Source organism: Nocardiopsis sp. NPDC055824 (assembly GCF_053616335.1).
Window position 1 is genome coordinate 1 of record NZ_JBSHDN010000004.1, and the last position, 106,420, is coordinate 106,420.

The following is a 106,420-nucleotide window of genomic DNA, read 5'->3' on the forward strand; positions in this document are numbered from 1 at the left end:
GGACGCGGGGCCGCCGGCGTTCGCGGGGCGGGGCCGCCGCGGGCGCGCTCCCCGTCCCCGACGGTCACCCCCGTGGGCGATGCTGGAGTCATGACCGACCCTGACCAGCCGCGCATCCCCGAGCCCGACGTCGAACACCTGGCCGCCACGCTCCGCCGGCGCCGCGAGGAGCTCGCCCACGCCTCCGGCGTCCGGATCGGACGCGGGGACGTGGTGCACAAGCTCGCCACGCACATGTGGGCCGGTGTGGCCGTGCCCGCCATCGCCTGCCACGCGGCCGTCGACCCCCTCCGGCTGACCGCCGCGGCCGGCCCCGTCACGTGCCGCCGCTGCCTGGGGCGCGGCCGCGGCGAACGCGACCGCCAGACCCCGGGCCAGACCGTCCTGGACCTCTGACCCGCGCAGGCGGGAGGGCGCGGCCGGAGGGCCCCGTCGGGGCGTGCAGCGGGAGGAGCCGGGCTCGCCGGCGCCCTCACGGGGGAGGTGGGCGGAGGTTCCCCGCCCCGGCACTCCGGGTGCGGTGGCCGCCCCCGTACGCACGGAGGGCGGCAGGGCGCGGCCGAGCCGCCCGACAACGCGGCACCGGGGCCCGTGACGTCTCAGGCCTCCCTGGCCGCCCCACCAAGGGCCCTTGCCGCCGGGGGCGGCCTCCTCTCTCCGACACGGGGTCGTGACCTGCGACTTCGTTTTGAAAAGGTCTGCTCATAGGCGCACACCGAGCAGCTTCCCGACCGGGGATCCCGAATAGTTTCTCCTTTTCACTCTAGAGAACCATACGCCGGATATGGTAACTTCCTGATCTCGTAGGGGTTAATGCACGCCCCCGGCAGCCCGACATCGCCCCCTCGTCCAGAACGGCCTGGCCGATATCAGCGCCCCGCGGTCAGATACACGCAGAACCACAACTGTCTCAGGAAAGGTTCCACCATCCGACCCCAGCCGGAGTGGAGCCAATGCGCCTTCGAGCAGATAGGTTTGCCGAGCTTGAACAGAATTATGTCTGTGCATCCTCGTCCGGCTTCCACCCGGGGAGGTCGTGTTGATTGACGGTCGGCCGAGCGCCGTGCTGTTCGATGTAGGGTCCACCCTGATCCATATCGATCCGGCGGTCCTGACCGCCTGCCTGACCCGGCACGGCGTCTCCGGTGTCGCGGAGCACGACGCATCGGCAGCCTTCCTGCTGTCCCTCGAGGCGAGTCGGGAGCGGCTTCCGCTCGGGCAGGACGACCTCGGCAAGGAGGCGATGCGCTGGGCCCAGCTGCTCGACGTCCCGAGCACCCCGGCATGCGCCGCCTTCAAGGAGGCGGTACAGCGACCCGATCTGTACAGCCGTCTCGCACCGGACGCCAAACCGGTGCTCGCCGCGCTGCGGGCGTCCGGAGTGACACTGGTAGCGGTGGCCAACGACGACGGCGGCCTCGCCGCACAGCTGGCCAGGACGGGCCTGGCCGAATTCTTCGGCGCCGCAATGGACTCAACGGTGTTCGGCGTCGAGAAACCGGACGGCGAGATCTTCCGGGCCGCCTGCCACACGGCTGGCGTTCTTCCGTCCGAGGCGTGCTTCGTCGGTGACGGCCTCATCAACGACCTCCTCGGAGCCTGGGCCGCCGGCATTGGCAGATGCCTGCTGTACGACCCTCACCGCCTGAGACCAGAGATCCCCGAAACCCTACGCATCAACAGTTTGACCGATATTTTAGGCATCGTGTCCGCAGCCAGCGACGAACGCCCCCGAGGGGAAATCCGATGACCGGGAAAACCACTGTCATAGTCGGATTCGGGCATGTGGCGCGAAACGCTTACCTACCCCTTCTCGCCAAATCGGACACCCGCGTGAAGGTGGTCGACACTTCCGAGGACGCGCGTGCCGATGCCACGCGAATCGGGCTTGATGCATTGGCCGAATTACCGCCCGCAGCACCAGGCGACCAAGCGATTATCCTTTCCCCCATTCCCAGTCACCTCACGTTGGCCGAGGCCGCTGTGGCCCACGGCTACCACGTCCTGGTCGAGAAGCCGCCGGCGCCCACCGCCCGGACGTGGCTCGACCTGTGCGCCCGGGCCCGCGCCAGGGGCCTCGCGGTGGCAGGAGCACCGTTCACCGCCTCCGGTCGGAGCATCGAAACGATTCGACGACTCTGGGGGGACGGAAGTCTGGGGCAGATCACCGACGTCAGAGTCGACTTCGCCAAGACCGGACCCTACGTGAACGGCGCCGTCGAGCCGCGGCGGGCATGGTTCCTCGGCCCCGGGGCCGGACCCGCGCGGGATTTCGGCCCCTACCCGCTCACCTTGTTGGTGGGCCTCTTCGGACCCCTTCAACAGGTGGCATGGGAAGTCGACGACACCCCCGAAGCCGGACACGTACTGACGGGCAGCTTCAGCGTCGAAGGAACCTCTGTACCGCTGCACGCCGACTTCCGCTACGCGGAGCCACGCGGCGCGCCCCCTGTGGTCATCACCGGCTCACGCGGCCGGCTGGTGCTCGACAGCGAAATGGTCGACGGGCCGCTCCTGGAGACCCCTCCTGCCCCCGGCCACACGCCGTCGGCGGTTCCGCGGTCGAAGTACCGGCTCGCTCTGGACCGGTTCGAGCACCTGATCACCGACGAGGCGGCCCTGCTCACGCACCAGCACCTGGTCGGCGAAGTGCTGAACGTTTTACACAAGCTCGACTCACCTGTGGGAGACGCCCGTTGACCTCATACGAAACCCGAGAGCCGACGGCGGTGGCGTCCCATGAGCTCTCCCTGGACGAAGCCGACGTCGACGCCGTGGTGGAACGGATGAGGTCGGCACTCACCGGGGGGGACCTCACCGCGGGACCGCAGGTCTCCGAGTTCGAGGGTGCGCTGCGCGAGTACACCGGCCGGAGAGCCGCGGTCGCCGTGGCGAACGGCACCGCAGCACTCGAGCTGGTCCTACGCGCCCTCGGGGTCGGGCCCGGACACGAGGTCCTCGTCCAATCGGGCAGCTTCATCGCCAGTGCCGCGGCCGTGGCCTCCGTCGGCGCCCACGTGAGGTTCGTCGACATGGCCCCGGACCAGCTCGGGCCGACAGCCGCCCAGGTGGAGGCCGCGCTCGGACCGGCGACCACCGCCGTGCTGGTCACCCACCTGGGCGGACTGATCAGCGGACACCTGGACGACGTGGCGCGGCTGTGCCGGGAGAGGGGGCTGCGGCTGATCGAGGACGCGGCACAGGCCCTCGGCAGCCTGCACGACGGACGGGCGCCGGGAAGTTGGGGGGTGGCGGCGACCTTCTCCTTCTACGCACGCAAGGTACTGACCACGGGTGAAGGCGGCGCCGTGGTCACCGACGACCCCGACCTGGCCCGACTGGTGCGGCTGTTGGGCGATCAGGGCCGCTCTCCGGACGGGGTCCACCGAATTTTCGGCACCAACGCCAGGATGACCGAGTTCCAGGCCGCCCTGGGGCTGGTCCAGTTCGACCGACTCGACGAGCGCCTCGCCGCACGGCGGGCCATCGCCGCCAGGTACGACGCCGCCTTCGGTCCCCACCGCCGGCCGGTCCCCCCGCAGGTCCGGCCGAACCACTACAAGTACTGGCTCGAACTCCCCACCGAGCGGCACCGCGACGACTTCGCGGCAGCGCTCGCCGAGCAGCTCGTGGAACTACCCGGTCCGCTCACCGGTCATGCCCTGCCCATACACAGGCAACCCGCGTCCGCCGACCGCTCCACGCCCGAGGAGCTACCGGAGACCGACCGCTTCGCGAGCACGCATGTCTGCCTGCCGGTGTATCCGGGGTTGACGGAGGATCGTGTCGAACGGGTCATCGCGGCCGGGAGACGCGCGCTCGACGGCGTCGGCTCCGGGAACGAGGAGGAGTGAGGCATGAGAGGCGCACACGGGGGAAGAATCGGCTACCTCGTCCTGGGCTCACCACGCACGGGTACCAACCTCCTCTGCCATGCCCTGCACGCCACGGGACAGGCCGGTGAACCCGCCGAGTGGTACGGGACCTCCTCCCTGCACGAGAACCTGGCCGCCCAGGAACTCGCGCATCCGGACTCGCGCCCGGGGGCGCCCAGAGCGACGGACTGGGCGGCCTACCAGCGTGCGCTGCTCGGCCGGACCGGTTCCGGAAACCGGTTCGGGGTCAAGGTCTTCCTCTACCACCTGGAGCCACTGCTGAAAACCGGCCAGATGGCCTCTCCGGTCGACCTGCTCCCCGACGGCTACCGCGACGACGTCCGCATCATCACGGTCAGCCGCAGGGACGTGGTCGCCCAGGCGGTCTCGATGATCATCGCGAGCCGAACCGGAATATTCGTGGATGTGCCGGGGGTGGCACCGCGGCGGGTCCCCACGACGACGACCTGGTGGCGCGAGGGTCCGCCTGCGGCCCTCGTCACGAACCCGGAGGAGCTCACCGCGGACCTTTTCGATTCGGCCGAGGTGCACCAACTCATCACCGCGATCCGGCGGCATCACTCCACCTGGTCCGACTGGCTCGCCGATACCCGGTTCCCGACGCTCAGCGTGACGTACGAGGACCTGGTGGACCGGCGAGAATCGGTACTCAGTTCCACCTTTGAGCTGCTCGGCATCCACACACGTGCAGCAGAGTTCACCGACCCCGGTCCACGACGCCAGGCCACGGCCCTCAACGACGAGCTGGCCGCACGGTACAGGCTCTGGCTCGCCGACCGCCCGGGGGCGGCCACCACCACAGGGAGGCAGCTGTGAGCAGTCAGGGCGGCAGCGCGGACAGCGCGACGAAAGCGATGCTCCTGGCCCCCGGGGACCTGGCCGACCGCGGCGGCGGAGCCCCCATGCGGTGGCGCGCTCTGCACTCCGCGCTCTCAGCGTTCCTGCCGACCGAGTACTACCCCGTGACCTGCGCGTCCCCTGACCTCATGTGTCAGCACCCGAAGGGGGACGTCCAGGACATCGACGGCCTCGAGGACCCGTTCGCCACCTCCTACTGCCCGATACAGAGCGAGCACCTGGTCTCACGTGTGGTGGCCGAGGCCCCCTCCTTCGTGGTTGCCAGTGAGCTGCGGCTGCATCGGTACGCCGAACAGATCAGACTCCGCACCGGTGTCCCGGTCGTGGACGACATGCACAACGTCGAGTACACGCTCCGGCAGGAGCTGGCTGCCCACCGGATGGCAAGCCGGTACACGGAGGAGCACACCCGGCAGATCTTCGCGGTCGAGGAGAAGGTCCTGCGGCAGGCCGCCGGGGTCTGGGTCTGTAGTGGGCACGACCGGGAAACGCTGCTGAAGCTCCACGGCTCCAGCCGATCCGACGCCGTCCACGTGGTGAGCAACGCGATCCCGGTGACGACCGCCACCGTGCCCGAGAACGAGATCGAGGCCGCCGCCTTCACCGGCCTGATCAGTTACGGGCCCAATGAACAGGCCGTGCGCACACTGGTGGAAGAGGTCCTGCCGCTCCTGCGCGGGGCCCCGTCCGCACTGCCACTCGTCATCGCGGGCGCGCGCTGCCCGGACTGGTTGTCACAGGCCGTGGAGACGACACCGGGCCTGCGTGTTCTCCCCGACCCCGACGACTTGAGCGAGCTGATCGGACGGAGTGCGCTCCTCATCCCGCTTCAGGTCGGCGGAGGCACCAGGTTCAAGGTGCTCGAGGCGTTCGCGCTCGGCGCTCCCGTCGTCTCGACGGCCAAGGGCGTGGAAGGGCTCGGCCTCGTCCATGGGCTTCACTACCTGCGGGCCGACCGACCGGACGAGTTCGCGGCCGCCTTCGAGCGGTTGCGGTCCGACCGAGCGCTCACCCGCCGGCTGCGGACCGCCGGACACGAACTCGTCACACGACGCTTCTCCTTCCAGGCGGTCACCGCCCAGGTGGGCGCCGCCATCTCCGCCCTGCCCGGTCCACCCTCCACCGGAACCACCCCCGAAACGACGAGGAGCGCCCTGTGAGCCGTCCCTCCACCGGAATCGCGGTCGTCGGATGCGGCTACGTATCGGACTTCTACCTGAACCCGCTCATCGACCACCCGGAGCTGACGTTGGTCGGAGTGCACGACCGGATCACAGAGCGAGCCGCCGCCGTCGGCGAGCGGCACGGCGTCGAGGTCTACCGCACGCTTTCCGAACTGCTGTCCGACGACCGGGTACAGATCGTCGTCAACCTGACCAACCCCGAGAGCCACGCCGACGTGACGCTCGCCACCCTCGCCGCGGGCAGACATGTGTACACGGAGAAACCGCTGGCCACCGACGTGGCTGACGGGCGGCGTATCGTAGAAGAGGCCGACCGGTCCGGCCTGCTGGTGGCGTGTGCCCCGGCGAACGTCCTCGGTGAGGCCTTCCAGACCGTGTGGCGCGAGGTCAGGAAGGGCTCGGTCCGCACCCCACGCCTCGTCTACGCCCAGCTCGACGACGGCGCCGTCCACTTGATGGACTTCCCGACCTGGCACAACAGCACGGGCAGCCCCTGGCCCTACAAGGACGAGTTCGCCCTGGGCTGCAACATCGAGCATTCGGCCTACCACCTCTCCGCGCTGACGACCCTGTTCGGCCCCGTCGACCGTGTTGTCGCGGACCACGCCACCCTCATGCCCGACAAACTGCCTCCGGGCGAAGAGGGGGGCGTCGGACCCGACTACGTGACGGCTTCGCTGAGATTCGGTTCCGGGGTCGTAGCCCGGCTGACGTGCAGCATCGTCGCGCCTCCCGACCGCTCACTGACCGTCGTCGGGGACGGGGGCGTACTGCGCCTCGACAACTGCTGGGACTTCGGATCGCCGATCACGCTGCGGACGGCCACCGACCCGGGGCACGACTACCTCCTGCCGGAGAACGAAGTCGAACACGTACGCCCCTTCGTCTACCGCAAGCACTACTCGGCCGACCACCGGATGAGCTTCCCCCGGGGCATCGCCGACCTCGCGTCGGCAGTGGAAGAGGGACGGACCCCGCGGCTGTCCGCGCGGCAGGCGCTGCACGTCCTCGAGGTCACCCTCGCCATGACGTCCCCGACCAACGTCACCGCGATCTCCTCGCGGTTCGACGCACCGGAGCCGCTTCCATGGGCTCTGTGAACATCCCGGGGCGCGCATCCGGACCGAAGGCCGCCCCGACGGTCTCCTGCGCGATCATGGCGCACCCCGCCCGGCGTGCCTCGGCGGAGGAGATCGCCCGGCGCCTGAGCGCGCTCTCGCCCCGGATCGTGTACGACCCCGACCCGACCGGCCCCAGGTCGACCCTGCGCACCGCGCTCGCCGCGTGGTCCTCCACCGGCCCCGGCGCCACCCACCATCTCGTCGTGCAGGACGACGTCCTACCCGTCGACGACTTCGTACCGCGGCTGCTGGCCTCGGTCTCCCAGCATCCGGACAAGGTGCTCTGCACGTTCGCGGAGTGGGGCTGCCAGACGGCGACCATGATCCGCTGGGCCGCGCTGCACGGCGTGGGCCTGGCCGAATGCATCGACACCTACGTGCCCACACAGGCCACCGTGCTTCCCGTGGCCGACGCTCGGGCCTTCGTCGCGGACGCGGCCGCCCACTTCTCCCCGGACGTACCCGACGACATCGCCCTGCGCCGCCACCTCGCGGCCCAAGGGCGGTCAGCCTACGCGCTCGCGCCCCAACTGGTGGACCACGACACCGTACCGAGCCTGGTGGGAAACGAATCCGACGGTGTTCGACCGGCCACGTGGCTGCTGGAACCCGAGGCCCCGGAACCCGCTCCGGGAGTCTTGCACGCTCCGTTCCGCATACCGACCCAGACATGGAGCAAAGGGCGGTCCCTGTGCTTCTCCTACGACCCCAGAACCCTGCGCATGGAGGACGAGGGACCGACCCGAAGAGAGCTGGCGGAGCTCGGCCTCCCCCCTGCGGAGATCGCGGCGGGGCTGGACCGGGAGCTGGAGCGCAGCCGCGGAACCGTCGACCTGGAGCTACGCCTCGGCTACGGTCTGCTTCACGAGTTGTGGATCACGGCGATCGCGCTCGGGGCGCTCCTGCCTCCGGCACCCGGCCCGCCCCCCCACCGCGCTCCGTCCCCGGGAGCAGCCCCGCGCCAGGCACTGCGCACGATGGGCCCCGGAGCGATGCGCCGCTTCGCCGATACGGCGGTCCTGAACGCATGCGAGGAGCCGCTGACCGATCTGGTGGTGGAAGGGGTGAGCTGTGGGCTGGCGATCCGCAATCGTCTCTAAGCGGACCTTCGTCCGCTCCGTGGGCGCCGAATTGCGCCAGATCGCCGGTCTCCTGCCCCAGGGCGGCCCGGGGCCGGTGCTGGCCGTCATCGTGTGCAACGTGCTGCTCGGAGCACTTCCGGTGCTCTTCGTGGTCGGCACCAGCGTCATGCTCGGGTTGATACCCGCGGCCGCGGAGGCCGGTACCGGCTCGGCGCAGTGGTCGGCCGTGGTGTTCGCCTTCGTGCTGGCCTCGGTCGCGTTCACCGCCCACCAGGCACTGGCTCCGGCCCAGAGAACACTGGGCGACCACCTGGCCCGGCGCATCGACGGACGGCTCTTCGACCGGATCATCACCGCTTCGCTGCGGGGGTCCGGCCTTGCCGCCCTGGAGAACCAACACCTGATCGAACGTCTCGGAGAGGCGAAACAGGATCTCGAACTCGGCATGGACAGCCCTGGCAGGGCATGTGCCGGCGCGCTCCACCTGATCTCACGAGGCGTTCAGCTGCTCGGCTACCTCCTCGTCATCGGCATCGGCTTCTCCTGGACGGCCGGGGTCGGCGTGGTGGCCGCCGTGCTCATGTTCCGCTACGGGCTGCGCAGCGGTCTGCGCAAGTACAGCGAAAGCTGGGAGAGGCTGACGAAGGAGCGGCGTGAGGCACGCTACCTGCGGCAGCTGGCCATGGGCGCGGCGGCCGGGAAGGAGATCCGGACCTTCGGACTGGTCGAGTGGTTGCGCGATCGCCACCGAGCGGTCTACCTGCGATGGCTCGCACCGACGTGGGCGGAGCGGCGCCGGCTCCTGCTCTGGCCCTACCTCAGGTACACGGCGCTGGGACTGGGGATCACCATGGGGGTACTCGTCGCCGTCGCGAGCGCCGGCGCCGGCGGGGCGTCCCTCACCTCCCTCGCGCTGGTCACCCAGGCGGTGCTGAACTGCCTCAGACTCGGTGAGTTCTACCCCGAGTCGGACATGCAGACCCTGCACGGCATGAGGGCCTACCGGGCGCTGACCGAGTTCGAACAAGGCGCGGAAGCGCTCAGGAGGGCCCGGGAACCCGTGGCCGCCGGCGGGACGGCGGGGTCCGGCGCCGCCGATCCCACACCGCGTCAGGAGATCAGGTTCTCCCACGTGTCCTTCCGCTACCCGGGCGGGAAGCACCAGGTGTTCGACGAACTCGACCTGAGCATTCCCGCGGGGATGTGCACGGCGATCGTGGGAAGCAACGGCGCCGGCAAGACCACCCTGATCAAGCTCCTCACACGGTTGTACGAGCCCGACGAAGGCACGATCACGATCGACGGCGTCGACCTGGCCTCCTTCCCCCTGGACGCCTGGCGGTCCCGCACCGCCGTGGTCTTCCAGGACTTCAACCGCTATGAGACCAGCGCCGCCGACAACATCGGCTTCGGCGACGTTCGGCACGGGGACGTCGCCGGTGATCGCGACGAGATCCGTGGAGCCGCCAAGGACGCCGGGATACTCGACACCATCGAGGTCCTTCCCGACGGACTCGACACACCGCTGGCGAAGCACATGGCACGAGGGGTCGACCTGTCCGGCGGACAATGGCAGCGGCTCGCACTCGCCAGGGCCCTCTTCCGGCTCCGGCACAACGGCGGAGTGCTCGTACTCGACGAGCCGACGGCAAGCCTCGACGCGCGCGCCGAGGCACGGTTCTTCGAGGAGTTCGTCCGGCCCGCCAACGGTGCGACCACCCTGCTCATCTCGCATCGGTTCTCGACGGTGCGACACGCCGACCACATCGTCGTGCTCTCGGACGGCCGCGTGACCGAAGCGGGATCACATGACGAGCTGGTCCGGGCCAACGGCAAGTATGCCCGCATGTTCCGGCTGCAGGCCGCCCGCTTCACCACGGCGACCTCCTCATCGACCGACGAATCGGAAGGGCACGGATGAGACGCCTCCTCATCGCCGCTGGCGGCCTGCTGGCCATGTGCTGGCGGCAGAGCCCGGGCAAGACCCTGGCGGCGGTGGGCCTCATGATAGCCAGCGGAACCGCGATGCCACTGGCCGGCATCAGCCTCCGCCAGTTGGTCAACGCGGCTCTCGACGGCAGGATCGGGGAGGCCGTGCTCCTGGGCGTCCTGATAGCGGTGCTGCTGATCGCGGCGCTCACCTGCTCGCATTTCGCGCACATCGCGTACTACGAGCTCGCCGAACTCAACATGCTGCGTTACAACCACCAGCTGATCACCCTGGCCAACGGCTCCTCCAGCCTCGAGGCACACGAGAACCCCGAGTACGCCGACCGGCTCACCGTGCTGGAACGCGAGGTCCTCCAGACCCGCAACACGCTCCAGGCACTGCTCGCCACGTCGGGGCTCGCCTTCGGGATGCTGCTGACCGCCGTCATGCTCGCGTTCCTGCACCCGGTCCTGTTCCTCCTGCCGCTGCTCGCGGTACCCCCGATCCTTGCGGGGCGCCGAGCCGAGCAGATCGTCGACGCCTCCAGGGGCAGGACCGCGGAACCCACCCGGCGAGCGCTCAACCTCGTTCACCTGACCACGGCCTCCGCCACGGCCAAGGAGCTCAAGGTCTTCCAGCTGGAGGACGAGGTGCGACGGCGGCACTCGGAGCTCTGGGATCTGACCAGCGGCGACCTGTGGAGAGCACAGCGCCGTGCCACCCTTCTGCGCGCCCTGAGCCAGCTCGTCTTCGCCACCGGATACGTGAGTGCGGTGCTGTTGGTCGCCCACGGAGCGATCACGGGCCGCAGCACGGTGGGCGACGTGGTGCTGGTGGTCGTTCTCGCCTCACAGGTCAACTCCCAGGTGGCCCAGGTCGTCGCCCTGGTACCCGACCTCCAGAGGCTCAGCGGCGTCGACCGCCGGCTCCGCGAACTCCAGGACGCCCTGGGCCGACCGGCTCCGGCCCCCCCACCGGCCCCGGACGCCGGGACAGCGGCCCCGGACCGCCTCCGGAGCGGCATCACCCTCAGGGGGCTGTCGTTCGCCTACCCGGGCACCGAGGCACTCGTGCTGCGCGACGTCGACCTCCACCTACCGGCCGGTGCCACGGTCGCCGTCGTCGGCGAGAACGGGGCGGGCAAGTCGAGCCTGGTCAAAATGCTCTGCGGGTTCTACCGGCCCACGCACGGCGACATCCTCGTGGACGGCACCCCTCTACGGGCCATCCCCTCCAAGACGTGGCACGCGCGCATGTCGGCCGGATTCCAGGATTTCGCCAGGTACGAGTTCGTCGTCAGGCAGACCGTGGGAGTGGGCGACCTGCCACGTGAATCCTCCGAGAGCGCGGTCGTGGAAGCACTGCGTCGCGCACACGCGGAGGACGTGCTGGCCCCGCTCCCGGACGGCCTGGGGACCCAACTCGGCAAGAGCTACTCCGACGGCGCGGAACTCTCCGGAGGCCAGTGGCAGAAGCTGGCGCTCGGTCGCGCGTTCATGCGCGACCGGCCGCTCCTGCTCGTACTGGACGAACCCACCGCGGCACTCGACGCCGAGGCGGAGGACGCCCTCTTCAAGCGCTACATCACCCAGGCGAGGAAGATCGCAGCCGATGGGGGGATCACCCTGCTCGTCTCACACCGGTTCTCGACCATCAGCACGGCCGACATGATCGTGGTGGTGGCGGACGGCCGTGTCGCGGAGGCCGGCGACCACGGTGAGCTGATCCGCCGAGGCGGGCTCTATGCGGAGCTGTACGCGCTCCAGGCCCGGGGCTACCGGTGAACCGCCCCCCTCCGAACACCGGAGCCGGCCCCCAGAGCCCAGCCCACCGCCTCACGGATGTCCGAGGCCACGAAATCCGCCCGGGTGTCGTGGGGTCCGCACCCCGGAGGACGGATCAGGACGGTGGCAGAGCCGGCCGTGCGGCCGGCTTCGACATCGGTCGCGGAGTCCCCGATCAGACAGGACGCGGCCAGGTCCAGTCCGAGATCGGCCGCAGCACGCACCAGCATGCCCGCAGCCGGTTTCCGGCAGTCACAGCTGTGCAGCGGGTGCGGGCAGACGTAGCGGGCGGTGAGCCGGGCGCCGTGCTCCATCAACAGGGCGCTCAGCCTGGCGTCCACCGCCTCGTAGGCGCGCCTGTCCGCGGCCGGCTCCGAGAGCCATCGCTGGTTCGTGACGAGTACCGCGTGCACACCCGCCTCGTTGATGTGGCGGACGGCCTCCGCCGCTCCCGGTAGCAGTTCCAGGTCCTCAGGACGGCGAACGTACTGGCCGGGAGCGGCGGACCTGTTCAGGGTGCCGTCCCTGTCCAGGAAGACGGCGCTCCTCAACGGCATCGGACGCTCACAGCATGCCGAAGTGCAGTGCGTGCAGGAGAGCGACCGAGGTCAGCGCGCCCGGCACCTTTCCGTCGCGGAGCAGCGACGACAATTCGTCGGGACGGAACCAGACCCGTGCGGACGACTCGTACGCGTCGACGGGCTCTCCGGTCTGTTCGTCCGCTGTCGCCAACACGAAGTGGAAACGCTGGTCGCTGACCCCGTCGGAGGGGTTGCAGACCAGCATGCGGCTCATGTCCCGCACGGTCCACCCGGTCTCCTCCAGCACCTCGCGGGCCGCGGCGTCCTCGACGCCCTCGTCCTCGTCCAACGCGCCCGCCGGGATCTCGAAACCGGATGTGTCGGTGATGAATCGATACCGGTGGAGCAGCAGGACCCCGCGGTCGGGGTGACGCAGCACCACCCCGACCGCGTCGGCGACACGAGCCACGTGGTGCTCATAGGGCTCCCGTCCCGGCGGGACCACCTTCACAAGGTCGAGGCCTATCCAGGGGCTGCTGTACAAGGAGCGGTTTCCCAGCACCTTCCAGCGTTCCGGCTCGGGCAGCCGGTCGCCGTCGGCGGACCCGAAGTCGTTCTGCATCCGCGGTTCGTTCCTCTCGGTCATTTCCCCGGTCACCGGGCTCCGGTCGTGGGGCGCCGGGTGGCCAGGAGCGCCCGGGCCGTCTCCCTGACGGCCTCCTCCGACGTCGACCGGGGCCGCCAGCCGTGCTCCTCCAGCGCCTCCGGCCTGATGAGCAGGGACGGGATGTCCCCGCGCCAGCCCTGGCGCCCGCCCTCGTATGTGATCTCCGGTGTGCCGTCAGGGAACTCCTCGGCGACGATCTCCGCCACACGGTGCGCGCTGATCGCGTCCTGGTTGCACACGTGGAAGACGGAGAAGTCCCCGCCGTCCGACTCCGCTGCCGCGGCGACGGCACGCAGGGCCGCCACGCAGTCCCGGACATGGAGATAGCTACGGGTCTGTCTGCCGTCCCCGAGCAACCTGATCTCCCCCGGATCGTCATGCAGGCGTCGGACCAGATCGGCGATGATGCCACGTCCCATCCCCGGGCCGACGACGTTGGAGAGCCGGCCGACGGCGGCCTGCAGCCCGCACTCGTTGGCGTAGGCCTCGAGGAACGCCTCCGCGGCGGCCTTGCCCGCGGCGAAGCGGGTGGTGGGCCGCAGCAATCCGCTCCCCTCGGCGACCGTGGTCCCTTCGGGCACCGGGCCGTAGACGAGCTGGCTGGACGTCATCACGACGTTCACGGGACGCGGAGCCTCCCTCAGCGCCTCGAGCAAGGCGATGGTCCCGCCGACGGTGTCGGTGAAGTCGGCCGTACGGCCCGCCCTGTCGGACCTGTTCTCGGTGTTGGCCGACAGGTGGTAGACATGCGTGGTTCCGGAGAACAAGGGTTCCAGCTGCTCGATGTCGCGCATGTCGGCGGCGTGGTAGGTGAGTTCGCCCGTCCCTGCCAGTCCGTGGAGTCGCACCGCGTCCTGCCAGGGTGCGCGGTCGACCACCGCCACCGGTACCCCGTCGTGCAGGAGCGCCGACACGAGGGCCGCGCCGATGAAGCCGGCCCCTCCGGTGACGACAGCCCGTCCTTCTCGTGTCATATCCCTGCTTCCTTCGCCGTTCCTGCCGAGAGATGGGTGGCCAGTGCCTGATGGCGCCGAGGTGTTCCGATGTCGAAGAACCGCTCCCCGGTGACGGCGGCCGCCAGGGCCCCCCTCCCCATGAGGGCGTGGAACAGCTCGTGCAGGTCGGTTCGCTCCCGTGCACGCTGCAGGACGTCGAGTGCCGACCTGCGCAGCAGCGTGACACCGGTGTCCGTCAGGCCCCCGGGGACGCCGTTCTTGTCGTAGGCGGTGACGGTGCCGTCCCGTACGCCGACGTTGGGGAGTACGTCGTTCGACGCCCGGGTGAGGAGCATCATCCCGAGCGAGTCGGGCGGGAACCGGTCGAACAGGCCGCCGTAGTCGGTGTCCAGGTAGGTGTCTCCGAGCAGGACCATGAACTGTTCGTCCAGGTGGCCGACGCTGTGCAGCAGGGCGCCGGCCGTCCCCAGGGGGGCGGGTTCCGTCTCGGCGGTGGTCTCCCACTCGGCGGGCAGCGTCGCGAGGTGGGCGGCGACCCGGGGGGCGAGATGGCCGAGGCAGAAGTGGAACCTGCGCAGGCCGCTCGCCGCCACGGGCTCGAGCATGACGTCCAGGAACGGACGGCCGAGGACGTCCTGCAGCACCTTCGGCCTGTCCGCGCCCATCGGCCCCAGGCGCGTGCCGAGTCCTCCCGCCAGGACCACGACCTGCTCGCTGCGGGGCTCCGTCATTCCCCTGTCCGCGAGGCCGGGCCGGACACGCCGCCGAGGAGTTCGGACACGTCCTCGCGCAGCAGGAGGTCGGCGCAGAACTTGAAGTGGCCGTCCTGCCCCTGCGGGTCGTAGGCGTTGCTCGCGATGATGCCGTAGACGGCTCGGTACAGGGCCATGCGCTCGGGGGGGCAGCCGAACCGTTCGACGACGGCGGCGTCGAGGTAGGCCTCCGTCTCGTGCGCCTGGGGGCCGTACATGTCGAAGATGCTGGCCGTCAGCGCGGCGTCGAAGACAGGGTCGCCGACGGTGGAGAGGAACCCGAAGTCGAGCGTGCCGACCACCTGGCACTCGTCGTTCACGAGTACGTTGTCGGGTACCAGGTCCCCGTGCATGAGGCCGAGCGGCACATCACCGAGATCGCCGACGAGTTCGAGGATCCGGGCCAACTTGCCGTCGAAGCCCGGAACCGCGGCGCGCAACTGGTCCCCGAACAGGGCGAGCCTGCGGTGGATCAACGCCGTCAAGGCGTCAGGCCAGGAGGTGTGCCCCTCCCAGAAGGGCGAGGCCTCGTCCAGGACGGCGAGGCCGCGCAACGCCGGGGAGTCCGCTGTCGAGATCTCGCCCAACACGTCGAGCATGCATGCGGCGGCTTGCGGCCACAGCTCGGGGCGCCGCGGGTCCATGTCGGCCAACGGCACGCCGGACAGCCTCTGTTCGATGCTCACGAAGCGCCCGTTCTCGTACAGCACTTCTTCGATGCGCGGCGTTCGGAAGGCCAGCTGGGCCTTGGCCAGATCGTCGTAGAAGCGCTGGAGCCGTTCCAGCTCCTCCCCGGACCGCACACCCCAGACCTTGGCGACCAGGTCGTCGTTCAGGGCGTAGACGGCCCCCTCCATCCCCGCCGCTAGTTCCGCCGCCTCGGGGTACCCCTTCGCCTCGAAGAAGCGAACCCAGGCCTCGTCGTGCTGCTGCATGCCGATCTCTGCTTTCCTTGTCGTGGTTTCCGTTGCCGGACGCCGTTCTTCCGGCACCTGCTGCTCCTGGCGCCGGACCGCCCCCGCGGAGGGTTTCGCGCGGTGTGCACTCCTCACAAGGGCGGGGAACCGGTACTGCGGTCCTGAAGGTCGGGGCCGGGAGGCGCGCTCGACACCGTGTGGAGCATCGCCGGGTCGACCGGGTCCTGCTGACCGGCGCAGATGTCGAGGTAGAGGGCTCTGACGCCCTCGGCCACGGGCCACGTTCCACCTCCGATCGGCACGGCGTCGACGCTGCTGACGATCCGCACCTCGTCGAGCGTGCCGCACACGAACACCTCGTCCGCGACGTACAGTTCGGAACGCGGCACGGAGCGCTCGACCACCTTCATCCCCCACCGCGAGCGGAGGAGGTCGATGACGATCCCCCTGGTGATGCCGTCCAGCACACCATCGGCGAGCGGTGGTGTGACGACCGTGTCTCCCCGCACGAGGAAAACAGCCGCGCCTCCGGTCTCGGCGACCGTGTCGTTGGTGTTGAGCAAGATCGCCTCGTCGGCTCCCGCCATGGCCGCCTCGATCCTCGGCAGCCGGAACGCCTGATAGGCCGCCCCGACCTTCGCCAGGGGCGAGACGGCGAGGTCCGGAGAGCGCCGCCATGAGCTGACCACGCAGGACATGGGCCGATCCACACGCGGGTCGGTGGGGTAGCCGGCGATGTAGCAGCCCAACTTCACCTGACCCGAGCGCCATCCGTAGCGGCCCTCGTCGATGTACAGCGTAGGTCTGAGGTACAGGTCGCCCCTGTGCCGGAGGGCCCGGATCAGCTCCGGCACTCCGTCGAGCAACCGGGCGACCGACTCCGCGCTCTCGGCCTGCGGCAGCCTGATCAGCCGAGCGGACTGTGCGAGCCTGGCGAGGTGCCGGTGCAGATGCACGACGACGTGCTGCTCCGACTCCGGCTGCCAGTACGCTCGCAGCCCCTCGAAGACGTTGGTGCCGCGCATCGCCACCTCCGAGGTGACGTGCACGCGGGCCCGGTCCCACGGCACCAGGCTCCCGTTCCACCAGATGGTCTCCGGCGCCTTCTCATACATGTCCGGCCTCCCGCCGGGTCGACCGGGTGAGCAGGACCGACTCTGTTCGCTCCACCATGCGCTGTTTGGAGAACGAGCCCACCACGTGCTCGCGGGCGGCCTTGCCCAACCGCGACCGCTCCTCGGCGCTCCCGGCGAGCTCGATGAGGACGTGCGCCAGCGGTTCCGGGGCACCCGGCGGGACCACGCGCGCGACACCGGGAGCGGTGAGCAGTTCCCTGACACCGACGATGTCCGTCGTGACGACGGGTTTGCCCATGCTCATCGCCTCGAGCACCGAGATCCCGAGCCCCTCCTCGAAGCTGGGTTGGACGACGACGTCCGCGGCGGCCAGGACTCCCGGCATCCGATCGAAGGTGACCGTTCTGTCGATGGTCACGGTCTGTTGCAGGTCCAGTGCGGCGATGTCGGCGTCGAGCTGGGCCGAGTAGTCGAGGGAGGCCGAGCTGACACTGCCGACGATGAGGAGCCGGGCCCCCGGACAGGCACGGCGCACACGGTCGAAGGCACTGATCGCCTCACGAATGCCTTTGCGCGGTTTGAGCCTGCCCGCCAGGACGAACAAGGTCTCCTGGTCGGTGAGGCCGTGGTGCTCCCGCACGGGACGCCCGTCGATACCCGGGTGGAAGCGCTCGGTGTCGACGCCGTGGTAGATCAGTTCGACAGGGTTTCCGGGACCCCACTCGGCGGCGCGTTCGGCGTAGAACGCGCCCCCGGCGAGAACCAATGACGGCTTGAGGACGCCATGGACCAGCCGGAGCCGCCCGGCCCCGAGCGGCTCGTCCTGCGGGGAGTGCTCGTGGAACGTCGCCACCCAGGGAATGCCGCGGTCGAGGGACACCGTCTTGCCGAGCAGTGCTGCGTCCATGCTGTTGGTGAGCACGAGGTCGGGACGGAATTCGTCGATGACGTCGCGTATCTCCGGCATCAGGCCGTAGGCCATCTGTTCCCAGTGGATCTTGCTCGGGTCGGCGAGGATTTCGTGGTACCGGCTGAGTCGGCGCACATCGACCCCTTCGGGATCGCCTGCGAACACTTCCCCGGCATGGTGTCCGCGGGGGAGGTCCGTGACGACCACGACGTCGTGTCCACGAGCGGCGAGCCCCTCTGCCACCTCCCAGGCATAGGTCTCCGCACCGCCGATGACCGGATGGAAACTCGAGGTGATGATCAGCAGCCGCACCGCGACCCCTTCGGCTCGTAACGTGTGCTCACCGGTATCGGCACCGAGATGTGAGCGCCCTTCTTCCGAATTCCTCGGGATGCCGCTCATTTGACCGCCACGAGAACGCACCTGTCGCTCTCCTCGGTCAGGGGACCACCGTTCTCGTCGTAACCGCGGACCGAAACGAAACCGGCCTGCAGGGCGAGTGCGCGCATCTCAGGGAAACCATACCGGCGGACGAACGAAGTCCTCTCGATACGGCGTCCATCAACGAGAAGCGTCTGCCGGCTCTTTTGGACTCCGTTCTGGGCATCGTAGGTATGGTACTCGACAAGGAAGTCATCGCCCTTGGAGCGTACCGTAACGGGATCGAACCGACGAGCCATTCTGTCCCAATGCCGCGTCTCCAGCAACAGACGGCCACCCGGCTCCAGACAGCCAAATATCTGACGCAGCACCTGAGCGTTTTCCGCGTCGCTGAAGTAGCCGAAACTGGTGAACCACAGCAGTGCACAGGCAAAGCCGTCCATACCCCACAAGTTGCGCATGTCCCGCTGGCGGAAGTCAGCCTGGACATCCAGCGCGCGAGCCCGCGCCCGTGCCTCGTCCAACAGGAAAACGCTCAGATCCACCCCGGTGGCATCGAATCCGGACACCGTAAGGCTATTCGTCATCCGCCCGTAGCCGCAGGCCACGTCCAGTATTCGGTCGCCCGGTCGCAGACCGGCGAGCTCCAGCACGAGGCCGACATCGCGCTTCAACCGGTCATCGGCCAGCTCCCCTTCCCAGAAGCGCAGGTAGTACTCGTCGAAGAGTTCCGACGCAGACGTGGCCTGCGAACGGCTATCGGATTCGGACTCGTGCACTTTCGACTGCCCCTCCCCTTGAACTTCTCTTCTGGGTGGAACTTGGGTATGACGCGGCGAAACGCCGCGCACACCGAGTTCATGCCTGGCCCTCACAGGGGAAATTCCACGGCAGTTGTACCGGTGTCCGCGATCGAGAACTCCAATTCCCGAGAACCGGCTGCCGACATGGCCTTCCTCAGCCGTTCCTGTTCTCCTTGGCGACAGCTGAAAAGAAGGAATCCGCCGCCGCCCGCACCCAGGAGCTTCCCGGCCTCAGCACCCGAGTCCAGAGCAAGTCGGTGGAGTTCGTCGATGCGCGGCAGCGACACCGTCTCGCTGAGGCGGGACTTGGCCAGCCAGTGCTCCGCGAGGACGTGGCCGATGGACTCGACCCGGTCCTCGCGCAATTCGTCGAGCAGGGTGTCGGCGAGCGCCCGGATGGAATCCAGGCGTCGCAGCACCCCCGGCCCACGCGCGCGGGTCAGACGGTCCTGGGCGGCGAGCATCCGTCCGGCGTCGCGGCTGACACCCGTGGAGAACAGGAGGAGCCGATCGGCGACATAGGATCTCAGGCGGTCCGTGATCGGCAGCGGCGTCTGGCGGACACGGCCCTCCGGCTCGAAGGCCAGGGCCCTGAGACCGCCGAAGGCCGCCATGTAATGGTCGTGCTTCCCGACCGGACGCCGCAGGTCGATCATCTCCACCGCACTGGCGTCCTCGGCCAGCGACACGGGGTCGTCCCCGCCGATCCCGTCCATGCGCCGCACAGCATGGAGCATCGCCACGGTGAACGCTCCCGAACCGCCGAGCCCACTCCCGCTCGGCACGTCGGAGAACGTACCGATCCGGACTCCGCCGCCGGCGCCGGACCTGGAGAGCACGGCCCGGGCGAACGGGTTCTGCAGCAGGTCGGCATCCGTGGCGCTCTCGGCGTTCCCCGGGTCCTCGAGGTCGGCGAACCCGATCCGGGCAGTGCCGTCGGACACCCCGGGATGGGCGGCGACGCACACCCACCGATCGATCGCCAGGCTGATCACCAACCCCGTACGCAACCCGGAGTAGCTGGGCAGATCGGTTCCGCCACCCGCGAGCGAGACTCGCAGGGGTGCCTTGGCGACGATCATCCGCGGCCTCGCCCCCTTCACCCGGCGCCCGCCTCGGGGAGTGGCCCCGCATCGCGACGGTCTCTCGCGCCGATCAGCCCTCCGTGGACGAGGGCTCCCGGTGGGACGACCGCGCCGGGCAGCAGGACCGTGTGCGAGAGTCCGGCCCCCGAGCCGACGCGCGTTCCGGCGCCGATGACGACCGGCCCGCGGAAGACCACGTCCTCCCCCAGTTCCGCGGTCGGGTGGACGAACACGGGGGGCTCACCCGAACCGGGTCCACCGGCACCGCTCCCCTCTGGAAGGAGCCGGGGGATCCGGCCGCTGACCGCGTCCAGGTTGGCCCCGAGCAGAGAGTCCGGCGTACCGATGTCACGCCAGTAACCGCGGAGGGGGTGGCCTGAGACCCGGCGTCCCCCGGCCATCAGGACCGGGGCCAGGTCGCGGGCGTAGTCGACGCCGGGCATGCCACCCGCCAGAAGATCGGCTGTCACCCCGACGAGTCCCGTGTCGAGGCAGTAGGCGCCGGCACTGATCCAGTGTTCCTCCTCGTCAGGGACGTCCGGCTTCTCCACAGCCGAGAGAACCGTTCCCTCGCCGTCCAGTTCGAGGACACCGAACCGGCGTGCTCCCCGGCTCCGGGTGACACCGAACACGAGATCGGCCTCACCGCCGGCACAGGCAGCGGCCAAGTCCTCGAAGCCACCGTCCGACACGATGTCCCCCGAGACCACCAGGACCGCGTCGTAGGCGGCCAGGGTGTCGGCGAAAAGGGTGAGCGCACCGGCAGGTCCGGTCAACTCCGGCTCGACCCGGTGGTGTACCGGCACGCGGCAGGCGCGGGTGGACAGATAGGACGCGACCCGGTCCGCTTGATGGTGGAGGTTGACGAAGACCTCCTCTGCGCCCGCCGCCGCGAGTTGGTCGAGGAGCTCACCGAGAAGCGGGCGGTCGAGCACGGGCACCAGCGGTTTGGGGATGTCGTCGGTGAACGGGGCCAGCCTGCTGCCCACGCCGGCGGCGAGCACCATACCCGCCAGCCTCATGACACCCCCCTCTTTCCGTCCGTGTCCCTTCTCTTCGCCCACCGGTTCGGGGTGGCCTCGTCCGGCCGGTACACCTGGGGGACACCGCCCTGCATGGCTCTGACGACCATGTGGTTGACGGCGATGTGCAGGTCCTCGGCCAGCCCGTAGTCGCCTTCACCGAGCTCGATCCAGGTGTCGCAGAGATTCGCCAGTGCTCCGGGATATCCGACGAGTGCGAGCACTCCGATGTCCAGGGCCCTCGCCGACTTCACCGCCCGCACGAGGTTCGGGGACTGGCCGCTGACACTGAGCAGCACCAGCAGGTCACCGGGCCGCCCCATGGCTTCCACCTGGCGCGAGAACACCTCCTCGAAGCTCGTGTCGTTGGCCAGCGAGGTCAGCCGGGCCGTATTGTCCGACAGGCAGTGGACGTTGACCGGTCCACCCAGCATGTTGGTCGCCGCGGCCCAGTCACTCGCAATGTGGGAGGCGGCTGTCGCACTGCCGCCGTTGCCCGCGACGAAGATGCCGCGGCGCTCGGTCAGCGCCTCGACCACCGTGACGACGAAACGTTCGAGCGCCGCGACGTCGATCCTGGCGATCGCGTTGGTGAGGTCTGCCAGGTACGTGGCGGCAGGACCGATGTCCCGTGAGGCCCCAGGCTCGTGGGGAGCGCTCCCATTCACAAGCGGATCGATTCGGTCTTGACAGCAGAAGGTCGGTAGGCGATGGCCGCACGCGGGTTCGTGGAGAAGACCGTTCTGATCTCGTCCTCCGCCAGACCGATGTCGATCATGTTGCGGCGCTGCTGCTCGTATCCCTGCGATCCGGCCGCGACCGCCCCGTCGTCACGACACCAGAGTTCCTGGCTGCCGATACGTGAGAGTTGTTCACCGGCCATGACATCGACTTCGGTGTGGTCGGTCAGCGCAATCAGGTTCTCCGGCCCCAGATAATCGACGGTGCGGCGGCAGATTTCAAGGTCGACATGCCTGCCATCGAAATTAAGGCAGGGAATGAGGCGCTTCGCCCGAGCCTCGTTCAAGAGGGTGGCAGGGACGGGACCGAGCAGCCTTGACACGTTATCCTCCACCCATTCCTCCTCCATCACCGCCGATAACTCGCGATCACGACGACCCCATTCCTCCGGTGTCCGCCAGGCGTGGGAGAAGTTCCTGGGCATGTCGTTGTAAAGATGATCTGTCAACACAAGGTACGGTGAGGACTCATAGTGCCCGTGCAGGAATTCAACGACATTGAGTGTCAGTTCCGAGCTTCGCCTCGGGTTATCGTGATGAAAATGACCCAGGGCAATCTTTATTCCGTTTTCATAGAAACTCAGCATGAGGTCCGAGAAAAGCAGTCCGTCGTCGATCTCCTCATCGAGCTCCATGGCATCCGGGGCTATCACCACATACCGGAGACCATGCTTCCCCAGCTCAGAAAGCTTCTGCCACTCCTCGGCCGAGGGAAGCCACTTCCCGGACCTCGGAATACCGCCATGCGGACCCAGAATGGGTCCCTCGACGGCAAACCCGGCCACATTTGGAAGAAGCCCCTTTGCGCTCTGCTCTCCGAACGCGCGAACCACCTCTAAAAATTCTTCCTGCTTTTCGCGCCCGAGGAAGGCCGTCGGAAGAATCTCCAGGTCGCGCTCTTGAGATAATTTCTGGATCCCCGAAAGGTCCTCAGGAACCAGGGAAGAGAAGTCGTATTGGCCTATCCCGTGCGAATGGTAGACAAACGCTTTCATATCATCCTTGCTGATCTTCTCATCCGAAGCCGGACAGTCGATCGCAGAGGAACGGCCGCTCAGCCTTTAAATAGAAAAAAACCAGGGAAGCAAATTTATGACCCGCAGAAAAAAATTTCCACAGAGTCAAACGGTCTCAGGATCCAATAAGGCCAGAAATTAACACGTTGAAGCAAGGGATGTCAATAGGTTCACGGCTTCGGTCCGAAAGATGCCGGATCCGGCCACTTCGGAAGCCGACTGCCCGGCGGGAACTGTGTCAGCGAAGCGCAACAAAAACGCAGGCCAAAGGTGTCGGACAGGGTTGAATGGAGCAATCGCCGACGCCATGGGCTCCGGTGGGAACTACCGCGGTCGGCCGAGGTGTACCCGCCGGCGGTGATGAGGGGCTCGCCCCCGGCCCGTGGGGACAGCGGACCGGGAAGGGTGCGCCGTGCCGTTCGGCGGGTCCGCCGCCCGGCACGGATCGCCCCGGGGAACGGCGCCGAACGGACCACTGCCGAGCGGACCGGTCTCCGGACGCCGGGGCCCGGGCGGGGGCGACAGCCTTTGGCACCAGGTCCCCCGCAAGCGTGCGGGGGCGTCACCGTCGGCAGGGGAAGCGAGCCAGGCGGCGAACCCGTCCACGCACCGGCAGGGAAAGGCTCCACGGACGTCCTGAAGGACGTAGGAAGCCGCACCGTCCCCGTCCGCGTCCCGAGGAGAACAGGGGCGCCCTGACGTCGGTCATGTCCGAGACCGGCGAGGCACGGTCCCTGCAGTTTCCCCGCAGGACGCGGGCCGTTCGCCGACGGCCGCACCCACCGGCCGCCCGACCTGCCGCTTTGTCGCTCAAGAGAGCCGACGAGGGGACTTGAACCCCTAACCTATCGCTTACAAGGCGATTGCTCTGCCAATTGAGCTACGTCGGCCGACCGCCCGGGACCCCTGGCCCCGGGTGCGTCCACCCGAATGGTACCGGTTCGGACGACGCCTGGCCCACTCGGATACGGAACGGGCCCGAAGTCTGCCGATACGTCCCCACCTGGTCACCCGTGGCGACGGGGCGGACACGAACGGGGGCGCCCAGGCTACGAACGCACCCGATCCGGCAAAAAGACGCCCGGAGCGTTTCGACGTCCGATTAGCCACCTTCTCCCCCGGAAACGGGAGGGGGACATGCCCCTGCCGCGGGGCGGAGAGGTGGGAAGGACATGGCCGGCAACAGAGGCGTGGTGTACCAGGGACCCGGCCGGGTCGAGGTCGCCGACATCGCCTACCCGGAGTTCGTCCTCAGGGACGGGCCCGGCGTCAACCCCGCCAACGTGGGGCGGCAGCTCCCCCACGCGGCGATCCTCAAGGTGGTCGCGACCAACATCTGCGGGAGCGACCAGCACATGGTCCGGGGCCGCACGACCGCACCGCAGGGCCTGGTCCTCGGGCACGAGATCACCGGCGAAGTGGTCGAGACGGGGCCGGGCGTGGAGTTCGTCGGGGTCGGCGACCTCGTCTCGGTCCCGTTCAACATCTCGTGCGGCCGGTGCGTGAACTGCAAGGCGCGCCGGACGGAGATCTGCCTCAACGTCAACCCCGACCGCCCCGGCTCCGCGTACGGCTACGTCGACATGGGCGGCTGGGTGGGCGGCCAGGCGAAGTACGCGCTGGTGCCCTACGCCGACTGGAACCTGCTGAAGTTCCCCGACAGGGACCGGGCGCTGGAGAAGATCCTCGACCTGACGATGCTCTCGGACATCTTCCCGACCGGCTACCACGGCTGCGTGACCGCCGGCGTCGGCGTGGGGTCGTCGGTGTACGTCGCGGGCGCGGGGCCCGTCGGGCTGGCGGCGGCGGCCTCGGCCCTGCTCCTGGGAGCCGCGGTCGTGATCGTCGGCGACATGAACGAGGCACGGCTCGCCCAGGCCCGCGGCTTCGGGTGCGAGACGATCAACGTCGCGGAGGGCGACCCGGGAGACCAGATCGAGCAGATCCTCGGCGTCCCCGTGGTGGACTGCGCGGTGGACGCCGTCGGCTTCGAGGCCCACGGGTCCGGGAAGGACGCCGGGAAGGAGGCGCCCGCCAGTGTCCTCAACACCGCGATGGAGGTGACGAGGGCGGGCGGTTCGATCGGTATCCCCGGCCTGTACGTGACCGGTGACCCCGGCGCCGCCGACGAGGCCGCGAAGGTGGGCTCGCTGTCGATCCGGTTCGGGCTGGGCTGGTCCAGGTCGCACGCCTTCTTCACCGGCCAGTGCCCGGTCATGAAGTACCACCGGGAGCTGATGGCGGCGATCCTCGCCGACCGCGTGCGCATCGCCGACGCCGTCAACGCCGTGGCGATCCCGCTGGAGGAGGCCCCGCAGGGCTACCGCTCCTTCGACGAGGGCGCCGCGAGCAAGTACGTGCTCGACCCCAACGGCTATCTGGGCGCCGCCGCGTCCTGAGCCGCCCGAACCCGGGGCGGCGCCCGGCCGCCCCGGCTCAGGCGTCGGGGTGCTCGCGCAGCAGGCGCAGCACCTCCGCCTCGACGGGGCCGCGGGTGGCGAGTTCCCCGACGGGCGTCCTCCTCCCCAGCTCGGTGAGGGAGACGTCGACGGTGATCCCGCGCTCGCGGAGGCGGAAGACCCGGGGGTCGATGTAGGAGGCCCGGGCCACCGCCTCCGTGTTTCCCAGGTGCTCGGCCACCTCACGGGACACGTGCGCCGCCGGCCTCCGGTGCGCCGCCTCGCCGTCCGGGTCGGCCGCCACCGCGAGGCCCACCGCCGCGAGCACCGTCGCGTGCCACGTGCGGAACTCCTTGACCGTGCAGTCGCCGCCGGAGACCTCCCGGAGATAGGCGTTGAGGTCCTCACTGCGCACGTCGTGCCAGCCCTCCGGCACGCGGTGGGCGAACAGCCCCTGCCCCGGCGAACGGGCCCGCCGGAGGGAGGCGACGGCCCGGCACACGCCCGGTTCGGCGCACTCGAAGCGCTGCTCCCGGCCGGACTTGCCGGGGAACTCGAACACCACGGCGCCGCCCTCGCGGCGGGCGTGCTCGCGCAGCAGGGTCGCCACGCCGTAGGAGTCGTTGCGGGCGGCGTACTCCTCGCCCCCGGCGCGGAGGAAGCCCAGGTCGATCAGCCGGACGGCCGCGGCCAGGACGCGTTCGCGCCCGAGTCCGCGCCCGGCCAGGTGTTCGGCGGCCCTGTCCCTGATCCCGGGCAGGAGTTCGGCGAAGTCCAGCATCCCGTCGTACTTGGCCTGCTCGCTGCGGTGCCGCCACTCCGGGTGGTAGAGGTACTGGCGGCGTCCCGCGTCGTCGGTTCCGCACGCCTGGACGTGCCCGTCCGGCGAGGGGCAGATCCACACGTCCCGCCAGGCCGGCGGCACCGCGATCCCCTTGACGCGCCGCACCTCGTCCGGGTCGGTGACCGGCTCCCCGGAGGCGTGGTGGTAGCGGAAGCCGCGCCCGCGCCGTACCCGGGTGATGCCCGGGGCGTCCGTGTCGCTGCGCCGCAGCCGGGGCCTCCCCGGCCGGGACGGCGGGTCGGCCCGGCCGCTCACGGAGCCGCCCGGGGACGGTGCCCGGTTCCGCCACGGGCGGCCGCGTGGACCGCCCCGTCCTCCGGCATCGCGCTCAACCGCCTCCTCGTCGTCCGGGAAGGATGTGGGTGCACAGCTACCCGGGCCGCGGAGCGTGAAAACGGGACGGCCCCCACTGCCGGACCCGGCGGCGGGCGGCGGGCGGCGGGCGCGCGCCCCCGGGACCGGTGCGACCGGCGGGCCTGCGGCCCGGGACGCCGACGGCCCCCGGTCGGGGTGACCGGGGGCCGTGCTCACGCGTGCGCGGGTCAGACCGCCTCGGCGCGGCGGCGGGACACCGCGTAGAGGGAGACCCCGGCGGCGACGGAGGCGTTGAGCGACTCGGCGTTGCCGATCGGGATGCTCGCGACGACGTCGCAGGCCTCGCGCACCAGGCGCGACAGGCCCTTGCCCTCGGAGCCGACCACGATGACCAGCGGCCCGGTGGCCAGTTCCAGGTCGGGGATCTGGGCGTCGCCGCCGGCGTCGAGGCCGACCACGAACAGCCCGGCCTTCTTGAAGCCCTCCAGCGCCCGGGTCAGGTTGGTGGCCTGGGCGACGGGCAGCCGGGCGAGGGTGCCGGCGGAGGTCTTCCACGCGGTCATGTTGACACCGGCCGAGCGGCGCTCGGGGATGACCAGGCCGTGCGCGCCGAACGCGGCGGCCGACCGGGCGATGGCCCCCAGGTTGTGCGGGTCGGTGACCCCGTCCAGGGCGACGATCAGCGGAGGGGTGTCGGAGTCCTTCGCGGCGTCCAGCAGGCCCTCCGGGGCCCAGTACTGGTACGGGCGCACCTGGAGGACGAGCCCCTGGTGGACGGCGCCGGGCTGGCCGTTGCTCTCACAGCGGCGGTCGAGCTCGGTCTTGGTGACCTCGACGACGTCGATGCCCCGGGCGCCGGCCATCTTCGCGGCCTCGTTGACGCGGTCGTCGGGGTCGAGGCTGTTGGCCAGGAACAGCCGGGTGGCGGGCATTCCGGCGCGCAGCGCCTCCACCACCGGGTTGCGGCCGACCAGCAGGTCGGAGCTGTCGGACCGGCGCTCGGAACGGGCCCCGTCCTGCTGTCCGCCACCGGGACCGCGCTTGGCGGCGCGCTGCCGCTGCTTGCCGTCGTACCAGTGCCGTTCCGACGCGGGCAGGGTGCCGCTCTTGCCCTCCAGGGACCTGCGGCCCTTGCCGCCGCTGCCCTTGGTCGGACCCTTCTTGCTCTTCTTCGCCGTCATTGGTCGCCGCTTCCCCGTACGTGTTGCGAGCATGCCGGAGGCGCGCTGCATCCGGCTGGTGGAATATCGCCGACCAGCGCGAGGCGCGGCGGCAAACTCCCAGAGTAGTGCCGCCGCGCAACCGCACGCGTCCGGTCAGCCCCGACGCAGGTCCCATCGGGAGCCCTGCGGGGTGTCCTCGACCACGATTCCCGCCTCGGCGAGCTGGTCCCTGATGGCGTCGGCCGCCGCGTAGTCCTTGCGGGCGCGGGCCGCCTTGCGCTGTTCGAGGGCGACCGCCACCAGGGCGTCCACGACCTCGCCGAGTCCCTGGTCCGCGCTCGACCACTGCTCGCTGAGCGGGTCGAGGCCCAGGACGGCCAGCATGGCGCGCAGTTCCCCGGCGATCTCGGCGGCCTGCTCCTTGCCCCCGGAGGCCAGGGCCGTGTTGCCCTCGCGGACGTGGCCGTGCACGACGGCGAGGGCCTGGGAGACCCCGAGGTCGTCGTCGAGGGCGGAGGCGAACCCGTCCGGCACGCGGTCGGCGGGGGCGACCTCGCCCAGCACCTCGACGGCGCGGGTGAGGAAGCCCTCGATCCGCTGGTAGGCGGCGGCCGCCTCCCGGAGCGCGGCGTCGGAGTAGTCGATGGTGGAGCGGTAGTGGGCCTGGCCGAGGTAGTAGCGCAGTTCGACCGGGCGGACCTTCTGGACCATCTGCGGGATGAGCAGGGAGTTGCCGAGCGACTTGCTCATCTTCTCGCCGCCCACGGAGAGCATGCCGTTGTGCAGCCAGTACTGGGCGAAGCCGTCGCCGGCCGCACGGGACTGGGCGAGCTCGTTCTCGTGGTGCGGGAAGATCAGGTCCAGCCCGCCGCCGTGGATGTCGAAGCTGGGGCCGAGGTACTTGGTGGCCATGGCCGAGCACTCCAGGTGCCAGCCGGGCCGGCCGCGCCCCCACGGGGTGTCCCAGCTGGGCTCGCCCGGTTTGGCGCCCTTCCAGAGGGCGAAGTCGCGGGGGTCGCGCTTGTCCCGGTCCGGATCGGAGTCGGAGGACTCCATGACCTGGTCCAGCCGCTGGTTGGAGAGTTCGCCGTAGGACGGGTAGGAGCGCACGTCGAAGTAGACGTCGCCGCAGCCGTCGTCGGAGGCGTAGGCGTGGCCGTCGTCGATGAGGCGGCGCATGAGGTCGATCATCTCGGGCACGTGGCCGGTGGCACGCGGCTCGACGGTGGGCGGCAGGCACCCGAGGGTCTCGTAGGCCCGGGTGAACGCGCGCTGGTTGCGCTCGGTGACCTGCCACCAGGGCACGCCCTCGGACGCCGCGACCCTGATGATCTTGTCGTCGATGTCGGTGACGTTGCGGCAGAAGGTGACGTCGTACCCGCTGTGGCTCAGCCACCGCCGCAGGATGTCGAAGTTGACCCCGGAGCGGATGTGGCCGATGTGCGGGGGTGCCTGCACCGTGGCACCACACAGGTACAGGGAGGCGGATCCCTCGCGCAGGGGGACGAACTCGCGGACCTGTCGGGCACTGGTGTCATAGAAGCGCAGACTCACGTTGTCAAGCCTATCCGCTTTCCCCTCGGGGCCGCGTCACAAACCACGAACTCCCACGCCGGTCGTTCCCCCTTCGGTCATCCCGAAGTGCGTATATGTGTTAAGCCGTATTTGGGAAGAGGGGGCGCGGGAAAACACCTCCCCACCGCCCGCCCCCGGGGATCAGCAGGCCGCCAGACCCTGCATATTCCGACAGAACACCCCAGAACACCCCCGAGTGTGCCGGTCGGGAAGCAACCGTAATCGGTCGGAATCTCGTGTTAGCGGCACCGACTCGACTACGCTGCGGTGGCGATGGCCCCTTACAACAACACCCCCGGATCAAGGACACGGAACGGTCGGCCCGCAGGTCGCGTCACGGGAGCCGGAGCTCTCGCGGGTGGTGCCCTGTTCGTCGGGCTCATCGCACTGTGCGCCCTCGTCATCTCCTACAACGGCATCTTCCAGTTCGCCGAGTACGGCGGCCACGCGGGCAGCGCCCTGGCCCACGTGTTCCCGGTGACCTACACCCTCCTGCTGATCATGGCGTGCTGGGTGAGCTACCTCCTGCGCGGGGCGCACCCCCGCGAGCGGCTCTGGGTGGACCTGGTCCTGATCCCGGCACTGATCATGTTCGCCACCGCGGCCATGCTGCTGAGCAACCTCGAACTCGTCGAACGGGTGCCCGAGGGGATCGCCCGGGTCGTCGTCGCGGTGGCCCCGCTCGCCGCCCTGCTCGTGGCGTTCCTGCTGTGGATGACCGTCCGGGCGCACATGCGCAGACGCCGCCGCACGCCGACCGCCCGGCCCCGCCCCTCCGACGACCCCGCCACCGTGCTGCACGCGCGCGCGGTGGTCTCCCCCGCCCGCGTGCCGGACGAGCCGGACGACGCCGCTCTCAGAACCCGGCTGCTGCGCCTGGGCCCCGACGACCGGGACACGGAAGCCGCGGACGGGGCACGGTCGCACGAGGCCGGGGAGTTCGTCCGGATCCGCCCCCGGTCCGAGGCGACCGCCGTCCCGGAGCGGAACGACGACGGCTCCGAGGCGACCGGGGACCTCCGGCACGACGAGCCGGACGAGCCGGACGAGATGCCGGAGGACGACCGGGAGGACGGCCCGGAGGAGCACCGGAACGCGGCGGGGCCGATCGCCGCACCGGTGCCGGTGCAAGCGTCCCCTCCGGGGCACGGCCGCCGCGGCGACGAGGACGACGAGGCGTCGGCGCCGACGTTCCCGCTCCCCCGGCGCTCCCGGAGCGGGCACAACCCGATCAAGCTGGCCGCCGAGCAGCCCCCCGTGGTGCCCGGCGCCGCGGCCCCCGGGCCCGAGTTCCCGGAGGACCGGTCCGGTGGCGCGGCCGCCCACGCCGACGCCGGCGGGCCGGTCGAGGCGGTCCCGGACCACCTCGCCGACGAGGGCTTCGACCACGAGCCGCCGCCAGGCGACCCGGCCTCCGACGAGGCGGAGGCCCCCGCCGCCCTCCCCGTTCCCGGAGGGGAGCCGGAGGCGGTCGGCGGCGAGGGGTCCGTGCCTGTGGCGGAGACCGCGTCGGCCCCCGCCGCCCGGACACCGGCGGAGAGCGCTTCCCGGTCGGAGGACCCGGACCACGGGCCCCACGGGGAGGACCGCGGCTACGCGGAGCACGAGGGCTACGGCGGGGACGGGCCCGCCGACGCGGTGGCCGACACGGTGGAGGAAGGGTCGTCGGACCTGTCGGTGGACGGGCCCGCGGACGACGGCACCGGCCCCGGGGACGGCCGTGTGCCTGCGACCGCCCTCTGGGAGCCCCCTGCGAGCGCCGACACGGGGGCCGGGGTCCTGTCGGACTACGTGCCGCCGGTGTGGACGCCTCCGGAGGACGACGGGCCCGCGGACGAGGACCGTGTGGAACCGGATCCCGAACCGGCGCCCGTGCTCGACCACGACACGGGGCCGACGGTGCGCGCGGCGTTCCGGATCCCCCAGGCGCCGCCGGAGACCGTCGGCCCGACGCCGGCGCCGACAGCACCGGAACCCGCGGAACCGCACCCGGCGGAGGCCGCCCCGGTACCGGGGACGGGGGACGTGTCGGCCCGGGAGGGCGTGCCCGGTCCCGAGCCCGGGGCCCCGGAAGGGGAGCCGGACGTGGAACCCGGGGAGGAGCCCCTGCCCGAGGTGGAGGAGCTTCCGTCCGCCTTCGGCCCCGGCGCCGAACCGGAGACCCGGGCCCCCTCGGACCGGGAGGCCCCGGAGGACGGGGCCGGGTCCCGCGCGGACCGGCCCGGACCGGAGCGCCTGCCCCTGACGAAGCGGAGCGTGCGGACGCCGGTGGAGAAGCGCCCCATGGTGCTCAAGCCGCCCCGTCCGCCGCTGCCCGACTTCGCGGCGGGACCGCCGTCGCGGCGCGTGCGCAGCGAACCGCTCCGCCCCGACGAGTGAGCCGTGCGCCCCGCCCGGTCGTCCACAGCCCCGCGGAAGGGGTGGCGGACGGCGACCGGGCGGGCCATGCTGTTGCCGGGGGCGCGTGAGCGCCCCGCGGGGAGGGGTGGCCCCCATGCCAGAACATCCCCCGCCCGTCCGGCGCCAACCACCCCCGCACGCCCTGTGGACGACCTGGACCCCCGAGCTCCCGGTTTCCGATCGGGTGCGAGGCGCACCCCGGTGTCTCCTGCGTCCCGTTCAGAGCCTCGGGCGGGCTGCCGCGCGAGGGTCGGTGCACGAGGACCGGCACCCTCCGCCGCGAGGACCGGCGCCCTCCGCCGCGAGGGCTACTGCCCGGGTGTGCCCCCGGGTCGACCGGCGGTCGCGCCGCGCCACCGGGAACACGGCCGGCCGAGCGCGACGCCCCGCCGCCGGCCGCGCCGTCCGCAGCACCGGACGGGGGCCGGACCTCGGGGACGGACCGCGGGGCCGCCCGCTCACGGCCCCCGCGTACCGGCCGGTCCCTGACACGCCCCCGGACACCGGCACGCCCCCGGACACGACGAAGGTCCCGCACCCCCGGGTGCGGGACCCCTCTGTTCGCCGTTCGTCCCCTCGCCGCCCCTCTGGGGGCCGGGCCGCACCGGAGCCGTACAGGCCCGGCGCCGCCGCCGGCGAGCGGGTCAGGCCACCGCCGCGCACAGGGCCGTGGCGACGGCCGCGATGCCCTCGCCGCGGCCGGTGAGGCCCAGGCCGTCGGTCGTGGTCGCGGAGATGCTCACCGGCGCCCCCACGACCTCGGAGAGCGTCTTCTCGGCCTCGGCGCGCCGGGGCGAGAACTTGGGACGGTTGCTGATGATCTGGATGGCGACGTTGCCGATCTCGAAACCGGCCGCGCGAACGCGCGCCGCGGTCTCGGTGAGCAGCGCGGCGCCCGAGGCGCCCTTCCACCGCGGTTCCGCCGTGCCGTAGTTGGACCCGAGGTCCCCCAGGCCGCAGGCGGACAACAACGCGTCGCACGCCGCATGGGCGGCGACATCGCCATCCGAATGGCCGCTGACACCGTCTTCACCCGGCCATTCCAAACCGGCGAGAAAAAGTGTCCGTCCAGGAGAAAACGGGTGGACGTCCGTTCCGACGCCCACCCGAGGCATATTCGTCATGAATGACGCGATTCCGTGACTGGAGTTCAGGTCGTGAGAACCTCGTCGAGGAGGGCCTCGGCCTTGTCCTCGTTGGTCTTTTCCGCGAGGGCGAGTTCGCTGACGAGAATCTGGCGCGCCTTGGCGAGCATCCGCTTCTCGCCGGCGGACAGACCGCGCTCCTTGTCCCGGCGCCACAGGTCGCGAACCACCTCGGCGACCTTGTTGACGTCGCCCGACGCCAACTTCTCCAGGTTCGCCTTGTAGCGCCTGGACCAGTTGGTGGGCTCCTCGGTGTGCGGTGCGCGCAGCACCTCGAAGACCTTGTCCAGGCCTTCCTGCCCCACCACGTCACGAACGCCGACGTCCTCGGCGTTCGCGGCCGGCACACGGACCGTCAGATCGCCCTTGTCGACCCTCAGAACGAGGTAGATTCTGTCCTCGCCCTTAATGGTGCGAGTCTCGATCGCTTCAATACGAGCAGCCCCATGATGGGGGTAGACAACAGTGTCGCCGACCTTGAAAGCCATGTGACAGGTACCCCTTCCGCTACCACAAGGATACCACGAATCTGTGACTTAACGTACCTATTAGGTTTGCGAACACGCAGGTCAGGACCCCCTTTTCGGGGGTTGACAAAGTGTACCCGAGGCCTGTCGCGGGCCTGGTCAGGACGTGTCCGAAAGGCTTCGGAGCCCCCTGGCCAGCGGAACCGCGCGCCCTTGGCGAAGGGTCGGGAGAGGTCGGGCGCGGCCCGGCTCCGCCCCTCTTCGGAGGGGTCGAAGCGACGGATGTCACGATTTCGCGCCGACCGGAACCCCCTTTGTTCCGGCAGCGCCCCGCAGCCCCGCCGACGGCCCCGCGCCACCGGCGCGAACCCCCTCCGCCACACGGGCGCCACGGGTCTCCCCGGGGATCAGCCCTCCGGGTCGTAGTCCTCGCGCTTCTCGCCCGTCACCATGTAGACGAGGTTGTCGGCCACGTGCACCGCGTGGTCACCGAAGCGTTCGTAGAAGCGTCCGACGAGGGTCACGTCCATGGTCGCCTCCACCCCGTACTCCCACCCGGGGGCGAGGATGCGCTGGAGCAGCTTGCGGCGCAGGCGGTCCATCCGGTCGTCGTCCTTGTCCAGCTCCAGGGCGGTGTCGGGGTCCCTGTCGACGATGACCTCCCCGGCCTTCGTGACCAGCAGCTCCGCCTGGTGGCCCATCTCCAGGACGATCGACCGGACCGGCTTGGGGATCGCCGAGTCGGGGTGCCTGCGGCGCGCGATCTTGGCCAGGTGGACGGCGTGGTCGCCCATCCGCTCCAGGTCGCCCCGCATGTAGAGCGCGGTGATGATGGTCCTCAGGTCGGAGGCGACCGGCTGCTGCCGGGCCATCAGGCTGAAGGCCGTGTCCTCGATGTCCTGGTCGAGGCGGTTGATCGCCTCGTCGCCGGAGATGACCTCCTGGGCGGCGTCGATGTCGCTGTCCAGCAACGCCGTGGTCGCGCGTGCGACGGCGTGCCTGGCCAGTCTCGTCATCTCGACGAGGCGTTCGGTCAGACTGTCAAGGTCCTCGTGGTACGTATCGCGCATGGCGTCAATGCTCCCAGTGGTTGTTTGAAGAGTCGGCCAAGGTTTGGTGAACGATGGAAGAACCTCGGTTGTGTCGTCTGCCCTGACCGGGTAAAGCTCCAGTCCGCACGTTTACGATCGAATCGTGCAAGGGGAACTTCTCGCCGCTGTGACCGGCATCTTCGGACTCGTGACGGGCGTCGTCATCGGCGTCCTCGCCGGTCATTTCTTCCGTACGGGTACCAACGAACGCCGTCAGGCCCCGGTGCCCCAGCGCCACGACGGCACCACCCTGCCACCGGGGATCGCCGAGGTCCTCTCCGCACTTCCCTCCTCCGCAGTGGTCCTGGACTCCGCCGACAGGGTCCTGCGCGCCTCCTCGGCCGCCCGCGCCTTCGGCCTCGTCCGGGGCGAGGAGCTGGTCATAGGCGAGCTCCTCGTCCTGGCCCGCAAGGTGCGGCGCGACGGGGTCATCCGGGAGACCGACATCGAGGTGGCCGTGCGCAAGTTCGGCCCCGACGCGACGTCCTTCGCGGTGCGCGTCGCCCCCCTGGGGGGAACCGGCCTGGTGCTGGTCCTCGCCGAGGACCAGACCGAGCACCGGCGCGTGGAGGCGGTGCGCCGCGACTTCGTGGCGAACATCTCCCACGAGCTCAAGACCCCGGTCGGCGCGCTGTCCCTTTTGGCCGAAACCGTACAGGACGCCAGCGACGACCCGGAGGCGGTGCGCCGCTTCACCGACCGCATGCAGACGGAGGCCGCGCGGCTGACGGCGGTCATCCAGGACCTCATCACGCTCTCGCGGATCCAGGGCGCGGAGCCGATGGCCGAGCCCACCAGGGTCGAGCTCGGCGGCGTGGTGGAGGAGGCCCTGGACGCGGTGCGCATGCCCGCGGACGCCAAGGGGATCGAGCTGGTCGGCAGCGGCGCCGAGGGCGTCACGATCCTGGGCGACGAGGGCCTGCTGGGCACCGCCCTGCGCAACCTCATCGCGAACGCCGTCGCCTACAGTCCCAAGAACACCCGGGTCGCCGTGTCGGTCGGGGTGTCCCGCTCCAGCGTGGACATCAGCGTCGCGGACCAGGGGATCGGCATCCCCCAGCAGGACCGGGAAAGGATCTTCGAGCGGTTCTACCGTGTGGACGCCGCTCGGAGCCGGGCCACCGGTGGTACCGGCCTCGGCCTGGCGATCGTCAAGCACATCATGACCCACCACCGTGGAGAAGTGACCGTGTGGAGCAAGGAGGGGTCGGGGTCGACGTTCACACTGCGTCTGCCCAGACCCGACGACCGGGGGCCCGACGCCACCCGGAACACCGATCAGCAGGAGGCGGCACAGTGACTCGTGTACTTGTTGTCGAGGACGAGGAATCGTACAGCGACGCCCTGTCGTACATGCTTCGCAAGGAGGGCTTCGAGGTCGCCGTGGCGCCCACCGGAACGGTGGCGCTGGAGACCTTCGACCGCACCGGGGCCGACCTGGTGCTGCTGGACCTGATGCTGCCGGGCCTCTCGGGAACCGAGGTGTGCCGGACGCTGCGGCAGAAGTCCAACGTCCCCGTGATCATGCTCACCGCCAAGGACTCCGAGATCGACAAGGTCGTCGGTCTGGAGCTCGGCGCCGACGACTACGTGACCAAGCCGTTCTCCTCCCGCGAACTCGTGGCCCGTATCCGCGCGGTCCTGCGGCGCCGGGGCGAGGACGAGGTCGTCCTCCCCGCCGCCCTCGAGGCCGGTCCCGTCCGCATGGACGTGGAGCGCCACGTGGTCACGGTCCGCGGCGACAGCGTGCAGCTGCCCCTGAAGGAGTTCGAGCTCCTGGAGGTGCTGCTGCGCAACGCCGGGCGGGTGCTGACCCGGATGCAGCTCATCGACCGGGTGTGGGGCGCCGACTACGTCGGTGACACCAAGACCCTCGACGTGCACGTCAAGCGGCTGCGCGCCAAGATCGAGGAGGACCCGGGCAGCCCGCGGTACATCGTGACCGTGCGCGGTCTGGGCTACAAGTTCGAGCCGGTCACGGTCGACGTCTGAGGGCACGGGACACCCGCGGGGCCTCCCCGTCCCCCGTCGCCTCCCCCTTCGTTCCCGTGCCCCGGGCCGTGGACCGGCCACGGCCCGGGCGGCACGCCGTTCCCGCCCCCTGCGGAGCCGGGGGCCGCTCGGGCGTACGCGCGGGCCCTCGGGAGCCGTGCGGCGATCGCCGCCGCGTCGGCGCCCCCGTCCGGCCCGACGGGGCGCACCGCGGGACGGACCGCCCTCCGGGGCCGCGTGGCGGCCCCAGGGTCGCTGCGAGTCGGATCCGCCCGGAAATGTACCCGCGGGCGGCCACGGGCGGGCACAGGGGCCCTCAGGCCTCCAGGACGACCGTGAACGGCCCCTCGTTGGTGAGGGCGACCGACATCTTCGCGCCGAACACCCCGGTGGCGACCGTGGCGCCCAGCCCGCGGAGCTCCTCGACGACCGCGTCCACCAGGGGTTCCGCCACGGGCCCGGGGGCCGCGGCCTGCCAGGTGGGGCGCCGCCCCTTGCGGGCGTCCCCGTAGAGCGTGAACTGGCTGACCACGAGGATCGGCGCGCCGGAGTCCGAGCAGGACAGCTCGTCCTCCAGGATCCTCAGCGTCCAGAGCTTCTTCGCGATCCTGGCGGCCTCGGAGGCCGTGTCGGTGTGCGTCACCCCCACGAGCGCCATCAGCCCGGGCCCGGTGATCTCCCCGACGACCCGGCCGTCGACCGTCACCGACGCGTGCGAGACACGCTGCACGACCGCGCGCATGGTTCCCCCTCGTTCTTCTCTTCCCCCGCGCCCGCCGTCCGGCGGGCCGCCGTTCGCCGCCCGGTCCGCGCTACCGCGACCGCTGGAACTGGTTGAGCGCCCGCAGGCGCCGGGTGTTGGTGATGATGCCGGTCAGCGACACCACGAACGTGGTGATGGAGTCGGCGAAGTCCTCGATCCTCCACTCGCGGGGGCCGGTGTACCAGGCGAGGCCGTCGCCGGTCAGCTCCTCCGGGGTGAGGTCGGCGAGCGCGGCCGAGGCCAGGATGTTCGCCCACCGGTCGACGTCGTCGAAGATCACCGCGTACGGCAGGTAGCGCGAGTAGAGCTCCACCCTCCGGCCGGGGAGGGCCCGTTCCGCCCGGGGGCTCAGCAGGAAGTCGCGGAAGCCCATCGTGTGCGCGTACACGCTGCTGCCCAGCTTGGTCTTGGCGGGCATGTACTGGGCTCCCGCCGTGACGGCGGCGCCCGCGATGACGACCGCGAGGCCGGAGAAGGCCGCGCCCGTGAAGACCGCGAGGACCCCGGTCAGGACCACGCCGGCCGCCGTCAGCGCCATCCCGACCGTGCTCCAGCGGGTGCGCACCTGGCTCGGCGACCGGGCGAACCACTTGAGCCGCACCATGTCCCGGTACAGCTCCTCGCGCACGCGGTCGATCCTGGCGGGGAAGTCGGCGGAGGCCCGCGGCGACCCCAGTTGCGACAGCCGCACCGTGCGCCGCTCGCCGAAGAGGGCGTCCAGCAGCAGCCACTCGGAGGCCAGCAGGGTCTCCCCCGGGGGGCCGTCGAGCCGCACCAGGCGCCAGTCGACGGACGTGAAGTGCTCGTGCGGCAGCTCCTCCAGCCGGATGTAGCCCCGCACCGCGAGGTCGAGCACCGCCCCGGTGAGGTCGGCGATGTCGACGCGTTCGTCGATGAGGGTGCCGATCTGGCCGGGGTGCACGTCGTCCGGGGGCGCGAACCTCAGCTGCCCCCGCTCGCCCTCCTCGACCGGCGCGTGGTCGCCCTCGGAGGCCTCCCGGCGCAGCGCGCGCTCGTCCCGTCCCCGCACCCGGATCAGCACGGCCAGGCCGCCGACCAGGACGACGAGGAGGAGGCCGAACACGCCGGCGGTCGCCGGGGTCACCGCGAAGGCGGACGCGAGCGACCACCTCCGGGTGAGGATGGGTTCGCCCTCGGCGGTGCCCGAGGGGTAGTTGACGACGATGTCCAGCCGGTCGTCGGGCTCCATGTCCGCCTGGAGGAAGTGGGCGACGCCCGCCTCCGGCCCCATGTCGGACGCGGTGCAGTACATGGCGCTGCGCGGTTCGCCCGCCAGGCACGAGAGCGCCTCGGGCGGCATGGGCGCGGTCACGGTGACGTCGGTGGACTCCACGGTGTGGCTGTAGGCGCCGACGGCCCTCCACTCCATCTGGACGCCCTGGGTGACCTCGCTCACGGTCCCGCCCACCCTGTAGGTGAGCACCACGCCGGCGGTGGCCGCGGTGGGGATCCGCGCGTACAGCGTCCCGTCCGTCTTCTCGACCTCGACGGCCAGGGGGCTGCCGTCCAGGTCGGTCGCCTCGACACCGGTGACCTCGAACTTCCTGTCGTGGTCCGTGTCGTAGAGCATCGTCTCGGTGAGGGCCCTGGTGAACTCCGCGGGGGCCCCGCCGCTGAAGGTGATGGTCTCCTCGCCGTGGAGGACCCCCGCGCGGTCGAGCTCCAGTCTGACGTCGTTGGTGATCAGCGGATCGGCCGCGCTCCCGAGGCCGACCGCGCCGGTCCGGTCCGGCGCGCCCCCCGGTACTGTGGTGGCCGGCGCGGCTGCCGTCGCGGCGTGGGCCTCCCCTTCCGGCCACACGACGCCAGGCGCCGTGACCAGCACGGAGCACACCGAGAGGACCGTCGTCGCCACGACGGCCGGGCGCCAGGAGCCGACCCACCACATGACGCGAGAGCCTATCCGGTCCCCCCGCGCGCTGTTGTCACAGGGCACCGCGGGCGGCTCCGTGCTCCCGGCCCCCGGGAGGCGGCCGTGGTGAGGCGCGGGCCGGCCCCGGTCCCGGAGTTCTGGTCGGAGCGGCCCGGGTTCTTCCAGCGGATGGGGCTCGGCGTGTCCCTCACGCTCGGAACGGGGCTGGCCGCGGTCGCCTTCACCGGTTTCCTGGCGTTCTCGGCGATGCTGTCCTCCTCCGACGCCGCGTGGTCCCACCCGGTGGCGTCGGCCGGCCCGGCCGACGGGGGCGGCGAGCACCAGCGGGCCGTGTCCACGGGAGGGGACATGCTCGGCGACAACCCGCTGTACCGGATCGGGGAGCTCGGCGAGGTCACCTGCGAGGCCCCCGAGCTGGACCCGGAGGACCCGGAGTCCGTGGAGGGGTTCGTCCACGAGATCGCCGACTGCCTCGACCGGGCGTGGAGCGCCTACTTCGCGTCGGCGGGGATGGAGTTCTCGTCCCCCAACCGCGTGTACTGGTACTCGGCGGGGCACAGCCCGTGCGGCGCGTTCCCGACGCAGGGCACCGCCGCGTTCTACTGCCAGGCCAACCAGGGCCTCTACCTGGGGGTCGAGGACATCGTGGAGGCCTCGGCCGGGAGCGACAGGCCCGAGGCGTACACGTTCCTGCTCAGCCACGAGTACGGGCACCACGTGCAGGGCCAGTCGCGCATCCTCGCCGAGTTCCACGAGGCCCGCGCCGGGGTGGACCGCGAGACCGCCGACGAGCTGACCAGGCGCAACGAGCTCCAGGCGAACTGCCTGGGCGGGGTGTTCCTGGGCGCCTCCGGCCCGGGGCTCGGCCACGGCGGGGCCGAGCGGGAGAATATCCTCGACGACGTCGGCCTCCGGTCCGACCGCGGCGGGGACCACACCCACGGCTCGGCGCGCAACGGCCGCCTGTGGACGGCGCACGGCATGGACCGCGTGGACCCGGGGGCGTGCAACACCTGGGACGCCCCCGAGGACCTGGTCGAGTGAGGCGCTCGCGGGGGCGCGGACAGGGGCCTGGCCGTCCGGCCCGGCCGACGGCGACGACAGGGCGGGCGGACAGGGGTGTACGCAGGGTTCGGTGAGTCTCCCCGTTCAACGCCGCCCGGTCAGGCGCGGCGCGCCGACCGGCGGGCGCTCGGTATGGTGACCGCCCTCGTGGTGGTGCTCCTGGCGCTGGCGATGCTGTCCTGGACGACCGTCAGCGAGGAGGCCTCCGGTTCCGGCGCGGCGCCCGAGGGGGGCGGTGACGGCTCGGCGCCCGACACCGACTTCGACGACAAGCCGGGGCAGAGCCCCTCGGGGGACGCCGCGGCCACCGGCCTGGCCGACCCGTTCGGGCAGCGGGAGAGCCCGTCGGGGCACGAGGCCCTGGTCGCGAACCCGCTGTACGGGACCGGCCGCCTGAGTCCGCGCCCGTGCCCGGCGCCCGGGCTGGACGTGGACGACACGGAGTCGATGAAGGACTTCCTGGACTCGGTGGCGGACTGCCTCGACGACGCCTGGGCGACCCAGTTCGCCCGCGCGGGCATCCCCTTCACCCCGCCGGAGCGGGTGTTCTGGGACGAGCCCGGGGTGAGCCCGTGCCGCCCCTACCCGTCGCAGGCGGGCGCGTTCTACTGCCGTGCGAGCACGAGCATCTACATCGGGACCGCCGACGTGGTGGAGAAGTGGAACGGCGCCACGCGGCCGGTGGTGTACGCGTCCCTGCTGGCCCACGAGTACGGCCACCACGTCCAGGGCGAGTCGGGGCTGCTGGAGTACTACCACGAGCAGCGCCAGCTGGAGGAGGACCCCCTGGAGCGGAACGCGTGGACGCGCCGCAGCGAGCTCCAGGCGAACTGCCTGTCCGGTGCGTTCCTGGCCTCCGTCCGCGTGAGCTTCCCGCTGGACGAGGACGACTTCGAGGCGGTCCTCGGCGACGCCAGGGCGACCGCCGACCGCGAGGACGGCGGCGAGGAGGAGCGCACGCACGGGTCGGCGGACAACAGCGTGCACTGGACCAGCCGGGGCTGGGAGGAGCAGACTCCGGCCGCCTGCAACACCTGGGACCTGGACGACGAGACGCTCGTGCACTGAGCGCCGGCTCCGGACGCGCGGGCGGTGCGCCGGACCGGGCCGCCCGGTGCGCCGGACCGGCCGCGGGCCCCGCGTCCCGGGCGGCACGGGCGCGCGGGACGGCGCGGAAGCACTGCGGGACAGGGGATCCGCGCGGTCGGCCCGGCCCGTCGGGGCCGTCCCCAGGTCTTCTCCGGTGCTGTCGCTCGGACACGCAGCGTGGCAGGATGCTTGACATGTCGGACCTCACCGCCCCCCTCAGCGCCCATGAGCCTGCCCCGACCGCCCCCGTCCCCCCCGTCGTCGTCTCCTCCCCGTCCGCCCCCGAGCCCGCCTCCGCCCCGACCGCACCGGGCCCTGCCGCGCACAACTGCGTGGAGCTGCGCGTGCACGGCGTCAGCGGCGGCCAGGCCGAGGAGCTGCTGGACGTCGAGCCCGCCATGCGGGTGGGCGGCGACCGCCTGGCCGGTTTCTTCCGGTGGCGGCGCAAGGCCGACACCGAGACCGTTCCCGGGGTGCGCCGGGAGATCTTCGCCTGGGGCAACCTCACCTCCGGCAGGTCCTCCCGGGCGCTGTGGCTGCTCCTGCTGCCGTTCATGCTGATCAACGTCGCGTACTGGATGCGGCCCGGGCGGATGGACCGCTCCCCCACGGGCGTGCGCCGGCTGGCCAACAACGCGTACGGGGCGGGCGTGCGCCTGCTGGCGCTGACGCTGACGATGCTCATCACCCTGGCCGCCGGGGGGATCGGCATGGACCTCGTCGCCTGGCAGTGCGCCGCCGGGCAGGGCGAGGAGTGCGTCCGGGTGCTCCCGTGGCTGGCGTTCCTGGCCTCGCCCGCGTCGCTGCTGTCCGCGCCGGGGACGGCCCTGCTGGTCGGCGCCGTGCTGCCGGTGGCCGTGGTGCTGGTGCTGTGGCGGCTGTCGCGGCGCACCGCCGCCGACTACGAGGTGGTCTCCCCGGCGGTGCCGCCCCGGGAGAGCGCGGCGGCGCCGCTGAGCCACGCCGACTTCTGGCGCAACAGCGAGACCATGGCCAGGCTGCGCTCGGCCCACATCTCGGTGGCGCTGGGGACCGTCGCCGCGCTCCTGCTCGTCCCCGCCCTCCGGCACGACCTGATCTCCCCGTCGGGCGGACCCGGCGGCGACTCCGTCCTGTGGGGGGCCGGGACCGTGCTGGCGGTCCTGCTCTCGGCGGTGGTCGGGGGGAGCGCCCTGAGCGTCCTGGTCCCCGGCGTGGACCCGCGCTGGAACGCCCGGGCCGACCGGGTCTGCCGCCTCCTGCGCGACGCCACCCTGGTCCTGGGCATCGCGGTGGCCGTGTACACGGCGTGGCCGCGCCCGGAGTGGGCGGCCGCCGGACGGCTGCCCGGCAACGGGGCGATCCTCAACACGCTGTTCGCCGTGCAGGCGTCCCTGGTCCTGCTGATGCTGGCCGCCGCGCTGGTGCTGTTCGCCGCCGACCGGGCCCACGACGGGGCGGCGATGCGCGGCCTGGCCGGGCCGGCCACGGCCGCCCTGGGCGCCCTCCTGGGCGGCGGCTTCTCCGCGGCCCTGGTCTACCAGGGCTCTCTGTGGCTGAGCGGCTGCGGCTCCCTGTCCGCGCCCGGCGCCCCCTGCCTGCCCCTGTCCGCGCCCTCGGCCTACTCGTGGCTCCAGCTGACCTTCGCGCTGGAGGCGGCCATCGCGGTGGGGCTGGTGGCGATGCTCGCGCTGGAACTGCGCCGGAGCACGCGGGCGCACCTCCCGAAGGTCGCCGAGGACTACGCGCGCAGCGTGCGCGACCGCCGTACCTGGGAGATCGCGCGGGCGCGGGCGGCGGGGCGGATGACCGAGGTGCTGCCCTCCGTGATGGTGGCCCTCCTCCTCCCCGCGGGGGCTCTGGGGGTCCTGGCGCTCTACTCGACCCTGACCGGCAACCTGGGGGCCGGACCGGTCCCCGCGGCGACGGCCGTGGCGGGCGGGGCCCAGGGGGTCGCCCAGGGCACGGTGTCGGGTCTGATCGGCGTCGGTTCGCTGCTCGGCGGGGCGTCCCTGGTGGCGCTGGCGCTGATCGGGCGCAGCGCGTACCGCGACCGGCCGACGCGGCAGGCGGTCGGCGCGCTGTGGGACGTCGGCACGTTCTGGCCGCGTGCGGCCCACCCGCTGGCGCCGCCGTCCTACGCGGAGCGTGCCGTGCCCCAGCTGTCCGCGAGGGTGGCGAGGATGACCCGGGAGGACACCGACGTGGTGCTGTCCGGGCACTCACAGGGTTCGGTGCTGGCGGCGGCGACGGTGTGGCAGCTGCCGTCCGACTGCCTGGGCCGGATCGCGCTGATCACGCACGGCTCACCGCTGGACCGCCTGTACGCCAGGTACTTCCCAGCCTACTTCGGGCCGGGGCCGTTCGCCGACCTGCGGGAGCGGGTGTCGGTGTGGCACAACCTGTGGCGCGTCACGGACGCGATCGCCGGACCGGTGCGGTTGCGGGACGCGTCCGGAGGGGAGGGGGACCTGCTCACCGTGGAACAGGCGGAGCCGATCCCGGACCCGCGGGGCTACGACGCCCCGCCGGGCGAGGCCAGGAGGCCCGAGATCCTGGGCCACTCGGACTACACGGGCGACCCGGCCTACGCCGGGGCGCTCTGGCGGGTGATGGGCGCCATGAACTGCGCGGACGCCTCCCGGACGGACGCGGCCCCGGAGGGGCGCCCGTGACCGCCGGGCGGAGGCGGCCTACCAGGGACCGTAGGGGCCGTTGTTGCGGTTGCCGCCCACGCCCTTGACCGCCGGGCGCACGTCGAGGAGGAAGACCAGGGTGGCCACCAGGCCGAGGATCACGAACATCCCGCGGCCGGAGAACACCGCCAGCAGGGAGAGGCCCGAGGCGAGGCCGGTGAGGACGATCCACAGCTTCTTGGTCTGCTTGTCCATCAGCTCGAACGCCGCGGCGGGCGTGCGGATCGCCTCGATCAGCGCGTACAGACTGGCCACGAAGGTGACCAGGTAGATGGCCTGCCAGATCAGTCCGAACAAGACGCACACTCCCGAAGACGTTCCGAGCGGGGGGACCGCCCGCTCTCCACCGTAAACGGATCGCGGGCGCCGATCGTGCCCGCGGAGGTTCGGATCACACGTGTCGCGCCTCCCGCGCGGCCGGGTGGACCGGTGGCGCCCGCGGAGGCGGATCCGCGACCTGCGGGGCCGGAGGTCACACCGGGATGTGCCAGAGGCAGGTGACCGCCGCCAGGAGGAACGCCGAGCCGCCCATGATGACCGCGCCCGCGTGGTACGGGAGTTCTTCGGCGGGGCTCAGGAGCCGGTTGACCCGCTGCATGACGCCGGGTTCGGCCTCGCTGACCGCGGCCATGGCCCCGGCGGGGACCGGCGCGGGGCCGGCGGCGCCGAAGCGCAGCAGTGCCATGGCGAGCTCGCGGGAGGAGCTGCGGCGGCTGGCCTGGTCGTCGGCGCACATCTCGATGAGCAGGGCGACGGTCTCGTAGTAGGTGCGGACCAGGCGGACCCGCGGGAACGCGCGCTTGAGCGACGAGAACGGCAGGAGCACCAGGTCGTGGCGCTGGCGCAGGTGGGCGTGCTCGTGGGCCAGGACCGCGGCCAGCTCGCGGTTGTCGAGGACCGCGAGCGCTCCGGCGCTGATGACGACCTGGGAGCGCAGGACGCCCGGCAGGCAGTAGGCGGCTGCGGCCGGGTGGTCGACCACCCGGGCCCCGGGCACGTCGGGGTGCTCGCTCGCGACGAGTTCGAGGAGGTCGTGGTGGCGCCGGCGGACGCGGACGACCTGCACGAAGGAGGAGACGAGGCCGTAGAACAGCACGAGGGTCAGTACGAGGGCGAGGACGACGGCCACGACGTGGCTGACGCCCTCGACGCCCTGGGAGAGCTCCGTGAGGATCAGCCGACCCGTGACGAGGTCGGTGGCGAGGGCCAGGGAACCGCCGGCCGCGCCGAGCTGGTAGGAGGACAGCCCGAAGGCCAGGAGGGCGCCGATGGTGGACACGCCCCAGGCCAGGCCCAGGGTCTGCCAGGTGATCACCGCCGTGTAGGGACCACGCGAGGGCCACTTGGCCCGGTGGAGCGCCTCCATGGCGATGAGGCAGCCGACCGCGACGAGGGAGAGTAGGGCGGCACTGACCATACGGACTAGTTCCTTGGCTGCTCGATTTCCGAGAGTGCGCGCCGGAGCGCGGCAGCCTCCTTGCCGTCCATGGACTGGACGAAGGCGGCCAGGGCGGCGTCGCGGTCACCGGTCTGTCCGAGCGCGTCGAACATCAACTCGGAGACGTAGGCCTCACGGCTGGCTGCCGGACGGTATCGCCACGCACGACCCTCGCGTGCCCGGGTGACGACCTTCTTCTTGGCGAGCCTGTCGAGCACGGTCATGACGGTCGTGTGCGCCAGGTCGCGCTCCGCGAGCGCTTTGCCGACCTCACGAACCGTCATCGGTTCATTCCGTGCCCACAGTACATCCATCACCGCGCGTTCGAGTTCGCCGAGCCGATTCATGACCACGAGTCTACTTGGGGTCGTACTACAGGCCGTCGTACCCCCACGTTAAATCCTCGTCTCCTGCGGGACAAGGGATTGCGCCCTCCGATTCCGGGCCCCGGGCCCGGCGCCGGAGGGGTGCGGGACCGGTCCGGGGCGCCGCCGCCCCGCCCGGAGTGAGGCGGATCGCGTTCACGGGGACCCTGGTCAGGGGCCCGGGGGCGGTGGCGGGTGCCGGCGGGGCGGGTGGGACGGTCCGCCGCGGGGCGCGCGTCCGCGCCGGGCGCCGGTCGCACGGGGCTGTCCGGCGGGGGTCGGGGCGCGCGGGGCGTCCGGGGTGCGAGGGGCGACCGGTGCGATACTGCCCCTCCGCACCGGAAGGAAGCACCATGGGTTCCCCAGAGCGCCACCGCGTCGACCTCGTCCGCGGCGACATCACCGAGCAGGGCGTCGACGCGGTCGTCAACGCCGCCAACAGCTCCCTCCTGGGCGGCGGAGGGGTGGACGGCGCCATCCACCGCAGGGGAGGGGAGGCGATCCTGGCGGAGTGCCGCGCGCTGCGCGCCGGGCACTACGGGGGCGGTCTGCCCGTCGGGCAGGCGGTGGCGACCACCGCGGGCAGGCTGCCCGCGCGGTGGGTGATCCACACCGTGGGACCGGTGTACAGCTCCACCGAGGACCGGAGCGCGCTGCTGGCCTCCTGCTACGGCGAGTCCCTGCGGGTCGCCCACGAGCTGGGGGCGGAGTCGGTCGCGTTCCCCGCGATCTCCACCGGCGTCTACCGCTGGCCGGTGGACGATGCGGCGCGCGTGGCGGCGCACGCGATCCGCACCGCGCGGCCGCGTGTACCGGAGATCCGGATGGTGCTGTTCGACGACGCGGCGCTGGCGGCCTTCCGGGCGGCCTTCGAGGCGTCCTGACCGTCGCGGCCCGCTTGCCGGAGGGCGCGGGACGGCCCGTCCGGGAGGCCGCCCCGCACCTCCACACGCCTACGGCCGGGGCGGCCGTCCGGTCGCGGCCCCCTCGGCGGTCCGCCCGGGGGAGGCGACGCCCGTGGGGAGCCCCGCGCGGGCGACCCCCGGCAGCGGGTTCCGGAGGCCCGCCGCCGGCTCCCCCGCGCACGCGGTGCGCTCGTCCGGTCGGCCGCGGGCCCGGACGGGCCGCTGTCCCGGCGCCCGGGCCCGGTCCGGGGCCCGGAGCCGCCCCCGGGTCAGTGGCCGGGGTCGGCGATCGGCGGCGGATAGCCCTCCGGGGGCGCCTCCTCCCTCCAGGGGGTGTGGGCCCGGGCCCCCGGAAGATCGGCGAGTTCGGGCAGGTAGCGGCGGACGTACACACCGTCGGGGTCGAAGCGCCTCGCCTGGCGGAGCGGGTTGAACGACCGGTTCGGCCGGGTGTCGTTGCCCGTTCCGGCCACCCACTGCCAGTTCCCGTAGTTGTTCGCCACGTCCCCGTCGAGGAGGTTCTCGAAGAAGTGGTCGGCACCCTCCCTCCAGTGCACGCGCAGAGTCCGGGTGAGGAAGGCGGCCGTGATCATGCGGGCCCTGTTGTGGACGAACCCCTCACGGAGCAGCTGGCGCATGCCCGCGTCGACGATCGGCACCCCGGTGCGGCCCTCCTTCCACGCCGCGAGGGCGTCGGGGTCGCGCCGCCACTCCTTGCCCCGCGGCCGGTAGTCGCGGACGTTCACGGCCGGGAAGGCCGCGGTGACCTGGTGGTGGAAGTCGCGCCATGCGAGCTGGCGGACGAACTCCGACCCCCCGGGGCGCCCGTCCGCGGCCAGCGCGGTCTCCAGCGGTGACAGGCAGCCGAGGCGCAGGTCCGCGGACAGGCGGGAGGTGGCGTCGCCGGCGAGGTCGTCGTGGCGGTCGGGGTAGTCGGCCAGGCCGTGCAGCGTCCAGTCGGCCAGCCGCTTCCGGGCCGCGCGCTCACCGCCCTCGGGCAGCTCCCCCGCCAGGGCGCCCCTGCCCCGGCCGTCGTCCCCGGGCAGGCGGCCGGTCCGCACGCCCTTCGGCAGGGCCACCCGGTCCGGGGCGGGGAGCGGATCGCGCCACGTGTGCGCCTCCCAGGCCCGCCAGTAGGGGGTGAACACCTTGTAGTGGTCCCCGCCAGCCGGGGCGACCTCCCCGGGCGGGACCACGGTCAGGCCGGGGAAGCACTCCACGGCCAGGCCCGCCGCGCGCAGGCGGCCGACCCGGCGCGCGGCGAGGGCGGTGACCCCGGCAGTCGTGTGGACGGTGTCCGCGCCGACGGCCCGGGCCAGGGCCGAGACCTCCTCGGCGGTGTCCCCCCGGAGGACCGCCAGGTCGCCGCCGCGCTCGCGGAGGCCGGCGCGCAGGGAGGCGAGCGCGTCGGCCAGGTGCGCGACCCGGTTGCGGGCGGAGCGGTCCGCGACGGCGGGGTCGAGCACGAACACCGGGACGACGGTCCGGGTGCGTTCGATCGCGGCCGTGAGCGCGGGGTGGTCGCGGACGCGGAGGTCCTGGGTGAACAGGACGAGTGTCGGGGCGGACAAGCGGCGCTCCTTGCCTGGATCGTGCAGAACACTACGCAACGTGTTCATCCGGATACCCTAGAGCCACGGAACGCCCCGGGAGAATACCGGTGGCGGTTCCCCGGACCGGGTAGGGATGACGTATGACGACACGCCTTCCACCTGCACAGACCACCGCGGAGACCCCTCCGCGTCCGCTGGTCGGGGTGTCCAGCTGCCTGTTGGGGGCGCCGGTCCGCTACAACGGGGGGCACTCGCGCTCACGCTTCCTCACCGACGAGCTCGACCGGCACGTCGGCTGGCTCCCCGTCTGCCCGGAGGCCGAGATCGGCCTGGGCGTCCCGCGCCCGACGCTGCGCCTCCAGCGGCGGGACGGGGAGGACAGGGTGGTCTCCAGCAAGAGCGGGGCCGACGTCTCGGAGGAACTCGCGCGGACCGCCGACCGGCACCTCGCCCAGCTGCGCCGCCTGGACGGGTACGTCCTCAAGAACAAGTCGCCCAGCTGCGGGCTGTACGCGCTGCCGGTGTTCGACGAGGACGGCGGCCGCGTGGACGGCAAGGGACGGGGCGCCTTCGCCCGCAGGCTGACCGAGCTGCTGCCGTCCCTCCCCGTGGAGGAGCAGGGGCGTTTGTCCGACCCGGTCCTGCGCGAGCTGTTCGCCCAGCGCGTGTTCGCGCACGCGAGGCTGCGGACGCTCTGGGAGTCGCCGTGGCGGACCCGCGACCTGGTGGAGCTGCACGCACGGCACAAGTTGCAGCTGATGTCCCACTCCCCCGAGGGGTACCGGGAGACGGGGCGGATCGTCGCCCGCGCCGGCACCGCCGAACGGGAGGAGACCGTCGCCGCGTACACCGAGGCCTTCCACCGGACGATGGCGGTCGTGCCGAGCCGGGGCAGGCACGTCAACGCCCTCCAGCACGCCTTCGGGATGCTGAGCCCCCTCCTGGACGACTCCCGCAGGCACGACCTGCTCGAGGCGATCCAGGACTACCGGAGGGAGCAGGTGCCGCTGAGCGTCCCGGTGGCGCTGCTGCGCCACCACTGCGCGGGGGAGGACGTCGCGTGGGTCAGGGATCAGACGTACCTGCGCCCCTACCCCGACGACCTCCGGCTCCGGCACGCCATCGCGGTCTGAGCGGCCGGTCCGGCATGCGGCCCGAAGCCCTGCGCGGGCCCGGGTCCGGTGCGCAGACGGCTCCCGGGGCTGCCCCGTCCGTGCGGATGACCCCGCGCCGCCCCCTCCGAGGCGGTGCCGGGGCCCGTTCCTCCGACCGGCCGCCGGGCCCGGAGGGGCGGGCGGCGCAGGGTTCGCTCCGGTGGCCGGCCTCGACGACCGCCCCCCTCCCGGGGAGGGCCGTGTCCGCGGCCGGACCGACCGCCCCTCCCGCCTCCTCGCCGCACGCGGTATGACGGTGGCCACAGTCCGTCCCGGCCGGGGGAACGGCTCCGGCGCGTGCGAGCGCGGCTTTCCCACCACGGCGGACCTCCCGGCCGCGGGCCGGTCCGCTACACCTCGGATGCCGAACGGTCAATAGCAGGCCCCTCGGACAATCCGGGCGGGAACAGTGTGTACCTTCGTCGCTGTTGACGACAGCGGCTGTATACGCGATCTGAAGGGACCCACCGGTGTCTGGAATCGTTCCCGTGGGAGAACAGGCGGCGGTCCCTTCCCGAGTCGCGACCGTCAGTCTGCACACCTCGCCGCTCGACCAGCCGGGCACCGGTGACGCCGGAGGGATGAACGTCTACGTGGTCGAGGTGGCCCGCCGGATGGCCGAACGCGGCGTGGCCGTCGACGTCTTCACCCGCGCGACCGAACGCGACATGCCCCCGGTCGTGGAGCTCGCCCCGGGCGTGAACGTGCGGCACATACCCGCCGGGCCCTACGGCCGCCTGGACAAGAACACCCTCGCCGAGCACCTGTGCCCGTTCATCTTCGGCCTGCTGCGCGCCGAGGCCCAGGGCGACCCCGGCCACTACGACCTCGTGCACGGCCACTACTGGCTCTCCGGCCGCGCCGGTGTGGTGGCCGCCCGCCGCTGGGGCGTGCCGATGGTCCAGTCGATGCACACCATGGCCCGGGTGAAGAACGCCGCCCTGGCGGAGGGCGACGTGCCCGAACCCGAGATGCGCGTGCGCGGCGAGGACCAGCTGGTCCACCAGGCCGACCGGCTGATCGCCAACACCGAGGACGAGGCCCGCCAGCTCCGCGAGCACTACGGCGCGCGCGACGGCCAGATCAGCGTGATCCCGCCCGGGGTGGACCTGGAGGTGTTCAGCCCCGGTTCGCGCCGGGACGCGCTGACCCGCATCGGCCTCCCGCAGGACACCGAGCTGCTGCTCTTCGTGGGCCGCGTGCAGCGGCTGAAGGCCCCGGACGTGCTGATCCGCGCGGCGGCGGACCTCCTGCGGCGCGACCCCTCCCTGCGGTCGCGGCTGGTGGTGGGCGTGGTCGGCGGCCTGTCCGGCGGCGGGATGCGCGAGCCCCGGATGCTCACCGACCTGGCCCGGTCCCTGGGCGTGGCGGACGTGGTGCGGATCGAGCCGCCGCAGTCCCGGGAGCGGCTGGCCGACCACTACCGTGCGGCCGCGGTGACCGTGGTGCCGTCCTACTCCGAGTCTTTCGGCCTGGTGGCGGTGGAGTCCCAGGCGTGCGGCACCCCGGTCCTCGCGGCGCGCGTGGGAGGGCTGACCACGGCCGTGGCGGACGGGGTGTCCGGGGTCCTGGTGGACGGGCACGACCCGGCGGACTACGCGGCCCAGCTGCACAGGATGATCAGCGAACCGGCCTGGCGTGCCAAGCTGGCGTTGGCGGCGCCCGAGCACGCCGCCACCCTGGGCTGGTCGCGGACGGTGGACGAGCTGCTGGACGTGTACAGCGCGAGCATCAGCCCGCCCGCGCTGCCGCTGGCCGCGAACAGGTGACCGAGTGAGGGAGGCGTACCAGGTGGGTACCGATGGGGCGCGCGAGGCCGCGGTCGCGGCGATCACCGCCGCGGTGACCGAGTCGGGGCTGGAGGCGGAGTGCCCGCGCGAGGGGTCGTTCCTCGTCACGCTCCCGGGCAGGGCCAAGCTCAAGACCCTCGTGTGGCTGGAGACCGGTCCGCACAGCCTCACCCTCACCTCGTTCTTCTGCCGGCAGCCGGACGAGAACCACGCCGACTTCTACCTGTGGCTGATGCGCAAGAACTCCGACATGTACGGGATGGCGTTCGCCGCGGACGAGGCCGGCGACGTCTACCTCCGCGGCCGCCTCCCGCTGGAGGGCGTCACCCCCGACGAGGTCGACCGCCTGCTCGGTTGCGTGCTCACCTACTCGGACGAGAACTTCAACGGGGCCCTGGAGCGCGGGTTCGCGTCGGCGATCCGCAGGGAGTGGAAGTGGCGCGCCGAACGGGGCCACGACATGCGCAACCTGCGGGCGTTCGCGCACCTGGCCGAACCCGCGGACGACCTGTAGGGCGGCCCGGCCCCGCGCCGCCGGGTCCCGGGTCCCGTACGGGGCGCCTCCGGCCGCGCCGTCCGGGCCGGGCACGGCCCTATCCGCAGGCAGCGCCGCCGCGGCCCCCAGGTGGCGGGCGGGCGACCGGGCCCGGTCGCCGGGTGGCTAGGCTTGCCCCCATGGGAACTCTGGTACTTCTGCGACACGGTGAGAGCGTCTGGAACGCGAAGGGCCTGTTCACCGGCTGGGTGGACGTCGACCTTTCCGCGACGGGCGAGGACGAGGCCCGCCGGGGCGGGGAGCTGCTCAAGGACGCCGGTGTGAGGCCGGACGTCCTGCACACCTCCCTCCTCAAGCGCGCCATCCGCACGGCGAACCTCGCCCTGGACACCGCCGACCTGCACTGGCTGCCCGTCGAGCGCAGCTGGCGCCTCAACGAGCGCCACTACGGCGCCCTCCAGGGCAAGGACAAGGCGCAGACGCGCGAGGAGTACGGCGACGAGCAGTTCATGATCTGGCGCCGCTCCTACGACACCCCTCCGCCGCCCATCGCGGACGACGACCCCTACTCGCAGGCCGGTGACGCCCGCTACGCCCAGCTCCCGCCGGAGCTGCTGCCGCGCACGGAATGCCTCAAGGACGTCCTGGACCGCGCCCTGCCGTACTGGTACGACTCCATCGTCCCGGACCTCTCCGCGGGGAAGACCGTACTGGTCGCGGCGCACGGCAACTCGCTGCGCGCACTGGTCAAGCACCTGGACGGCGTCAGCGACGCCGACATCGCCGGGCTGAACATCCCGACGGGCATCCCGCTGGTCTACGACCTGGACGACTCCTTCGAGCCGACCAACCCGGGCGGCACCTACCTCGACCCCGAGGCCGCCAAGGCCGCCATCGAGGCCGTCGCCAACCAGGGCAAGAAGTAGCTGCCACTCCGCCTTCCCGTGCCCGTGCCGCCGTCGGCGGCACGGGCACGGCCGCGTCCGGACCCGGTCAGTACACGAGGGCCTGCGCGCCGTCCTGGACCGCCTCCTCCACGAAGGAGGGGGCCCCGGCGATGCGCACGCCGTCCAGGAGGTCGCCCGGGGCGAGCTCCCGCCGGGCCGCGCACTGCGTGCACACGGTGACCCGGCCCGCGGCGAGCACCGCGTCGAGGAGGTCCTTCAGGGGAGCGGCGTGCGGGAGGGAGAACTCCTCCGCCCGGCCGGGGACGGCGAACCACGCGGACTCACCGGTCAGCCAGAGGGAGACGCCGACCCCGCTGGCCAGGGCCGCGGCGGCGACCGTGAACGCCTGGTTGCACCGCTCCGGGTCGTCCTCACCGGCGGTGACCTTGATCACCAAGGAACGAGACATGGTCGTCAGCCTACTCACAGGGCCGTGAGGGTCAGTATCGCCCCCGCCACAGCGCAGAAGCCGAAGGCGGCGGTGAGGACCATCGCCTCCGTCCTGCGGGGCGACACACGCACCGGCTGCTCGTCCACACCGTGCTCGATGGTGATCGAGCCGTCCTCGGGCGCGGTCAGGAGCACGCGTCCGTCCCGTACCCGGAGCTGCCCGGTGACGCGCACGCGGGCCCCGGGCCGGATCACCCACTCCCGGTACTCGAACTCGATGGTCTCCCCCCGGAAGACACCCGAGATCCGCCCCCGCACGCGGGGCAGCAGGTCGTCGGCGGGCGATGCCACGCCGGGCTGGGGGCGGCCGACCAGGCGCTTCAGGCAGAGTTCGGCGCCCTTGGGGCCGGTGTCGCCCGGGACGACGAAGACGCGGTCGGCGTCGCCCCCGCGCCCCTCGGCGACCAGACCGAACAGGTCGTCGGAGCCGTAGTCGGCGATGGAGTCGCAGGCCCGTTCGCGGACCGCGCCCTCGGTCCGGTCGCGGTTGAGCGGCCAGTAGTGGCGGAGCACCTCGTGGCCGTGCCACACGCACTCCACGCCCGCGAGACCGGAGGTGATGGGGCCGTCCGGCCCCGGCGCGGCCACTCCGGTCAGCGTGACCCGCCGGCCCTCCTGGGCGGTGAGGGCGCCCGGCCGGAGCTGGGCGAGTCCGCGCTGCCGGAGCCAGCGCCGGAGGGCGAGAACGGTCAGCGGGAGGAGGACCACCGCGGCCACGAGCAGCGCCGAACCGATCACCAGTAACACAGGCCGCCCCTTATGGAAGTGCGTCGGAGGTCTTCGTCGGCGGTTGGCGTAACACCCCGTGGCCACACCGCGTTGCTGACAATCTTTACCAGTTCTCCGGGAAAGCGGGGCCAATTGGGCATGTCCGGACCACGGCACGGGAGTGGCCGGAGCCGCCGCTCGCACGGCGGTGGTCACCGCCACTCGTCCGCCGCCGCTACGCTCTGGTGTCATGGACGCTGAGGCACATCCCGATCTGGCGAAACTGTCCTTCCTGATCGGTCACTGGGAGGGCGTCGGCGTCGCCGGTTACGCCGACGTGGAAGAGTTCCAGTTCGGACAGGAGATCGAGTTCACACACACGGCCGGTCTTCCGTACCTCGCCTTCACCAGCAGGGCCTGGCGGATGGGCGCGGACGGCAAGCCGGGCGAGCTCGTCGCCGAGGAGTCGGGGTACTGGCGCGCGCGCCCGGACTCCGATGCGGGCAAGCGCGAGGACGGCGAGCAGGTCGTGCACCTGGAGGCGCTGATCTCGCACCCCGAGGGCTTCATCGAGGTCTACCTGGGCAACGTGTTCGCGAACCGGGTGGAGATGCACACCGACGCGGTGGTGCACACCGAGACCGGTATCGACGCGACGGCCTCGCACAGGCTCTACGGCCTGTTCGGCGACGACCGGGACACGCTGGGGTACGCCTGGGACCTGGCGGCGCGCGGCCACAGCCTGCGCTCGTACATGTCGGCGCAGCTCAAGCGGACCGGCGCCGGCACGTAGGGGCGGGGTCCGGGCAAGGACAGACCCCGGGCTGGTTCCCGCCGCGGGGGCGGGGCCGGTCGGACGAGTCCGGCAGCCCGGGGTCCGGGTGTCCGTCTGGGATTCGCTGCGGGCGACGCCGCGCGAACGCGAGCGTCGCCCTAGCGGACGGCCACCTCGCCAGTCCTGAGATCAATCACTCTCAGACCACCTCCTTTCTTGCGTGACACCGACGATACGTCCCGCGGCGGGCCCGGGGCAAATGTTTTTCCTGTGCGCGAAACCGCAGGTCAGAGCGGTGTTTTCGGACTCTTTACGGGGCGGCTAGTCTCGGCTGTATGACTTCGCCGCTGATGAGCACACCGGGCGCCGTGGGCGCCGAGTCCCCCGACTCCGGGGTCGCCGCGCACTACGGCGACCCGGCCCACGAGGGGCGCGCCATGGAACGTTCGAGCGCGTGGGTCGACCGGAGCAACCGGGGCGTGGTCCGGGTCGGCGGCCCCGACCGCCTGGGGTGGCTGAACGACCTCACGAGCCAGTCGACCAAGGGCCTGGCCCCGGGAACCGCCACCGAGGCCCTGATCCTGGACACCCGGGGCCACCTCCGCCACCACCTGTCCCTCGTGGACGACGGCGAGGCCGTCTGGATCCACACGGAGCCCGGCGGCGGGGCCCCGCTGGCCGCGTTCCTGGACTCCATGAGGTTCATGCTGCGCGTCGAGGTGGAGGACCTCGGCGACTCCCGCGCGGTCCTGACCGTGCTCGGCCCGGACCGTGCGAAGGCCGTCGAGGCCGCCTCGCTCGGCGACGTGCCCGTGCGCGCGGCGGAGGACGGCACCGACCTGTTCCTTCCGGTCGAGCGCCTCTCCGCCGCCGCCGAGGCCCTGACGGCCGCCGGGGCGCGTCCCGCGGGGATGTGGGCGTACGAGGCGCAACGGATCGCCGGGCACCGGGTGCGCCCCGGGCTGGACACCGACGACCGCACCATCCCGCACGAGGTGGACTGGGTGGGCAGGGCCGTCCACCTGGAGAAGGGCTGCTACCCGGGCCAGGAGACGGTCGCCCGGGTGCACAACCTGGGCCGGCCCCCGCGCCGGCTGGTGATGCTGCACCTGGACGGCACCGCGGAGCGCCTGCCCGAGGTGGGCAGCCCGATCGAGCTGGAGGGCCGCCCCGTCGGCCGGGTGGGCACCTCGGCCCGGCACCACGAACTGGGACCGATCGCCCTCGGCGTGCTCAAGCGCTCCGCGCCCGTGGACGCCGACCTGGTGGTGGAGGGCATCGCCGCCGGGCAGGAGGTCGTGGTGGACCCGGACACCGGGGCCAACGCCCAGATCACCCTCCGCAGGCGCCCCCGCTAGCCGTCGCCCCCGGCGCTGTCCGGCCGCGCCGACGACGCTCGCGTGCGGTGCGGCCGGTCGACCGTCAGTTCGGGCTGAGCCTGACCTCCCCGTTGATCAGGACCGAGGAGAGCTCGGTCCCGGCGGGGACCAGGAACAGGATGTGGGTGGTGACCGTCTCCCCCGGGGCGAGGTCGTCCCAGAAGTAGTCGTGGGCGACCGTGTACTCGGCCCCGGGGTCGTTCGTGTACTCGCTCCCGTCGGTGGCCAGCCCGAGCGACCCGACCGGGTCGAAGGCCGCCGGCGCGGACCCCGCGTTGGTCACGTCGAGGCGGAGGATGAAGTACTCCCAGCCCTCGGGCGCGGTGTCGTGCATGCCCATGCCGTCCGTGATGGTCGCGTCGGTGTAGGCCGTCTCCACCGTGACCGCGAACTCCCCGACCGCGACGGAGACGCCGTCGTACGATCCGGGCGGGACGGACCCGGTCCCGCCGCCGGTCTCCGGCTCGGCGGTCTCCGGCTCCTCGGGGCCGGCCGTCCCGGATCCGGGCGGCTCCGCGGCCCCGGGGTCGCCCTCCTCGGGCTCGCGGCCGGACGACGGGCCGGGTTCCTCCTCGCCGACGGTGACCCGGACGTCGGGTGACGGGACGCTGTTCAGGGAGACGACGGTCCCCACGCATCCTGCCGCCGCCAGGAAGACCGCCACCGGGACGGCAAGCGCCCGCACGACGGAACCCCGTCCGGACGGTGACGGCCGTCGATCACTGGTACCCATATACATGTGACGCAAGTCACTTGCCCGACATTCCGGAGTTGTGACCTCTTTGCCCGGGGAGCCCGGCCGCCCCGTCCCGGGCCGGCGGTACCAGGGGGCGAGGGCCTGCGCGGACCGCGTCCGCGCAGGCCCTCGGCGGACTCCGGGGCTCCTGTGCCGGTCAGACCGTCAGGACGATCTTCCCCCGGGTCCGGCCGGTCTGGCTCAGGCGCCAGGCGTCGGCCGCCTCCGTCAGGGGGAACGCGCGCTCGACGTACACGGAGACCTTGCCGTCGTCGATGAGACGGGACAGCCCGACGAGGTCGGCGGAGTCGGGGCGCACCCACACGTAGTGGCCGCCCCTCTCCAGGACGTCGGCGTCCGCGACGGAGGCGACCCGGCCCGGGCTCCCGACCAGCGGAAGGGACTGCTCGGCCGCCCCGCCGCCGGCGAAGTCCAGCACGGCGTCGACGCCCCCGGGCGCCAGGGCCCGGACCCGGTCGGCCAGGCCGTCGCCGTAGACGACGGGCTCGGCCCCCAGGGAGCGCAGGTAGTCGTGGTTGCGCTCGCTGGCGGTGCCGATGACGCGGGCGCCCCGCGCCACCGCGATCTGGACGCCGAACGACCCGACGCCGCCGGCGGCGGCGTGGACGAGCACCGTGTCACCGGCTCCCACGCCGACGCGCCTCGACGCCTGGTAGGCGGTCAGGCCGGCGAGCGGGACCCCCGCGGACTCCTCCCAGCCCAGCGACACCGGCTTGGGGGCGAGCATGCGCACGCTCGCCGAGACCAGCTCGGCGTAGGTGCCGTTCTTCGCCCAGTCCTTGCGGAGGTACCCGTAGACCTCGTCCCCGATCCCGTACTCGGTCGAGTCGAACCCGACCGCCTCGACGACGCCCGCGACGTCCCACCCCGGGATCAGCGGGAAACCCGCCTCCATGACGGGGTCGAGCCCTCCGGCCGCGAGCTTCCAGTCGACCGGGTTCACCCCCGCCGCCTTCACGCGGATCAGGACCTCCCCCGGCGCCACCTTGGGCTCGGGAAGCTCCACGAGGGCCAGGTCGTCAGCGGAACCGTACTGGTGCAGTGCCATTGCCTTCATGCCCAGGGCAGCGTTGTGGGGGGCCTGTTCATTCCACGGGCCCCGCGGCCGCGCGGGCGCCGGGCCCCGCCCGCGCCCCGGCCGCACGGGCGGCACACCGGCGCGGACGCGGGCGGGGCCCGGAGGACAGGGAGTGGTTCCGTGTCCGCCGGGCCCCGCGGCCGTGCTCCGTGCGCGGCGCTACTGGCGCAGCGCCGCGGCCATGCGCTCGTCGTGCAGCCGCTCGCCCCAGGACGGCGCGAGCGGGGCCAGCTGGCCCACGCGCCAGCGCAGCAGCAGGTCGGCCAGCTGCGGGTTGCGGGGCAGGGCGGGTCCGTGCAGGTACGTGCCCAGCACCTGGCCCTGGTAGGCGCCCTCGGTGCGGTCGTCGTTGCCGATGCCCCGGACCGTGGTCGACAGCGGGCGGGCCGAGGGGCCGATGGCCGTGCGGCCCTGGTGGTTCTCGAAGCCGGTGATCCGTCCGACGCCCAGGGAGGGCTCGACGTCGGCGACGATCTCGCCGACCGCGCGCGCCTGGCCGCGGCCGCTGCGGATGTCGAGGATGCCCACGCCCGGCAGCGGGTTGGCCTCGTCGTCGCCGTAGGTCTCGCCGATGATCTGGTAGCCGGCGCACACCGCGAAGACGCACGCGCCGCGGGCGGCGGCGCGGGCCAGCCCGCCGTCGGCGCGCAGGCGCTCGGCCGCGAGGATCTGCGGCCGGTCCTCGCCGCCGCCGAGCAGGTAGATGTCCCCCTGCTCGGGCACCGAGTCGCTGGAGTGGACGTGCACGATCTCGGTCGGGATGCCCCGCAGTTCGGCCCGGCGCTTGAGGATGAGGACGTTGCCCTGGTCGCCGTAGGTGCTCAGGAGGTCGGGGTAGATCCACACGATCCGCAACGCACTGGTGTTCGTCATGACTCTCCCCTACTGGACGCGGCCGTACGCCGTGCGGATCTGCTGGAAGGCGGTGTAGTTGGCGATGAGGTCGACCTTGGTGATGTCGGGCTGCTCGGCCTTGAGGCGGCCCAGCACCTCGTCCACGCGGTCGGCGATCTCGAACCGGACCCCGTCGGTCTCCAGGCGCAGGGCCAGGTCGGTGCGGCGCTCGCCCATGACGAACACGCGGCGGTCGCGCAGGACCGTGTAGTCGACGTCCCACAGCCAGGACGTGTCCTTGCCGTCGGGGATCTGGGCGTTGACCGCGAGGATCACCGGCGTCCGGGGCGGGTCCAGCACGGCGAACGACTCCAGCCACCCGGCGGGGTTCTTGGAGAGCAGCAGCCGGACCTCGACGCCCATGGTCACCACGGACGTGTAGCGGCCCGCGACGGAGGTGACCTCGCGCAGGCGCTCCACGGTGCGCTCCGGGTGGATGCCGTACCCGGCGGCGGTCGCGGCGGCGATCGCCGCGTTGGCCCGGTTGGCGTCCCCGGGCAGGTTCATGCGCAGCTTGATCCTCTGGCCCTCGGGCGTGACCAGGGTGTCGGTCTCGTTCTCGACCGCCCAGCTCGTCCGGGGCCGCGCCAGACCGCACTCGGGGCACTCCCAGTGCGGGTCGGCCTCGCGCCGGAGGTGGCCGCCGCACTCGGGGCAGCACCAGGAGTCCTCCTTCCAGCGCTGGCCGGCGGAGACCCAGGTGGCGTTGGGAGCGCCCAGGCCCGCCCAGGCGACGAGGGGGTCGTCGGCGTTGGCGATGACGTGCGCGTTGCTCTTGCCCAGGGCGGTGCGCCACTTCTTGGCGAGCAGGTTGATCTCCGAGGCGCGGTCCATCTGGTCGCGGCTCAGGTTCATGAGGACCACGAACGCCGGCTGGGTGGCGAGCAGCACCTGCGGGAGGTACTTCTCGTCGACCTCCAGCACGCCGTTGACGGCCGAGCGGTTGTCGGACAGCGCCGTGATGTGCCCGGTGGGCATGTTGGCGCCGTACTCGTTGGTGGCCACGTCGCCGAACTCGCGCAGGGCCTGCGCGATGAGCCTGGTGGTGGTGGTCTTGCCGTTCGTGGCGCTGACCAGGGCGAGCCTGCGGCCCCGGGCGAGCTTGGCGAGCAGGTCGGGTTCGACCTTGAGCGCCACCCTGCCACCGATGACGGAGCCGTCTCCCCGCCCGGTGGCGCGGGACAGGCTGGCTGCGCTCCTTCCCAGAACCGATGCCAGTTGGGCGCGCAAGGGAAGCTCGCTCATCTACTCTCCAGAATTGCTGGATCACCCGCGCCGTTCGCTCCTGGGAGGCGGCGGGCGATGTGTCGGGCCAAGCTTATTGTCCACCTGGGATCAGACCCGCCAGTCCAGCCTCTCCGGCGGCGGTCCCAGGTTGGGCGGTACCTGCCCCCGGGACTCGCCCGCTCCCGCGGGAGCCGGCGATCCGTCGCGGACCGCGGTGCCGTCGGGTGTGTCGGAGGCGGCGCCGGAAACGTCGGCGCGGGGGTGACCGCCCTCGGCGTGCCGTCCCCTCCCGCCCCGGCGGCCCTCGGCCGCCCCGGTGCCGCGTACGGCCGGCGGCGTGGTGCTGGAGTTCTGGGAGTCGTCCACGGTGGCCAGTGTGGCTGTGGACAGGGTGAGGATACCCGGGTTGGTGTCCGCGAGGACAGGGCCGTCGGCGGTCAGGACCACCGCGGCGGTGGGGGGCAGTCCGCGGAGCGCCCCGGCGTCGAGCAGGCTGACGCGGACGAAGGCGTCCTCTTCCTCCCCGTCGGCGCCAGGTGCGTCGATTCCCGCCGCCTGGGCGGTGGCGCGACCCCATGACGTGGCGGATCTCACATGACGAACCAGGTCCAAGGGGGCGATAGCGGCGGCGGCGTTGCGGATGACCGCTCCGGACTCGGTGTGGGGGGAGGCGAAGAACCGGTCGTCGGCCTCGATCTCGTCCTCGGCCCCCTCCTCCGCGCCGGGGGGCGGGCCGCCCGCCGCCTCGCCGACCGCCTCGGTCAGGCGGTGCAGCCTCATCCGCGCGGGATCGTGCGGGCCCGGGGCCGTGGCCACCGCCCGCTCGACGGTCTCCGCGGACTCCCCGTGCTGGCGCATCACCACCGGCAGGCAGGCGGGGTCCGCGAACCTGGCGAGGGCCGCGGTCGAGGGCGTGCGGAACATCAGGACGACCTCCACCCCGCTGTCGGCCCCGGCGGAGAGGACCTGCTCGACCTCCTCCGGGGGGAGTGTCTCGGCGCCGCAGACCACGACGGTCCGCGTCCGGTCCTGCCGGCGGCCCCGGCCCCCGCCGCCGGGGGGCGGGGCCGCCCCCTCCAGGAGCTCGCTGAGCGCGGAGACGGCGTAGGTCCCGTACACGCGGGCCGCGGCACGGCCGGAGGCCCGGTCGGTGGAGATGATCTTGACCTGCGCGTACTCGCCGTCGTCCGCCCGGGTGCCGACGGCCTCGAAGGGGCTGAGGCGGCGTTCGAGCTCCCAGGCCCGTTCACGGACGTCGGGACGGTCCGCGCAGCGCTCGCGCACCCGGACGCGCTGGTCGGGGGTGAGCAGGGCGAGTGCCGGGTCGTCCTCGGCCGCGTCCTCCAGAGGGGTGATGAGGGCGCGCAGGCCGCCGATGAGCTCGGCGATGCCGACGCGCGGGCCCAGGACCTCCAGCAGGCGCAGGATCAGGGTCTCGTCGGCGTCCGCGTCGTCGGCCTCGCCGGACGCGGCGGCGACGGCGGACAGGATGCGCGCCCGCTGGCCCGCGTCCAGGTTGGTGCCCAGCGTCATCCGGGGCAGGTCGGCGGGCAGCACCCAGCGGCGCGGGTCGACGGCGCAGCGGCGGGCGAGCCGGACGAGCTCCCGGGCCACGGAGCGCCCGGTGAGGTCGACGACGGTGAGGTCGCCCCCCTCCCGGAGCCGGGAGACGCCGACGGTGGCGAGCAGCGCCGACCACCCCGCCTCCGTGCCGCCGACCACGACGACGGCTCGGGCGTCGGCGGGGACGGTCACCCCGTACCAGCGGGGCTGGGCCTCGTAGGCCCGGGAGGCCGCCTGCCACTCGGTGTACCGGCGGGCGTGGTCGCGCTGCTGCTGGTGCAGCACCCGCTCGCGCTCGTCGCGCTCGGCCGCCAGCCGCTCACGGGCCCTCTCCAGCCGCTCCGCGACGACCTGCCGGCTCTGGACCAGGGCGAAGACGACGGGAGCCGCGACGGCGGCGCACGCGAACACGCCGCCGAGGGCGAAGCTGCCGGGGAGGATGCGCAGGCTCCACAGCAGCGGGCACAGCAGGGCGAACAGGCCGAGCCCGCCCAGGGCGTAGTAGAGGGGGCGGTTGGTCTGGGCCTCGCTGTCGCGCTGGGCGGCGATCCACTCCTCGCTGACGCTCTCGGAGTCGGCGGGCACGGGCCTGCGGGGTGCCGGTCCCGGAGGCGGGAGGAGCACCGCGTGGCGCCAGCCGACGTAGGTCCGCCCGGCCTCTCCTCTGGCCGTGCCGCCGGTTCGGGGGTCGGGCACCGTCCTCACACCTCCTGACCGGCCGCTGGGGAGGGAGCGGCCGGGGTCGTTCACGCGGGACCCCGGCGGTGGCCGGAGCGTGGGCCCGATGCTGCCAGCTGCCCGGCGTGCTTGTCACGGTCCCACCGCGGTCGACACGCTGTCGGACGCCGGTACCGGCCGGGCGGCCGACCGGGCCCCGCGCTCCCTCCAGTGAAGCAGGACCCTGAACGGCCTGCCAGACCAGGACGCGCCCTGTGGACGAACGCGCGACCGCCCCGGCCGCGGGGCGGCTCCGGAGCCCCCCGGGCCGGGCGGGACGGCCGTCCCCGGCGCCCGGCCCCCGACAGCGCGGAGCGCCGGTCCCGGACGGTCTCCCGTCGGTACCGGCGCTCCGCGCCCGAACTGTCGTGTCGGCCGTGGGTCAGGCCTGGACCCGGAGGTCGATGACCTTGCCCACCTCGGCCCGCACCGGGTACTCGCCGGTGAAGCCCTTGGACGCCAGGACGCGGACCTTCCAGTCGCCGTCGGCGGCGAAGAAGCGGAAGGTCCCCTCGTCCCCGGTGGCCACCTCGCCGACGAAGTCGTCGGAGGCGTTGAGCAGGCGGGCGTAGGCGCCGCGCAGCGGCTCGCCGTCACGCGTCACCGTGCCCTGGATGACCGCCTGGTTCCCCGCGTCGACGTCGGCGAGGGCGACCCCGCCGACCGGCGCTCCGCAGCTGTCGCTCACTTGGCCTCCGCCTCTCCGAGCTCGACGGGCACGCCCACCAGGGACCCGTACTCGGTCCAGGAGCCGTCGTAGTTCTTGACGTTCTCCAGGCCCACGATCTCGCGCAGGGCGAACCAGGTGTGCGAGGAGCGCTCGCCGATGCGGCAGTAGGCGATGATGTCCTTGTCCAGGTCGACGCCGGCCCCGGTGTACAGCTCCCGCAGCTCCTCGGCGCTCTTGAACGTGCCGTCCTCGTTGGCGGTCTTGGCCCACGGGATGTTGCGCGCGGTCGGGATGTGGCCGGGGCGCTGCGAGGTCTCCTGCGGCAGGTGCGCGGGGGCGAGCAGCTTCCCGGTGAACTCGTCGGGCGAGCGGACGTCGACCAGGTCCTTGGTGCCGATGGCCTCGACGACCTCGTCGCGGAAGGCGCGGATCGAGGTGTCCTGCTCCTTGGCGGTGTACTCGGTGGCGGCGCGCTCGGGCACCTCCTCCACCAGCTCGCGGGAGTCCAGCTCCCACTTCTTGCGCCCGCCGTCGAGCAGGCGGACGGCGTCGTGGCCGTACAGCTTGAAGTACCAGTAGGCGTAGGCCGCGAACCAGTTGTTGTTGCCGCCGTACAGGATCACCTGGTCGTCGTTGCCGATGCCCTTGGCGGACAGCAGCTTCTCGAACCCGGTCCGGTCCACGAAGTCGCGGCGGACAGGGTCCTGGAGGTCCGTCTTCCAGTCGATCTTGACGGCGCCGCGGATGTGTCCCTTGTCGTAGGCGGACGTGTCCTCGTCGACCTCGACGAGGACCACGTTGTCATCGTCCAGGTGAGCCTCCACCCAGTCGGCGTCCACGAGGACGTCGGAGCGGCTCATAGGGAACCTCCTGTGTTTCTTGTGCGGTGTCGCGTGTGCGGTCGGTGCTCCCGGGGTGCTGCCGTCCCGGGACGCGTGGGGTCGAGCCGTCCTGCCCGACGCCGTGCGGCGGAGGGCGAGAAGGTGCTTCCCGCAGCCGTGGCGGAGGCCGGACGGCCTACGGGGAGGGCTGCGGGGGGTGCGGGGGCGGACGCGGCGATACCGGGCCGCTCCGTGCCCGCCGGGTGACCGGCGGGTCCGGGAACGGCGGAGGCGTGTCCTGCTCCCTGTGCGGACCGTGGCGACCGGCCGGCCCCCGGTTCGGCCGGTGGGCCGGAACGGGGGCGTACGGAGGCGGGGAACGGCAGGCCGGGCGGCGGGTGGGCCGCCCCGGCGACCACCGCGAACGCGAGGACCGGTGCCCGGAGGCCGTGGACCCCGGGGTACGCGGCGGCCGTCACGGGTGCGGTCGGGACAGCGGTTGAGCACTGCCCGCGAGGGTCGGCCTGCATGGTGTGTCGTCCCCTGCTGCGTACACGGTGGAAGGCCAGTCGCACGGAGGGAGCGGGGGTCGGGAAGCCCGTCCGCCCTAGGGACACAGACAGAGCGCGGCGGCGACGCGGCAGAAGTCCACTGCCCGTCGCTTCGTCAGATACGCGCTCGTCAAGGAAGTCACGTTCTAGACGCTACAGTCCCCGTGACGCGTTTGTCACGCGTGGGGTAGATCACAGGGGGAACGTTCGCGCCGGGGCGTACGGGGACCCCCGATCAGCGGACGGCCCGGCCGAGCGCGGCGATGACGTCCGCCTTGCGCGGCTGGCCGCCGGCCCGGCGCACGATCCGGCCCCCGGCGTCGAGGACGAGGACCGTGGGGGTGCCCGCGACGTCGAGCCTGCGGACGAGGTCGAGCCGGGCCTCGGCGTCGATCTCCACGTGGGCGACGCCGTCGACCATCCCGGCGACCTCGCCGAGGACCCGCCGGGTGGCGCGGCAGGGCTGGCAGAAGGCGCTGGAGAACTGGACGAGCGTGGCCCGCTCGCCCAGTTCGGCGCCGATCTCGTCGGAGGTCAGCGCGTCGGCCGCACCGGGCCGCACCGCGGCGGGCCGGTCCCCCGGCGTGCCCTCGTCCCGTGTCGTCACCGCTCCGTCCTCCTCCTGGTGTGCCGTCGGCGCGCCCCGCGCCGTGCGTTCCCGGCGGCGCCCGGAACCCCGCCGCCGGGTGCGGGCCGTCAGGCCGCGTCGGCCCCCATCAGGGGGACGTCGGACCCGGTGCCGGTGATCCGCAGCCCGGTGGAGGTGGGCTCCATGTCGGTGACGGCCAGGCCGAAGGGGAGGGCGGGCGCCTGCGCGCTGAAGGTGAGGGAACCGGAGACCAGGCCGCTGACGTCGCCCGGGACACCGTCGACCTGGATGTCGTCGGGGGTGAAGGACAGCGTGTCGCCGTCCACGCCGAACTCCCCGCCCGCGTTGACCGAGGTGCTCAGGCCGAGCTCCGGGAGGGCGAGCTCACCGGTGATCCGGGGCTGCCCGTTCTCCGTCGTGATGGTGATGCCCTCGGGCAGGTAGGCGTTGAAGTAGGAGTAGGGGACGACGGCCGAGCCGTCCAGCTGCCCCGCGACCACACTGGGCTGGTCGAGCATGTCCGCCAGGGGCGCCCGCACGCCGGCGGCGGTCGCGTCGATCTGCTCGAGGGTGACGCCGTTGAGGGTGGCGGTGTCGGCGGTGATGCGGATCTCGGAGTACTCGCCCCCGAACACCTGCGGCAGGAACGCCCAGCCCTCGATCTCGACGGTCGGCTCCTCCGCCATCTGGAGCTGCTGTGCGAGCTGGCGCGCCACGGCGCTCTGCGCGAAGCTGCGTCCCCCGACGTCGGCCGCCACCACGAGGGCGACCAGGAGGATCAGGAGGACGACAAGAAATTTACGCATCGGGAATCCCAGCACACTTTCTTTCGCTCCGGCGCGCCTCTCGGCTGGGCTGTCCGGCCGGTCTCGGTCACACGCCATCGGTGCCCGACGGGCACCGGTCAGGAGAAACCTGTAGGGAAGGGTACTTCACCCGGGGTTGGACGCCGGGGCCCCTCGACCGGTTCGGCGTTCCGGGGAGAAGACACCGGTTCGAGACCTCCCCTGGTGGGGGCCAGGGGCCGCACCGCCGTCCGCCCTTGCCATGCGGGCCTTGAAGGCGCAGGTCAGCGGGGCATCAGCAGGCCGGCGAGGCCGTCGCTGGCCGAGGCGCCCGCCAGGGAGAGTTCGATCACGTTGGTGGCGACGACGTGGTTCGCGCCGATCCGGGCGAACTCCACGACGTGCGGCTGCTGCTCGTGCTCCTCCTGCGCCAGCTCGTCCCGGTAGATCGCGTAGACGATGCGCTGCGAGGGCGCGCTGGGAACCGTGTGGCAGGCGAACAGCAGGGTGTCCGGCTCACGCTCGGCGACCTGGGCGACGACGGCGTCGGCGAGGCGGTCGAAGCCCGGGCCCTGGCCGTCGGCGAGCGTGTAGATCGTGATGACGCCGCGCAGCTTGGCGGGCGGGGCCTGCCGGGTCGGCGGACCGTCGTAGTAGTCGTCGTAGGGGTCGGCGTTGCGACGCTTGCGGCGCACGGGCTCCTCCGGGAGTTCGTCTTCGGTGTCCTCGGCCACGTCGTCGTAGTCGTCGTAGTAGTCGTCGTCGTAGGGGTCGCGGCGGGGGCGCGCGACCATCGCGGCGGCGCACCACAGGGCCGCGACCGCGCCGAGCATCAGCAGGGGCCCGACGAGGCCGAGCCCGAACCGGCCGACCAGCACCGAGAGCACCGTGGCGAGGGAGACCAGGCCGAGCACCGCCAGGTCGGCGTTGCGGTGGGCGGAGGCGCGCCTGGCCACCGCGACGACCGCGGTGACCAGCAGGACGGCGGCGACGACCTGTGTGACGTTGACGAGCGAGCGCGGGATGAGGTCGTAGTGGTCGCCCAGGGCGGGGAAGGTGTCGCCGAACCGGGTGCTCACCCGGTCGACGGACAGCACCACCAGGGGAACGATGGTGAACGCGCTCAGCAGCAGCCGCGAGGTGAACACGCCGCGGGGAGATCGGACGCCGTACTCGAAGGCGCCCCAGGCCATGTAGAGCGGCCCGAGGAGGCTGATACCGATCTGGAGCAGCCGGAAGGTGAGTTCGCCGAAGTCGAACATCGCCCCGATCACGGCCGCGCTGAGGCCCACCGTCATCCCCAGTGCCGCGACGAGCCACCCGATCGCGGCCACACCGGGACGGCGTTGGGCGTACGCGGCGAGCGCGGCGGTGGCGCTCCAGCCCACCAACGCGCTTATGAATGCCAGTCCTACCGTCACCATCCCGACAATGATGCTGCACGCCAACGGGTGGATGTGCACTTTGACCAGAATGGCGGGGGCAGTTTCGGGGAAGATCCCGCAGAGTGGGGCCCACAACAGGGATTTACACTGTGAGCTTCATCACCTGGTTTGTCACCGCATCCCAGCGGCCCCGCACGACCCGCGGGTGGTCGTAGGCTCGCACTACGCGGGGCTCGCCACCCCGACACCGGAGGGCCGCCTCCCCCACCCAAGCCAGGAGAGAACCGTGTCATACGACGCCGTGTCCCCGACTCCGGTCGGTCCGGGGGCCGCCTTCTTCGACGTGGACAACACCCTGATGCGGGGCGCCTCGATCTACCACTTCGCCCGGGGCCTGGCGGCCCGCGACCTGTTCACCACGCGCGACCTGATGCGTTTCGCGTGGGGGCAGACGGTCTTCAGGGTCACCGGGAGCGAACAGCCCGAGCACATCAACGCCGCGCGCGAGGCCGCCCTGGCGTTCGTCGCCGGCCACGACCTGGCCGACCTGGTCACCCTGTGCGAGGAGATCTACGACGACACCATGGCCGACCGGATCTGGGAGGGCACGCGCGCGCTGGTGCAGCGGCACCTCGACGCCGGCGAACCGGTGTGGCTGGTCACCGCCACCCCGGTGGAGCTCGCGCAGATCATCGGGCGGCGGCTCGGCCTGACCGGCGCCCTCGGCACGGAGGCGGAGAGCGTCGACGGCGTGTACACGGGACGGCTCAACGGGGACCTCCTGCACGGGCCCGCCAAGGCCGTGGCGGTGCGCGCGCTCGCCCGCAAGGAGGGCTGGGACCTGGCCGCGTGCTCGGCCTACAGCGACTCCTCCAACGACCTGCCGCTGCTGTCCCTCGTGGGACGGCCCCACGCGGTCAACCCCGACGGGGACCTGCGCCGGTACGCGCGCACGCACGGTTGGCCGGTCCACGACTTCCGGCGGCACCGGGCCGCGCTGAAGGTGGCGGTCCCCGCGGCGGTGGCGGGCGCGGTGGCGGGCGCGGTCGCCATGCGCGCGGTCAGACAGCGCAGAGCGGTCTGAGGCGAAGCGGGAGGCTCGCGGCCGGGCGGGACCGCGCGTCACGGCCCCCGGAGGCGTCCACGACGGCCTGCGCGCGGCGGGCACGGGCCGCAACGGGGTCGCGGGGACCGCGGCGGAAGCCGCCCGGACGGCGGTCGGGGCACGCGGAGGACGACCGGGGCGGGTCGGGGAGACGGTGGGTGGGCCCGGGGCTCCGGCGCGGGGACCGCGGCTGCACGCCCAGGGCGGCGGGGCCGCGGGCCGGGAACCGCTCGGGGCCGGAACGGCGGGGGTCGGCGGGTCCCGTGCGGAACGGGCGCGCGGACACCGTGGGAGGGGGGCTCAGCGCCCCAGCGTGGCCCGGGCGAGCGCGAGCACGTGGACCGGGCGCAGTCCGTGCCGCGGCGAGGACGACGCGCGGCTGTGCGCGTAGGACTCGAAGGCCTCGGCGGAGGAGTACGCGGGGGACCAGTCCAGCACCCGCTCCAGGGAGTCGGAGTCCATCCCCGCGGTGTGCAGTCCCGCGTGGACGGCACGCGTCGTGCTGGAGCTCGCGTAGCCGATGCGGCCGTGCTTGGCCAGGCCGCTCAGCACCTTGAGGCCGCGGGCGGGGACCGGCAGCCGCTGGCCGCCGACGCGGCGCAGGCACTGCGAGAGCGGCACGGGATCGGCTCCGGCCACGTCGAAGAAGCCGGTCCCGTCGCTGAGCGCCATGCGCACCAGCGCCTCGGCGCCGTCGTCCTCGTGCAGGAAGCGCACCCGCGGGTCGTTGCCGAGCACCGTGGGCACGAGGCGCGAGTCGAGGTAGCGGGTGAGGGGGGTGTCGGCCGAGGGGCCGATGAGGTTGGCGAACCTCAGGAGGGCCACCGAGAGGTCGGGGCGGCGGCGCTGGAGGCCGCGCGTGTGGCGCTCGACCTCGGCCGCGTCGTCGGCGTCGAGGGTGGCGCTGGAGCGCACCACCAGGCGCCGGACGGAGGTGGAGCGCTGGGCCGCGCCCAGCACCCGCATCGTCCCCAGGAGGTTGTCCTCCCGGTTCGGGGCGCCCTCGGTGTCCAGCCCGAGGTGCAGCACCAGCTCGGCACCGGAGTCGGTGACGATCCGGTCGAGGCTCCCGTCGTGCAGGTCGACATGGGCGTACTCGATACCCCGCGTGTCCTGGGGCGGCGGCGACGAGTCGGCGCCGATCACCCGGCGGACACCGGGCTCCTCGCTCAGGGTCTGCGCGACCCTGGCGGCAAGGGGGCTGGACACCCCGGTGACGAGTACGACACGAGCCATGGCGACACGTTCCTTGGAAGGAGACGGGAGCTGTTCCGGGAGGTCCGCGGACCGTTCACCACGAGGGTGAGCCGGCGACCGCGACCCGTGAGGCACAACAGCGCCTCACCCAGAAAATTCCATTGCGGCGGCAAAGCGCGCGCAAAGGGGGAAGGTGTCTCCGCGTCCGGGACGAGCCGGGGGCACGCCCACGCCCGCGGAGAGACGACTTCGCCGCGACCGTTCCTACTTCTTGTTGCGACGCGCGATACGCGTGCGCTTGAGCAGCTTGCGGTGCTTCTTCTTCGCCATCCGCTTGCGACGCTTCTTGATGACGGAACCCATGGGATCACCTTCTCGCTCACGATGAGTACGGACATGCCGAACCGCTGGGCGGTGAAAACCGGCAAGGGGTTCGGATGCGGCTGCTGGGCCCGCTGGCACCGACGCGCTCAGGGCGCGGGGTGGCCGATGCGACCGGGGCGTGCCCCGGGAAGGCCGAACGCCGGAAAAGCGCACGCCTACCGCACCCGAAGCACCAGCTTACCGCTACGGGTACGCGCTCCGTGTCACGCCCCGGGCACCGACGGCTCGTCGCGGTACAACTCGGCGGCCGGCTCGGCGTAACTGACGCTGGCCAGCCGCTGGTCGGCGAAGGTCAGGGACGTGACGCTCGCCAGATTGCACTCGCGCAGGTCCGGCCGGTGCCAGAGCCTCTTCGCCTCGGCGGCGCGGCGGACCATCCAGATCGGCAGCTGGTGGCTGACGAGCACCGTCTCGCGCCCCCAGGCCGCACGGCGGGCGACCTTGACGGCGGAGACCATCCGGGTGACGATCTCGGAGTACGGCTCCCCCCAGGACGGCAGGAACGGGTTGTAGACGCGGCTGAACACGCGGGGGTCGCGCATCGACCTCCGGGACAGCGCCATCCCCTCGAACTTGTTGGCCGACTCGATGAGCCGGTCGTCGAGGGTGACCGGGAGGCCGAGCATCTTCTGGAGCGGGACGGCTGTCTCCTGGGTCCGGTCCAGCGGGGAGGAGAACAGCGCGGCGATGTCGTGGCCCTCGAACCACTCCGCGGCCATCTCGGCCATCTGCCGGCCCCGCTCGCTCAGGTGGAAGTCGGGAAGCCTTCCGTAGAGCACCTTGTCCGGGTTGTACACCTCTCCGTGCCGCAGCAGGTGCACGACGGTCGTCGTCGTCATCGTGTGAGTCTTTCTTTCGGGGTCATGGGGCGGACCGCGGGGGGTCAGCCCTGGGCCTCTGCCGCTGCCTGGGCCGCTCGGGGCAGTGCCGAGACCACCCTGTCCACGGCCGCCTCGTCGTGCGCGGCGGAGAAGAACCAGGCCTCGAAGGCCGCGGGCGGCAGGTACACGCCCTGGTCGAGCATCGCGTGGAAGAACGCGGCGAACACGCCCGTGTCCGTGGTGCGGGCGCTGTCGAAGTCGACGGCCTCCCGGTCGGTGAAGAACACCGTGAAGAGGTTGCCGCCGCCCTGGACCCGGTGGACGACCCCGGCGGCGTCGAGCGCCCCGGAGACCTCCGCCCGCACCTGCGCGGACACGCGGTCGATGTGCTCGTACACCTCGGGGGTCGCGCCGCGCAGGGTGGCGAGCCCGGCCGCGGTGGCGAGGGGGTTCCCGGAGAGGGTGCCCGCCTGGTACACGGGGCCCCCGGGGGCCAGCCGGTCCATGATCTCGGCCCGTCCGCCGAACGCCGCGGCGGGCAGGCCGCCCCCCATGACCTTGCCGAAGGTCATCAGGTCGGGGGCGACGCCCTCCAGGCCGTACCACCCGGACGCGCTGACGCGGAATCCGGTCAGGACCTCGTCGAGGATCAGCAGGGCGCCGTTGGCGTGCGCGATCTCCTTGAGGCGGGCGTTGAACCCGGCCCGGGGCGGGACCACGCCCATGTTGGCGGGGCAGGCCTCCGCGATGACGCAGGCGATGTCGTCGCCGTGCTCGGCGAACGCCCGCTCGGCGGCCTCGGCGTCGTTGTAGGGCAGCACCAGGGTGTCGGCCGCGCTGGCGCCGGTCACGCCCGGGGAGTCGGGGAGCGCGAACGTCGCGAGACCGGAGCCGGCGGCGGCCAGGAGCGCGTCGACGTGGCCGTGGTAGTTGCCCGCGAACTTGACGATCTTGCTGCGGCCGGTGAATCCCCGCGCGAGGCGGATCGCGGACATGGTCGCCTCGGTGCCGGAGTTGACCAGGCGGACCTTCTCCACGGGGGTGCGGCCGACGATCAGCTCGGCGAGCTCGACCTCGCCCGGCGTCGGCGCCCCGTAGGACGTCCCCGCGTCGACCGCCGTGTGGAGGGCGTCCACGACGGCGGGGGCGGCGTGCCCGAGGATCAGCGGTCCCCACGAGCACACCAGGTCGACGTACCGGCGGCCGTCGGAGTCGGTGAGGTAGGGGCCCTCGCCCCGGACGAAGAAGGGCGGGGTGCCGCCGACCGCGCCGAAGGCGCGCACGGGCGAGTTCACGCCACCGGGAACGACGGCGGCTGCCCGCTCGAAGAGCTCTGCTGAAGTCTGTTGAGTACCCACCTCACCAGTGTGTCAGCTGTGCCCGGTCACGGAACCGTGACCCGCCTCCGAGGTCAGGGGCGCAGGACGGCCCCGACGAGGAGATGGACCCGCGTCCCCGGATCTCCCCCGGGCGGAAGGCGTTCCGCCCGCGCACAGGCGTCGCGGAGTCCGTCCGAGAAGTCCTCGAAGCGCGTCCCGCCCTTGCTCCACCGGGGCAGGAGCGCCTTCAGCGCTCCCGCGGCCCGGGCCCCGTCGACGAGCGCGGACCGGTGGTCCTTGAAATGGAGGATGAGCCAGGTCTCGAACGTGGGGGTGGAGTGGGCGGCCTCGACCCCGGAGCGCCGGGCCTCCGCGACGAGGGAGGCGACGTCCTCTCCGTCGGTGTCGAACACGGCCCAGATCTGCGTGTACTCGTCCCGTCCTGCCTCGGCCGCGCTCCGCACCACGATTTCGCGCTGGGGATGCTTGGACCTGCGCACGTGCAGCGTGTGCATGTGCACGTCGGGGTGCCTCTTCATGCCGTCGAAGCAGGCCTTCTCGGTCCCGCCCTCGCAGACGACGAGGTAGACGCGCCGTTCCTCCCGGTGGGGGCGGCGGCGTTCGAGCCTGGTCTCTCGCTCCCTCTTGGCCCTCTTGCTCACCGGCGTGCCGCCCCTTCCCCGTCCTCGGCCGGGTGCCGTTCCCTCCTGGCGAGGGCCTCGCGGAACAGCTCGTCGTCCACGTCGGGGACGGCCCCGTAGCGCCCGGTGAGGTAGCGCCTGGCCCGGTTGTCGTCGCCCCTGGGCTTGAAGTCGCTGAGCGGGTAGAGGGACGTGCGGCCCTCGCCGTCCTTGTCCACGAACCAGATGTGGTCGCGCTTGAGGACCTCTGCTCCCCGGACCCGTCCGAGGAGTGCGGCGTCGTGGCTGGTGAAGACGAGCTGTGCGCCCGCGGGGTTCTGCTCCTCGTCCTGGAAGAGCGAGATCACCCGGGCGGAGAGGTAGGGGTGGAGGCTGGCGTCGATCTCGTCCACGACGAGTACCCCGCCGCGCTCCAGGACGCGCTGGGCCTCGAAGCCGAGTGCGGCGAGGGCTCTGGTCCCCCTGGACTCCTCCTCCCATCGCAGGGGGCGGTCGGGGGCCGTGCCGCCGTGGTTGAACACAGGCGTCGGCGGAAGGTCCCTGCGGGGGCGTCTGCCCTGCGGTTCGACATCCCCGTCCTGGGCGAGCCGGGCCTTCAGCAGCTCACGGAAAATTCGCTCCGTAGAGGTGTCACGTGTTCCCTGCTGACGGCTCAGGGCCCGGTCGAGGAGGTCGATCGGTTCCTCCTCCCTGAGCTCGACGCTCCGGATACCGGTGTCGGCGGACCTCAGGAGGTCGGACAGAGCGTTCAGTGCGTCTTCGGGAACCCCACCGCGCCGCAGCCACAGGGGGCGTCCGGGAAGACGTTCCGCCGCGAAGACGAGGCGGTCGGAGAACCACCGGTAGACGGGGTCCACGACCTCGTTCGAGGCCCGGGCGGCAACGGTGAGGAAAAGGACGTTCTCCCCGGTGATCTCCGCGACCTGCCGCAGCTTCCCCGGAGCGTGCTCCCCGAACTCGAAGTCACTGCCCTCACGCTCGAAGACGACCCGCTTGCGCTGTTTCGGATAGCTGTAGAGCCACTCCTCGGTCACCCTCCGGTCGTCGATCGCGAAACCGTAGGTGTACCGGACTCCGTCGGCCTCGAGATCGACCACGAACGTCGTGGGCTCTCCCCGGGCCCCGCCCAGGGCGAAGGGATGGCGCCGCATCCCCGCTCCCGGCTCGTTGTCCCGCATCGACCAGCGGACCGTGTCGCGCATCAGCGAGAGGGAGTCCAGGATGTTGGACTTGCCGGAGGCGTTGGCGCCGAAGATCCCCGCGACGGTGGAGGCCTCCCAACCGGCCTTCTCGGGGCGGGCGTCGTCGTAGACGGGGGTGAGGAGGAGTTGCTGCTCGTCCCGGATGGACTTGTGGTTCTCGACGCGGAAACTCAGCAGCATCGTGGCCTTCTCCCCCATTTTTCAGTGGCTCGACCGCGTTCTGCGTGGAATACCCACACACGCCAAGCATGCCACGACCCCGTGGCCGCGAACATGGACCCCGTCGACGGGCGCGGCTCCCCCGCTTCGGGGGCCGGGCGCCGTCCGCCCCCAGGGGTTCTCCGCCCCTGGCCCGGACCCCGGGCACACGTGTGCCCCGTCCCGGGGCGGGACGGGGCACGGTGAGGAAGGGTCAGGAGCGCGCGTAGGTGTTGCCGGACGCCGGCTCCGCGGGCGCTTCGGCGCCCTCGGCCCGGACGAGGGGGCGGAGGCGCTCGGTGGCGGCGATGCGGTCGACGACCGCGGTCATCGGGCGGGCCATGGCGAGGGAGGCGAGGGTGGCGACGGCGGCTCCGACGAGCAGGCCGACGGTGACGTCGTGGGGGTAGTGGGCGCCGACGAAGACCCGGGAGAAGGCCTCGAGGACGGCGAACACCACGGCGACGACGGCGAAGCGGCGCCAGGCGACGACGACGGCCGCGGCGGCGGCGCCGGCGATGGCGGCGTGGTTGCTGGGGAACGACCAGTCGCCGATGGGGTCGCAGGTGGCGATGGTGGTCAGGTCGGTCATGGCCTGGCAGGGCCGCAGCTGCTCGAAGAACGACTTGACGGTGCGGCTGACGGCGTAGGCGACGACGGTGGCGACGGGGGCGAACAGCGCCAGGCCGACCGCGCGGGAGCTGTGGGACCTGGCGCGCCACCAGGCGGCGAGGAAGAGCACCGCGAACACGCCGAGGAAGAGGTCGGTGCCCAGGTAGGCGGCCTGCTGGACCCAGGGGTCGAGGCCGGCGGTGAACTCGATCACGGCCCGGGACCAGGCGGCACTGACGGCGAAGATCTCGGAGACCATCTCTCTCCAGAAGAAGTCGTACGGGGAGGGTCGCGCGCGAGCAGGGGGAAGGGCCGGGCGACGTCCGGTCGGCGGGTGACGGGACTCCCACGAGGTGATGACGGGAAGGTCCTTATCCTGTCATCAACTTCGACCGTTCAGGGCCGGAGAGGCGGCCCCACAGACGAAAGAGACGTTCCGGACCGACGAAAGAACTCCGGGCGCCGGCGGGTAGCTTCGACGGTGCCCGCCCACGACCCGAACCGGAGCCGACATGACCCCCGACTTCTCCACCGCGGACCTCGTCGACGACCACGGCGACACCCTGCGCAGCTGTTCCACGCAGTTCCGCCGGTACGGCGGGCGGGCGGTCTTCTCGGGCCGCATCCGCACCGTCAAGTGCCACGAGGACAACGGCCTGGTCAAGCAGGTCCTCGACACCCCTGGTGAGGGGGCGGTACTGGTCGTGGACGGCGGCGGCTCGCTCCGGTCCGCACTGATGGGCGACATGATCGCCGCGGCGGCCGTGGAGAACGCGTGGGCCGGCGTCGTCATCCTCGGCGCGGTGCGCGACACCAGGGCCCTCGGCGGTCTCGACCTGGGGGTCAAGGCCCTGGGATCCAACCCCCGCAAGTCCGCGAAGGACGGCGCGGGGCGCCTCGACGTGCCGGTGGCCTTCGGCGACGTCGTGTTCGTCCCGGGCGAGTGGCTCTACAGCGACGAGGACGGGATCGTGGTGAACGCCACGGAGATCTAGGACGCCCCCGGGCCCAACAGGACGCCGACGGAGGGGGTCCGTCCGATGACCCCCTCCGCCGGTTTCTCCCGGCGCCCCTCCCCTCAGACCTCCCGGGCGCCGAACCCGCGCACGGCCAGCGCGAGGAGGGCGGCGGTCCCCACGAGGGTGCTGACCGCGGCGGGCAGGAAGTCGGTGACCGGCGCACCGTCGGGCAGGGCGGCCTGCGCGGCGAAGAGGGTGGTGGGCGACCACTCCCCCACCACCGGCAGCTGGCCCAGCAGGACGAGCAGGACCAGTGCGGCCACGGAGAACCCGACCGTGGGCAGGAGGCCGCCGGCCCGACCGGCGACCAGCGCCGTCACCGCGACGGCGAACACCAGGAACAGCCCCGTGAACAGCGCGCCCGCGAGGGTGGCCCCGAGGGGGAGCTCCCCGATCAGCAGCAGCGTGGTCGCCCAGGCGGCCACGGCGCCGGCCGTGTACGCGGCGACGGCGGCCATCGCGGGGACCGCGAAGCGCGGCAGCACCAGCGCGGCGGGACCGGGGACCCGGACCCGGTAGAACGTCGAGCGGCCGACGCTGCCGTCCAGCGCCAGGGCGCCCGCGGCCACCAGGAGCACGAACAGCACGCCGAGGATCTGCGCGTTCTCCACGTAGGAGCCGAGCGCGGCGACCGGGGTGGCCTCCGGCATGAGGTCCGCCATGCCGGTCTGGACCCCCTCCACACCCTCCATGGCCGCCAGCAGGTCGGGCAGGAGGAACACCAGGACCGGCGAGGCCGCCCCGAAGAAGACGAAGAACGCCATGAGCCCGGCGAGGGTGTGGGTGCGCGTCATGCGCCGGATCTCGTTGCGGTAGAGCGCGGTGTTCATCGGGTGCTCCCGTCGGTGGCGTCCGTCGAGGTGAGGGAGAGGAAGGCCGACTCCAGGTCGGCCTCGTAGCCGTTCATGGAGACCAGCGGGACGCCGTGCTCCACGAGCGTGCGCGGGATGCCGGTCTCCCCGTGCTCGGCGGCGACGGCCTCGACGAAGACGAGGTCGGGTTCGGCCTCGACGGGGGTCGCCCGGGTCACCCACGGTTCGGCGGAGAGGAGCTCCACGACCTCCCGGGCCGTGCCGCGGACCCGCACGTGCCAGGCGCTGGGGCGTCCGCGGTCGGCGATGTCGGCGACGGGCCCCTGGTAGACCACCCGCCCCCGGACCAGGACGGCGACGTCGTCGCACACCCTCTGCACGTCGCCGAGCAGGTGGCTGGCCAGGATGACCGTGCAGTGCTCGCGGAGGGAGCGGATGAGGGCGAGCACGTCCACCCGCCCCCGCGGGTCCAGCCCGGAGGCGGGCTCGTCCAGGATGAGCACCTCGGGCCGGCAGACCAGTGCGGCGGCGAGGCCCAGCCGCTGCCGCATGCCCCGGGAGAAGCGGGCGTTGCGGCGGTGCGCGGCCTCCGTGAGGCCGACCCGCTCCAGGGCGAGGGCCGCGTCCTCCGGGGTGACCGGGACCCCGGCGGCCTCGGCGCTGAGGACGACGACCTCGGCGGCGGTGAGCCAGGGCTCGAAGTCCGGGACGTCGGGGCAGAGCAGGACCCGTCCGCCCGCGGTGTCCACGCGCACGTTCCCGCTCCCCGCCCTCCTGAGCCCGGCGAGGACGGAGAGGAGCGTGGTCTTTCCGGCCCCGTTGGGGCCGACGAGTCCGAAAACGGTTCCGCGCGGAACGGAGAGGTCGACGTCGAAGACTCCCGCGCCGTTTCCGTAGTCTCTGGTGAGTTTCTCGGTGGTGATCACAGGCGTGCCGTTCATCGGCGTCCGTGTGTCCTTTCGGGGTCGGGTCGGAATCGGGTGCGGAGCGCGGCGGCGCCCGCGACCCCCGTCCGCGCTGCGGGGACGGTCGGGGCGTCGGGTGAGGTCAGCGGCGGATCCGGCACGGTCGGCGCGCCGGCGTACCGCGAGGTCCCGTCCGCCGGAAAGGCGGTGTCCACCGAGGGGGAGGGGACTTTCCCGTGTTCGCCGAGGCCGTTCTCCCGCGCTTTTCCCCTCCGCCGCCTGCCTTTCACGGAGAACATTAGGGAAAGGCGCGGAACGGCCGCATCGACCGTGCGGCACGGTGCGGTCATGGCGTTCTCCGCGTCCGGGGCATGCCGGAGGTCATGGCCGGAACGTGCTCCGGACATGACCCCGGGCCACTCCGCCCACCGTCGGGGCGTGGCTACGCTCGTGGGATGAACACGTCCGGTTCGCTCCCCGACCTGTCGGCCTGGGTCACCCTGTACAGGGACCGCCCGCCGCGCATGCTGCAGCTGCTGTTCTGGGGTGCGACGGGGATCGCGCTCGTGCTCCAGACCATGGGCCTCGTGTTCGACATGGGCCTGGCGGACGAGCCGCCCGCGCTGAGGGCCATGGTGTTCGCCAGCTTCGGCGCGGCGGTCGCCTCGTGCGCGCTGTGGCCGTTCCTCGCCTGGTCCGCGGACTCCCCTCCGCTGCGGCGGGCGGCCAGCGTGGTCTTCCTGGTGCTGACCGTGCTGTGCCTGATCACGAACAACTACACGATGTTCCTGCTGGTCTGCGTGGGGACGATGAACGCGGTGGCCGTGTTCGGCCTCCTCGGCGGGGTCGGCTACGGAGCCTCCGTCTTCGCGCTCAGCGTGGTGCTCGCCCTCTTCCTGCCCGGGGTGGTGCCGCTCTGGGCAGGGCTGGTGATGGGGACGAGCCTCCTCTTCATCGTGGCCGTGTCGGGCATGGCCTTCGTGGGGCTCGTCGTCGCCGGGGAGCGCGCCGAGCGCACCACGGCCCTCCTCGCCGAGCTGGAGGAGGCCCACGAGGACCTGCGCCTGCGCGCCGCCCGGGTACGGGAGCTGACCGTGGCCGAGGAGCGCGCGCGCATGTCCCGGGAGATGCACGACAGCACCGGCCACTACCTGACCGCGCTCGCCATGTCCCTGTCCAACGCGCTGCGCTTCCGCACCGCCCGTCCCGACCGGGCCTGGGGCGAGGTGGAACAGGCCAGGGAGCTGGCGGGCGAGGCCCTCACCGACACGCGCAGGTGGGTGCGCGCGCTGCGACCGCTGCGGCTGGAGGGGCGCGCGGGGGTGGCCGCCATGCGCGCGATGGCGGACTCGTTCGACGGCGGGGGCATCCGCATCGCCTTCACCGACGCCGGCGACTGGCCGGAGCTGTCGGAGGAGGCCGAGCTGGTCTGCTACCGCGCCCTCCAGGAGGGCCTGACCAACGCGATGCGCCACTCGGGCGCGGACCTGGTGGAGGTGGAGGTCGCGGCGGACCCCGCCGGGGTGGCGGTCACGGTGGCCGACAACGGCGCCGGGGCTCCGCAGGGGGCGGCGCTCGGCGGGTTCGGCCTGCGCGGGCTGGCGGAGCGGGTGGCCTCGGTCGGGGGCGCGTTGGAGGCCGGCGACGGGGGCGGGGCCCGCGCCCCTGGCACGGAGCAGGATACCGGGGGCGGCCGGGCCGGGGACCCGCTCCGGGAGGGCGCGGGGAAGGACACGGGGACGCGGCGGCAGGGCTTCCGGCTCCGGGTGTCCGTCCCCGCGCTGCGCACCGAACGGGAGACCGTTCCGACCACCGCTGGAGGCACCGCGTGACCACCGTCTCGGTTCTGATCGTCGACGACCAGATCCTGCTGAGGCAGGGCCTGCGCAAGCTGCTGGAGATCGAGGAGGGCATCGACGTGGTCGGCGAGGCGGCGAACGGGGTCGAGGCCCTGGAGTTCCTGTCCTCGGCCGTCCCCCTCCCCGACGTGGCCCTCGTGGACGCCCGCATGCCCCTCATGGACGGGGTGACCCTCATCGGCCGCATGCGCGAGGAGTACCCGGGCGTTCCGGCCGTCGTGCTGACCACGTTCGACGACGACGAGCTGATCTTCGGCGGTCTGCGCGCCGGGGCCCGCGGCTACCTGCTCAAGGACGTTCCGCCGGAGGAGCTGGTCTCGGCGCTGCGCCGCGCCTCACGGGGGGAGACCGTCCTGGGCGGGCCCGCCGCCCAGCGGCTCGTCGCCGCCCTGGACCCGGCCCGGGCCCCCTGGGCGGGGCCCGCCACCGGGTCCGCCGCGCCCGCCGCGTCCCCGCTGTCGGAGCGCGAGGAGGAGGTGGCGAGGCTGGTGGGGACCGGGGCCACCAACCGGGAGATCGCGCGGACCCTGTTCATCACGGAGGGGACCGCGAAGAACCACGTCACCAGCATCCTGCGCAAGCTCGGCCTGCGCGACCGGACGCGGCTGGCGCTGTGGGTGCGCGAGCGCGGAGGGGCCTGATCCCGCCGCCCCGGGACGGCGGGGCGCCACGGCCCGGGGCCCCGTGCCCCGGGCCGCCGTGTCGGTGCCGGGCCGCGTGCGTCAGCCCGAGAACTCGGCGCTGGCGTCGGCGAGGATGCCGAGCACCGCGATCGGGTCGGGGAGCGGGACCGGTTCGCCCGCGTCGAGCGGTGTGCGGATCCAGGTGACCCGGCTGCCCGAGGGCAGCAGGGACGGCGCGCCGAGGACGAAGCTGTCCCGGCAGTGCCAGCGCAGGCCCGGCATCTCCTCGACGTCCTCGGGCACGCAGTCCAGGTGGCAGGACCACCACTCGTCCTCGTCGACCGGGGAGCGCGTGGCCACGAAGAACAGGTAGCGGGAGGAGTCGACCGCCGCGACCGGCCCGGCCGGGACGCCCGAGCGGCCCATCCGTGCCAGGGCCATCACGCCCGCCTCGCGCGGGACGTCGAACACGTCGAAGACCCGGCCGGTCGGCAGGATGACGTTGGCGTCCGGGGTGGCCGTCCACCAGCGCCGGAGGGTGGCGGCGTCGGTGCTGGCCTCCACCCCCCAGGCCATCGTGACCGGGTGCGCCGCCGGGTCCGGACAGCCCATCCGGTCGCAGCTGCACGCGCGGTCCTCGCCCGGCGCGGCGCCGCGCGCGACCGGCCAGCCCAGCCGCGCGTAGCGCAGGGCCGCGTCGAGCATGCTGTCCGTCGCATGTCGGCGCCTACGTCGGTACAGTACGTCGGCCATGGGGCCTCCCCGGTGGTCGTGCTCGGCTCAGGCGCGGCCTCGGTCCGGGGCCCCGCGCCCGGCGACCGCGACCGGGGCGAAAGGCCTGGTCGCGCTACCGCAGCAGGAGTGCCGCCTCGGTGGCCCAGTACGTGAGGACCTGCTCGGCCCCCGCCCGCCGGTACGAGGTCAGGGTCTCCACGATGGCCCGCTCGCGGTCGATCCAGCCGCGCTCCGCCGCCGCCTCGATCATCGCGTACTCACCGCTGACCTGGTAGGCCGACACGGGTACCGGGGACGCCTCCGCCACCTTGGCGACGATGTCGAGGTAGGCCAGGCCGGGTTTGACCATGACCATGTCGGCGCCCTCCGCGACGTCGAGGGCGACCTCGCGCAGGGCCTCGCGGACGTTGGCGGGGTCCTGCTGGTAGCCGGAGCGGTCGCCGAACTGCGGGGCGCCCTCGGCGGCCTCACGGAAGGGGCCGTAGAAGGACGACGCGTACTTGGCGGCGTAGGCCAGGATCGGCACCTGCCCGAACCCCGCGCGGTCCAGCCCGGCGCGGATGGCCGCGACCTGGCCGTCCATCATGCCGCTGGGCGCCACGACGGCCGCCCCCGCCTCCGCCTGTGCGGCGGCGACGGACGCGTAGCGCTCCAGGGTGAGGTCGTTGTCGACGTGCCCGCCGGTCTCCAGCGGCCCGCAGTGGCCGTGCGAGGTGTACTCGCACAGGCACAGGTCGGCCATGACCACGAGGTCGTCGCCGACCTCGGCCGCGAGGTCGCGCAGGGCCGCCTGGACGATCCCGTCGGGGTCGTCGGCGCCCGAGCCTCGCTCGTCCTTGTGCGCGGGGATGCCGAACAGCATGAGGCCGCCGACCCCGGCGGCGGCGGCCTCGTGGGCGGCCTTGCGCAGGCTGTCGCGCGTGTGCTGCACCTGGCCGGGCATCGAGGAGATCGCCACGGGTTCGGTGATCCCCTCCTTGACGAACATCGGCAGGACCAGGTTGCGCGGGAGCACCCGGGTCTCGGCGACCAGGCGACGCAGCGCCGGTCCACGGCGCAGGCGGCGGGGACGGGCGGCGGGGAAGGCGGCGTCGTTTCCGGATGCGGTCATTGCGGGCTCCCGTACGTGGGTTCGCGGGGTGGACGTGTGGTCTGGGCCCGGCCTCCCGGGGCCCCGCGCGTGCGGGGCGGACCGTGGACACCGTCGGTTCGGCACCCCCTGCGGCCGGGGGCACCGGCCTGCACGGCGTCCGACCGCGTGGGCGGTCTACAGTTTGCGTCGGCGTCCGCGGCGCTTCTGGCTGGGCTTGAGGACGGGCTTGCCGGACTCGACGGCTTCGCGGCTCCTGGCGGCACCGTACTCCGAGAGGGCCCGGGCGAGGGCCGAAACCGAGGCTTTGGGAGCCACCACGTCGACGCGCAGGCCGAACTCGACGGCGGTCCGCTCCGTCTCCGGGCCGATCACCGCGATGACGGTGGTGTTGTGCGGCTTGCCCGCGATCCCCACCAGGTTGCGCACCGTGGAGGAGGACGTGAACATGACCGCGTCGAAACCACCGCCCTTGATCGCCTCCCGGACGGGCGCGGGCGGGGGGGCGGCGCGCACCGTGCGGTAGGCGGTGACGTCGTCGGTCTCCCAGCCGAGGTCGGTCAGGCCCGCGACGAGGGTGTCGGTGGCGATGTCGGCGCGGGGCAGCAGGACCCGCTCGATCGGGTCGATCTCGTCGTCGTAGGGCGGCCACACCGACACCAGGCCGGCGCTGGACTGGGCGTCCTCCGGCGGTGTCAGGTCGGGCTGGATGCCGAACTCGCGCACAGCGTCGGCGGTGGCCTCCCCGACGACGGCGACCTTGACCCCGGCGAACGCGCGCGCGTCGAGGCCGTAGGACTCCAGGCGCTCGCGGATCGCCCTGACCGCGTTGACGGAGGTGAACGCCACCCACTGGTAGCGGCCGGTGACCAGCCCGCGGACGGCGCGCTCCATCTGCTGCGGGGTGCGCGGCGGCTCCACCGAGATGGTCGGCACCTCCTCCGGCACCGCGCCGTAACCGCGCAGCTGGTCGGACAGGGCCGCGGCCTGCTCCTTGGTGCGGGGCACCAGGACGCGCCAGCCGAAGAGCGGGCGCCCCTCGTACCAGGACAGCTCGGGCCTGCGCGCGGCGCCGGGTCCGACGATCATGAGCGCGGGCGCGGTGGCGTGGTGGTTCTTGGCGTCCTTGGCCTTCAGGTCGGCGACCAGACGGGCCAGGGTCGAGGTGACCGTGGTCTGCCGGGTGGTCCCGCCCGCGCGCACGACGGAGACCGGGGTGCTCGCGGGCCGGCCGCCCGCGACGAGGGTCTTGCAGAGCACGTCGAGGCCGGGGCCGCGGTGTTCGGGCGGCTCCTCGGCGGGGGCGTCTCCGCCCATGATGACCAGGGTGGCGTCGCTCGCGGCGGCCTCGTTCCAGTCGACCTCGGCCTTGCCGTGCGGGCGGGCGTTGAGGATCCGCACCTCGGGGACGCCGTCGCCCATCAGCGGAAGGCCCGCGAACGTGGGGACGGAGGTGACGGCGGAGACGCCCGGGGCGACCTCGACCTCGACCCCGGCCTCCTCGCAGGCGGCGACGAGGTCGGCGCCGCGGCAGCCGAAGAACGGGTCGCCGGAGTACAGGCGCACGACCCGCTGCCCCTCGCGGGCGCGGGCGACGGCGAGGGCGTTGAGGTCTCCGCCGCACTCGTCGGCCTGGAGGACGGAGACGCCATCGGAGCAGTGGGAGAGGAGTTCCTCGCGGAAGCCCGCCAGCTCCTCGGCGGCGGGCTCCCGCAGGGTGACGACCACGTCGGCGCGCCTCAGCAGCTCGGCGCCGCGCAGGGTCAGCAGATCGGCGCCGCCCGGACCGGTCCCGACCAGGGCGACGTGCCCGGACCGGGCGGCGGCGCGGGGCTCCTCCGGCTGGGAGTTGGCGTTGGCGTTCACGTACTGGCTCCTCTGTGTGGTCGCCGGCGTCCCCGTGCGCGGAGTTCTCCGGGGCGCCGGCGGGTGCGGCGGGGTGCGGCCGAGGCGCCCCGCCGTCGACTCCTGGTCAGGGTGTGTCCCTCTCGGCGAAGGCCTCGGCGACGATCCGGTCGGCGCCCTCACCGATCATGCTGCGTGCCAGGTCGCGGCCGAGCGCGGTGGCGGCGGCCAGGTCACCGGTCGAGGCGAGGTCGGCGGTGCGCTCGCCGCGCACGGAGGCGGTGCCGTCGGTGGAGACGACGGCCGCGCGCAGGCGCAGGCTCCCCGTCCCGGCGTCGTACTCGGCGTAGGCGCCGACCGGGGCGGCGCACCCGGCCTCCAGCTCGGAGAGGACGGTGCGCTCGGCGACGACGGCGACGCGGGTGGCGGGGTGGTCGACGGTGGCGAGGTAGGCGAGGTCGCCGTCGCGGCGCTCGGCCGAGCACTCCACGGCGAGGGCGCCCTGTCCGGGAGCGGGCAGCATCTGCTCCGGCTCGAAGACGTCGGTGACGTCGTCCATCCGGCCGACGCGGCCGAGGCCGGCGTAGGCGAGGACGACCGCGTCGAGCTCGCCGGAGGCGACCTTGCCCAGGCGCGTCTCGGCGTTTCCTCGGATGGGCAGGTAGGTGAGGTCCGGGCGGAGGGCCGCGAGCTGGGCGACCCGGCGCGGGGAGCCGGTGCCGACCCTGGCCCCGGCGGGCAGGTCGGCGAACGCGAGCCCGTCGCGGGCGCACAGGGCGTCGCGGGGGTCGTCGCGCTCGGGCACGGCGGCGAGGACGAGCCCGTCGGCGGGGGCCGTGGGCAGGTCCTTGAGGGAGTGGACGGCGAAGTCGATGGTGCCCGCGACGAGTTCGTCGCGCAGGGCGTTGACGAACACCCCGGTGCCGCCGAGCTGGGTCAGGTGGGCCTTGGTGACGTCGCCGAAGCTGGTGATCAGCTCCAGTTCGATGGCCTGGCCGGTGCGCTCGGTGATCGCGTCCGCGACCATCCGGGACTGGCTGGTCGCCATGGTGCTGCGACGCGTGCCGAGTTTGGCGGGAGTGCCGGTCATGCCTTCTCCTGTGCGGACCGCGCCGCGGTGCTGGGACCGCCGGAGGCGGTCAGCGCCTCCGGGGTCTTGGGGTCGAGGTCGAAGAGTTGCCGCAGGGCCGCCTCGTAGGACTCGCCGTCCGGCGCGGCGGCCAGTTCCTTGACGCGCACGGTGGGCCGGTGGAGGAGCTTGTCGGCGACCCGGCGCATCGCGCGGGTGATCTCCTCCCGCGTGCGGTCGTCGATGTCGTCGGGCAGGCGGCCGTGGAGTCTGGACAGCTCCGCCTCGACGACGTCCCTGGCCTGGGAGCGCAGGGCGACGACGGTGGGGGTGACCTGGTTCGCGCGGCGGACCGTGCGGAACTCGGTGACCTCCTCGTCGACGATCCCGCGTACGAGGGTGAGGGCGCTGGAGCGGTCGCCGCCCCCGCCGGCGGAGCCGGTGGCCGCGGCCAGGCGCAGGTCCTCGATGTCGACGAGGCGCACACCGGGCAGGTCGCGCACGGCGGGGTCGATGTCGCGGGGCAGCGCGAGGTCGAGGAAGACCAGGGGCCGGGTGCGGCCGGCCGTGGCCTCGGCGACGGCGTCGGCGGTCAGGACCAGGCCCTGGGCCCCGGTGCAGGAGATGACGAGGTCGACGTCGGCGAGGACCCCTGCGGCGTCCGCGAAGGGGACGGACCGGGAGCGGACGGTGTCGTAGGCCTCGGTGAGGCACTCGGCGAGCCGGGCGGCGCGCTCGGGCGTGCGGTTGGCGACGACGACGGTCGCGGCGCCCTGGCGGGAGACGGTGTTGGCCGACAGCGCGCTCATGGACCCCGCGCCGAGGACCAGGACGCGCAGGCCGGAGAGGGGCCCGCGGGAGGGCCGGGCGAGCCCGGGCCCGTCGCCGGTGTCGCCGGCCGACGCGGACATGGGGCAGCCCACGGGCGGGACCGCGCCCACGGCGGGGACCGTCCGGTCGGCGGTGGTCTCGTCCGCTCCGGTCGGGCCCAGGCCCAGGTCGCGGGCGGCGACGGTGAGGCCGAAGCTGACCATGTCGGCGCCCGCGTGGTCGAGGTGGGTCTCGGTGTGGGCGCGCTTGCCCACCCGCAGGGCCCTCTGGCCGAGGTCGTTGAGGACGCGGCCGACGGAACCGGTGTCCTGTCCCTCCTTGAGGGCGTCGCGCACCTGTCCGAGGATCTGGCCCTCGCCGACGACCATGGAGTCCAGGCCGCACGTGACCGAGAACAGGTGCTGGACGGCGCGGTCCTCGTAGTGCACGTAGAGGTGTTCGGAGAGTTCCCCGAGCGGCACCCCGCTGTGCCAGGAGAGGAGTTCGGTGATGGCCGCCACTCCGCCGTGGAAGGCCTCGACGTCGGCGTAGACCTCCGTCCGGTTGCAGGTGGAGACCACCATGACCTCGTTGACGGAGTCGGAGCCGACCATCTCCCCGACCGCCTTGGTGCGCGCCTCCCCGTTCAGCGCGACGCGTTCGAGCAGCGCCACCGGCGAACTCCGGTGGCTCAACCCCACGGCCAGGACACTCATCCGCATTCTCCTATGCAGGCACGACACAGCGTCTCTCTATGCTCCGGCACGTCGGCCGGCCCCCGTGGCCAGCCCCCCGGAACGCGGCGCACGCTCGCTCTTCGCCCACCGCTCCGACCGGCTTCTCCGGCCGGTACCCGTCTCATGTCAGTTCCAGTCCCGCCCGTTCCGCGGCACGGCCGTCGCCGTCCGCCCTGCGCTGCGCGTGGAAGGCGAGGATCTGGAGTTCGATGGACAAGTCGACCTTACGCACATCGACCCCGTCCGGCACATTGAGCACGACCGGCGCGAAGTTGAGGATGCTGCTCACCCCCGCCTCCACGAAGCGGGTGGCGACGCCCTGGGCCGAGGCCGCGGGCGTGGTGATGACTCCTATGGAAACGCCCTTGGAACGGACGACGTCCTCCAGGTTGTCAATATGCCTCACGTCCAGGGACGCCACGCTCTGCCCGACCATCTCGGGGTCGGCGTCGAGGAGGGCCGCTATGCGGAAGCCGCGGGTGCCGAAACCCCCGTAGTTGGCCAGTGCGCGGCCGAGGTTGCCGATGCCGACGATGGCCACGGCCCAGTCCTGGGTGAGACCAAGCTCACGTGAGATCTGATAGACGAGGTACTGGACCTCGTAGCCCACCCCGCGGGTCCCGTAGGAGCCGAGGTGGGACAGGTCCTTGCGGAGTTTCGCGGAGTTGACGCCGGCGGCGGAGGCGAGGTCCTCGGAGGAGACGGTGAGGGTGCCGCGGTCCTGGAGGGACTGGAGCGCGCGCAGGTAGACGGGGAGCCGGGCGACGGTGGCCTCCGGGATACCCCTCTCCCGGGGCCGTGGTGGACGACTGATCACAGGCGGGCGCTCCTGAGCGGCGGTCGGTGCGGACGGGGCACGGGGGCGGGTGCGCGGCCGGGTCCCGGGATACGCGCGAGTGTGCTCCCGACGGGGGCTGTGGACCTAGATTACGTGCTTGTGAAAGCACGCACAAAGTGGGGCCCGCTGTGACTCCGTGATCAGAAGTTCCCATGCGCGGGGTTCTCCGGGAACCCTCGGAAAAAGGAGGGAGCACGCTCACCGATTCAGGACAGCCGGAATGGCACGGGCGGGGGTATTCGCGGACGAAACCGCTCGGCCCCCGGAGAATCCGCCCTTCAGCCGCCGAGCGCCGAGCGCAGCCGGTCCTCCCGGACACGCCAGAAGTCGTGGCGCCTCCCGTCCACGAACGTGACCGGGATCTTGTCCCAGTACTCCTCGCGGTCGGCCTCGTCCACCCCGTCGAGGTCCACCTCCGCACGGCTCGCCCCGACCTCGTCCGCGACGGCGCCGATGGTCCGCCACGCGTCCTCGCACAGGTGGCACCCCGCCCTGCCGAGCATCACCACGCGCGCACGCCCAGCCCATTCGGGGATTTCCGTCATGTTTCCTCCTGATTGCGTCTGATTCCGGAACATCTCAGCCGCCGGCGAAGGGCGGTAGGACCTCGATCACAGTCCCGTCGGCGACCGCGACCGCGCCATGGGGCCGCGCTCCCACGGGCCGCTCGTCCACCAGGAGCGACGAAGCCCCGAGTACGCGCAGGAAGCGGTCGTCGGGGTGCAGACGACACGCCGCTTCGAGCGCTTCGGCCAGAGTGTCCGCCTCCACGTCCTCCTGCGCTGTTCCGGCCGCTTCCTTGGCCGCTGCCCAGTACCTGATAGTGCACTTCGCCATCTGTTGATTATCCTTGGTGTTGCTCGGAGGCGACGTATTAGACAAATCTTCACCGGGGGCAATGGCGCCTTCGATCGTCCGCATAGCGCGGGTTGACGAGAAGAGACGCATGAGCCATCTGCTGCTGTTGACGAACTCCAACGAACCGTCCGACCACGTGCTGCCGGCCCTCGGACTCCTCCTGCACTCCGTGCGGGTGGCTCCCGCGGAGGCCGGAGCCCTGCTGGCGTCAGGAGTGAGCGGCAACTCGAACTCGCCCGTCGACGCCATTCTGGTCGACGCCCGTACCGACCTCGCCGCGGCCAGGAACTTCTGCCGCCTGCTCGACACCACGGGGCTGGACTGCCCGCTGCTCGTCGTCCTCACCGAGGGCGGCGTCGCGGCGCTCACACCCGACTGGCAGGTCCACGACTTCATCCTGACCTCCGCCGGCCCGGCGGAGGTCGAGGCACGGCTCCGTCTGGCCGTCGGCTCCGCCGAGGCCGGGACCGACGACCCCGACGAGATCCGCCGGGGCGACCTCGTGATCGACGAGGCCACCTACATCGCACGGCTGAGGGGACGCATCCTCGACCTCACCTTCAAGGAGTTCGAGCTCCTCAAGTTCCTGGCGCAGCACCCCGGCCGGGTGTTCACCCGGGCCCAGCTGCTCCAGGAGGTATGGGGCTACGACTACTTCGGCGGCACCCGGACCATCGACGTCCACGTCCGGCGCCTGCGCGCCAAGCTCGGCTCGGAGTACGAGTCGCTGATCGGCACCGTGCGCAACGTCGGGTACAGGTTCGTCCCCGACCCGGTCGCCAAGGCGCCCGTGCCGCCGCCCGAGGCGGCGGACCCGCTGCCCGCGGCCCGGACCGCCGAGCCCAGCACCAAGTAGCCCCGCACAGGAGGGCCGGGACACCACGACCGTGAGCACTCCGGGGCGCCGCGCACCAGCGCACGGCGCCCCGGGGTCGTCCGCGCACCGCGCGCGGAGAACCCGGCCGGACCGATGACATAACGGCATCACCCGGACACTCGTCTTCCGTGGCCGCAGGTCCTAAGATCGTGGGGCACCCGAACCCCGGGGTCGGTCAGGCGCGGCGAGCTCCTCGCGGCCGGGTGCGGCCGAAGCAGCCTTGGCGCGCCACCCTGAGGAGTGAATCGCCCCGATGCCCCTGAACGCCGCGAGTTCCCCGCCCTCCCACCGCCGCCGTACGGGTGTCGTCCTCGGCGCCGTCTTCGTCGGTTCCGGCCTCGTCGCCGTGATGTCACCGGCGTACGCGGACCAGACCGGTTCCGAGAGCCCCTCCCCCGCCCCCGTCCCCTCCGCCGTCGTCGCCTTCGAGAACAGCGCCAGCGAGGTCGAGCCGGGCAGGCCCGCCCCTCCCAACGCGGTCACCGCCGTCAACACCGGCGGCCTCGCCGTCTGCCTGCTCGACCTGGAGGTGCGGGGCGAGGACTTCACCTCCTCCGGGTTCGCCCGGCAGGAGGTGGCGCCCGGGGAGAAGGCGTCCGCGGGTGTCGTCACCGGCTCGCCCCGCCGGTCTACCGACGTCGTCGCGACCCTGACCTACGCGCTCGCCGAGGAGGGCGCGGACTGCTCCGTCCTGGAGCCCTCGGTCACCCACACCGTCTCCACCGGGACGTGGTCGGTGTCCATGGCCAAGCCGGACCCCTCGCCCTCCCCCACCGGCGGGCCCACCGGGACTCCCACCGAGACACCCACCGGAACGCCCACCGAGGAACCGACCCGCACCCCGTCGGACCCGCCTTCGAGCTCCGACCCGGCCCCCACCCGGTCTCCCGGTGGCGGTGGCGACGGCCGCGACCGCGACCGCGACCGCGACCGCGGCTCCAGCAGCCCGACGGCGAGCCCCGGTACCCCCCGCGGCGGCGTGGGCGACGTGCCCACCACCGGCGCCGAGATCCCGACCCTGCCGCGCAACGACGCCGACCTGCCCGAGGTCGCCCCCGGCTCCGAGGACCTCGCCGAGCTGCCGCTGGTGTCCCCCCCGTCCGACGACGACCTCGACGGGACGGAGGTGGCCGCGGACCACGGCGACATGGGGCCGAACATGGCTCCGGCGGTGCTGCTCGCGGCGCTCCTCCTCGCGCTCCTGCTCGCCGCGCCGCTCGCTCCCGTGCGCCGCGTCCGCATCGGCGGCGGATACCAGGGCAAGCGCCGCAAGGGGTGACCCCGCTGACCGCGTGGGTCCCCTTCACGCCGGGAGGCGCCGGAAGCGTCCCGGGCCCCGGCACGCCGTTCCGGGCCCGCGCCGCCGGAACAGGAGCGCGCCACGCGGCCCACATCCCGGGTTCCGAGCCGCTGAACAGGACAAAAGCCTCCCTATGCGAGGTTGACGGAACCTTTATGGGCGTCCCGTCGTAGGCTTTCCGTCCATGAGCACCCCGCTAGTCACCGATGACCTGGCCTCCGGCCTCGCCGACCAGGTCCTGGCACTCTCCGAGTCCGCCCGCCGCGCGGACGGTGTCGCTCCGCTGTCCGAGCACACCCTGCTGCGCGTCCGCCACGGCGCGCCCTCCGGGAGCAGCCGCTTCCACGTCGTGACCGAGGACGGCCGCGTGGTCGGTTTCGCGTTCGTCGAGCGGGTCCCCGGCGAACCCGACTCCGGCGAGGTCGTCGTCGGCCCCGAGTACCGGGACCGCGGACACGGCACGGCCCTGCTCCGCTCCGTCGACCGGGACGCGGGCCCTCGGGGGGTCCGGGTGTGGGCCCACGGACGCACCCCGCAGGCCGTCTCGGTCGCGGAGGGCGACGGCTGGACCGCCGTCCGCTCCCTGTACAAGATGCGGATGCCGCTGCGCGACATCGCGGCCGACGAGGCCGGGGGCCCCTGGACGGCGCCCGAACTCCCCGAACCCGCGCTCCGGCCCGACGTGGCCGCCGCCGTGCGGGTGCGGGAGTTCGTCGTGGGCCAGGACGAGGAGGCGTGGCTGGCCGCCAACGCGCTCGCGTTCGCCGACCACCCCGAGCAGGGCCAGCTCACCCTGGACGACCTGCTCCAGCGCGAGGTCGAGGACTGGTTCGACCCGCGCGGCTTCTTCCTCGCCACCACCAAGGAGGGGAAGGTCGCCGCGTTCCACTGGACCAAGACCCACGCCGACGGCGCCGGGCTCACCGACGGCGAGCCCGTCGGCGAGGTCTACGCGGTGGGAGTGGCCCCGTCGTGGCAGGGCAGCGGCCTGGGGAGAGCCCTGACCCTGGCCGGTCTGCGGCACCTGCGCGACGCCGGCCTGCCGTGGGTCCACCTCTACGTGGACGGTGACAACGAGGCCGCGGTGCGCCTGTACGAGTCGCTCGGGTTCGGCATGTGGGACACCGACGTCATGTATGCGCCGCCCGCCACCGGTGACCGGCGGCCTCCCGCCTGAGTGCGGCTGATCACATTCACCGGGCAATCGCCCTTCCGCCACGGTAGTGCGACGCCTCGTTCACCCCACGTTCACCTTCTCTGGGACAACTGGTCACCTCCTACGCCTACCTTCACAATCGGCGCGGAACGACCATTTCGCGCACGGTGGACGTGAGACCGCGGCCGCCGGACGGCCAGGAGCGGGCACGGCGCCCCCGGCGGGGACGACCCCGCGCGGGGAGCGGCGGAACCGCCCGGAACAACGAGAACAGGCGCACACGGGGGTGTCCGGTGCACACCGCGCCACCCCGGCGACCCGCACTGCAACCCTTCCGAACCGGAGCCAATCCATGACGACCACGGACGCGCCCAAGGCGGCACCCCCGCCCACGGGCAAGCGCCGGATGGGCGACGTCGTTTTCGCCGGCACCGCCCGAGGCTCGGGCATCCTGATCCTGCTGATCCTCGCCGGCGTCGCCGCCTTCCTGATCGTTCAGGCCTGGCCGTCCCTGGCCGCCAACACCGCGAACTTCCTGACCTCCCAGGAATGGGAGGCCAACGTCCGCGAGTCGCCCGCGTTCGGCGTGGGCGCGCTGGCGTTCGGCACCGTGCTCGCCGCCGCGATCGCGCTCCTCCTGGCCACCCCGGTCGCGATCGGCATCGCGCTCTTCATCGTCTACTACGCGCCCCGCAGGCTGGCGTCCCTGCTCGGCTACCTGGTCGACCTGCTCGCCGCCATCCCCAGCGTCGTCTACGGCCTGTGGGGCATCGGCTTCCTGGCCCCCCAGCTCGTGCCCGTGTACGAGGGCATGACCCGCTACCTCGGCTGGATCCCCCTCTTCGCGGGCCCCGCCTCCACGTCGGCGCGCACCATCCTGACCGCCGGCGTCGTCCTGGCCGTGATGATCCTGCCGATCATCACCGCGATGTCCCGCGACGTCTTCCACCAGGTGCCCCAGGGGCACCGCGAGGCCGCGCTCGCCATGGGCGCCACCCGCTGGGAGATGATCCGCCTCGCCGTCCTGCCGTTCGGCAAGTCCGGCATCGTCGGCGGCGCCATGCTCGGCATGGGGCGCGCCCTCGGCGAGACCATGGCCGTCGCCATGATCCTCTCCCCCTCCCTCGCCGTCTCCTGGAACCTCCTCCAGAGCGGCAACCAGACCATCGCCGGGCACATCGCGCTCCAGTACCCCGAGGCCACCGGCTACGGCGTGTCCGCGCTGATCGCCGCCGGACTGGTGCTGTTCGCGATCACCCTGGTTGTCAACATGGGCGCACGCTACGTCGTGGCGCGTGGGAACAAGGAGTCCTGATGAGCCTGACGACCACGCCGCCGCCCGGGCCCGGGATGAGCGCCACCGCGAACGACCTGCGCCGCGGTTCCCTGCCCCACCACTTCCCGGCCCTGCTGCTGGCCGCGACCGCCGCCGTCGTGGCGGGGGTCCTGCTGGCCTTCTCCTCCTTCGGGTTCGTCCTGTGGGGGCTGCTCACCGCCGTCGCGTACACGGTGATCGTCGTGACCGCGTCCGCCCGGGTCGAGGGCGGCCGCAAGGCCAGGGACCGCCTGGTCACCTCGCTCGTCTACGGCTGCTTCCTGCTCGCGATGCTGCCGCTGGTGTCCGTGCTGTGGACCGTGCTCGGCAACGGCCTCGCCCGGTTCGACCCCTACTTCCTGTCGGTCTCCATGAACGGCGTCCTGCCGAGCATGGACGCGGGCGGCGCCTACCACGCGATCGTGGGCACCCTCGCGATCACCGGCATGGCCACGCTCATCTCGGTGCCGATCGGCGTCATGACCGCCGTGTACCTGGTCGAGTACGCCGAGGGCCGCATGAAGCGGACCATCATGTTCTTCGTCGACGTCATGACCGGCATCCCGTCGATCGTCGCCGGTCTGTTCGTCGTGGCCCTGTGGATCATCCTCTTCGGACCGGGCGCGACCAACGGCGCCGCGGGCGCGATCTCGCTCGCCGTGCTGATGATCCCGGTCGTGGTCCGCTCCAGCGAGGAGATGCTGCGGCTGGTGCCCCAGGACCTGCGCGAGGCCTCGTACGCCCTCGGCGTCCCCAAGTGGCGGACCATCACCAAGGTGGTGCTCCCCACCTCGGCCGCCGGGCTGACCACAGGAATCATGCTCGCCATCGCGCGTGTTATCGGAGAGACGGCGCCCCTGATCCTCACCGCGGGATCGTCGGCGGTGTCCATCAACTGGAACCTGTTCGACGGGCAGATGATGAGCCTTCCAGTGTTCATCTACTCCCAGGTCCGCATGGGCGGCGCCGTCAACTACGAGAGGGCCTGGGCCGCGGCGCTGACGCTGATCCTTGTGGTCATGCTGCTGTTCTTCCTGGCCCGCATGATCGGCCGCCTGTTCGCGCCGAAGGCCCGTTGATCCCTACACCCACCGCCCACGTCCCGCGCGTGGAGCAGACTCACGAGGAATTTCCAGTGGCGAAACGAATCGACGTCTCCGGCCTCAACGTCTACTACGGCGACTTCAAGGCCGTCGAGGACGTGTCGATGACCATCGAGCCGCGGTCGGTGACGGCGTTCATCGGGTCGTCCGGCTGCGGCAAGTCCACCTTCCTGCGGACCCTCAACCGGATGCACGAGGTCACCCCGGGCGCCCGGGCCGAGGGCAAGGTCCTCCTGGACGACCTGGACGTCTACGGCCCCGACGTGGACCCGGTCATGGTGCGCAGCGAGGTCGGCATGGTCTTCCAGAAGGCCAACCCGTTCCCGACCATGTCGATCTACGACAACGTCATCGCCGGCGCCCGCCTCAACAACCGCCGGATGAGCCGCTCCGAGGCCGACGAGCTGGTGGAGCGGTCGCTGCGCGGCGCCAACCTCTGGGAGGAGGTCAAGGACCGGCTGAACAAGCCCGGTTCCGGCCTCTCCGGCGGCCAGCAGCAGCGCCTGTGCATCGCCCGCGCGACGGCCGTGAAGCCGTCCGTGCTGCTGATGGACGAGCCGTGCTCCGCCCTGGACCCGATCTCGACCCTGGCGATCGAGGACCTCATTCACCAGCTGAAGGAGGACTACACGATCGTCATCGTCACCCACAACATGCAGCAGGCGGCGCGCGTGTCCGACCGGACCGCGTTCTTCAACCTGTCGGCCCCGGGCAAGCCGGGCAGGCTCGTCGAGATGGGCGAGACCAACCAGATGTTCACCCGGCCGGAGAAGAAGGAGACCGAGAACTATATCACTGGGCGTTTCGGCTAGAAGAAAAGCCAGCCCGGTCCAGACGGACGCCCAGCGATGGTGGGGCGCTTCGGTCAAAGAGAACCCGCGCCACCCAGAACGAGCGCCCAGCGATGGTGGGGCGCTCCGGCTAGAAGAAAAGCCAGCCCGGTCCAGACGGACGCCCAGCGATGGTGGGGCGCTCCGGCCGAAGGGCCCTGGTCGGGGTCGGCGCCTGCAACCGACCGACCCCCTGTGCATCCCCCGCGGGGGACCCGAAGGAGAAGAAGGCGTGGCCACACCCCTGGTGATCGACACCGACACCGCGCAGGACGACTGCGTCGCGCTCCTCGTCGGGCTGCTGGACCCCGGGGCGGACCTGCGCGCCGTCACCATGGTCGCGGGGAACGTCGGCTTCGACCAGCAGGTGCGCAACGCCTTCCTCACCCTCAACGTGGCCGGGCGCCTGGGCGAGGTGCCCGTGTACCTGGGCTGCCGCCGCCCGCTGACCCGCCCGTGGGTGAGCGCGGAGAACGTCCACGGCGACGGTTCGGGCGGGCTGTCGATGGACCAGGCGGGACTGGAGCCGGAGTCCGAGCACGCGGTGGACGCCCTCGTCCGGCTGGCCGCCGAGAACCCCGGCGAGCTGTCCGTGGTGGCGATCGGTCCGCTGACCAACATCGCGATGGCCGTCGCCAAGGACCCCGGCTTCGTCCGCAACGTGCGCGCCCTGTACGTCATGGGCGGGTCCAACAACGGGCGCGGCAACATCACGGCCGCCGCCGAGTTCAACTTCTACGTGGACCCCGAGGCGGCCAAGGCCGTCTTCGGGGCGGGCTTCGACGTCACCGTGGTCCCGTGGGACCCGCTGACCCTCCGCCAGGCCGTGTTCGGCCAGGAGCGGCTGGACGCCCTCGCCGCGATCGGCACTCCGCTGGCCGACTTCTTCGGCCGGGTCTGCTCCGCCACGCTGGAGTTCGACCGCAGGGTGGGGATCGACGGCACCACCCACCCCGACTCGCTGACCGCCGCCGTCCTGCTCCGCCCGGAGCTGGTGCGCCGCGCCGGGCGCTACCACGTGGACGTGGAGACCGCCGGGGAGCTGACCCGCGGCTACTCGGCCATGTCCTGGGGCGTGCACGGGCTGGAGCCCAACGCGACGGTGATCGAGGAGATCGACGCCGAAGGGTTCTTCGACCACCTCGTCGAGGTGCTGTCCCGGCGCACCTCCCCCGCCCGGGCGATCACCGGGCTGTAGGACGCGGCGGAGACGTCCCGCGCCCCCTCACACCTCGGCCCGCCGCGTCGCGTCGCTCGTGCCCAGCAGCGCCAGCGCCTGCGCGCTCCTGCTCCCGGGCTCGGCGTGGTAGATCACGAGCTGCTGGCCCCGGGCCCCGCGCACGTCGAAGGACTGGTAGACCAGCGAGAGCGCCCCGACGTCCGGGTGGACGAACTCCTTGGCCTCGCCGGTCTTGCCGCGCACGGTGTGGGACCGCCAGAGGTCGGCGAAGTCCGCGCTACCGCCGGTCAGCTCCGCGACCAGCGAGACGAGCCCGGGGTGGTGCGGGTCCAGCCCCGCCGCGTGGCGCAGGCTCGCCGCCGTCATGCGCGCCGCCCGCTCCCACCTCGCGTAGAAGGAGCGTGCGGCCGGATCGAGGAAGACCATGCGGGCCAGGTTGTCCGCCCTCGCGAACGGCGAGAACAGCGCCCCGGCCAGCGCGTTGGCGGCCAGGATGTCCAGGGCGGGGTTGAGCACGAACGCCGGGGTGTTGGGGTACCCGTCGAGGAGCTGGCGCAGCTCCGGGGCTACCGTCTCCACCGCGTCGCGGCGGCGCGCGTCCTCGGGCACCGCGCCCGCCAGGCGGTACAGGTGCTCCCGGGTGTCGTCGTCGAGCCTCAGGACCGCGCTGACGGCCTCGAGCACCTGCGCCGACGGGTTGCGCTCCCTCCCCTGCTCCAGTCGGGCGTAGTAGTCGCTGCTCATGCCTGCCAGGACCGCCACCTCCTCTCGGCGCAGGCCCGCGACCCTGCGGGGTCCGTAGGTGGGCACTCCGGCGTCCTCCGGACGGATCCGGGCCCTGTGCGCGCGTAGGAGGTCTCCGAGGTCGTTGCCGCTCATGCGCCCAGGCTACGCCGGAGTCCGGCGGGCTGCCTGGGTGTGCCACTCCCTGGCACGGGGCGTCCTGGCCGGTCCGGTCCCGGCGCCCCAGACTCCGGGGGAACCGATCACCGAGGAGGCACGGGACAGTGGCGACGAACACGGAGAGCACAGCGGGAGCGAACGGGGAGCGGCGGCCGGACGTGGTGGGCATGTGGACGACCGCGGACGGCCACATCCGGCAGGAGCTCCGCCCCGACGGGCGGTACGACGAGGCGCGCGGCACGAGGCGCAGTGCGTACACCGGCCGCTACACGGTGACCGGGAACCACATCGACTACGTGGACGACACGGGCTTCACCGCCACCGGCGACATCCGGGACGGCGTGCTCCACCACGAGCACCTGGTCCTCTACAGGGAGGCGTGAGCGGCTCCCCGGGCGGGCGGGGGCACGGCCCTCCCGCCGGCCCCGCGACGGGCGGGGAGGGCGTGCCCGTCGCCCGCTCCCGCCCCGGCCGCGTGTCGTGCCTCACAGCCGCCGGCCCTTGAGTGTGCCGTGAGGGCACGGGGTCTCGTGGTGTCCGGACCCGCGTCACCGGACACGAACGAGAGGGGCCTCTCATGGCACCGCCCGCCCTGACCGCGACGGAGGGCCTCCCCCCGTCGCCGGAGCGCACCGGGAGCTTGCCCGGCCGGTCGCCGGACCCCGGTCCCCGGCGACCGCCGAGGCACGTGGCGACCACCGGTGGGAGGTGAGGCGGCCGTGCGCCGCAGCTCCGCGGTCTACTTCGCCTCGTACGCGCTGTCCCTGCTGGGCAAGGGCATCGCCGCTGTCGTGATGCCGCTGCTCGTCCTCGACCGCACCGGCGACGTCCTGGCCGCGGGCGTGCTCGCGACCGCGGCGACGGCGGCCTCCGCCGTGACCGGGCTCGTCGCCGGGCTGCTCGTCGACCGGGTCGACCGCCGCAGGGTATCGGTCGCCTCCGACCTGCTCGCCGCGCTGACGGTGGCGGCGCTGCCGGTCGTCGACGCCCTCCGGGGCCTGGACATGGCCTGGTTCCTGGCGCTGGGAGTCGTCGGAGCGGTGGTCCGGGCACCGGGGATGACCGCCCAGGAGACGCTGCTGCCCGCCCTCGCCGCGCTCGGCCCCGCCGGGCCGCGCCGGCTCGACCGGCTGATCGCCACCCGCGAGACGGTGGGCAACGTCCTGCTGCTGGCCGGCCCCGGCCTGGGCGGACTCCTCGTCGGCCTGCTCGGACTGACCCCCGCGCTCCTTCTCGCGACCGCCGCGACGAGCCTGCTCGCCGCCGCGACGACGCTCGTGCTCGATCCCCGGGCCGGAGCCGTCCCGGAGCGGCGCCGCGACCCGTCCGCCGCCGGCGGCGCGGTGCGCCGGGCCGGGGCCGACCTGCTGGACGGGTGGAGGTTCCTGGGCCGCAGCCGCCTCGTCCTCGGCGCCACCCTGGTCACCGCGATGCTCGTCGCCGTGCTGAGCTCCCTCCAGACCACCCTCATGCCCGCCTACTTCACCGGTGAGGGCCTTCCCGAGCTGACCGGGCTGACGCTGAGCGCGATCGCCGCCGGGAGCATCGCCGGATCCGCCCTCTACGCGGCCACCGCCGGGAGGGTCCGCCGCCGCAGCTGGTTCGTCGTCGGCATGCTCGGCACGCTGGTCGGGTTCGGCGCGGTGGGCAGCATGGCCTCCCCGTGGCTGGTGCTGGGCGCCGCCGCCCTGGTCGGACTCACCTACGCCCCGGCCTCGGCCGTGCTCGGCGTCCTGACCGTCGAGGCCACCCCCGACGCGATGCGCGGCCGGGTGCTCGGGGCCCAGAACACCGTCATGCTCTCCGCCCCCGCCCTCACCAGCGCCCCGCTCGCGGCCGTCGCCACCGCCGCCGGCCTGCCCGTCGCGGGAGCGGTGGTCGCCGCGCTCGCGGGCGCCACCGCGATCGCCGCCCTCCTCGCGCCGGCGTTCCGCTCGCTCGACGCCCCGGGCCCCCGGGAGGCGGACGGCCGTCCGGAGCGGTCGCCGGAGCCCGGCGGCCGTCCCGAGGGGGCGGGCGGCCCGGCGGAGCGGCTCCCGCGCCGACAGGCCCCGGGGTAGGCGTGCGGGCCCCGCACCGGGGTCCGGGGCCGTGCGGAACGGGAAGGAGGACCATGCGCCGTCACCGCCCCCTCCCCGGACCGCCCGGGGGGAGCCGGACGGGGGTCCGGAAGGTGTGCGGCGGGAGGGAGGGCGCGTACGCGGGAGCCCCGGTGACGGCAGGAAGGGGGACGGGGGACGGGGGAAGGGATCTCGGGCGCGGGGGCCGGGTCAGCTGTTCTTGACGACGATGGTCTCCACCGTGTTCGCGACGTGCTCGAAGGCGTCGGCGGCGGTCTCCAGCTCCTCGATGACGTCCTTGAGCTTGAGCACCGTCAGGGCGTCGTACTCCCCGCTGAACAGGTGGGCGAGGAGCTTGCGGTAGATGCGGTCGGCCTGGTTCTCCAGCTGGTTGATCTCGATCCAGTACCGGGTCAGGTCCTCCAGGGAGCGGAGCCGCGGCATCGCCTCGGCCGTCAGCTCGGCGGCGCGTTCGAGCACCTCGATCTGGTCGATGATCCCCTTCGGAAGCCGTTCCAGGCCGTAGAGGCCGATGAGGTCGACGGCGGCGTCCATGGAGTCCATGACGTCGTCCAGGTTCGAGGCCAGCCGGTAGATGTCCTCCCGGTGGATGGGCGTCGCCGTGCTCTTGTTCAGGCGGCGCATGATCGCGTGGGTGGCGTCGTCGCCCGCGTGTTCGCAGGCGCGCATCTTCTCGGTGATGGCCTCCCGGTCGGCGCCGTCACTCATCAGCTCCACCAACAGGCGCGCACCGATGACCAGGTTGTTGGCCGAATCGGTGAACATCTCGTAGTAGCTGTCATCACGCGGGCGCAAGCTCAGGCGCACGTCGTTCTCCCGATGGTGCGGTGGTGTTCCTTCGTGGATGTTAAGCGCGCCGGGCAGCTGGTCCAGCGCGGGTGCGCGGCGCGGCAGGGGCCCGGGAGCGGGGAGGGCGGGCGGGTGCGGGCCCGGTCACCCCGCGTTCATCTCCTGAAGCCGACGCGTGGAACTGCTTGGGGCGCGGGTTCCATCGCAATCCTCCCAATCTCGGCGACACCGGGACGGTTCGGGACGCTACCGTGTCCCGCTCCCGCTGGCCAGCGGAGCGCTGAGACAGGAATCACCCAATCGAGCGGAGACCGGTGGACAGCTCCACCGGCGTTCTGTGATGTCCACCTTCGGGCCATTCCGCCGCTATGACAAGTACCCCGTCGGTTCACACTTGCGATGACCCCGGATCCGCGCCGCACGGGCCCCTCTAGGCTTCTGTCCATGCCATCCGCTCTGAGCGCGAGCGCCGCCAGGCGCCTCCGCGAGTCCCTGGACGAACAGCTCTCGGCCCTGGGGGAGGCCCCCTTCGAGGGCGACGACGAGGCCGCCGTCGCCGCGTGCGCGCGGGCGGTGCTGCGCGCGGAGGAGCCCCTGAGGGGCGCCGTCAAGGCCGCCGTGAGGGGCACGCTCGCGGTGCTGGCCGACCGGGCGCCGGGACGCAGCCTGGAGGTGCGCGTGCCCCCGCACGGCGCCGTACAGGTGATCGAGGGGCCCCGTCACACCCGCGGCACCCCGCCCGGGGTCGTGGAGACCGACCCGCTCACCTGGCTGCGCATGGCGACCGGCCACACCTCCTGGGAGCAGGGGGTTTCCGAGCACCGGGTGCAGGCGAGCGGCGCCCGCTCCGACCTGTCCGGACACCTGCCCCTCTGGCCGGCCCCTCCCCGGGTGGTGCCGTGCTGACAGGCAGGCACTAAGCTGTGGGTGTGTCGTACTCCGACGGCCGGCTCTCCATGGACCTCGATCCGCTCGAACGCGGCCCGCAGGACGCCTGCGGCGTATTTGGGGTCTGGGCACCCGGCGAAGAAGTCAGCAAGCTCACCTATTTCGGTCTCTACGCTCTGCAACACCGCGGCCAGGAATCCGCGGGCATCGCACTGAGCGACGGGGAACGGATCGTCGTCTACAAGGACATGGGGCTCGTCTCCCAGGTCTTCAACGAGGCGACCCTGGACTCCCTGCGAGGCCACCTCGCGATCGGCCACTGCCGCTACTCCACGACCGGGTCGCCGGTGTGGGAGAACGCACAGCCGACCTTCTACACCGCACGCGAGGGGGGTCTCGCGCTCGGCCACAACGGCAACCTCATCAACACCCCGGAACTGGCCGCGATGCTGCCGGACACCCGCCGCGGCGCGACCACCGACACCGAGGTCCTGACGAACCTGCTGGCCGACCAGGCCAAGCGCGGGAGTTCCGTGGAGGACGCCGCCCTCGAGCTGCTTCCGAAGGTCAAGGGCGCTTTCTCCCTGGTGTTCATGGACGAGAACACCCTGTACGCGGCACGCGATCCGCAGGGCATCCGCCCGTTCGTGCTGGGCCGCCTCGGCGAGACCTCGGGTGCGGGCGGCTGGGTCGTCGCCAGTGAGACGGCCGCGCTGGACATCGTGGGCGCCACCGTCGTCCGCGAGATCGAGCCCGGCGAGCTCCTCACCATCGACGAGCGCGGGGTGCGCTCGCGCCGCTTCGCCCCCGCCCGCCGCAAGGGCTGCCTGTTCGAGTACGTCTACCTGGCCCGCCCGGACACCACCATCGCCGGGCGCAACGTCAACTCCACGCGCGTCGAGGTGGGCCGCCGCCTCGCCAGGCAGCACCCCGTGGACGCCGACCTGGTCATCCCGGTGCCGGAGTCGGGCACGCCCGCCGCGGTGGGCTACGCGGAGGCCAGCGGTATCCCCTTCGCCCAGGGCCTGGTCAAGAACTCCTACGTGGGCCGCACCTTCATCCAGCCCAGCCAGACCCTGCGCCAGCTGGGCATCCGGCTCAAGCTGAACCCGCTGCGCGAGGTCATCCAGGGCCGCCGCCTGGTGGTCGTGGACGACTCCATCGTGCGCGGCAACACCCAGCGCGCCCTGGTCAGGATGCTGCGCGACGCGGGCGCCGCGGAGGTGCACGTGCGCATCTCCAGCCCGCCCGTGCTGTGGCCCTGCTACTACGGCATCGACTTCGCCACCCGCGCCGAGCTCATCGCCGCGAACCTGGGCGTGGACGAGATCGCCGCGTCGGTGAACGCCGACTCCCTGGCCTACGTGAGCCTCGACGAGCTCATCGCGGCCTCCGAGGTGCCGAAGAACGAGCTGTGCCGGGCCTGCTTCGACGGCGTGTACCCCATCGAGGTCGACGCCGACTCCAGGGGCAAGTTCCTGCTGGAGAAGTCCTGCGGGACCCCGGAGGGCTCGACGCTGGCGACCAGCGACAAGTAACCACCGCGCGGCGGGCCGGTCGGGCCCGCCGCGCGTTCGCTCCGCCGTGCCCGCAGACGGGCCGCGGGGCGGCCCAACCACCGCAACACAGCACGAGGAGATCTCGCGTGGCAGCCGACAGCACAGGGGCGACGGGCGCGTACGCGGCCGCGGGCGTCGACATCGCCGCCGGTGAGCGCGCCGTCGACCTGATGAAGCGCCACGTGGCGCGCACCCGCCGGCCGGAGCAGGTCACCGACGCCAGCGGCTTCGCGGGCCTGTTCCGCCTGGACGTCGGCAAGTACAAGGACCCGGTCCTGGCGACCTCCACCGACGGCGTGGGCACCAAGGTCATGCTGGCCCAGCAGATGGACAAGCACGACACGATCGGCATCGACCTGGTCGGCATGGTCGTCGACGACCTCGTGGTGAGCGGCGCGGAGCCGCTGTTCATGACCGACTACGTGGCCTGCGGCTCCGTGGTCCCCGAGCGCATCGCAGAGATCGTCGGCGGCATCGCCGAGGGCTGCCACCAGGCGGGCTGCTCGCTGATCGGCGGGGAGACCGCCGAGCACCCGGGCGCGATGGAGCCCGGCGAGTACGACCTGGCCGGCGCGGGCACGGGCGTGGTCGAGGGCGACGCGATCCTGGGCCAGGAGCGGGTCCGCGAGGGCGACGCGGTGATCGCGATGGCCTCCTCCGGCCCCCACTCCAACGGCTACTCCCTGGTCAGGCACATCGTCGACCGGGCGGACCTGGACCTGTTCGCACACGTGCCGGAGCTGGACGGGGTCCTGGGCGAGGTCCTGCTCACCCCGACCCGGGTCTACGCCAAGGACTGCGTCGCGCTGACGGGCGAGGTCGAGGTGCACGCCTACTCGCACATCACCGGCGGCGGCCTGGCGGCGAACCTGTCCCGGTCCCTGCCCGGCCACCTGGACGCCGAGCTGGACCGCTCCACCTGGGCGCCCGCCCCCGTGTTCGGCTACCTCGCCGACAAGGGCGGCGTGGGCCGCGAGGACATGGAGGCCACGTTCAACATGGGCGTGGGCATGGTGGCGATCGTCGCGGCGGAGGACGCCGCACGCGCGCTGGAGGTCCTCGCGGACCGGGGCGTCCCGGCCTGGAGGCTGGGCACGGTGACGGCCGGTTCCGGGCGTTGCGCCCTGACCGGCGAGTACCGGGACGCGTGAGAAACGGACGCGAACATAGCCGGTGCGAACCACCAGAGTGGTTCGCACCGGCTATATCCACCTGTCCGCGACGGCTTCCCCGCGGGCAAGCCGTAACCGCTACAGGTCAGCGGTTGTCGTCCCGAGCGACCAGAAGTCTCGGCCCACTCCGTGCTACTTGTCGGAGTCCGAGTACTTGTCGGCAAGATCCGCGTAACGGTCGACCAGATCGTCCTGAGAATCCGTGTGGGACTCGTCCGGACCCAACGGCCCGGAGGGAGACCCCTCGTCCTCAGCGACACCCAGCTCCGACCGCAGCCGATCAAGGTCGGTCCCACCGGAGCTGTACTTGAGCTTCCGGGCGACCTTCTGCTGCTTGGCCTTGGCTCGGCCGCGCCCCATTGGCTCGACCCCCTCAACGATTGGGTTCCGACGAACCCGAGATCACTTACTAACCCGCACTATCGGGCTGACGGCCGTCAAACGCGACTGACGACAGGCGTCAGCTTACGTACACACACAACCGTACCTGGTCGGCCCCCGTCGTGCCTACGCCACCCGGGTGTGACGGATGTGGTGCGCGCACGGATCGCGGGCCGGAAGGGCGTTCCGGAGGTGAGTGCCACACGCAACGATATGTGCCACGATTCGATCGTGCTGCCCTACACCGCCTACCTCCGCGTCTACCAGCCGATCGAGTCCTTCCCTCCGCGCGACCGCAGGTACTGGGAGGCCTACGCGACCTCGCCCGGCAGGCCCCGGCGGGTCAACGCGCTCGCGGCGGAGCACACCGAGAGCCTGAACCGCCTCATCACCACGCCTCCGGTGGTGGCGCCCGAGGAGGAGAGCCGTGACGCCTACCTCCGCCGGGTGGACGAGCGCCTGTACGTCTGCCCGTGGCAGACCCGGCTGCGGTCGTGGCGGGCCTTCGCCGAGTTCAGCGCCGCGACGCCGGTGGCCCTGAGCGAGGCGTTCGTGCCCGGGCCGGAGGCCGAGCGGGCGGAGGACGGGTACCGGGAGTGGCGCGACTCCGGCGGGACGGTGCGGCCGGGCATCCTGTCGAGCAACTGGACCATCCCGGTCCCGTGGTTCGTCCCGTTCGAGGAGCGGGAGCGGTGCCTGGTCCTGTCGGCGAACTCCACCCGGACGCTCCTGTACCTGACGCGGACGGCGCTGGCGAAACGGCGGCTGGAGCACACCGCGGCGGTGCTGCGGGAGTACATCGGCGAGCACGCCGTGTCGGCCTCCACCGAGCAGCTGGTGGACTGGCTGTCCCTGACCGCCCACCCCGACTCGCTGCTGGAGCTGGACTACGGCGGCCTGCCCCACCTGCTCAGCGACGACCACCTGGGCGAGGACCGGTCGGTCGCCGAGGTCGCGGGGGCGGTGGAGGCCCTGGCCAAGGGGGACGCCGAGCGCGTGCTGGAGCTGAGGGAGCGGATCACGCGGCGCTGGAAGTCGGTGCGCGCCCTCCAGCACGCCAACTGAGGGTCATGTGTTGTGCACACTTTCGTGGACACCCGGGGGTGCACTGTCGTCATCCGAGGCGCCGAACACAGGTGCGCCACGCCGGACGCCAACCTGGTACACCAGGTTTCTCACTCCCCCCACAAGCTTTTTCGCACGTGAAAACGGTGCGAGATCCGGCGTCGCCCGCGCACGACATCAAGCATGGTGAAACTGGGCATAACGCCCGATAGGGATCGGCATAGACTGTAGCCAGTCGATCACTGAGTGCACTCTCAGTAATCAGAAAACCCTTGCCACGCCGGGAATCCACGCGGCCCGACCCGTCGGCCGACCCCCGCGGGACCCGCCTCCACCGACGCACACCACTTCCCTCCGCACGGCGACCGGCCGGGGACCGCACCACCCGAGCACGAGCTCGGAGAGCGGGTTTCGGTCAGGCTTCCGTAGCACTTCAGGAACTCCGGATAGAGAAAAACGAGGCCGGAGAACGAAGTTTTGACCGAATACGCCACATGCCACTAAACGTGTCGCTAGAATCACTTAGCGTGACGCGGCCACGGGCGGCTTTCTTTGGCCTCCCACGTGCAAAGTTGCTTGGAGTGGTCGCACAATCACCTCGGGTGATGCCAATATAGACGTAGTGCAAATATTGGACATCCGGGCCAAGTGCCAGGATTAAGGCTCAAGGATCGGCACACAGATCCAGGAGGAGAGGCCGTACACATGTCAACTCGCACGCCCGAGGCGGAGCCCCTGTTGACCCCCGCCGAGGTTGCCACCATGTTCCGCGTGGACCCCAAGACCGTGACACGCTGGGCCAAGGCGGGCAAGCTGACCTCGATCCGCACCTTGGGCGGACACCGCCGCTACCGCGAGACTGAGGTCCGCGCTCTGCTGGCCGGAATCCCCAGCCAGCGTACGGAGTGATCTCCCCGGTCTGTGCCGATTCCGGGGGGAACGGCCGGACTCACTCCGGCTGCTGACAAAGGCTGACACGAATCGAGGGCGGGTCTCCCGAGAAGGGGGCCCGCCCCGCCGCGTTCCCCCGGCCCGCCGCACCCTCGCCCCGCCCTCCTCGGGGAGCGGAAGGGAGGGCCGCCCGTGGACCGTCACTCTCCGCGCACGCCCGTCCCGCTCCTCCGACGGGTGGACGAGAGTCGTCCACAGGCTGTGGACGGGCCTGGCGGTGCAGGAGCAGGCGGTGTCGGCTTGTATGACAGGGCCCGATGACAGGGGGTCCCGATGACAGGGGCCCGCGGGGCCCGGCGGCACCGTGCTGCCCCGACACGGTCCGCAGCGGTACCGCGTGCCCCCGACCCGGTCCCGCCCCGCACGGACCCGTTCCCGCGGGGGCCTTCCGGCAGGGGACGGGCCGGTCACGACAGCGCACCGGCACGGGTACGGCCGGCCTACCGCCGCTCAGCGGAAGTCGTCGGCGTGGTCCCGTGCCCACTCCGCGAAGGTCCGTGCGGGCCGCCCGGTCACCTCGCCCGCCGTGGCGGGCGCGGCCGCCGCCGCTGCCTCCCCGACCGCGTCGGCCCAGGCGCCGGGGTCGGTCCCGTCCCCGGAGTAGTCCGTGAACCCGAGCAGCATGTCGGCGTTGTCGGCCGCGAACCCGCCCTGCGCGCGGTAGTGCCCGCGCGCCTCCTCCGGTGTGACCACCTCGAAGCGGATCGCGCGTCCCAGGGCCCGGGAGATCGCCCCGACCTGCTCCCGGTGGCTGATCAGCTCGGGCCCGCCGAAGGTGTGCGCGGTGCCGGCGTGCCCCTCCCCGGTGAGGGCCGCCACGGCGACGTCGGCGATGTCGGCCTCGTGCGTCGGGTACCAGGCCGCCTCCGGGGCGGGGTCGCGGACGACGCTCCCGGCGCGGATGGAGGGTCCCCAGAGCCACAGCTTGTTGAGCGCGAACTCTCCGGGGCGGACGTGCGTCCACTCGGCCCCCGAGCGCTCCACGGCCTGTTCGACGGGTAGGTGGAAGTCGGTGTCGTACCCGCCCGTGACGGCGCCCGAGGAGAGGGTGACGATACGGCGCACCCCGGCCTCCACCGCACGCCCCACAACCTCGGAGGCGGTTTCGGGGACCGGGAAGAGGTAGAGCCGGTCGACGCCGCGCAGGGCCTCGGAGAGGGTGTCGGGGGAGGCGAGGTCGCCGCGGACGGCCTCGACCCCTGCGGGCAGGTCCGGGCGCCGGGAGTTCCTGGTCATCGCCCGGACCCGCACGCCCTCGTCGTGCAGCCGCCGGACGACGAGCCTGCCCACGTTCCCCGTCGCGCCGGTCACCAGCACGGTCATCGCTTCCCCCTCGGTCGACGTGCCGCCCGGGTCCCGGTCGGACCGGAGACGGCCCGTGCGGCCGACCCGTTCTATCCGCCTCCGCGGGGGCTGGGCAAACGTGAACATGCTGTTCACATTCGCCCCTGACCTGGGCGGACGAGAAGCCCCGGACGAGACCCGGCGGACTCCGCCCCAGGTGGGGCCGGGCACGCGGGAGTTATGGATTCGTTGCGCGGAGGCTGTGGCCGGGAGAGCCGTCCGACACGCGTCCGGCCCCGCTCCCCGGGGAGCGGGGCCGGACGCGTGTCGGA

At 72.3% G+C, this 106,420-nt stretch carries 100 protein-coding genes and 1 tRNA gene; 42 read left to right on the forward strand and 59 right to left on the reverse strand.

Going from position 1 to position 106,420, the window contains the following annotated elements:
* Positions 1-90: 90 nt before the first annotated feature.
* From ACWGL3_RS02005 to ACWGL3_RS02050, 10 genes are all read left to right on the forward strand, one after another.
* Entirely contained in the window at positions 91-396 is a 306-nt protein-coding gene (locus tag ACWGL3_RS02005; protein ID WP_267947834.1) for a hypothetical protein, read from the forward strand.
* A 640-nt stretch (positions 397-1,036) separates the two neighbouring features.
* Complete coding sequence (locus tag ACWGL3_RS02010) at positions 1,037-1,750, forward strand: HAD family hydrolase (RefSeq protein WP_267947833.1); 714 nt, start codon at positions 1,037-1,039, stop codon at positions 1,748-1,750.
* Positions 1,747-2,700 (forward strand): Gfo/Idh/MocA family protein, encoded by a 954-nt coding sequence (locus ACWGL3_RS02015; protein ID WP_267947832.1) that lies wholly within the window; start codon positions 1,747-1,749, stop codon positions 2,698-2,700. Before ACWGL3_RS02010 ends, ACWGL3_RS02015 begins: the two co-directional genes overlap by 4 nt.
* Positions 2,697-3,854: a DegT/DnrJ/EryC1/StrS family aminotransferase gene (locus ACWGL3_RS02020; RefSeq protein ID WP_452460686.1), complete on the forward strand. Its 1,158-nt coding sequence runs from the start codon at positions 2,697-2,699 to the stop codon at positions 3,852-3,854. Before ACWGL3_RS02015 ends, ACWGL3_RS02020 begins: the two co-directional genes overlap by 4 nt.
* A 3-nt stretch (positions 3,855-3,857) precedes the next feature.
* Entirely contained in the window at positions 3,858-4,712 is an 855-nt protein-coding gene (locus ACWGL3_RS02025) for a Stf0 family sulfotransferase (protein ID WP_267947830.1), read from the forward strand.
* Entirely contained in the window at positions 4,709-5,914 is a 1,206-nt protein-coding gene (locus ACWGL3_RS02030) for a glycosyltransferase family 4 protein (RefSeq protein ID WP_267947829.1), read from the forward strand. The genes ACWGL3_RS02025 and ACWGL3_RS02030 overlap by 4 nt, the downstream gene beginning before the upstream one ends.
* Positions 5,911-7,038 (forward strand): Gfo/Idh/MocA family protein, encoded by a 1,128-nt coding sequence (locus tag ACWGL3_RS02035; protein ID WP_267947828.1) that lies wholly within the window; start codon positions 5,911-5,913, stop codon positions 7,036-7,038. Before ACWGL3_RS02030 ends, ACWGL3_RS02035 begins: the two co-directional genes overlap by 4 nt.
* Entirely contained in the window at positions 7,026-8,159 is a 1,134-nt protein-coding gene (locus ACWGL3_RS02040) for a hypothetical protein (protein ID WP_267947827.1), read from the forward strand. Before ACWGL3_RS02035 ends, ACWGL3_RS02040 begins: the two co-directional genes overlap by 13 nt.
* Positions 8,131-10,062: an ABC transporter ATP-binding protein gene (locus ACWGL3_RS02045; RefSeq protein ID WP_452460687.1), complete on the forward strand. Its 1,932-nt coding sequence runs from the start codon at positions 8,131-8,133 to the stop codon at positions 10,060-10,062. The genes ACWGL3_RS02040 and ACWGL3_RS02045 overlap by 29 nt, the downstream gene beginning before the upstream one ends.
* Positions 10,059-11,855: an ABC transporter ATP-binding protein gene (locus ACWGL3_RS02050; RefSeq protein ID WP_267947825.1), complete on the forward strand. Its 1,797-nt coding sequence runs from the start codon at positions 10,059-10,061 to the stop codon at positions 11,853-11,855. Before ACWGL3_RS02045 ends, ACWGL3_RS02050 begins: the two co-directional genes overlap by 4 nt.
* Here the strand turns inward: ACWGL3_RS02050 and ACWGL3_RS02055 are convergent.
* From ACWGL3_RS02055 to ACWGL3_RS02115, 13 genes are all read right to left on the reverse strand, one after another.
* A complete protein-coding gene (locus tag ACWGL3_RS02055; protein ID WP_267947824.1) occupies positions 11,846-12,412 on the reverse strand; it encodes a D-glycero-alpha-D-manno-heptose-1,7-bisphosphate 7-phosphatase in 567 nt (188 codons plus the stop codon). The two genes, ACWGL3_RS02050 and ACWGL3_RS02055, sit on opposite strands and share 10 nt — an antisense overlap.
* A gap of 7 nt (positions 12,413-12,419) precedes the next feature.
* Complete coding sequence (locus ACWGL3_RS02060) at positions 12,420-12,998, reverse strand: NUDIX hydrolase (protein ID WP_267947823.1); 579 nt, start codon at positions 12,996-12,998, stop codon at positions 12,420-12,422.
* 32 nt (positions 12,999-13,030) lie between these two features.
* Positions 13,031-14,017, reverse strand: a complete 987-nt coding sequence (locus ACWGL3_RS02065; protein ID WP_267947822.1) for an NAD-dependent epimerase/dehydratase family protein — start codon at positions 14,015-14,017, stop codon at positions 13,031-13,033.
* The gene (locus ACWGL3_RS02070; protein ID WP_267947821.1) at positions 14,014-14,730 is read right to left on the reverse strand and encodes a sugar phosphate nucleotidyltransferase; all 717 of its coding nucleotides are present in this window, start codon (positions 14,728-14,730) and stop codon (positions 14,014-14,016) included. The genes ACWGL3_RS02065 and ACWGL3_RS02070 overlap by 4 nt, the downstream gene beginning before the upstream one ends.
* A complete protein-coding gene (locus tag ACWGL3_RS02075; RefSeq protein ID WP_267947820.1) occupies positions 14,727-15,686 on the reverse strand; it encodes a phosphotransferase family protein in 960 nt (319 codons plus the stop codon). Before ACWGL3_RS02075 ends, ACWGL3_RS02070 begins: the two co-directional genes overlap by 4 nt.
* A 113-nt stretch (positions 15,687-15,799) precedes the next feature.
* Positions 15,800-16,783: an aminotransferase class IV gene (locus ACWGL3_RS02080; RefSeq protein ID WP_267947819.1), complete on the reverse strand. Its 984-nt coding sequence runs from the start codon at positions 16,781-16,783 to the stop codon at positions 15,800-15,802.
* The gene (locus tag ACWGL3_RS02085) at positions 16,776-17,966 is read right to left on the reverse strand and encodes a glycosyltransferase family 4 protein (RefSeq protein WP_267947818.1); all 1,191 of its coding nucleotides are present in this window, start codon (positions 17,964-17,966) and stop codon (positions 16,776-16,778) included. Before ACWGL3_RS02085 ends, ACWGL3_RS02080 begins: the two co-directional genes overlap by 8 nt.
* Before the next feature lie 86 nt (positions 17,967-18,052).
* Positions 18,053-18,814 (reverse strand): SAM-dependent methyltransferase, encoded by a 762-nt coding sequence (locus tag ACWGL3_RS02090; RefSeq protein WP_267947817.1) that lies wholly within the window; start codon positions 18,812-18,814, stop codon positions 18,053-18,055.
* A gap of 92 nt (positions 18,815-18,906) precedes the next feature.
* Positions 18,907-19,920: a GHMP family kinase ATP-binding protein gene (locus ACWGL3_RS02095; RefSeq protein ID WP_267947816.1), complete on the reverse strand. Its 1,014-nt coding sequence runs from the start codon at positions 19,918-19,920 to the stop codon at positions 18,907-18,909.
* A 17-nt stretch (positions 19,921-19,937) separates the two neighbouring features.
* Entirely contained in the window at positions 19,938-20,945 is a 1,008-nt protein-coding gene (locus ACWGL3_RS02100) for a nucleotidyltransferase family protein (protein WP_267947815.1), read from the reverse strand.
* Complete coding sequence (locus ACWGL3_RS02105) at positions 20,942-21,613, reverse strand: D-sedoheptulose-7-phosphate isomerase (protein WP_267947814.1); 672 nt, start codon at positions 21,611-21,613, stop codon at positions 20,942-20,944. The genes ACWGL3_RS02100 and ACWGL3_RS02105 overlap by 4 nt, the downstream gene beginning before the upstream one ends.
* A complete protein-coding gene (locus ACWGL3_RS02110; protein WP_267947813.1) occupies positions 21,610-22,680 on the reverse strand; it encodes an amidohydrolase family protein in 1,071 nt (356 codons plus the stop codon). Before ACWGL3_RS02110 ends, ACWGL3_RS02105 begins: the two co-directional genes overlap by 4 nt.
* Before the next feature lie 838 nt (positions 22,681-23,518).
* Positions 23,519-23,591: transfer RNA gene (locus ACWGL3_RS02115), tRNA-Thr, on the reverse strand.
* 282 nt (positions 23,592-23,873) lie between these two features.
* On the opposite strand from ACWGL3_RS02115, the gene fdhA reads away from it, so the two are divergent.
* Entirely contained in the window at positions 23,874-25,100 is a 1,227-nt protein-coding gene (gene fdhA / locus ACWGL3_RS02120; RefSeq protein ID WP_267947812.1) for a formaldehyde dehydrogenase, glutathione-independent, read from the forward strand.
* Between the two features lie 37 nt (positions 25,101-25,137).
* On the opposite strand, the gene ACWGL3_RS02125 is transcribed toward fdhA, so the two are convergent.
* The 3 genes from ACWGL3_RS02125 to cysS form a co-directional block, all read right to left on the reverse strand.
* Complete coding sequence (locus ACWGL3_RS02125; protein ID WP_452460688.1) at positions 25,138-26,199, reverse strand: DNA topoisomerase IB; 1,062 nt, start codon at positions 26,197-26,199, stop codon at positions 25,138-25,140.
* 287 nt (positions 26,200-26,486) lie between these two features.
* Entirely contained in the window at positions 26,487-27,440 is a 954-nt protein-coding gene (rlmB, locus tag ACWGL3_RS02130) for a 23S rRNA (guanosine(2251)-2'-O)-methyltransferase RlmB (RefSeq protein WP_267947810.1), read from the reverse strand.
* Positions 27,441-27,575: 135 nt separating this feature from the next.
* Positions 27,576-28,976: a cysteine--tRNA ligase gene (gene cysS / locus ACWGL3_RS02135; protein ID WP_267947809.1), complete on the reverse strand. Its 1,401-nt coding sequence runs from the start codon at positions 28,974-28,976 to the stop codon at positions 27,576-27,578.
* A gap of 294 nt (positions 28,977-29,270) precedes the next feature.
* Between cysS and ACWGL3_RS02140 the strand changes: the two genes are divergently transcribed.
* Positions 29,271-31,376, forward strand: a complete 2,106-nt coding sequence (locus ACWGL3_RS02140; RefSeq protein WP_452460698.1) for a DUF2637 domain-containing protein — start codon at positions 29,271-29,273, stop codon at positions 31,374-31,376.
* Between the two features lie 665 nt (positions 31,377-32,041).
* Here ACWGL3_RS02140 and ispF read toward each other — a convergent pair.
* From ispF to phoU, 3 genes are all read right to left on the reverse strand, one after another.
* On the reverse strand, positions 32,042-32,512 hold the full coding sequence (gene ispF / locus ACWGL3_RS02145) for a 2-C-methyl-D-erythritol 2,4-cyclodiphosphate synthase (RefSeq protein WP_452460689.1): 471 nt from the start codon (positions 32,510-32,512) through the stop codon (positions 32,042-32,044).
* A gap of 35 nt (positions 32,513-32,547) precedes the next feature.
* The gene (locus ACWGL3_RS02150; RefSeq protein WP_267947806.1) at positions 32,548-33,030 is read right to left on the reverse strand and encodes a CarD family transcriptional regulator; all 483 of its coding nucleotides are present in this window, start codon (positions 33,028-33,030) and stop codon (positions 32,548-32,550) included.
* 386 nt (positions 33,031-33,416) lie between these two features.
* Positions 33,417-34,079, reverse strand: coding sequence for a phosphate signaling complex protein PhoU (gene phoU, locus ACWGL3_RS02155; RefSeq protein WP_267947805.1), 663 nt, complete (start codon positions 34,077-34,079; stop codon positions 33,417-33,419).
* Between the two features lie 124 nt (positions 34,080-34,203).
* On the opposite strand from phoU, the gene ACWGL3_RS02160 reads away from it, so the two are divergent.
* Together ACWGL3_RS02160 and ACWGL3_RS02165 are read left to right on the forward strand one after the other, a co-directional pair.
* Complete coding sequence (locus tag ACWGL3_RS02160; protein ID WP_402915603.1) at positions 34,204-35,400, forward strand: sensor histidine kinase; 1,197 nt, start codon at positions 34,204-34,206, stop codon at positions 35,398-35,400.
* Positions 35,397-36,092 carry a response regulator transcription factor gene (locus tag ACWGL3_RS02165; RefSeq protein ID WP_267947804.1) on the forward strand — a complete coding sequence of 232 codons (696 nt, stop codon included), beginning with the start codon at positions 35,397-35,399 and terminating at the stop codon, positions 36,090-36,092. The genes ACWGL3_RS02160 and ACWGL3_RS02165 overlap by 4 nt, the downstream gene beginning before the upstream one ends.
* A 316-nt stretch (positions 36,093-36,408) precedes the next feature.
* Here the strand turns inward: ACWGL3_RS02165 and dtd are convergent, their stop codons facing one another.
* Together dtd and ACWGL3_RS02175 are read right to left on the reverse strand one after the other, a co-directional pair.
* Positions 36,409-36,834: a D-aminoacyl-tRNA deacylase gene (gene dtd / locus ACWGL3_RS02170; RefSeq protein WP_344176580.1), complete on the reverse strand. Its 426-nt coding sequence runs from the start codon at positions 36,832-36,834 to the stop codon at positions 36,409-36,411.
* Between the two features lie 70 nt (positions 36,835-36,904).
* A complete protein-coding gene (locus tag ACWGL3_RS02175) occupies positions 36,905-38,764 on the reverse strand; it encodes a DUF2207 domain-containing protein (RefSeq protein WP_267947802.1) in 1,860 nt (619 codons plus the stop codon).
* 87 nt (positions 38,765-38,851) lie between these two features.
* Here ACWGL3_RS02175 and ACWGL3_RS02180 point away from each other — a divergent pair, with 87 nt between their 5' ends.
* The 3 genes from ACWGL3_RS02180 (at position 38,852) to ACWGL3_RS02190 (ending at position 43,557) form a co-directional block, all read left to right on the forward strand.
* Entirely contained in the window at positions 38,852-39,793 is a 942-nt protein-coding gene (locus tag ACWGL3_RS02180) for a neutral zinc metallopeptidase (protein WP_431061476.1), read from the forward strand.
* A gap of 75 nt (positions 39,794-39,868) precedes the next feature.
* Positions 39,869-40,882 (forward strand): neutral zinc metallopeptidase, encoded by a 1,014-nt coding sequence (locus tag ACWGL3_RS02185; protein ID WP_452460690.1) that lies wholly within the window; start codon positions 39,869-39,871, stop codon positions 40,880-40,882.
* Positions 40,883-41,097: 215 nt separating this feature from the next.
* A complete protein-coding gene (locus ACWGL3_RS02190) occupies positions 41,098-43,557 on the forward strand; it encodes a hypothetical protein (protein WP_452460691.1) in 2,460 nt (819 codons plus the stop codon).
* 18 nt (positions 43,558-43,575) lie between these two features.
* Here the strand turns inward: ACWGL3_RS02190 and ACWGL3_RS02195 are convergent, their stop codons facing one another.
* The 3 genes from ACWGL3_RS02195 to ACWGL3_RS02205 form a co-directional block, all read right to left on the reverse strand.
* A complete protein-coding gene (locus ACWGL3_RS02195; RefSeq protein WP_267947799.1) occupies positions 43,576-43,875 on the reverse strand; it encodes a DUF2516 family protein in 300 nt (99 codons plus the stop codon).
* A 175-nt stretch (positions 43,876-44,050) separates the two neighbouring features.
* Complete coding sequence (locus ACWGL3_RS02200; protein WP_267947798.1) at positions 44,051-44,995, reverse strand: M56 family metallopeptidase; 945 nt, start codon at positions 44,993-44,995, stop codon at positions 44,051-44,053.
* A 5-nt stretch (positions 44,996-45,000) separates the two neighbouring features.
* Positions 45,001-45,363 (reverse strand): BlaI/MecI/CopY family transcriptional regulator, encoded by a 363-nt coding sequence (locus tag ACWGL3_RS02205; RefSeq protein WP_267947797.1) that lies wholly within the window; start codon positions 45,361-45,363, stop codon positions 45,001-45,003.
* A gap of 371 nt (positions 45,364-45,734) precedes the next feature.
* Here ACWGL3_RS02205 and ACWGL3_RS02210 point away from each other — a divergent pair, with 371 nt between their 5' ends.
* Positions 45,735-46,265, forward strand: coding sequence for an O-acetyl-ADP-ribose deacetylase (locus tag ACWGL3_RS02210; RefSeq protein WP_267947796.1), 531 nt, complete (start codon positions 45,735-45,737; stop codon positions 46,263-46,265).
* A gap of 290 nt (positions 46,266-46,555) precedes the next feature.
* Here the strand turns inward: ACWGL3_RS02210 and ACWGL3_RS02215 are convergent, their stop codons facing one another.
* A complete protein-coding gene (locus ACWGL3_RS02215) occupies positions 46,556-47,857 on the reverse strand; it encodes a cryptochrome/photolyase family protein (RefSeq protein WP_344176591.1) in 1,302 nt (433 codons plus the stop codon).
* 122 nt (positions 47,858-47,979) lie between these two features.
* On the opposite strand from ACWGL3_RS02215, the gene ACWGL3_RS02220 reads away from it, so the two are divergent.
* The 4 genes from ACWGL3_RS02220 to ACWGL3_RS02235 all read left to right on the forward strand — a co-directional run bounded on the left by ACWGL3_RS02220 (position 47,980) and on the right by ACWGL3_RS02235 (position 52,205).
* Positions 47,980-48,972, forward strand: a complete 993-nt coding sequence (locus tag ACWGL3_RS02220; RefSeq protein WP_267947794.1) for a YbgA family protein — start codon at positions 47,980-47,982, stop codon at positions 48,970-48,972.
* A 491-nt stretch (positions 48,973-49,463) separates the two neighbouring features.
* Complete coding sequence (gene mshA, locus ACWGL3_RS02225) at positions 49,464-50,762, forward strand: D-inositol-3-phosphate glycosyltransferase (RefSeq protein ID WP_267947793.1); 1,299 nt, start codon at positions 49,464-49,466, stop codon at positions 50,760-50,762.
* A 22-nt stretch (positions 50,763-50,784) separates the two neighbouring features.
* A complete protein-coding gene (locus tag ACWGL3_RS02230) occupies positions 50,785-51,297 on the forward strand; it encodes a YbjN domain-containing protein (RefSeq protein ID WP_267947792.1) in 513 nt (170 codons plus the stop codon).
* Between the two features lie 161 nt (positions 51,298-51,458).
* Positions 51,459-52,205 (forward strand): phosphoglyceromutase, encoded by a 747-nt coding sequence (locus tag ACWGL3_RS02235; protein WP_267947791.1) that lies wholly within the window; start codon positions 51,459-51,461, stop codon positions 52,203-52,205.
* A 67-nt stretch (positions 52,206-52,272) separates the two neighbouring features.
* Here ACWGL3_RS02235 and ACWGL3_RS02240 read toward each other — a convergent pair whose 3' ends face one another.
* Positions 52,273-52,635, reverse strand: coding sequence for a DsrE family protein (locus tag ACWGL3_RS02240; RefSeq protein WP_267947790.1), 363 nt, complete (start codon positions 52,633-52,635; stop codon positions 52,273-52,275).
* 14 nt (positions 52,636-52,649) lie between these two features.
* Positions 52,650-53,423: a GIDE domain-containing protein gene (locus ACWGL3_RS02245; RefSeq protein WP_267947789.1), complete on the reverse strand. Its 774-nt coding sequence runs from the start codon at positions 53,421-53,423 to the stop codon at positions 52,650-52,652.
* Between the two features lie 211 nt (positions 53,424-53,634).
* Here ACWGL3_RS02245 and ACWGL3_RS02250 point away from each other — a divergent pair, with 211 nt between their 5' ends.
* Positions 53,635-54,177 carry an FABP family protein gene (locus ACWGL3_RS02250; protein WP_452460692.1) on the forward strand — a complete coding sequence of 181 codons (543 nt, stop codon included), beginning with the start codon at positions 53,635-53,637 and terminating at the stop codon, positions 54,175-54,177.
* 317 nt (positions 54,178-54,494) lie between these two features.
* Positions 54,495-55,517, forward strand: coding sequence for a CAF17-like 4Fe-4S cluster assembly/insertion protein YgfZ (gene ygfZ, locus ACWGL3_RS02255; RefSeq protein ID WP_267947787.1), 1,023 nt, complete (start codon positions 54,495-54,497; stop codon positions 55,515-55,517).
* A 64-nt stretch (positions 55,518-55,581) separates the two neighbouring features.
* Here the strand turns inward: ygfZ and ACWGL3_RS02260 are convergent, their stop codons facing one another.
* The 11 genes from ACWGL3_RS02260 to ACWGL3_RS02310 form a co-directional block, all read right to left on the reverse strand.
* On the reverse strand, positions 55,582-56,223 hold the full coding sequence (locus tag ACWGL3_RS02260) for a DUF4352 domain-containing protein (RefSeq protein ID WP_267947786.1): 642 nt from the start codon (positions 56,221-56,223) through the stop codon (positions 55,582-55,584).
* 208 nt (positions 56,224-56,431) lie between these two features.
* On the reverse strand, positions 56,432-57,352 hold the full coding sequence (locus ACWGL3_RS02265; RefSeq protein WP_346660232.1) for an NADP-dependent oxidoreductase: 921 nt from the start codon (positions 57,350-57,352) through the stop codon (positions 56,432-56,434).
* Between the two features lie 180 nt (positions 57,353-57,532).
* Positions 57,533-58,246 carry a type 1 glutamine amidotransferase gene (locus ACWGL3_RS02270; RefSeq protein ID WP_267947784.1) on the reverse strand — a complete coding sequence of 238 codons (714 nt, stop codon included), beginning with the start codon at positions 58,244-58,246 and terminating at the stop codon, positions 57,533-57,535.
* Positions 58,247-58,255: 9 nt separating this feature from the next.
* A complete protein-coding gene (locus ACWGL3_RS02275; RefSeq protein WP_267947783.1) occupies positions 58,256-59,512 on the reverse strand; it encodes a Mur ligase family protein in 1,257 nt (418 codons plus the stop codon).
* A 90-nt stretch (positions 59,513-59,602) separates the two neighbouring features.
* A complete protein-coding gene (locus ACWGL3_RS02280) occupies positions 59,603-61,753 on the reverse strand; it encodes a hypothetical protein (RefSeq protein ID WP_452460693.1) in 2,151 nt (716 codons plus the stop codon).
* 403 nt (positions 61,754-62,156) lie between these two features.
* On the reverse strand, positions 62,157-62,462 hold the full coding sequence (locus ACWGL3_RS02285; protein WP_267947782.1) for a DUF1416 domain-containing protein: 306 nt from the start codon (positions 62,460-62,462) through the stop codon (positions 62,157-62,159).
* On the reverse strand, positions 62,459-63,304 hold the full coding sequence (locus tag ACWGL3_RS02290) for a sulfurtransferase (protein WP_452460694.1): 846 nt from the start codon (positions 63,302-63,304) through the stop codon (positions 62,459-62,461). The genes ACWGL3_RS02285 and ACWGL3_RS02290 overlap by 4 nt, the downstream gene beginning before the upstream one ends.
* Positions 63,305-63,872: 568 nt before the next feature.
* Positions 63,873-63,959 (reverse strand): putative leader peptide, encoded by an 87-nt coding sequence (locus ACWGL3_RS02295; protein WP_352983320.1) that lies wholly within the window; start codon positions 63,957-63,959, stop codon positions 63,873-63,875.
* A 92-nt stretch (positions 63,960-64,051) separates the two neighbouring features.
* A complete protein-coding gene (locus tag ACWGL3_RS02300; protein ID WP_267950222.1) occupies positions 64,052-64,378 on the reverse strand; it encodes a TlpA family protein disulfide reductase in 327 nt (108 codons plus the stop codon).
* Positions 64,379-64,512: 134 nt separating this feature from the next.
* A complete protein-coding gene (locus ACWGL3_RS02305) occupies positions 64,513-65,211 on the reverse strand; it encodes an LmeA family phospholipid-binding protein (protein ID WP_267947780.1) in 699 nt (232 codons plus the stop codon).
* A 263-nt stretch (positions 65,212-65,474) separates the two neighbouring features.
* Entirely contained in the window at positions 65,475-66,614 is a 1,140-nt protein-coding gene (locus tag ACWGL3_RS02310) for a putative quinol monooxygenase (protein WP_452460695.1), read from the reverse strand.
* 247 nt (positions 66,615-66,861) lie between these two features.
* Between ACWGL3_RS02310 and ACWGL3_RS02315 the strand changes: the two genes are divergently transcribed.
* Complete coding sequence (locus ACWGL3_RS02315; RefSeq protein ID WP_267947778.1) at positions 66,862-67,659, forward strand: HAD family hydrolase; 798 nt, start codon at positions 66,862-66,864, stop codon at positions 67,657-67,659.
* 321 nt (positions 67,660-67,980) lie between these two features.
* Here ACWGL3_RS02315 and ACWGL3_RS02320 read toward each other — a convergent pair whose 3' ends face one another.
* From ACWGL3_RS02320 to ACWGL3_RS02350, 7 genes are all read right to left on the reverse strand, one after another.
* Positions 67,981-68,916, reverse strand: coding sequence for an NAD-dependent epimerase/dehydratase family protein (locus tag ACWGL3_RS02320; RefSeq protein WP_267947777.1), 936 nt, complete (start codon positions 68,914-68,916; stop codon positions 67,981-67,983).
* 225 nt (positions 68,917-69,141) lie between these two features.
* Positions 69,142-69,240 (reverse strand): 30S ribosomal protein bS22, encoded by a 99-nt coding sequence (locus ACWGL3_RS02325; protein WP_017621272.1) that lies wholly within the window; start codon positions 69,238-69,240, stop codon positions 69,142-69,144.
* Between the two features lie 224 nt (positions 69,241-69,464).
* On the reverse strand, positions 69,465-70,100 hold the full coding sequence (locus ACWGL3_RS02330; protein ID WP_267947776.1) for a histidine phosphatase family protein: 636 nt from the start codon (positions 70,098-70,100) through the stop codon (positions 69,465-69,467).
* 44 nt (positions 70,101-70,144) lie between these two features.
* Positions 70,145-71,440: a glutamate-1-semialdehyde 2,1-aminomutase gene (gene hemL, locus ACWGL3_RS02335; protein ID WP_267947775.1), complete on the reverse strand. Its 1,296-nt coding sequence runs from the start codon at positions 71,438-71,440 to the stop codon at positions 70,145-70,147.
* Positions 71,441-71,493: 53 nt separating this feature from the next.
* Positions 71,494-72,063, reverse strand: coding sequence for an RloB family protein (locus ACWGL3_RS02340; protein WP_267947774.1), 570 nt, complete (start codon positions 72,061-72,063; stop codon positions 71,494-71,496).
* Positions 72,060-73,424: an AAA family ATPase gene (locus ACWGL3_RS02345; RefSeq protein WP_267947773.1), complete on the reverse strand. Its 1,365-nt coding sequence runs from the start codon at positions 73,422-73,424 to the stop codon at positions 72,060-72,062. The genes ACWGL3_RS02340 and ACWGL3_RS02345 overlap by 4 nt, the downstream gene beginning before the upstream one ends.
* 232 nt (positions 73,425-73,656) lie before the next feature.
* Positions 73,657-74,313: a phosphatase PAP2 family protein gene (locus tag ACWGL3_RS02350; RefSeq protein ID WP_267947772.1), complete on the reverse strand. Its 657-nt coding sequence runs from the start codon at positions 74,311-74,313 to the stop codon at positions 73,657-73,659.
* A 253-nt stretch (positions 74,314-74,566) separates the two neighbouring features.
* Between ACWGL3_RS02350 and rraA the strand changes: the two genes are divergently transcribed.
* Positions 74,567-75,049 (forward strand): ribonuclease E activity regulator RraA, encoded by a 483-nt coding sequence (gene rraA, locus ACWGL3_RS02355; RefSeq protein ID WP_267947771.1) that lies wholly within the window; start codon positions 74,567-74,569, stop codon positions 75,047-75,049.
* Positions 75,050-75,132: 83 nt separating this feature from the next.
* On the opposite strand, the gene ACWGL3_RS02360 is transcribed toward rraA, so the two are convergent.
* Positions 75,133-75,903, reverse strand: a complete 771-nt coding sequence (locus ACWGL3_RS02360; protein ID WP_267947770.1) for an ABC transporter — start codon at positions 75,901-75,903, stop codon at positions 75,133-75,135.
* Positions 75,900-76,826 carry an ABC transporter ATP-binding protein gene (locus ACWGL3_RS02365; RefSeq protein ID WP_267947769.1) on the reverse strand — a complete coding sequence of 309 codons (927 nt, stop codon included), beginning with the start codon at positions 76,824-76,826 and terminating at the stop codon, positions 75,900-75,902. The genes ACWGL3_RS02360 and ACWGL3_RS02365 overlap by 4 nt, the downstream gene beginning before the upstream one ends.
* A gap of 419 nt (positions 76,827-77,245) precedes the next feature.
* Here ACWGL3_RS02365 and ACWGL3_RS02370 point away from each other — a divergent pair, with 419 nt between their 5' ends.
* Both ACWGL3_RS02370 and ACWGL3_RS02375 read left to right on the forward strand, forming a co-directional pair.
* Positions 77,246-78,622: a sensor histidine kinase gene (locus tag ACWGL3_RS02370; RefSeq protein ID WP_267947768.1), complete on the forward strand. Its 1,377-nt coding sequence runs from the start codon at positions 77,246-77,248 to the stop codon at positions 78,620-78,622.
* A complete protein-coding gene (locus ACWGL3_RS02375; RefSeq protein ID WP_267947767.1) occupies positions 78,619-79,290 on the forward strand; it encodes a response regulator in 672 nt (223 codons plus the stop codon). Before ACWGL3_RS02370 ends, ACWGL3_RS02375 begins: the two co-directional genes overlap by 4 nt.
* Before the next feature lie 81 nt (positions 79,291-79,371).
* Here the strand turns inward: ACWGL3_RS02375 and ACWGL3_RS02380 are convergent, their stop codons facing one another.
* From ACWGL3_RS02380 to ACWGL3_RS02415, 8 genes are all read right to left on the reverse strand, one after another.
* Entirely contained in the window at positions 79,372-80,025 is a 654-nt protein-coding gene (locus tag ACWGL3_RS02380; RefSeq protein ID WP_267947766.1) for a bifunctional DNA primase/polymerase, read from the reverse strand.
* Positions 80,026-80,119: 94 nt separating this feature from the next.
* Positions 80,120-81,118, reverse strand: coding sequence for a porphobilinogen synthase (hemB, locus tag ACWGL3_RS02385; protein WP_267947765.1), 999 nt, complete (start codon positions 81,116-81,118; stop codon positions 80,120-80,122).
* 156 nt (positions 81,119-81,274) lie between these two features.
* Positions 81,275-82,963 carry a bifunctional uroporphyrinogen-III C-methyltransferase/uroporphyrinogen-III synthase gene (locus ACWGL3_RS02390; RefSeq protein ID WP_267947764.1) on the reverse strand — a complete coding sequence of 563 codons (1,689 nt, stop codon included), beginning with the start codon at positions 82,961-82,963 and terminating at the stop codon, positions 81,275-81,277.
* Positions 82,964-83,069: 106 nt separating this feature from the next.
* Complete coding sequence (gene hemC, locus ACWGL3_RS02395; RefSeq protein ID WP_267947763.1) at positions 83,070-84,032, reverse strand: hydroxymethylbilane synthase; 963 nt, start codon at positions 84,030-84,032, stop codon at positions 83,070-83,072.
* Positions 84,029-85,537 (reverse strand): glutamyl-tRNA reductase, encoded by a 1,509-nt coding sequence (locus tag ACWGL3_RS02400; protein ID WP_267947762.1) that lies wholly within the window; start codon positions 85,535-85,537, stop codon positions 84,029-84,031. Before ACWGL3_RS02400 ends, hemC begins: the two co-directional genes overlap by 4 nt.
* 142 nt (positions 85,538-85,679) lie before the next feature.
* A complete protein-coding gene (locus ACWGL3_RS02405; RefSeq protein WP_267947761.1) occupies positions 85,680-86,375 on the reverse strand; it encodes a redox-sensing transcriptional repressor Rex in 696 nt (231 codons plus the stop codon).
* A 299-nt stretch (positions 86,376-86,674) separates the two neighbouring features.
* Entirely contained in the window at positions 86,675-86,941 is a 267-nt protein-coding gene (locus ACWGL3_RS02410; RefSeq protein ID WP_267947760.1) for a glutaredoxin family protein, read from the reverse strand.
* A gap of 34 nt (positions 86,942-86,975) precedes the next feature.
* Positions 86,976-87,233 (reverse strand): MoaD/ThiS family protein, encoded by a 258-nt coding sequence (locus ACWGL3_RS02415; protein ID WP_267947759.1) that lies wholly within the window; start codon positions 87,231-87,233, stop codon positions 86,976-86,978.
* 109 nt (positions 87,234-87,342) lie between these two features.
* Here ACWGL3_RS02415 and ACWGL3_RS02420 point away from each other — a divergent pair, with 109 nt between their 5' ends.
* The 7 genes from ACWGL3_RS02420 to ACWGL3_RS02450 all read left to right on the forward strand — a co-directional run bounded on the left by ACWGL3_RS02420 (position 87,343) and on the right by ACWGL3_RS02450 (position 95,033).
* Positions 87,343-88,110, forward strand: coding sequence for a winged helix-turn-helix transcriptional regulator (locus tag ACWGL3_RS02420; RefSeq protein ID WP_267947758.1), 768 nt, complete (start codon positions 87,343-87,345; stop codon positions 88,108-88,110).
* A 274-nt stretch (positions 88,111-88,384) separates the two neighbouring features.
* On the forward strand, positions 88,385-89,410 hold the full coding sequence (locus tag ACWGL3_RS02425) for a hypothetical protein (protein WP_267947757.1): 1,026 nt from the start codon (positions 88,385-88,387) through the stop codon (positions 89,408-89,410).
* Positions 89,411-89,615: 205 nt separating this feature from the next.
* Positions 89,616-90,608 carry a mycothiol synthase gene (gene mshD / locus ACWGL3_RS02430; RefSeq protein ID WP_267947756.1) on the forward strand — a complete coding sequence of 331 codons (993 nt, stop codon included), beginning with the start codon at positions 89,616-89,618 and terminating at the stop codon, positions 90,606-90,608.
* 331 nt (positions 90,609-90,939) lie between these two features.
* Positions 90,940-91,902 carry a phosphate ABC transporter permease subunit PstC gene (gene pstC, locus ACWGL3_RS02435; RefSeq protein ID WP_267947755.1) on the forward strand — a complete coding sequence of 321 codons (963 nt, stop codon included), beginning with the start codon at positions 90,940-90,942 and terminating at the stop codon, positions 91,900-91,902.
* A complete protein-coding gene (gene pstA, locus ACWGL3_RS02440; protein ID WP_267947754.1) occupies positions 91,902-92,981 on the forward strand; it encodes a phosphate ABC transporter permease PstA in 1,080 nt (359 codons plus the stop codon). Before pstC ends, pstA begins: the two co-directional genes overlap by 1 nt.
* A 56-nt stretch (positions 92,982-93,037) precedes the next feature.
* Positions 93,038-93,817, forward strand: a complete 780-nt coding sequence (gene pstB / locus ACWGL3_RS02445; protein WP_267947753.1) for a phosphate ABC transporter ATP-binding protein PstB — start codon at positions 93,038-93,040, stop codon at positions 93,815-93,817.
* A 250-nt stretch (positions 93,818-94,067) separates the two neighbouring features.
* Positions 94,068-95,033: a nucleoside hydrolase gene (locus tag ACWGL3_RS02450; protein WP_267947752.1), complete on the forward strand. Its 966-nt coding sequence runs from the start codon at positions 94,068-94,070 to the stop codon at positions 95,031-95,033.
* A gap of 27 nt (positions 95,034-95,060) precedes the next feature.
* Here ACWGL3_RS02450 and ACWGL3_RS02455 read toward each other — a convergent pair whose 3' ends face one another.
* Positions 95,061-95,894: a helix-turn-helix transcriptional regulator gene (locus tag ACWGL3_RS02455; RefSeq protein WP_267947751.1), complete on the reverse strand. Its 834-nt coding sequence runs from the start codon at positions 95,892-95,894 to the stop codon at positions 95,061-95,063.
* A gap of 128 nt (positions 95,895-96,022) precedes the next feature.
* Here ACWGL3_RS02455 and ACWGL3_RS02460 point away from each other — a divergent pair, with 128 nt between their 5' ends.
* Together ACWGL3_RS02460 and ACWGL3_RS02465 are read left to right on the forward strand one after the other, a co-directional pair.
* Complete coding sequence (locus tag ACWGL3_RS02460) at positions 96,023-96,301, forward strand: Atu4866 domain-containing protein (RefSeq protein WP_267947750.1); 279 nt, start codon at positions 96,023-96,025, stop codon at positions 96,299-96,301.
* A gap of 336 nt (positions 96,302-96,637) precedes the next feature.
* Complete coding sequence (locus ACWGL3_RS02465; protein WP_452460696.1) at positions 96,638-97,978, forward strand: MFS transporter; 1,341 nt, start codon at positions 96,638-96,640, stop codon at positions 97,976-97,978.
* A gap of 210 nt (positions 97,979-98,188) precedes the next feature.
* Here ACWGL3_RS02465 and ACWGL3_RS02470 read toward each other — a convergent pair whose 3' ends face one another.
* Positions 98,189-98,806 (reverse strand): DUF47 domain-containing protein, encoded by a 618-nt coding sequence (locus ACWGL3_RS02470; protein WP_267947748.1) that lies wholly within the window; start codon positions 98,804-98,806, stop codon positions 98,189-98,191.
* Positions 98,807-99,232: 426 nt separating this feature from the next.
* Between ACWGL3_RS02470 and ACWGL3_RS02475 the strand changes: the two genes are divergently transcribed.
* From ACWGL3_RS02475 to purM, 3 genes are all read left to right on the forward strand, one after another.
* Complete coding sequence (locus tag ACWGL3_RS02475) at positions 99,233-99,694, forward strand: sterol carrier family protein (RefSeq protein WP_267947747.1); 462 nt, start codon at positions 99,233-99,235, stop codon at positions 99,692-99,694.
* A 23-nt stretch (positions 99,695-99,717) separates the two neighbouring features.
* The gene (purF, locus tag ACWGL3_RS02480) at positions 99,718-101,214 is read left to right on the forward strand and encodes an amidophosphoribosyltransferase (protein ID WP_267947746.1); all 1,497 of its coding nucleotides are present in this window, start codon (positions 99,718-99,720) and stop codon (positions 101,212-101,214) included.
* A gap of 107 nt (positions 101,215-101,321) precedes the next feature.
* The gene (purM, locus tag ACWGL3_RS02485) at positions 101,322-102,386 is read left to right on the forward strand and encodes a phosphoribosylformylglycinamidine cyclo-ligase (protein WP_267947745.1); all 1,065 of its coding nucleotides are present in this window, start codon (positions 101,322-101,324) and stop codon (positions 102,384-102,386) included.
* Positions 102,387-102,539: 153 nt separating this feature from the next.
* Here the strand turns inward: purM and ACWGL3_RS02490 are convergent, their stop codons facing one another.
* On the reverse strand, positions 102,540-102,767 hold the full coding sequence (locus ACWGL3_RS02490) for a DUF3073 domain-containing protein (RefSeq protein WP_267947744.1): 228 nt from the start codon (positions 102,765-102,767) through the stop codon (positions 102,540-102,542).
* 252 nt (positions 102,768-103,019) lie between these two features.
* Here ACWGL3_RS02490 and ACWGL3_RS02495 point away from each other — a divergent pair, with 252 nt between their 5' ends.
* A complete protein-coding gene (locus ACWGL3_RS02495) occupies positions 103,020-103,853 on the forward strand; it encodes a hypothetical protein (protein WP_267947743.1) in 834 nt (277 codons plus the stop codon).
* A gap of 705 nt (positions 103,854-104,558) precedes the next feature.
* On the forward strand, positions 104,559-104,762 hold the full coding sequence (gene bldC, locus ACWGL3_RS02500) for a developmental transcriptional regulator BldC (protein WP_013155387.1): 204 nt from the start codon (positions 104,559-104,561) through the stop codon (positions 104,760-104,762).
* Positions 104,763-105,254: 492 nt separating this feature from the next.
* On the opposite strand, the gene ACWGL3_RS02505 is transcribed toward bldC, so the two are convergent.
* Complete coding sequence (locus ACWGL3_RS02505) at positions 105,255-106,127, reverse strand: SDR family oxidoreductase (protein ID WP_452460697.1); 873 nt, start codon at positions 106,125-106,127, stop codon at positions 105,255-105,257.
* Positions 106,128-106,420: the final 293 nt, after the last annotated feature.

Coding starts and splice junctions, on each gene's coding strand:
- ACWGL3_RS02005 (WP_267947834.1), top strand. CDS start 91: ATGACCGACCCTGACCAGCCGCGCATCCCCGAGCCCGACGTCGAACAC.
- ACWGL3_RS02015 (WP_267947832.1), top strand. CDS start 1,747: ATGACCGGGAAAACCACTGTCATAGTCGGATTCGGGCATGTGGCGCGA.
- ACWGL3_RS02025 (WP_267947830.1), top strand. CDS start 3,858: ATGAGAGGCGCACACGGGGGAAGAATCGGCTACCTCGTCCTGGGCTCA.
- ACWGL3_RS02040 (WP_267947827.1), top strand. CDS start 7,026: ATGGGCTCTGTGAACATCCCGGGGCGCGCATCCGGACCGAAGGCCGCC.
- ACWGL3_RS02050 (WP_267947825.1), top strand. CDS start 10,059: ATGAGACGCCTCCTCATCGCCGCTGGCGGCCTGCTGGCCATGTGCTGG.
- ACWGL3_RS02055 (WP_267947824.1), bottom strand. CDS start 12,412: ATGCCGTTGAGGAGCGCCGTCTTCCTGGACAGGGACGGCACCCTGAAC.
- ACWGL3_RS02060 (WP_267947823.1), bottom strand. CDS start 12,998: ATGCAGAACGACTTCGGGTCCGCCGACGGCGACCGGCTGCCCGAGCCG.
- ACWGL3_RS02065 (WP_267947822.1), bottom strand. CDS start 14,017: ATGACACGAGAAGGACGGGCTGTCGTCACCGGAGGGGCCGGCTTCATC.
- ACWGL3_RS02070 (WP_267947821.1), bottom strand. CDS start 14,730: ATGACGGAGCCCCGCAGCGAGCAGGTCGTGGTCCTGGCGGGAGGACTC.
- ACWGL3_RS02075 (WP_267947820.1), bottom strand. CDS start 15,686: ATGCAGCAGCACGACGAGGCCTGGGTTCGCTTCTTCGAGGCGAAGGGG.
- ACWGL3_RS02080 (WP_267947819.1), bottom strand. CDS start 16,783: ATGTATGAGAAGGCGCCGGAGACCATCTGGTGGAACGGGAGCCTGGTG.
- ACWGL3_RS02095 (WP_267947816.1), bottom strand. CDS start 19,920: ATGATCGTCGCCAAGGCACCCCTGCGAGTCTCGCTCGCGGGTGGCGGA.
- ACWGL3_RS02100 (WP_267947815.1), bottom strand. CDS start 20,945: ATGAGGCTGGCGGGTATGGTGCTCGCCGCCGGCGTGGGCAGCAGGCTG.
- ACWGL3_RS02110 (WP_267947813.1), bottom strand. CDS start 22,680: ATGAAAGCGTTTGTCTACCATTCGCACGGGATAGGCCAATACGACTTC.
- fdhA (WP_267947812.1), top strand. CDS start 23,874: ATGGCCGGCAACAGAGGCGTGGTGTACCAGGGACCCGGCCGGGTCGAG.
- rlmB (WP_267947810.1), bottom strand. CDS start 27,440: ATGACGGCGAAGAAGAGCAAGAAGGGTCCGACCAAGGGCAGCGGCGGC.
- ACWGL3_RS02140 (WP_452460698.1), top strand. CDS start 29,271: ATGGCCCCTTACAACAACACCCCCGGATCAAGGACACGGAACGGTCGG.
- ispF (WP_452460689.1), bottom strand. CDS start 32,512: ATGCCTCGGGTGGGCGTCGGAACGGACGTCCACCCGTTTTCTCCTGGA.
- ACWGL3_RS02150 (WP_267947806.1), bottom strand. CDS start 33,030: ATGGCTTTCAAGGTCGGCGACACTGTTGTCTACCCCCATCATGGGGCT.
- phoU (WP_267947805.1), bottom strand. CDS start 34,079: ATGCGCGATACGTACCACGAGGACCTTGACAGTCTGACCGAACGCCTC.
- dtd (WP_344176580.1), bottom strand. CDS start 36,834: ATGCGCGCGGTCGTGCAGCGTGTCTCGCACGCGTCGGTGACGGTCGAC.
- ACWGL3_RS02175 (WP_267947802.1), bottom strand. CDS start 38,764: ATGTGGTGGGTCGGCTCCTGGCGCCCGGCCGTCGTGGCGACGACGGTC.
- ACWGL3_RS02190 (WP_452460691.1), top strand. CDS start 41,098: ATGTCGGACCTCACCGCCCCCCTCAGCGCCCATGAGCCTGCCCCGACC.
- ACWGL3_RS02200 (WP_267947798.1), bottom strand. CDS start 44,995: ATGGTCAGTGCCGCCCTACTCTCCCTCGTCGCGGTCGGCTGCCTCATC.
- ACWGL3_RS02205 (WP_267947797.1), bottom strand. CDS start 45,363: ATGAATCGGCTCGGCGAACTCGAACGCGCGGTGATGGATGTACTGTGG.
- ACWGL3_RS02210 (WP_267947796.1), top strand. CDS start 45,735: ATGGGTTCCCCAGAGCGCCACCGCGTCGACCTCGTCCGCGGCGACATC.
- ACWGL3_RS02220 (WP_267947794.1), top strand. CDS start 47,980: ATGACGACACGCCTTCCACCTGCACAGACCACCGCGGAGACCCCTCCG.
- ACWGL3_RS02235 (WP_267947791.1), top strand. CDS start 51,459: ATGGGAACTCTGGTACTTCTGCGACACGGTGAGAGCGTCTGGAACGCG.
- ACWGL3_RS02240 (WP_267947790.1), bottom strand. CDS start 52,635: ATGTCTCGTTCCTTGGTGATCAAGGTCACCGCCGGTGAGGACGACCCG.
- ACWGL3_RS02250 (WP_452460692.1), top strand. CDS start 53,635: ATGGACGCTGAGGCACATCCCGATCTGGCGAAACTGTCCTTCCTGATC.
- ygfZ (WP_267947787.1), top strand. CDS start 54,495: ATGACTTCGCCGCTGATGAGCACACCGGGCGCCGTGGGCGCCGAGTCC.
- ACWGL3_RS02265 (WP_346660232.1), bottom strand. CDS start 57,352: ATGAAGGCAATGGCACTGCACCAGTACGGTTCCGCTGACGACCTGGCC.
- ACWGL3_RS02270 (WP_267947784.1), bottom strand. CDS start 58,246: ATGACGAACACCAGTGCGTTGCGGATCGTGTGGATCTACCCCGACCTC.
- ACWGL3_RS02275 (WP_267947783.1), bottom strand. CDS start 59,512: ATGAGCGAGCTTCCCTTGCGCGCCCAACTGGCATCGGTTCTGGGAAGG.
- ACWGL3_RS02290 (WP_452460694.1), bottom strand. CDS start 63,304: ATGAGCCGCTCCGACGTCCTCGTGGACGCCGACTGGGTGGAGGCTCAC.
- ACWGL3_RS02305 (WP_267947780.1), bottom strand. CDS start 65,211: ATGCGTAAATTTCTTGTCGTCCTCCTGATCCTCCTGGTCGCCCTCGTG.
- ACWGL3_RS02310 (WP_452460695.1), bottom strand. CDS start 66,614: ATGGTGACGGTAGGACTGGCATTCATAAGCGCGTTGGTGGGCTGGAGC.
- ACWGL3_RS02320 (WP_267947777.1), bottom strand. CDS start 68,916: ATGGCTCGTGTCGTACTCGTCACCGGGGTGTCCAGCCCCCTTGCCGCC.
- ACWGL3_RS02325 (WP_017621272.1), bottom strand. CDS start 69,240: ATGGGTTCCGTCATCAAGAAGCGTCGCAAGCGGATGGCGAAGAAGAAG.
- ACWGL3_RS02330 (WP_267947776.1), bottom strand. CDS start 70,100: ATGACGACGACGACCGTCGTGCACCTGCTGCGGCACGGAGAGGTGTAC.
- ACWGL3_RS02345 (WP_267947773.1), bottom strand. CDS start 73,424: ATGCTGCTGAGTTTCCGCGTCGAGAACCACAAGTCCATCCGGGACGAG.
- ACWGL3_RS02350 (WP_267947772.1), bottom strand. CDS start 74,313: ATGGTCTCCGAGATCTTCGCCGTCAGTGCCGCCTGGTCCCGGGCCGTG.
- rraA (WP_267947771.1), top strand. CDS start 74,567: ATGACCCCCGACTTCTCCACCGCGGACCTCGTCGACGACCACGGCGAC.
- ACWGL3_RS02360 (WP_267947770.1), bottom strand. CDS start 75,903: ATGAACACCGCGCTCTACCGCAACGAGATCCGGCGCATGACGCGCACC.
- ACWGL3_RS02365 (WP_267947769.1), bottom strand. CDS start 76,826: ATGAACGGCACGCCTGTGATCACCACCGAGAAACTCACCAGAGACTAC.
- ACWGL3_RS02370 (WP_267947768.1), top strand. CDS start 77,246: ATGAACACGTCCGGTTCGCTCCCCGACCTGTCGGCCTGGGTCACCCTG.
- ACWGL3_RS02380 (WP_267947766.1), bottom strand. CDS start 80,025: ATGGCCGACGTACTGTACCGACGTAGGCGCCGACATGCGACGGACAGC.
- hemB (WP_267947765.1), bottom strand. CDS start 81,118: ATGACCGCATCCGGAAACGACGCCGCCTTCCCCGCCGCCCGTCCCCGC.
- hemC (WP_267947763.1), bottom strand. CDS start 84,032: ATGACCGGCACTCCCGCCAAACTCGGCACGCGTCGCAGCACCATGGCG.
- ACWGL3_RS02400 (WP_267947762.1), bottom strand. CDS start 85,537: ATGAGTGTCCTGGCCGTGGGGTTGAGCCACCGGAGTTCGCCGGTGGCG.
- ACWGL3_RS02410 (WP_267947760.1), bottom strand. CDS start 86,941: ATGACGGAAATCCCCGAATGGGCTGGGCGTGCGCGCGTGGTGATGCTC.
- ACWGL3_RS02415 (WP_267947759.1), bottom strand. CDS start 87,233: ATGGCGAAGTGCACTATCAGGTACTGGGCAGCGGCCAAGGAAGCGGCC.
- ACWGL3_RS02420 (WP_267947758.1), top strand. CDS start 87,343: ATGAGCCATCTGCTGCTGTTGACGAACTCCAACGAACCGTCCGACCAC.
- ACWGL3_RS02425 (WP_267947757.1), top strand. CDS start 88,385: ATGCCCCTGAACGCCGCGAGTTCCCCGCCCTCCCACCGCCGCCGTACG.
- mshD (WP_267947756.1), top strand. CDS start 89,616: ATGAGCACCCCGCTAGTCACCGATGACCTGGCCTCCGGCCTCGCCGAC.
- pstC (WP_267947755.1), top strand. CDS start 90,940: ATGACGACCACGGACGCGCCCAAGGCGGCACCCCCGCCCACGGGCAAG.
- pstA (WP_267947754.1), top strand. CDS start 91,902: ATGAGCCTGACGACCACGCCGCCGCCCGGGCCCGGGATGAGCGCCACC.
- ACWGL3_RS02455 (WP_267947751.1), bottom strand. CDS start 95,894: ATGAGCGGCAACGACCTCGGAGACCTCCTACGCGCGCACAGGGCCCGG.
- ACWGL3_RS02475 (WP_267947747.1), top strand. CDS start 99,233: ATGCCATCCGCTCTGAGCGCGAGCGCCGCCAGGCGCCTCCGCGAGTCC.
- ACWGL3_RS02490 (WP_267947744.1), bottom strand. CDS start 102,767: ATGGGGCGCGGCCGAGCCAAGGCCAAGCAGCAGAAGGTCGCCCGGAAG.
- bldC (WP_013155387.1), top strand. CDS start 104,559: ATGTCAACTCGCACGCCCGAGGCGGAGCCCCTGTTGACCCCCGCCGAG.
- ACWGL3_RS02505 (WP_452460697.1), bottom strand. CDS start 106,127: ATGACCGTGCTGGTGACCGGCGCGACGGGGAACGTGGGCAGGCTCGTC.